We start from the raw sequence: 114,169 nt of genomic DNA, 5'->3' as shown, positions 1-114,169 counted from the left end.
GCCCCACATGAACTCGAAGACCTTGATCAGGTAGCGGACGAGGCCGGGATGACGCAGTTCCAGGGCCACCTGTCGATCGTCGCGCGTCGGGATGAACGCCACGGTCTCGTCGCAGATGATGAGCCGCTCGACGAGTTCGTCGATGGTCCGGTACTCCACCTTGTCGTTGGAGAACTGATCGACGTAGGCCTGCGTCTCGGGGCTGTACCGGGCCGTGTGCTGGTAGAGCGTCCGGATCCGCACGCCTCGGTCGGTCAGGGCCCTGTCGCGCTCCAGTCCCTGCTGAAGGATGCGTTCGAGGCGGCGCCCGCTCGGCTGGACCGTGAGCATCTCCGCCTGGCACTGGACCGTGGCCAGGTCGAGCGCCGCGTTGATGCGGTCGAGGCCCTCCAGCACGGTGATCGCGTGCGTGGCGGCGGCCCCCTGGGCACTCATCGCCATGAACGGCTCGAATGCGTCGGCCAGCTGTATGGAGAAACGCCTGCGTTCGGTGATCTCCTGCTCTATGGGGTTGAGGCGCTGGGCCAGGGCGACCGAGGGGGGAACGGGACGCAGCCAGTTCGCGTCATCCAGGTCGGGGTGCAGGAGGCCGAACTCCATCAGGCAGGGGGCGGACTTCACATCCGCGCGAGCAATGCGTCCGGTGCGCAGAGCGGTCGCGTAGACGCGGCTTCCTTCCTCGCACAATTCGGTCACCGCATGGGGATGTGTCGCGTTAGTCCTATTTATCACCAAATCTCTACCCCCCAGGGTCCTGAACGTGCAGGAACATGATGCATCGATTGTGTGGCCATGACGTGCCCGAATGAGTCATCGTCGTACTCGACGGGGGAAGAGGGGACCTTCAAGTGAGGACGAAGCCGATTATGCGTAACAAAATGCTTCGCTCGGTGCTTGTCGCCGCCTTCTCCGCCGTTGTGGCCTTCGGGACTCTGAGTGGCCTTGCTGGTGCGAAGGGTGATGACCGGACCGACGGCAGCCGGGGTTCGGTGCACATCTCCGCCGCCGCCAGCGACGAGCACGACAGCAGCTGGGGTGTCACGCCCGCGCTGCCGGCCGACAGTAGCTGGGGCTGACCGATGACCACTCCTCCCGACGACCGTTCCTTCCGCCGCGAGATGGCCACCGCCTATCGCTCCGGTTGGCACTTCATCGACCTGGCCACCGCCATCCCCCACAGCGGTGACTCGTTGATGGTGACCGTGTTCGGCGAACCGGTGGTGGTGACCCGGGACGAGGACGAGGACATCCGGGCGTACCGGTGTCTGCGGCGACCGCGCGGCGCGCCGCAGCCAGTGCGGTGTGCCGTTCGGTACGGGATGGTCTTCGTCAATCTCGACCAGCGCGACCACCGGCTCGCCGAGCCGGAGACACCGGCCTCCACGGCCGTTACAGCCACCCCCCGCAGTGCCTGAAGCGATTCCCCCGTCGTTTCAAATCGCTCAGGCGCTTCCCCCCAGCAGCGGCGTCACCGTGACCTGAACACGGTGACGCCGCTGCAGGCTTACGGGGACATTTCTGGATGTCGGCCGGTATCGGTACGGGCCCGCCCGCTCGTCCATCTGTCCGAAAAAAGGTCAACCGGCAGCGGACGGTGACCGTCAGCCGCGCCCCAGCGCTCCGGTCAGTTCGATCTCGATGACGACCCGGAGCGGGTTCGGCCGAGGCTGCCTGCCGTAGCGCTCCGCGTACCGCCGTTCCGCCTCCGCGACCCGTTCCCGGTCCTCGTACACCCGGCCGAGCCCCTCCAGCGTGGCCCAGCGCGCCCCCTCCAGCTGGCACACCGCCACCCGCGCGCCCACGTCGCCCGCCGCGCGCACGTGCCGTGCCTTCGCGCTCCCCGAACGGGTGATCACCCGAGCGATCCGGGCCTCCGGGTCGTATGTGACCCCGACGGGCACCACATGAGGGCTGCCGTCGGCGCGGAGGGTGGTCAGGGTGCACAGATGACGCTCCCGCCAGAAGGCGAGGTAGGCGGCATCGGGGTCGCCGGGGTCCACTCGATAAGTACTCACGGCCTGGAATCTAGCGGGAAAGCGGGATACCCGGCCCTCGGGGGGTTTCGGCGGGGCCGTCGGTGCCCCGGTGCCGTCCGGAACACTCCCCGCTCCACACTTGAGTGGAATAGACTCAACTTTATGCACGTTGCCCAAGTCACCGTGACCGACGCAACGGCTGACGCAACGGCCGACGCCAGGAGGGAAACGCGAACGTGGACGCCGAGCTGACCAACAGGAGCCGGGACGCGATCAACGCGGCCAGCAACCGGGCCGTGTCCGAGGGACACGCCGACTTCACCCCCGCCCACCTGCTGCTGGCTCTGCTCCAGGGCCAGGAGAACGAGAACATCACCGACCTGCTCGCCGCCGTCGACGCCGACCAGGCGGCCGTGCGCGCGGGCGCGGAGAAGATCCTGGCCGGTCTGCCCAGCGTGACCGGCGCCACCGTGTCGCCGCCCCAGCCCAACCGCGAGCTGCTCAGCGTGGTCGCCGAGGCCCAGGCCAAGGCGAAGGAGCTGGGCGACGAGTACGTCTCCACCGAGCACCTCCTGATCGGGATCGCGGAGAAGGGCGGCCAGGCCGGGGACGTACTCTCCCGGCAGGGGGCGAACGCCGGGAAGCTGCAGGAGGCGTTCCAGAAGGCAAGGGGAGGACGCAGGGTGACCACCGCCGATCCGGAGGGCCAGTACAAGGCCCTGGAGAAGTTCGGGACCGATTTCACCGCCGCCGCGCGGGACGGGAAGCTCGACCCCGTCATCGGCCGGGACCAGGAGATCCGGCGTGTCGTGCAGGTGCTCTCCCGCCGGACCAAGAACAACCCCGTCCTCATCGGTGAGCCCGGCGTCGGCAAGACCGCCGTCGTCGAGGGGCTCGCCCAGCGGATCGTCAAGGGGGACGTGCCCGAGTCGCTGAAGAACAAGCGGCTGGTCTCGCTCGACCTCGGCGCCATGGTCGCCGGGGCCAAGTACCGGGGCGAGTTCGAGGAGCGGCTGAAGACGGTCCTCGCCGAGATCAAGGACTCCGACGGCCAGATCATCACCTTCATCGACGAGCTGCACACCGTCGTCGGCGCGGGCGCCGGCGGCGACTCCGCCATGGACGCCGGCAACATGCTGAAGCCGATGCTGGCCCGCGGCGAGCTGCGCATGGTCGGCGCGACGACCCTCGACGAGTACCGCGAGCGCATCGAGAAGGACCCGGCGCTGGAGCGCCGCTTCCAGCAGGTGCTGGTCGCCGAGCCGACCGTCGAGGACACCATCGCGATCCTGCGCGGTCTCAAGGGCCGCTACGAGGCCCACCACAAGGTCGTGATCGCGGACGCGGCCCTGGTCGCCGCCGCCACCCTCTCCGACCGGTACATCACCTCCCGCTTCCTGCCCGACAAGGCCATCGACCTCGTCGACGAGTCCGCCTCCCGGCTCCGGATGGAGATCGACTCCTCGCCCGTCGAGATCGACGAGCTGCAGCGGTCCGTGGACCGGCTCCGCATGGAGGAGATGGCCCTCGACAAGGAGACCGACGCCGCCTCCCGCGAGCGCCTGGAGCGGCTGCGCCGCGACCTAGCCAACAAGGAGGAGGACCTGCGGGGCCTCACCGCCCGCTGGGAGAAGGAGAAGCAGTCCCTCAACGCGGTCGGTGAACTCAAGGAGAAGCTCGACGAGTTGCGCGGGCAGGCCGAACGCGCCCAGCGCGACGGCGACTTCGACACCGCCTCCAAGCTGCTCTACGGCGAGATCCCCACCCTGGAGCGGGCGTTGGAAGAGGCGTCCGAGGCCGAGGAGGAGGCCGCCGCGTCCAAGAACACCATGGTCAAGGACGAGGTCGGCGCCGACGACATCGCCGACGTCGTCGCCTCCTGGACCGGCATCCCGGCCGGCCGCCTGCTGGAGGGCGAGACGCAGAAGCTGCTGCGCATGGAGGAGGAGCTGGGCCGCCGCCTGATCGGCCAGACCGAGGCCGTACGGGCCGTCTCCGACGCCGTACGCCGCTCCCGCGCGGGCATCGCCGACCCGGACCGCCCCACCGGCTCCTTCCTCTTCCTCGGCCCGACGGGCGTCGGCAAGACGGAGCTGGCGAAGGCGCTGGCCGACTTCCTCTTCGACGACGAGCGGGCCATGATCCGCATCGACATGTCGGAGTACAGCGAGAAGCACAGCGTCGCCCGGCTCGTCGGCGCGCCCCCCGGGTACATCGGCTACGAGGAGGGCGGCCAGCTCACCGAGGCCGTCCGCCGCCGCCCGTACTCCGTCGTGCTGCTGGACGAGGTGGAGAAGGCGCACCCCGAGGTCTTCGACATCCTCCTCCAGGTGCTGGACGACGGCCGGCTCACCGACGGACAGGGCCGTACGGTCGATTTCCGCAACACGATCCTGATCCTCACCTCGAACCTGGGCAGCCAGTACCTGGTCGACCCGGTCACCACCGAGGCGGAGAAGAAACAGCAGGTCATGGACGTGGTGCGGGCCTCCTTCAAGCCGGAGTTCCTCAACCGCCTCGACGACCTCGTAGTCTTCTCCGCCCTGGACAAGGCGGAGCTGGAGCGCATCGCCAAGCTGCAGATCGAGCGCCTGTCCAAGCGTCTCGCCGAACGCCGTCTCACCCTGGAGATCACCCCCGAGGCCCTGGCCTGGCTCGCGGACGAGGGCAACGATCCGGCCTACGGCGCCCGCCCCCTGCGCCGCCTCGTCCAGACCGCCATCGGCGACCGCCTGGCCAAGGAGATCCTGTCCGGCGAGGTCAAGGACGGCGACACGGTCCGGGTGGACGCGTTCGGCGAGGGTGAGGGGCTGATCGTGGGCCCGGTCCCGTCGCTGGAGAAGAAGCCGTGACAGGGGCCGATCGGGGGTACCCGAAAGGTTCCCCGCCACGCTCGTAGCTGAATCCCCCGGCGGATCCGGCCAAGGGCGACGAACCGCGCGGGGCGGGGGTTGCCACCCCCCGCCCCGCATGGGAGAGGATGGCGGAATCCGTACGAAGGGAAAATCACGGTGAGCATCGACCCGTCCTCGATTCCGAACTTCGGGGGCCAGCCCGAGCCGCAGCCCCAAGGGCCGGCGGGCCCCGTCGTCCCGGATCAGGACCTCGTGAAGCAGCTCCTGGACCAGATGGAGCTGAAGTACGTCGTCGACGACGAGGGTGACCTCGCGGCGCCGTGGGAGGAATTCCGTACGTACTTCATGTTCCGTGGCGAGGGTGACCAGCAGGTCTTCTCGGTGCGCACGTTCTACGACCGCCCGCACCAGATCGACGAGAAGCCGTCTCTGCTGGAGACCATCGACGACTGGAACCGCCGCACCCTGTGGCCGAAGGTCTACAGCCACACGCACGACGACGGCACGGTCCGCCTCATCGGCGAGGCCCAGCTGCTCATCGGCACCGGCGTCAGCCTGGAGCACTTCGTCTCGTCGACGGTCAGCTGGGTGCGGGCCGCCATCGAGTTCGACAAGTGGCTCGTCGAGCAGCTCGGCCTGGCCGAGGACGTCGACGAGGCCGACAAGCCCAAGGACGGCGAGGGCGACGACGACGGCGAGTAGTCGCCGTCGAACGCCCCGCAGGTCCAGCACCTCCACGAGCGCCCGGCCGGGGCGCCCGTCGGCCACACCGATGCCGACGCGCCCCGGCCGGGCGCTCGCCGTCGGCCTCGGTGCCTCGTGGAGGAGCCGGCGGTCAGCCCGCGAACGCCTTGCGGAGCCGTTCCGCCGCGTCCGTCAGCACCTCCGTGCGCTTGCAGAACGCGAACCGCACGAACGGCGCGCCGGCCTCGCGGTGGTCGTAGAAGACCGCGTTGGGGATGGCGACCACGCCCGCGCGCTCGGGCAGGGAGCGGCAGAAGGCGAACCCGTCGCTCTCGCCCAGGGGGCGGATGTCGGTGGTGACGAAGTACGTGCCCGCCGTGCGGAACACCCCGAACCCGGCGTCCGCGAGCCCCGCCGACAGCAGGTCGCGTTTGGCCAGCATGTCCGCCCGGAACGCCTCGAAATAGCTGTCCGGCAGCGCGAGGGCCTCGGCGACCGCGTACTGGAACGGCCCGGACGCCACATAGGTGAGGTACTGCTTCGCCGAGCGCACCGCCGTCACCAGCCCGGGCGCGGCCGTCACCCAGCCCACCTTCCACCCGGTGAACGAGAACGTCTTGCCCGCCGAGCCGATGGTGACCGTCCGCTCCCGCATCCCCGGGAACGTGGCCAGCGGCAGGTGCTCGGCGTCGTCGAAGACCAGGTGCTCGTAGACCTCGTCGGTCACCACCAGCAGATCCCGCTCCACCGCCAGCTCGGCGATCGCGGTCAGCTCCGTACGGGTGAGGACCGTCCCGGTCGGGTTGTGCGGCGTGTTGATCAGCAGCAGCCGGGTCCGGTCGGTGACGGCGGCCCGCAGCTCGTCGAGATCCAGCCGGAAGCGCCGCTCCTCGCCCGGGTCACCGGATCCCCCGGCGGTTGCCCCGGACGGCCGGAGCGTTACCGGTACGCGCGTCCCGCCCGCCATCGCGATGCAGGCCGCGTACGAGTCGTAGTACGGCTCCAGGGCGACCACCTCGTCGCCCGGCTCCAGCAGCCCCAGCAGGGCGGCCGCGATGGCCTCCGTGGCGCCCGCCGTGACCAGGACCTCCGTGTCCGGGTCGAACTCCAGCCCGTACCGTCGCCGCTGGTGGTCGACGATCGCGGTCCGCAGCTCGGGGACGCCCGGCCCCGGCGGGTACTGGTTGCCCCGGCCGTCGCGCAGCGCCCGTACGGCGGCCTCGCGGATCTCCTCGGGGCCGTCGGTGTCCGGGAAACCCTGGCCCAGGTTGATGGACCCGGTCCGCAGGGCGAGCGCCGACATCTCGGCGAAGATCGTCGTTCCGAACTCGGCGAGCCGCCGGTTCTGCGCCGGACGAGGGGTGCGGGCGGAGCTTGCGCTGGAGGTCATGGCCGTCATCCTGCGCCCAACCTCTGGAGTTCCTCAACTTCGCTTTGACCGGTGGGACGGGCGGGCATCCCCCCGTCACGCAGGACTCATGGGGGGCCTGCAGGGGGAGTGAAAGGCAGGTCCGGAGATGGACATCGTCTTCTTCGTCATCGTGGGCGCGGTGGTTCTGGTCGGCGTCGTTTCGAGCGTAGGCCGCGGTTCGCGGCCCGGCCGCCGGCGCTCGCACAGCTGGTGGGCGGACGGCCGGTCGTCCCACCGCAGCGGGGGATCGTCGTGCGGCAGTGGGTCCTCGTGCGGTGGCGGGTCCTCCTGCGGCGGCGGGTCCTCCTGCGGTGGTGGCGGCGGTGGCTGCGGCGGCGGAAGCTGACCGCGGCGTCGCGGCGCACGGGGGGTGTGGTCGTGGACGAGAACATGAGACTGCTGGTCGCCGTCTGGGCCGTGTACGCCGTGGTCATGACGGTGATCGTCGTGGTGGCCCGCAGGCGCGGCCGGCGGCGCAGCTGGTGGGCGGACGGCGGGGGATCGTCGGACGGTTCGTCGGGTGGTTCGTCGAGTGGTTCGTCGTGCGGGGGTGGGGGCGGGGGCTCCTGCGGGAGCGGAGGGGACTGAGGACGGGTCGCCGTCGCATACCTGCCCGGGGCAGCAGACGACTGCGGCCTGCCCGAGGCCGCGGGGTGAGAGCGCGGTCCGCAGCGAGGCTCTGATCCCGGCCTCAGGTTGGCCGGGGACAATGAGCGGCAAAAACATCGACCGTAAGGGGGCGGGCCGACGTGCGGATCATGATCGCGGATGATGAGGCGGCCATCCGTGAGTCGCTGGAGCGGGTGCTCCAGGTCGAGGGGTACGACACCAGCGCCGTCGCCAACGGCTTCGCCGTGCTCGACGGGGTCGTCGGGGCGGACGGTGACACGCTGGATCTGCTGATCCTCGACGTGATGATGCCCCGCCTCGGCGGGCTGGAGACCTGCCGGCGGTTGCGGGCCGCGGGTCGGGATCTGCCGGTGCTGATGCTGACCGCCCGTGACCAGGTCTCCGACCGGGTCACGGGGCTGGACGCGGGCGCCGACGACTACCTGCCCAAGCCGTTCGCCACCGAGGAGTTACTGGCCCGGGTGCGGGCCCTGCTGCGTCGGCGCACGCCGGCCGACGAGGAGTCGCAGATCCTGTCGTTCGCCGACGTCCGGCTCGATCCCGACAGGTTCGAGGCGTGGCGTGGGGGGCGGCCGCTGCGTCTGACCCGGACCGAGTTCTCCCTCCTGCAGGTCCTCATGAGCAACGCGACCCGGGTCCTGACCCGCGACGCGCTGTTCGAGGCGATCTGGGGCTTCGACATGAGCGCCACCGCCAACAACCTCCAGGTGTACGTGAGCTACCTGCGCCGCAAGACGGAGGCAGAGGGTGAGCCGCGATTGATCTACACGCTGCGCGGCCTGGGTTACGTGCTGCGGGAGACTCCTCCGTGAGCGGGCCCGCCGGCCGGGAACCGCGCCGGCTGACCCGATGGTGGCGCCGGCGGTCCCTGCGGACCAGGCTGACGGTGATCGCGGCGACGGCCGTCGCGGTCAGCGTGTTCGTGGCCTTCCAGGTGGCCAGCGAACTACTGAGCTGGGAGCTGCGGGACAGCGTCGAGAATCAGCTGCGCGCCGACTCCCGCGTCCTGGCGACGGACGCGCAGCGCGCCGGCCCGGCGCAGGTCCGGCTACCGCCGTATCCCGGATCCGGCCGGCTGGTGCGGATCGTCCTGCCCGACGGCTCGACCCGGACGCCGGCCGGCCAACCCGCGCTGCCCCCGGTCGGTGAGCAGGCCGGGCGCGTGGCGCGGGGCGCGTCGGCCGACCTGATGGAGTCGAACGGCGGCGACGAGGACGGGTACCTCGTCTACACGCTGCGGGCGGGCGACGGCGCGGTCCAGGTGGCCCAGGTCGCCGACGACGGCCCGGTCAACCAGTTCGGGTTCGGCATGCTGCTGATCGGGCTGCTCTGCGTGGCCGGCGGCGCCCTGGTCGGGCGGACCGTGGCACGGACCGGGCTGGCACCGATCGACCGGCTGACCGCCGCCGCGGTACGTGTCGCGCACACCCGGGATCTCGACGCCGGCATCCCGGACGAGGGCGGTGGGGAGATCCGGCGGCTGATCCGGTCGATCAACGACATGCTCGCCGCGCTCAGGGACTCCCGGCGGGCCCAGCGGCTGCTCGCCGAGGACGCCACCCACGAGCTCAAGACCCCACTCACCAGCCTGCGTCTCAACGTCGAGCTGCTGATCCGCCTCGATCGGCGCGGCACCCTGGACAGCGCACTGCCGGCGGAGAGCCGGACCCGGCTGCTCAACGATCTCGGCGCCCAGGTGGCCGAGTTGAGCACCCTTGTCGCCGAGCTGACCGACCTGGCGCGCGGTGACGTCAGCGACGAGAACACCGAGCTGCTCGACCTCGCCGACGTGGTGGTGGCCGCCGTGACCCGGGCACGTTCCCGCACGCCCGACGTCGAGGTCGCGCTCGACGTGACCTCCGTGTGGGTGAGCGGGCGTCCCGCCGCGCTCGAACGGGCGGTGCTCAATCTCGTCGACAACGCCGGCAAGTGGTCCCCCGCGGACCAGCCGGTCCAGGTCCGGCTCCGTGCCGAGGACGCGTCGGCGGTGCTGGAGGTCGACGACGCCGGGCCGGGCATCGACGCCGCCGACGTACCGCGGGTGTTCGACCGGTTCTACCGTGCCGACAGTGCCCGGGCGTTGCCGGGATCCGGTCTGGGGCTGTCGATCGTCCAGCGGGTCGTCGACGCCCACGGCGGCCGGGCCGGCGTCGCCCGCTCCGCACGCGGTGGCGCGCTGCTCCGGGTCGACCTTCCGGCCGCGGCCCCGCCCGCCCCGCCCGCCCCCATCGCGGGGCTCACCGCCGGGGAGGACACCGCGGTGCGCTGACCCATCCCGGCGGCGCGGCGCAGGACCCGAGGGCGGCGACCCTCGGGCCCGCGAAAAAATCCGGGACGGGCCTGGGTCCCAGGTCCGTCCCGGATCTCGTCCGTGCCGCCGCGCTCACCGTTGCAGCGCGGGCTCCTCGTGCTCGGCGAGCGACTGTCGACGGACCGGTGGCTCCGCCGCCGGACGGGACAGCCGGCTCGGCCACCACATCCGCCGGCCGATCAGCAAGGTGAGGGCGGGCACCAGGACCGACCGCACCAGCAGGGCGTCCAGCAGCACGCCGAAGGCGACCAGGAAACCGACCTCGATCAGCATCACCAGCGGAAGAGTGGCGAGGACCGCGAACGTGGCCGCCAGGACCAGACCCGCCGAGGTGATGACGCCACCGGTGGCCGAGAGGGCTTTGAGCAGGCCCTCTCTGGTGCCGAGACGCACGGCCTCCTCCCGGGCCCGGCTGGCCAGGAAGATGTTGTAGTCGACGCCGAGCGCCACCAGGAACAGGAATGCCAGCAACGGCACCGAATTGTCGATCCCCTTGAACCCGAGGATCGTGTCGAAGACGAACACGCTGCCGCCGAAGGCCGCGGCGAACGAGACGATCACAGTGGCCATCAGGACCAGCGGGGCCAGGATCGCGCGCAGCAGCAGCCCGAGGACGATCAGGACCACGACGAGCACCAGCGGGATCACCAGCTTCTCGTCGCGCTGGGTGGTCACCTCGGTGTCGAGGTTCTCCGCACTCGGCCCGCCGACGATCGCCTCCGCCCCGCTCACCGCGTGCACGGCGGTGCGCACCCGCTTGACCGTGTCGTACTCCGCGGCGGTGTCCGGCGCGTCCTTCGGGAACACGGAGATGTTGGCCCAGCCACCGCTGGTCTGCTCCGGGACGGCCAGGGCCACACCGCGCGTGTTTTTGACGATGTCGAGCACCCGCTCCCGGTGCGCCGGGCGGGTGAAGACCGTCATCGGCTGGCCGCCCAGCTCCGGGAAGTGCTGACGGAGCACGGTGAAGCCGGTGACCGACTCCGGCGCGGACAGGAACTGGTCCTGCTCCCGCAGGGCGCCGGTGTTGCCCGCCAGCCCGAGGGCGAGCACACCGAGGACTCCGAGCGAGCCGAGCGTCGCCGGCCACCGGCGGCGGCCGAGGGCGGTGCCGAGCCGCCCCCACAGCCCCGGCTTCTCCTCCGGGGCCGTGCTGAACCGCGGGACGGCCGGCCAGAAGATCCGCCTGCCGAGCACCACGAGCACCGCCGGGAACAGCGTCAGCATGGCCACCAGCGCGCACAGGATGCCGGCCGCACCGATCGGACCCAATCCGCTGGTGCTGTTCAGGTCCGCGACGAGCAGGCAGAGCAGACCGGCGACCACGGTGGCCGCGGACGCGACGATGGCCGGAGCCGCGCCGCGCAGTGCGTGGACCATCGCGACCCGGACGTTCTCATGGTGATGCAGTGCCTCCCGATATCGAGCGATGAGCAACAGCGCGTAGTCCGTGCCGACGCCGAACACCAGGATCGTCAGCAGCGCCGAGTTCTGGTCGTTGACCACGATGCCGAAGCCCTTGACGAGCAGGTAGACGGTCCCCATCGCGGTCAGTGCGGCCGCGCCGACGGCCAGCAGCGGGATGATCCACAACACCGGGCTGCGGTAGGTGAGGATGAGCAGGAGCGTGACGACGACGATGGTGGTGAGGAGGACCTGCACGTCGATGCCGTCGAAGACGGCCTCCATGTCGCCGTCGATCGCGCCCGGGCCGGTCACGTCGAGTTCCAGGCCGGAGGGGCGGTCCTTCGCGGCGTCACGCAACGGGCCGACGATGTCCTCCGGCGCGCCGTAGGCCGTGCTCACCTCGAGGGTGAACATCATCGCCTTGCGGTCGGTGGAGGGGCTCGTCGGTGAACCCTCGTCGTCCTCGTCGGCCGCCGCCGTCGCCTTCGGCGGGTACCGCTCGGCAAGGGTGTCGTAATGGCGTTCGACCGTCGCGCGGTCGGCGTCGGTCATGCCGGCGGCGCGGTGGTACACGAAGACGAACGTGTTGCTGTCACCACCGGGGAGACGGTCGTCCAGCACCGCCACCTTGGTGGACTCGGCACCGGCCGGCAGGGTGTCCACGGCGCTGTCGGTGGTGACCGAGCTCAGCTTTCCGCTCAGCGGCACCATGCCGGCCGCCAGCACCAGCCACAGGCCGATCACCAACCAGGGCACCCACCGGCCTGCCAACCGACCGGCCCGGGCCTTCCCGGACGGTGCTGCGTCGACTGCCATCACTTGCCTCCTGCATACGGGTTGCATCGCTTCTCTGGATGCCGACTTCCTACGGAGCGAACCTGAGACGACCGTTAATGCGGTGCTCAGGCCGGTCGGCCGAACCATGTGTCCAGCGCACGCACCGGCGTGGCGGCGTCGGGGTCCCGCCCGGCGGGCGTCCATGTCGCGTCCGTCCCGGACGTGTACTCACGCGCGATCGTGGGAGAGCAGCTCGTACGAGCTCTAACGCTCGTCTCAGGTTCGCTCGGTAGGAATTCGGTATCCGGACGAGCGATGCGGCGGGACCGGCGTGGTCGGCGTCGAGGTCGAAAACGACGAACGGTCGATCCGAGGCATCTCGCAGACGGATGCCGCACGGATATCGCACGGATGCCGCATCACACAAACACCTGAAAAGAGACTGACATGAAGCCCATGGGACGCCGCGGCTTTCTCACCGCCGCCACGGCACTTGGCGTCGGTGCCGGCCTGTCCACGCATGCCATTGTCTCGGCAGCGAACGACAACGAGACTTCGGGCAAGAACTCGGACAAGAACTCGGACAAAACTTCGGACATTGCACTGCGGGACCAGGACCTGCCCTTCATCGGCACGGAAGAAACCTTTTCCACCCGTGAGTTGATGGTGCTGAACGACAGGCTGTTCCTCGAGGACACCGGTCTTGCCGAGCTCGGCCCGCGCCGCATCGGTGCCATGGACGAGGCGGGGATCAACGTTCAGATCCTCTCCGCCCATACGCCAGGTGTGCAGAATGTCAAAGGCCGGAAGGGCATCGATTTCGCGTATCGCCTCAACAAGATGCTCGTCGATGGACCGATGGCCGCCTATCCGGGGCGCTTCAAGGCATTTGCCACCTTGCCTCTCCAGGACCCGGAGGCCTCGGCGGACGAGCTGGAACGCACGGTGCGGGAAGACGGCTTCCTGGGTTGCCTGACCAACGGAATCATCGGGAAGAAGTTTCTCGACCATCCCGAATTCGAGCCCCTGCTGGCGCGCGCCGAAGCCCTCGATGTGCCGATATACATCCATCCGGGCCTGCCGCCCGACGAGGTTTTCGACATCTATTACAGCAATATGCTGCCGGAATACCAGAAGGAGTTCCAGGACCAGGTTCTCAGTATCTCGGCGTATGGATGGCACCAGGAAGTCGTCACTCAGTGCCTCCGGATGATCACCTCAGGAGTGTTCGACAGGCATCCCAAGCTCCAGATCATCATCGGCCATATGGGGGAGGGTCTTCCGTTCTTCTACGAACGCATCGTGGAGAAGATGAGCGAAGTGACCGAGAAGAGTCTGGACAAGCCGTTCGAGCAGTACTTCCATGACAATTTCTGGTTCACCACCAGCGCATTCCCCCAGACTGAGCTGCTCGAGCTCCTACTGAAGCACATAAGCGTGGATCGAGTGATGTTCGCGACCGACTACCCGTTTGCGAACATGAAAACCCAAACCGACTGGTTCCGGGGAGTCGATCTGCCACGCGACGCCAAGGAGAAAATCGCGTTCCGAAATGCGGAAAAACTGCTCGGAATAACAGTTCCCGCGAAGTGACGCACCTCGCTGGTGGTACCGATCGTCGTCCTCGTCCTCACGCGGTGGTGGCGCCGGCTCGTCCTGTGGGGGACGCTCGTCCTCCTCCTGCGGTGGCAGCGGCGACCGCCCCCGCGAGAGACAAGCTCTGGACTTGCTCAACTCTGCTTTGAGCGGTCCGCGGCGGGGGAATCCCCGCGACACGCAAGTGAGCGAGGCGCCCACGGGGGGCCGCTTCGGGGGACTCGAAAGAAAGAGGGGAGGGTGACGCCATGAACGCGATCGCGGTGATCGGCTTCATCCTGGTGGTGGTCTGCGGGCTGCTGGCGCTCATCGTGGCGGAGAGCCGCCGCAGGGCGCGCGCGGCACGGGCGGGGGCCCGGGGCGGCAGGACGTCCGGCCGTGGCGGCAGCGCCCACCGCAGTGCCCACCGCACCGGCGGCCGGGGTGGCAGCGACTCGTCGAGCAGCAGCGACAACAGCTGGTGGGTGCTGGGGGCGGCCGGCGTCGGGGACAGTGGCTCGTCCCACTCCTCCTCGCACGACGACCGGGGTTCGTCGCACGGGGGCTCGTCGCACGGAGGCTCGTCGCACGGGGGCTCGTCGTGCGGGAGCAGCAGCTCGTCCTGCAGCAGCAGCTCGTCCTGCGGGAGCAGCAGCTCTTCCTGCGGTGGGGGGTCCTCCTGCGGTGGCGGGGGCGGATGCGGTGGAGGCAGCTGACACGGGGCAGCTGAGCTCCACGACGCGAGCGCCCGCCGGAGGTCGTCCCGGCGGGCGCTCGTGTGTGTGGAGCCGCGCGGACGGGGCAGACGGCCCGGTGCGCTCGACGCTGCTCGCGGGCCGGCGCGCGGGTAGCACTTCTGTTCACGCCTGAGTACGCCGGGTGGGCCCGGTCGTTCGACGGGCGCCGCCCCCGTGTGCGCGCGCCTGGCTCGATGGGCGCGTGGGGAGTGTGTCGACCGACGGGGCGTACGCCTGGTTGAACAGTTGAGCTGGCCTGCCCTCGGGGGGATGGAAAGCACGCCAACTTGGGTAAAAACGCTGTGGTTGCACCACAGTTCATGATTCCCTATAAATCGCCAACGCAGCCCCCGGACGTCCCTCCCGGCAGGCCTGACACGGCTGACCGGACCGACTGGGACGTCGTCCTCACCCGACCTGGCTGACCGGGCCACGATTCCCGGTGCCGACCGGGGTGCGCCGGACCCACTCCTCTTCATCGTTGCGTCGCTGCGGAGCCGACCCATGCTCACGACCCTGAACACCGCCTACACCGACACGCGCGCGGCAGACCTCGCCTGGGCCCTGGGCCGCGAGCCGCTGCCCGCGCTCGCCACGCTCGATCTCGAACTCGGCGGCGCGAAACTGCAGTTGCGGCTGCTCGGCGCGTCCCACCAGGTGCTTCTGGAGGAGGAGCGGGGCAGTCACTGCTCGGAGACGGTCGCGTGCATCCCGGGGTCCAGCACGCCCCTTCCGCTCGGCGTGGCCAAACGGGCGGACGACTGGGAGTACGAGTTCGCCGCCCGCGTCGAGGTGCTGTCCCCGGGTTCCTTCGCCGGCCGCGCCCAGGAACTGCTGGCCCTCGTCTCCGATCACCCGCACGGTCTGGCCGGGGTCTTCCCGGGCAGCCCGCACGCCTTCACGGCGATGCTCGCGCAGTGGCACGAGGGACAGGTGCACTGGCGTACGTGGCACGCGTATCCCCAGGACGGGCAACTGGTGGCCACGAGAACGAGGGTGGGCGTGCGGGCATCGGTGCCGACGCCCGTGCCTGTGCCTGTGGCGCTGTGAGGGGCGCGGGCAACTGCGCGAGAACGCTCCACGCACCCGCAGCCGCCCCACCACCCGAACCCCAGAGCCATCCAGAGCCCTGAGGCACCCGGCCGAGCGTCGCAGACCACCCGTGTGGGTGACCCGGCGGAGCGCGACCGTGACGGTAGCGTGCCAGGAGTGATCGAGCCGCACGCCCCCGCACCCCCTGGCGCCCCTCCCCCCTGGCGCGGCGACGGAGGCCCGGGCGCCCAGGCGTGGTTACCGGTCCGCCCGGGAGTCGGCCGCTTCCTCGTCCTCGCCGGCGTCTTCGTCTGCGCCGCCTGCGGACTCGTGTACGAACTGGAACTCGTCGCCCTCGCCTCGTACTTGATCGGGGACTCGGTCACCCAGGCCTCCGTGGTCCTGTCGGTCATGGTCTTCGCCATGGGCATCGGCTCCCTCGCCGCCAAACGTCTCTGCCCCCGCGCCGCCCTCGGCTTCGGCGCCATCGAGGCCGCCCTCGCCCTGGTCGGCGGCTGCAGCGCCCTCGTGCTGTACGCGGCGTTCGCCTGGACCGGCGACTGGGGCGGCGTGTGGGCGAGCGGTTCCCGCTACCTCCTCGTCGCGTTCTCCCTGGCCATCGGACTGCTCATCGGCGCCGAGGTCCCGCTGCTGATGGAGCTGATCCAGCGCATCCGCCGCCAGGACGCCGTCGGCACGGTCGCCGACCTCTTCGCGGCCGACTACGTGGGCGCGCTGGTCGGCGGCCTCGCCTTTCCCTTCCTCCTGCTGCCCTGGCTCGGCCAGCTGACCGGCGCCCTGCTCACCGGCACGGTGAACGCCCTGGTCGGCGGCGCCCTCGTGCTCGGACTGTTCCGGCACGACATGAGCCGCCGGGACCGACGGCTGCTGCTGACCGCCAATCTCGTCGTTCTCGGCCTCCTGGCCACCGCCGCCGCGCACGTCGACGACTTCGAGCGCGCGGCCCGGCGCGCCGTGTACGGCAAGGACGTCCGGGTCGCCCTGCAGACCGACGTCCAGGAGGTCGTCCTCACCGGTGGCAGGCACGGCCGTCCGCTCGCTCTCTTCCTCGACGGCCGCCTGCGCATCAGCGGCCGCGACGAGCAGCGCTACCACCGGGCGCTGGTCCGCCCGGCCATGGAGGCCGGACCCCGTGCCCGCGTCCTCGTCCTCGGCGGCGGCGACGGCCTCGCCGCCCGCGAGGTGCTCCGCCACCGGGACGTCCGCCGGGTGGACATCGTCGAACTCGACCCGGGCGTGGTGCGCCTCGCCCGCACGGACCCCGCGCTCTCCGCCCTCAACGGCCACGCCTACGCCGACCACCGCGTCCGTGTCGTCACGGAGGACTCGTTCGGCTGGCTGCGCGGCGCCCGCCCTGCCCGGCCGTACGACGTCGTGATCTCGGACCTCCCCGATCCCGGCATCACCGCGAGCACGAAGCTCTACTCGCGGGAGTTCTACGGCCTGGCCCGTGAGGTGCTGGCCCCCGACGGCCGCATGGTGGTGCACGCGGGCCCGGTCTCGTCCCGGCGGCGGATCTTCTGGACGGTCGACGCGACCGTGCGCGCCGCCGGGCTGCGCACCACGCCCTACCGGGTCGCCGCCGGAGCCCCGGGCTTCGTCACCGGCCCCGACCGCACGGCCCACACCTCCCGCGCCCCCCACGACTGGGGTTTCGTCCTGGCGACCCGGCCCGGCGCGACCCGGCCCCCGTCACCGGACCTCGGCAGCGGAGCCGTCCGGCTCGACGCCGCCGACCGGATGCCGGGCCTGTCACCGTCGACGCTGGTGCACCCGAGGTACACCGGCTGAGCCGGGAGGACGACCGGGGCGTGCGAGGCGTTCGGGCCGCACGGGGCCGGGTGGGGCGGAAGTACGGGCAAGAACGCGTATGTACGGGTGCGGTGCCGTGCCACGTGGGTAGGCTCGGATTCCATGGAGCATGAGGTGTTCGTTCCGGTTCCCGTCGGCCGCCTCCGGGAGGCGCTGTCCGACCCCGAGCGGGTGGCCCGTGCGGTCCCCGGGCTCCAGCAGGACGCGGGTACCGCGCCCGTCGCCGGCCGCATCAAGGTGCGCGTCGCCGGCCACACCATCACCTATCGCGGCACCCTCCGCGTCACCGCCCGGGACGACGGCTCCTACGCCGTGGAGGGCGACGCCGCCGAGGCCCGGGGCACCGGAACCGTGCGGCTCGCCCTCACCCTCCGGCTCACCCCGGCCTCCGAGGGCACCACCCTCACCTGCACGGGCACCGCCACCGCCGACGGCCGAATCACCGAACTCCCGGCCGACGCGGTGGCCTCGGCGGCGACACGGCTGCTGGGGAGATTCGTGGAGAACCTGGCCACGACGGCCGAGCCCGAACCGAAGCCCGCGGAAACCGCCGACGAGCCGCACGCCCCCGCCGAATCCGAGCCCGAACCGCCCAGCCGGGCCGAGTCCGAGCCCGAACCCCCCGCCTCCGTCTTCGACACCGACGTCCCGCCCTCCGCCCTGGACCCCTTCGACGAGGAGGACTTCGTCGCCGGGGGCGAGCCCCCGGCGGAGGCCGCGCACGCCCGCCGGACGATGATCGGCCGGAGCGCGGAGGAGGTGGACCACGCGCCGCCCCGCGGCCGCTACGCCCCGGTCCCGGCCCCCGAGCCCGTCTCCGCGAGCGCCACCCTGCGCTGGGCCGCGCCCGCGGCGGCCCTCGCCGTGGCCTCCGCCATCGTCGTGACCCGGGCCCTGCGCAGGCGCCGCTGACGACACCGGCCCCGGGCGGCCAACTCCACGGCGGGGTCGGCCAGTAGGGTCGAGGCGTGAGTAGCGAAGAGATCACGTTGGCCGCGGGTGACGCGGAGGTGGTGCTCGCACCGGCGAACGGTGGCCGGGTGGCGGGCCTGCGGGTCGGTGGCGCCGAACTGCTGCGGCAGGGCGAGCGGTTCGGAAGCTTCCCGATGGTGCCCTGGTGCGGACGCATCCGCGAGGGACGGTTCCGCGACGGCGGCACCGTGCGGCAGATGCCCCTCAACGCCCCGCCGCACGCCATCCACGGCACGACCCGCGAGGACGCCTGGCGCGTCGCGAGCCACAGCGGCACCGAGGCCGTCCTCACCTACGACCTCGTCGAGCCCTGGCCCTACCCCGGCCGGGTCACCCAGGTGGTGACCCTCACCCCGGACGCCCTCACCCTCACCATGTCCGTGGAGACGTACGACTCCTCCTTCCCGGCCCAGATCGGCTGGCACCCCTGGTTCAACCGGAGCCTGGACGGCGACGGCGAGGACGTCACGGTCGACTTCGCGCCCGCCTGGCAGGAGGAGCGAGGCCCGGACCACCTGCCCACCGGCAACCGCGTCGACCCCCGGCCCGGCCCCTGGGACGACTGCTTCGGCATGCCCGGCGGCGTGGACGTCACCCTCACCTGGCCGCAGCGGCTGGAACTGAAGGTCGCCTCCCGCGAGGAGTGGGTGGTGGTCTACGACGAGCAGGCGGAAGCCGTGTGCGTCGAACCCCAGACCGGGCCGCCCAACGGCCTCAACACCCACCCCCGGCTGGTCACCCCCATCGACCCCCTCGAAGCCACGACGACCTGGACCTGGCGGCGCCTGTGAGCCGACCGCGGGCGCGCGGGGGCGTACGGCGGGCGGACAGGCCCCCTTTAAGCTGACTGCCATGACTGACGTGGACGTACGTGGATCTTTGCTGCAGCAGATCAAGGACAAGGCCGTGGTGCACGGCAGGGTGACCCTGTCGTCGGGTCTGGAGGCGGACTACTACGTCGACCTGCGCCGCGTCACCCTCGACGGCGAGGCCGCCCCGCTCGTCGGTCAGGTACTGCTCGACCTGACCGCCGACCTGGACTTCGACGCGGTCGGCGGGCTCACGATGGGCGCCGACCCCGTCGCCGGCGCGATGCTGCACGCGGCCGCCGCGCGGGGCCGCCGGCTGGACGCGTTCGTCGTCCGCAAGGCGGCCAAGGCGCACGGGCTGCAGCGGCGCGTGGAGGGTCCGGAGATCAGCGGCCGTCGCGTCCTGGTCGTCGAGGACACCTCCACCACCGGCGGCTCCCCGCTGGCCGCCGTCGAGGCCGTGCGCGAGGCCGGGGCCGAGGTCGTCGCCGTCGCCACCATCGTCGACCGGGCCACCGGCGCCGCCGAGAAGATCGAGAAGGGCGCCGGCGTCCCGTACCTCTTCGCGTTCTCGAAGGACGAGCTGGGCCTGGACTGACCTGCCGTCCCACGGCCCCCGATACCGGCGGGAACCCCGAGGTCAGGGGTTACCGAAGAGTTCTGGACGCGCTGACCGGAGCATCGGGTCGCGTCTGGAAGGATGGGGCCGACGATGATGTCGCAACCCTAGGTCAGGGACCGTAAGCACAACGCCACCCGCACATACAAGGAGCGGACCATGCCCATCGCAACCCCCGAGGTCTACAACGAGATGCTCGACCGGGCGAAGGCAGGCAAGTTCGCCTACCCGGCCATCAACGTGACCTCGACCCAGACGCTGCACGCCGCGCTGCGGGGCTTCGCGGAGGCGGAGAGCGACGGCATCGTCCAGATCTCGACCGGCGGTGCCGAGTTCCTGGGCGGCCAGTACAGCAAGGAGATGGTGACGGGCTCCGTCGCCCTGGCCGAGTTCGCGCACATCGTGGCCGAGAAGTACCCGGTCACGGTCGCGCTGCACACGGACCACTGCCCGAAGGACAAGCTGGACGGCTACGTACGTCCGCTGCTCGCGGTGTCGGAGGAGCGGGTCAAGGCCGGCCGCGACCCGCTGTTCCAGTCGCACATGTGGGACGGCTCGGCCGAGACCCTGGCCGACAACCTCTCCATCGCGCAGGAGCTGCTCGCCCGCGCCGCCGCCGCGAAGATCATCCTTGAGGTCGAGATCACCCCGACCGGCGGCGAGGAGGACGGCGTCTCGCACGAGATCAACGACTCCCTCTACACGACGGTCGACGACGCGATCCGTACGGCCGAGGCGCTGGGCCTGGGCGAGAAGGGCCGCTACCTGCTGGCCGCCTCCTTCGGCAACGTCCACGGCGTCTACAAGCCGGGCAACGTCGTCCTGCGCCCCGACCTCCTCAAGCAGCTGAACGAGGGTGTGGCCTCCCGCTTCGGCAAGGAGTCCCCGTTCGACTTCGTCTTCCACGGCGGCTCGGGCTCCACGGAGGAGGAGATCCGCACCGCCCTGGAGAACGGCGTCGTCAAGATGAACATCGACACCGACACCCAGTACGCCTTCACGCGTCCGGTCGCCGCCCACATGTTCCAGAACTACGACGGCGTCCTGAAGGTCGACGGCGAGGTCGGCAACAAGAAGACGTACGACCCCCGCACCTGGGGCAAGCTCGCGGAGGCGTCGATGGCGGCCCGCGTCGTCGAGGCGTGCGGCAACCTGCGCTCCGCCGGCACGAAGATCAAGTAGCCCGACCGGGCCCGGGCGACCCGGGCCCCGGCCGCCTACCACCGCCCCTGCCCGCAGCCGCGCACGCGACTGCGGGCAGGGGCGTGTCCGTGCCCGCGGTCGGCCTCGGGCCTCAGTCCCGCCTCCCTCTCCGGCGCCGACTTTGGTCCCGTACCGCTCCCGTACCGCTTCCGTTCCGCTCCCGCACCTGGCCCGGACGCCCGGGGCGCGGCATGATGCGGACCATGGCCGATGTACGCCTTGCCTCCCCCCAGGGCAAGTGGATCCTGCTGACCACGGTGCTCGGCTCCAGCATGGCCATGCTCGACTCGACGGTCGTCAACGTGGCCCTCCCGCGCATCGGCCTCGATCTGGACGCCGACCTCGCGGCCCTCCAGTGGACCGTCAACGCGTACATGCTGACCCTCGCCGGGCTGATCCTTCTCGGCGGCGCACTGGGCGACCGTTTCGGCCGCCGCAAGGTGTTCGTCGTGGGCGTGGTGTGGTTCGCCGCCGCCTCGCTGCTGTGCGGCATCGCCCCGAACGGCGGAGTGCTGATCGCCGCCCGGGCCCTCCAGGGCGTCGGCGGCGCCCTGCTCACCCCCGGATCGCTCGCGCTCATCCAGGCGTCGTTCCACCGCGACGACCGGGCGAAGGCGGTCGGCCTGTGGTCCGGTTTCGGCGGCATCGGCGCGGCCGTCGGCCCGTTCCTGGGCGGCTGGCTGGTCGACGGCCCCGGCTGGCGCTGGGTCTTCCTCCTGAACGTCCCCCTGGCGCTCCTCTGCATCCCCGTCGCCGTCCGTCACGTACCGGAGTCGGCGGACAGCCGCAGCCACGAGCGGGGCTTCGACATCCTGGGGGCGGTGCTCGGCGCCGCCTCCCTCGCGTTTCTCACCTACGCGCTGATCGAGGCCAGGGCGGGCACGCTCGCGGTCGCGGTCACGGCACTCGCCGGCGTGGCGACGGCCGTGGCCTTCGTCCGCGTCGAACGCCGCCGGCCCGACCCGATGATGCCGCCGGAGATGTTCGCGTCCCGCCAGTTCACGGCGGTCAACATCGTCACCCTGTTCGTGTACGCGGCCTTCGGCGGCTTCTTCTTCCTCGCCGCCCTGCAGCTCCAGGTGGTCTCCGGGTACTCCGCCCTGGGCGCCGGCACGGCCCTGCTCCCCATCACCGTCCTGATGCTGCTGCTCTCCGCCCGCGCGGGTGCCCTCGGCGAGCGGATCGGCCCCCGCATCCCGCTGACCGTCGGCCCTCTGCTGTGTACGGCGGGTGTGCTGCTGATGCTGCGCGTGGGCCCCGACGCCGCGTACGCCACCGACGTGCTCCCCGCCCTGCTGGTCATGGGCCTCGGCATGGTCACCCTCGTGGCCCCGCTGACCGCCACCGTCCTCGCCTCGGTCTCCACCGACCACGCCGGTGTCGCCAGCGGCATCAACAACGCCGCCGCCCGGGCCGCGGGCCTGCTGGCCGTGGCGGCGCTGCCGCTGATCGCCGGGATGGGCCCGGAGGCCTACCGCTCACCCACCCAGTTCGACAGCGCGTTCGACAAGGCCATGCTCGCCTGCGCCCTGGCACTCCTGGCCGCCTCGGTCCTCTCCTTCGCCACGGTCCGCCGACCCGCCCCCGACTGCCACCACCCCGAATGCCGCACCCACGGCTGCGTGACGGCTCCGCCGCTGGAGGGCCGGCAGCAGGGCGAGGCGGCGCCGGAGCGGCGGGGCGAGGCATCGCCGGGGCAGCAGGGCGGGACGGCGCCGGAGTAGCGGGCGCGAGCGGGGCGGCGGGTGCGGTGCCGTATGCCGTGCCCGTGCCGTGCCCGTGCCGTGGGCTGTGCCGGTGGCGGGGTTCCGGTCCGGTGAACCACACCCCCCGCATGGGCCAGACTGGAACCCATGACGATTCACGAAAACCTCCTCGGCGGCCCGCCCCCGACCCACCTGCCCGACTCCCCGGAACCCCGCGAACTCCTCGCGGGCGGCACGCCCCCGGCCGAGGTCGCCGCCAAGTACCCCACCTCCTCCCTCGCCTGGGCCCAGCTCGCCGACGAGGCGTACGAGCGGGGCAGCGTCGTGGAGTCGTACGCCTACGCCCGTACGGGCTACCACCGTGGCCTGGACGCCCTGCGCCGCAGCGGCTGGAAGGGCCACGGGCCCGTGCCCTGGGAGCACGAGCCGAACCGCGGCTTCCTGCGCGCCCTGCACGCCCTGGCCCGCGCCGCGGGTGACATCGGCGAGCAGGAGGAGTACGAGCGCTGCTCCCAGTTCCTGAAGGACTCCTCGGCGACGGCGGCGCAGACGCTGGGCTGACGCGCCGGAGTGACACGCCGGGCCGACGCGCTGCGCTGACGCGTTGCGCCGACGCGCTGCGCTGACGCGTTGCGCCGACGCGCTGCGCTGCGGCACTGCGCTGATCGAAGGATTGTTCGGGCGGGTCCGCCTGGTGTGACCAGGCGGACCTTGCGGTGCGGGGGTGGTATCACCGAACATGCCGGTGGGGACCGGGGCCCCCGTGTCGGAATTCGGCAGGGGCGGACCGCTACCCGGAGCACACATCAGGAGACAGCGATGTCCCTCACGGCTCAGCCCCACGAGGCTTCGGAGCCCGAGACCCCGCATCTCGACTTCCAGGGCACGACCCCGTACGAGGACTACGTCCAGGCGGACGTCCTCACCCACCTCCAGCACCCCCTCTCCGACGACCCCGGCGAGATGGTCTTCCTGGTCACCACCCAGGTCATGGAGCTGTGGTTCACCGTCATCGTCCACGAGTGGGAGACCGCGACCGCCGCGATCCGTGACGACGACGTGGCCAGGGCGAAGGACGCCCTGAAGCGTTCCGTCCGCGAGCTGGAGGCCCTGACCGCCTCCTGGAAGCCCCTCGGCCAGCTCACCCCGGCCCAGTTCAACTCCTACCGGGCCGCCCTCGGCGAGGGCTCCGGGTTCCAGTCGGCGATGTACCGCCGGATGGAGTTCCTGCTCGGCGAGAAGTCCGCCTCCATGCTCGTCCCGCACCGGGGCGCCCCCCGCGTGCACGCCGAGCTGGAGAAGGCGCTGCACGAGCCGAGCCTCTACGACGAGGTCCTGCGGCTGCTGGCCCGCCGCGGCCACGCGATCCCCGAGTCCGTCGTACGCCGTGACGTCTCCCAGCGCTACGAGCCCTCCCCCGAGGTCGAGGAGGCGTGGACCGAGCTGTACTCCGGCGACCCGGACCACGAACTCGCCCGCCTCGGCGAGGCGTTGACCGACGTCGCCGAACTCGTCTGGCGCTGGCGCAACGACCACCTCGTCGCCACCCGCCGCGCGATGGGCTCCAAGGCCGGCACGGGCGGCTCCGCCGGGGTGGCCTGGCTGGAGAAGCGCGCCCGGAAGAACGTCTTCCCCGAGCTGTGGACGGCGCGCTCCCATGTCTGACATCACCGCGTCCAGCACGGAACTGATCGCACGGGCAAAGGAGTCGGACGCGGCCGACGTGCTGTCCGGCCTGCGTTCCCGCTTCGTCCTCGACGACGCCGTCTACCTCGACGGCAATTCGCTCGGCGCGCTGCCGGCCTCGGTCCCCGGACGGCTCACGGACGTCGTCCACCGCGAGTGGGGCGAGATGCGCATCCGCTCCTGGGACGAGAGCGGCTGGTGGACTGCGCCCGAGCGGATCGGCGACCGGATAGCCCCGCTGGTCGGCGCGGCCCCGGGCCAGATCGTGGTCGGCGACTCCACGAGTGTCAACGTCTTCAAGGCGGTCGTGGCGGCGGTACGGATGGCGGAGGAGGACTCCGCCTCCGCCGGCGGCCGTCGTGACGAGATCCTGGTCGACGCGACGACGTTCCCCACGGACGGCTACATGGCCGAGTCGGCGGCCCGGATGACCGGCCGTACCCTGCGCCCGGTGACCCCGGCGGAGGTCCCGGCCGCCCTGAGCGACCGGACGGCTGCCGTCCTGCTCAACCATGTCGACTACCGCACCGGCCGCCTCCACGACCTCCCCGCCCTGACGGCGGCGGTCCACGAGGCCGGCGCCTACGCCGTCTGGGACCTCTGCCACAGCGCGGGCGCCCTGCCCGTGGACCTGGACGAACACGGGGTCGACCTCGCGATCGGCTGCACCTACAAGTACCTGAACGGCGGCCCCGGCTCCCCGGCCTACCTCTACGTCCGCAGGGACCTGCAGCCCCGCTTCGACTCGCCCCTCCCCGGCTGGACCTCGCACGCCGCCCCCTTCGCCATGCGCCCGGCCTACGAGGCCGCGGCGGGGGCACCCCGGGGCCGGGTGGGCACGCCCGACATCCTGTCGATGCTGGCCCTGGAGGCGGCGCTGGACGTCTGGTACGAGGGCGGCGACGGCGGTGCCGCCGGGGCCGGGGCGACGATCGCCGCGGTCCGCGCCAAGTCCCTCGCCCTGACGGACTTCTTCCTGCGCTGCGTGGCGGCGTACGTCCCCGAGGGCCGGGTCGAGTCCCTCACCCCGGTCGCCCACGCGGAGCGCGGCAGCCAGGTCGCCCTGCGCTGCGACGACGCCGGCGACGTCATGAAACGCCTCATCCACCGGGGTGTCATCGGCGACTTCCGCCACCCCGACGTCCTCCGCTTCGGCTTCACCCCGCTCTACGTCACCTTCGCGGACGTGGAACGGGCGGCGCGCGTGCTGGCGGAGACGCTGGGGGAGGCGGGGTAGCGGGGCGGTTCTGCTGTTCGGGGCCGGGTCCGGGGCCGAGGTGGGTCCGGGCCCGGGTCCGAGGGCGATCCCGAGTCCGAGGGTGGTTCGGTCGTTCCGGCTGCGGGGGAGCGCTGCCGGGGCGGCGGCGACTTCTCTGCCGGGTGCCCCGGGGATCGTCCTGGTGGCGGGCCGTCGTGCCGTGCGGGGCGGGAGAGGGTGCTCGGCGGCCCCGGTGGGCGAAACCCCTCGGCCCACCGCCCCGGCCGGCCGTCCCGGGGCTCCTGACCCGGCGTCACATCCCGGTGTCGACGCACGTCACGGGCCTGATACCGTCCCCGCCAACGGCAGGCACCCCTTTCCCAGGAACGCGCCTGCCCAAACCCTTCCAAATCCGTTTCACCCGAGAGGTTGGCGCATGCCGGACGACGACGCCGCAGCCCGCGATGCCGCCGAAGAGGCATCCGCCTTCTCGCACCCGCCGGTCGCCCCGGACAGCACGGCCGCCTACGGCGACCACCCCGACCAGGTGATCGACTTCTACGCCCCCCGCACCTCCGCCACGAGCGCGGACGCGGACGCGGGAGCGGGCGCCGGGGCGGGCGCGCCTCCCGGGGCCCCCGTGGTCGCGGTCCTGCACGGCGGCGCCTGGCGAGCCCCGTACGACCGGCACCACATCACCCCCTTCGCGGACTTCCTCGCCCGCCACGGCTTCGCGGTGGCCAACATCGAATACCGGCGCGGCAGTTCGATCCCCGCCCAGAGCGGCCTCAACGGCACCCCGGCCCCCACGGCGGGCCGCTGGCCGGAGACGTTCGACGACATCGCCGCCGCATTCGACGCCCTGCCGGACCTCGTCCGTGCGGCCCTGCCGCAGGCGGACCCCCGCCGGACGGTCGTCACCGGCCACTCCGCAGGCGGCCACCTCGCCCTGTGGGCGGCCGCCCGCCACGTGCTCCCGTCCGACACGCCCTGGCGCGCCTCCCGCCCCGCCCCCTTCCGCGGTGTCGTCGCCCTGGCCCCCATCGCCGACTTCGCCGTGGCCGAGAAGCTGGACGTCTGCGGCGGTGCGGCCGGTCAACTCCTCGGTGGCCAGGGCAAGTTCACCGAGCGCCGCCCCTACGCCGACCCCGCGCTCCTCCTCCCGACCGGCATCGCCACCACCCTCGTACAGGGCCGCTCCGACATCGTCGTCCCGCAGGCCGTCGCCGAGGCGTACGCCGACGCCGCGGCCCGGGCGGGCGAGGTCGTGGGCCTGACGCTGCTGGAGGACGTGGGCCACTTCCCGCTCATCGACCCGGCGGCGGACGCGTGCGCGGTGGTGGTGGAGGAGATCGCCCAACTGGCCTGGTGAACCCCGACCGGCCCACGGGGCCCGTCACGGCCCACGTCCTCCCCGCTGATACCCGTAATACCTGAGAGCCAGATCCCAGGTGAGCTCCACGGCGGGACGCCGACGACGGTGATCGTTCCATAACTTCCTTGCCTGGACGGCCCGATGGACGGGCGGTCCCGGCAGGGAAGGGGTGGGCGGCATGGGGGTCGCGACAAGGCCGGAGGCAGACCTCGGGACACCCGCGGGACCGCGTCCCACGGCGCAGCCACCGCGGCCGTCCCCCGGGCCGAAGGCCCTTCGGCGTATCCCTCGTCGGCCCCGGCTCCCCGGGGCGCCCCGGCTGCGCCGCACGCTGCTCGCGCTCCTGGTGGCGACGTCCGTCGTGGCCCCTGTCTCCGCCGCGGCCAGACCGCGGATCCCGGCCCCGCCCCCGGCATCCCTCGCCCCGCCGACCCCGACGACGCTCCGGTCGACGTACGCGGCCAACCGCGCGAACGCGGCGGAGGCGGCCCGTACGGCCGACGCCCACGGGGACCGCGGCAGAGCCGCGACCGACCGGCGGCTGGCAGCACCCACCCGCAGGCTCCTGCGGTTCGACGGCCGAGGCCCCGGCCAGGTCGTGGAGGTCCTGGGCGACCTGCTGCACGCCGACCACACGGCGGTCCTGGTCCCGGGCTCGGACACGAGCCTGGACACCTACGACCGCTTCCGCACAGCCGCACAGTCCCTGTACGACCGCACGGGCCCGGACACGGCGGTGATCGCCTGGCTCGGCTACGAGACCCCGGGAACGATCAGCACGGCGGTCCTCACCCCCACCCGAGCCGAACGGGCGGCCCCCCGCCTGCGCTCGTTCCTGCGCGAACTACGCGCCCTGGTGGGCGACTCCACCGGCCTCACCCTCGTCTGCCACTCCTACGGCACGGTCGTCTGCGCCCACGCCGTCACCGGTTTCGACGACGTCGACGACCTCGCCCTGATCGGCAGCCCCGGCACCGGCGCGGACAGCGCGGCCGCCCTGCGCACCTCGGCACGCGTATGGGCGGCCCGGGGCACGGACGACTGGATCGGCACGGTCCCCCACACCCGGGCCGGCCTCTTCGGCACGACCGTCGGATTCGGCCCCGATCCCACGTCCCGCGCCTTCGGCGCCCGTGTCTTCGCCGCGGGCCCGGCAGGCCACAGCGACTACTTCGCTCCCGGCTCCGCGCCCCTCGACAATCTGGCCCGCATCACCCTGGGCGCGCGTGCGGAGGTCACCGATGCGTGACCACCCCACCCTCGGGCCCACTGCCGTCCGTACGGCCGCCCGCCGGGCCGTCCGGCACATCGAGGCCGCCACCCCACCCGGCCGGGACCGGGCCGTGGACGCCCTGCGGGCCCTCGCCATACTCGGCGTCATCCTGGGCCACTGGCTGGTCACCGCCCTGGTCGCGGACGGCGGCACGCTCCACACCACCAGCCCGCTCTCACACATGCCCCAACTGGCCCCCATCTCCTGGCTCTTCCAGACCCTCGCCGTCTTCTTCCTGGCGGGCGGTCACGTGGCCACCAGAAGCCACTCCTCGGCCCGGGCCCGCGGTGTCACCTACCTCCCCTGGCTCCGCGCCCGTCTGGCCCGTCTGTTCCGGCCGGTCGTGGCCCTGCTGACGCTGTGGACGGCGGTCACGATCGCCCTCCTGGCCACGGGCACCCGCGTGGACACGGTCCACACCCTGGTGAAGCTGGCCCTGTCCCCGCTGTGGTTCCTCCTCGTCTTCGCCGCCCTCACGGCGGCGACCCCCTTGCTGGCCCGCCTCAACCCGCTCTGGCCCCTGGCCGTCGTCCTCCATGTGGACCTCATCCGTTTCGGCCTCGGCGGCCCGCAGGGCCTCGGCTGGATCAACCTGGCCGCGGGCTGGCTGGTCCCGTACACGCTGGGCGCGGCCTGGGCACGAGGCGAACTGGAGCGCCCGCGCGCGGGCTGGACCCTGCTGCTGTCCGGCACGGTGGCGACGGCGGGCCTGATCGTCTGGGCCGGCTATCCCGCGTCGATGGTCGGCGTCCCCGGCGCCCGGATCTCCAACCTGAACCCGCCCACCCTGGCCGCCGTCACCTTCGGCCTGGCCCAGTGCGGTCTGGCGCTCCTGCTCCGCGATCCTCTCCGTCGCGTCCTGCGTCGCCGGCCCCTGGCCTGGGCGGCCGTGGCGGTCGTGAACCTTTCGGCGATGACCGTGTTCCTCTGGCACCAGACGGCGATGATGGCGACGACCGCCACCGGACTGACGGCAGGCCGACTCCCCGGCCTGCACACCCTCCCCGACGATCTCGCCTGGGTGGCCGCGCGCCTTGCCTGGCTGCCGGTGTTCGCCCTGGCGCTCCTGCTCTGCCGGGCGGCCTTCCACCGTCACGAGAACCGCCGTCCACGTACCCGCGAGGGTTCCCCCGCGGTGCGCGTCCGGCCACGGCCCGACGGGGCACGGCAGTCGAGGAATACGGAGACCGAGGCGGTGCGACATGCCTAGGGTGGTGCGGATGAACGGGGTGGAGAAGCGGTTGACCAAGGGCCTTCGGGTGCTGCGCCAGGATCTGTGGAGCGCCACGCCCCACCCGCTGCCCCCCTCGGTCTGGCTCCGCTGGCTGCCGCACGGGATGGTCTTCCTGATCGCCTTCGGCACCACCATGGCCGCCGCCGATCAAATGGTCGACCGGTACGGACTCGGCACCGAGTACGGCCTGCTGTGCGCGGTGGTGCAAGGAGGGGCGGTGTCGCTCGCGCTGTGGCGGCCCGTGCCCGCGTGGTGGCTGTCGACCGTCCTCATGGCCGTGGCGGCCGTCGGCGCCCGTGCCCACCTCGCCCTGAACCCGACGTCGGACAACCAGCCCTTCTGGCCGTGGACCGGTTCCGGGATCTTCGCGCACGCCACGGTGCTGTTCCTGCTCGCCCTGCGCCTGCCCACCCGCGTGTCCGCCGAGGTGCTGGCCCTCACCGCACTGCTCACGTACGTCCTGCAGGAATTCGTCGGCAGTGCGAACCACGAGCCGTCGGGCATGCTGGCCCTGGCGATGTTCACGGGCGTCACCATCCTCGGCGGCGCCCTGCGAGGCCGCCGCGAGGCCCGCACCCAGCTCGTCGCACAGACGAGCATCACCGCCGAGGAGCGCGCCCGCCGCACCGTCCTGGAGGAGCGCAGCCGTATCGCGCGCGAGCTGCACGACGTGGTCGCCCACCACATGTCGGTGATCTCCATCCAGGCCCAGGTCGCCCCGCACCTGACGGAGAACCCGTCCGAGGAACTGAAGGAGAACCTCCACGGCATCCGGCAGAACGCGCTGGAGGCACTCACCGAACTCCGCCGCGTCCTCGGCGTACTGCGCTCCGAGTACCCACCGGACGGCGGCCCCGACGATCCCCGGGCGATAGCGGGCGTCACCGAGGGCACCGCCCCGCACGCCCCGCAGCCCACCCTGGACCGCCTCGACGCGCTCGTCGACAACACCCGCGCGGCGGGTCTCGCGGTGGTCACCGAGATCCACGGGGAGGTGCGCCCCCTGCCGCCCGGCGTGGAGCTGTCGGCGTACCGCATCGTGCAGGAGGCACTGAGCAACGCCCTGCGGCACGCGCCGGGTTCGACCGTCCGCGTGGAGCTCACCCACTTCCCGCGCGGTCTGCAGGTACGGGTCATCAACTCCCGCCCAGCCCGTGAGGCCCCACCGTCCCCCGGCGCCGGCCACGGGCTGCTCGGCATGCGCGAGCGCGCCGCGATGCTCGGTGGCACCCTCATGGCGACCGAGACCTCCCACGGCGGCTTCGCCGTCGTGGCCTTCCTCCCCCGCGACGGAGACCCCGGCGGCGAGCCCCGGCTCGCACCGGACACGACAGGAGAAACGAGTCCATGACGAGCAGCACCATCCGTGTACTGATCGCGGACGACCAGCAGATGGTCCGGCAGGGCTTCTCGGTGCTGCTCGACATCCAGCCCGACATCGACGTCGTCGGCCAGGCCGTGCACGGCCTCGACGCGATCGACAAGGTCGCCGAACTGGCCCCGGACGTCGTCCTGATGGACATCCGCATGCCCGAGCTGGGCGGCATCGAGGCGACCCGGCGCATCACCACCGAGCGCCCGCACATCAGAGTCCTCGTCCTCACCACCTTCGACCTCGACGAGTACGTGTACGAGGCGCTGCGCGCCGGCGCGTCCGGTTTCCTCCTCAAGGACGCCTCCGCCGACCAGCTCGCCGAGGCGGTACGGGTCGTCGCGGCGGGCGACGCACTGCTCGCGCCCGGGGTGACCCGCCGCCTCATCGCCGAGTTCTCCCGCCTCGGCACCGCTCCCCGCGCCCCGCTCAAGGAGCGTGTCGGCGACCTGACCGAGCGGGAGACCGAGGTGCTCTCCCTGATCGCGCAGGGCCTGTCCAACGCCGAGATCGCCCAGAGCCTCGTCGTCGCCGAGCAGACGGTGAAGACCCATGTGGGCCGCATCCTGGTCAAACTGGGTCTGCGCGACCGCACCCAGGCAGCGGTCTTCGCCTACGAGTCGGGCCTGGTCCGCCCCAAGGGCTACTGAGCGGACGCCACCACCGGGGGACCCGCGACGCCGGCCGGGCGGTACCCGTAGTACCTGAGACGGACCCGGACAGACCCTCCTCACTGGTGACGACGCCGGAACCCCTCTGCGCCTACCGTTTTCCATGTGACGGAGACGACCCAGACCCAGACGATGCCCTTGCGAGGCGGAGCCAGGCCGAGCAGCCCGGAGTTCCGGCTGGCCATGGACGCGTGGCACAGGCTGCGCCAGGACCTGTTCCACGACGGGTTCGCCTACCGGCCGATGCCCCCGATGAAGATGGACGGCCCGTTCACCGGCCGGCTCTCCGGCCGCCTCCGTGTGTACGTGGCCTGGGCCCCGCACGCGGCCGTGGTGGCGGCCGCCCTGCTCTCGATGACCATCGCCGCCTCCGCCGGAGACGGCAGCGGGATCGACACCCTCCTGGCCACCGGGTTCGCCCTGTGCACGGTCCTGGCCACCATGATCAGGCCCGTGGCGGCCTTCTGGGCGTCCATGATCACGGCCCCCATGACCGCGGTGGGTGCCGGTCAGTGGGACGACTGGCCGTGGACGGCCGGCAGTTTCGCGACCCACCTCGTGGTGATGACGGTCGTGGCGCTGCGCACCCGGCCGCGCATAGCCGCCTGGATGTGGGTCCTGACTGCCGCTTACGGAGCGTTCATGGAAGGAACCCTCGGCGGCGGCCACTACGCGACGAACAACACGATCCCGCTGCTCTTCGTCTCCGCCGTGACCCTGCTGGCAGCCTCCGCCCTGTCCATACGCCGCACCGCCCAGCGCGAGGTGACCGCCCAGCAGACGGTGACCGAGCACGAGCGCTCCCGGCGCACCCTCCTGGAGGAGCGCACCACCATCGCCCGGGAGCTGCACGACGTGGTGGCCCACCACATGTCGGTGGTCGCCATCCAGGCCGAGGCCGCGCCCTACCGGGTGGAGAACCCGCCGCCGGAGCTGGAGCAGGCCTTCGCCACCATCCGGGAGAACGCGGTGGCCGCCCTCACCGAGCTGCGCCGTGTCCTCGGTGTGGTCCGCGCCGAGGACTACGAGGCCCCGGACGCCCCGCAGCCCACCCTCGCCGACCTCGACGGCCTGCTGGCCAATGTCCGGGAGGCAGGGCTCACGGTCGACAAGGCGGTCACCGGAGCGGTCCGTGAGCTGCCGCAGGGCGTGGAGCTGTCGGCGTACCGCATCGTGCAGGAGGCCCTCAGCAACACCCTGCGGCACGCACCGGGCGCCTCGGCCCGTGTGGAGATCGGCTATGTCCTCGGCGGGCTCGGCCTGCGGATCGTCAACGGACCGTCCCAGGAGGTGGTCCTGGTGAAGTCCACCCATGGCACGGGTCACGGCCTCACCGGCATGCGCGAGCGCGTCGCGATGCTGAACGGCGAGATGACCACGGGCGAGACGGGGGACGGGGGCTACGAGGTGACGGTGTTCCTGCCCGTGTCCAGCGTGAGCGAGGCCGACGCATGACGATCCGCGTGCTGATCGCCGACGACCAGATGATGGTCCGAGAGGGCTTCTCCGTACTGCTCAACGCGATGCCGGACATCGAGGTGGTCGGCGAGGCGGTGAACGGCCGGGAGGCGGTCCGACGGGTCCGGGAGCTGTCGCCGGACGTGGTCCTGATGGACATCCGGATGCCCGAGCTGAACGGCATCGAGGCCACCCGGGAGATCGTGGCGTCGGACGACGGGGCGAAGGTGCTGGTCCTGACCACGTTCGACCTCGACGAGTACGTCTACCAGGCACTGCGGGCGGGAGCCTCCGGCTTCCTCCTCAAGGACGCCTCGGCCCGCCAACTGGCCGACGGGGTGCGGGTGGTCGCCGCCGGGGAGGCGCTGCTCGCCCCGTCCGTCACCAAGCGGCTGATCACCGAGTTCTCCAAACTGGTCCAGGCCCCCCGTCCCTCGGCGGCCACCCAGCTGGCGTACGGCGAACTCACCGACCGGGAGACCGAGGTGCTGGTTCTCATCGCCCAGGGTCTGTCCAATTCGGAGATCGCCGAGCGCCTGGTGGTCGCCGAGTCCACGATCAAGACGCATGTGAGCCGGGTCCTGGTGAAGCTGGGTCTGCGGGACCGCACCCAGGCGGCGGTGTTCGCCTACGAGGCGCGGCTGGTCACCCCCGGCTGACGGGCCCGGGGAGCGGCTCTCTTCGCGGGGACGCGTCGGTTCCCCCTGGTCATGGGGCCCGCTCGCGGGTTAGCGTCCGGTCATGGCAGCTGCTTCCGACCTCGCTTTCGACCCGTGGGACCCCGACTTCGTGGCCGACCCGTACCCGGCGTACGCGGAGCTGCGGGCCCGGGGCAGGGTGCAGTACTTCGAGCCGACGAACCAGTGGCTCGTCCCGCACCACGCAGATGTCTCGGCCCTGCTGCGGGACCGCAGGCTCGGGCGGACGTACCAGCACCGGTTCACGCACGAGGACTTCGGCCGGGTCGCGCCGCCGGCGGAGCACGAGCCGTTCCACACGCTCAACGACCACGGCATGCTCGACCTGGAGCCGCCGGACCACACCCGGATCCGGCGGCTGGTGTCGAAGGCGTTCACACCGCGCACGGTGGAGCGGCTGAAGCCGTATGTGGAGGGACTGGCCGGTGAGCTGGTCGCCGGGCTGGTCGAGGCCGGCGGGGGAGACCTGCTGACGGACGTCGCGGAGCCGCTGCCGGTGGCGGTGATCGCCGAGATGCTCGGCATCCCCGAGTCCGACCGGGCCCAGTTGCGGCCCTGGTCGGCGGACATCTGCGGGATGTACGAGCTGAGCCCGTCGGAGGACACGGCGAAGCGGGCGGTGCGGGCGTCGGTGGAGTTCTCGGAGTTTCTGCGGGAGCTGATCGCGCACCGCAGGGCGAAGCCGGGTGAGGACCTGATCTCGGGCCTGATCGCCGCCCACGACGAGGGCGACCGTCTCACCGAGCAGGAGATGATCTCCACCTGTGTGCTGCTGCTGAACGCGGGCCACGAGGCGACGGTGAACGCCACCGTGAACGGCTGGTGGGCGCTGTTCCGGAACCCGGAGCAGCTGGCGGCCCTGCGCGCGGACCACGCGCTGGTGCCCGCGGCGGTGGAGGAGCTGATGCGGTACGACACCCCGCTGCAGCTGTTCGAGCGGTGGGTGCTGGACGACGTCGAGATCGACGGGACGACGGTTCCGCGCGGCGCGGAGATCGCGATGCTGTTCGGCTCGGCCAACCACGACCCGGCCGTGTTCGCCGCCCCCGAGCGGCTGGACCTCACCCGCACGGAGAACCCGCACATCTCCTTCAGCGCGGGCATCCACTACTGCATCGGCGCCCCCCTCGCCCGGATCGAACTGGCCGCCTCGATGACGGCCCTCCTGACGAAGGCCCCGGCACTGACGCTCGCCACCGAGCCGACCCGGAAGCCGAACTTCGTGATCCGAGGGCTGGACGGCCTGGCCGTCGAGGTCTGACCCCCTTCAACCGCCGGACCCCGGCCCCGGCTCCGACCTCGGCCCCGAACACGGACCCGAACCCGAACCCGGACCCGATCCTCCGGCCCCCGGGCGCCGGCGCCGGGCGCACAGTGCCGCGATCAGCAGGCAGACGGCGGCCGGGACGGCCGCTCCGGCCAGGGCGACGAAGGGGAGTTCGGTGACGAGGACGGTGTAGTCCATGCCCTCGCCCTCGAAGCCGCCCCGGAGATGGCGCCGGGTGCGGTCGGAGGTGCTCCAGGCGAGCGTCGCGGCCACCGTGCCCGCCGCCGACAATGCACATCCGCCGCACCCCGAAAGGCTCTCCCGGTCCACCCCGCGACTCCCTGCCCGTCCGCCCCTGTCCGGCTCGCATGCCCCGTGTTGCTCCGGGGCGGGTCGGCCGGTCGGTCCACGACGGGAGGGACGCGGGCTCCGCTGCCGTGGTTCTCCCGGCCGGGGCAGGTGCCACGGCCAGGGAGGCACGAGACCGCACCGGCGGCCGGAACCCGCCACGCCGCCGCAGTCGGCGAACCGCTCCGCAACGCACCCCTCAGCTGCTGAGATCCCGCCGTCGCAGCCCGGCCAGGCCGCCCGCCACCAGCAGCACCGCGATCCCGGTCAGGACCAGTACCGGCGTCCACTCCATCTCCCCGCCCGGCAGCTTCGGCAGGTGGCCGAAGGGCGAGAGGTCGAGGACGGCCCGGGGGGCGTCGAGCGCGGGGCCGATCCAGCCGATGAGCAGGACGGCACCGGCGAGGCCCCAGGCCGCCGGCGCCGCACGGGGGGTGAGGCCGTAGAGCAGGACCGCGCTGCCGCCGACGACCCACACCCCGGCGACCTGGACGAGGCACCCGGCCAGGATGGGGCCGGCATCCTTGCCGTAGCCGAGGGTGAAGCCGAGACCGGCGAGGAGCATGATCCACACGGCTCCGCCGAAGGCGACGGCCAGGTGCCCGGCGGCCCAGCGGACGCGGCCCACCGCGTTGGCCAGGAGCGGTTCGGCACGGCCGGAGGTTTCCTCGCCGTGCAGCCGCAGCACGGCGGCGACGACGTACAGCGCGGCGATCAGACCGAGCATGCCGATCATCGAGGCGAGGAAGGCGTCGGTCAGGCCGGACCGGCCGCCCATCCGCTCGAAGATCTGGCGGGCACCTTCGTTGTCACCGACGAATTCGGCCGTGCCCTCGGTCAGCCCGCCGTAGACGAGTCCGGCGAGGAAGAAGCCGATGCTCCAGCCGAGGACGCTGCCGCGCTGCAACCGCCAGGCGAGCGCACCGGCCGTGCCCAGTCGGCCGGTCGCGGGTCCCGGCCGGGTCGGCAGGAAGCTCATGCCGACGTCGCGGCGCCCGGCCAGCTGGTACGCCACCGCGCCCTGGAGCAGCGTCGCGGCCACGAACAGGGACAGCACCCACCACCGTTCGTCGGCGAACGAACGCTCGTTTTCCAGCCACCCCAGCGGCGACATCCACGTCAAAAAAGACGAACCGTCGTTCGCGGACGAGTCCCCTGCCGCCCGCAGCACGAACGCCAGACCCAGCACCCCTGCCGTCAGCCCCCGCGCCAGCCGGGCGCTCTCCGTCAGTTGTGCCACGACCGCCGCCATCGTCGCGAACACCATCCCGACGCCCGCGATGCCCAGCCCGAACGCCACCGCGCCCGCGGCCCCCTGCCCGGCCAGCCCGAGCGTGACGAGCGCCGCCAGGCCGCCGTTCGCGACGGCCGCCGTGAGTAGGGCGGCCGTCAGCGGCGCCCGGCGGCCGACCGTGCCCGACGCGATCAGTTCCTGGCGGCCGCTCTCCTCCTCGTCGCGGGTGTGGCGGATGACGACGAGGAGGCTCATGATCGCGGCGAGCAGACCGGCGTAGACGCCGACGCGCCAGGCGGTCAGGGCGCCGAGGGAGTCGTCGAAGACGGGACCGACCAGGGCGCGCAGGGACGCGTTGGTGGTCATCTGGCGCATGAGGTCGGCGCGTTCGGCGGCGGTGCCGTACAGGCTGCGCAGGCTGTTGGGCATGGACAGGACCATCAGTCCGGTCACCGCGACCCAGACCGGAACCATCACACGGTCCCGGCGCAGGGCGAACCGCAACAGGATGCCCGTGCCGGCCAGTTGGTCGGCCCCGCCCGACCGGACGGCGAACGGACCGGCCGATCCGGCCGATCCGGCCGATCCCGCCTGTCCGGCCGAGGGGGCGGACTCGGCTGATCCGGTGGTGGAGGCGGTCATCGCGCGACCGCCTCCTCCCGGGTGCCGCGCGTGACGTCGTCCTGGTAGTGCCGCAGGAACAGCTCCTCCAGGGTCGGGGGAGTGGACGTCAGGGACCGTACGCCGGCGTCGGTGAGGGAGCGGAGGACGGCGTTGAGCTTGTCGGTGTCGACCTGGAGGTGGACGCGGTTGCCCCGGACGTCGAGATCGTGGACGCCGGGGAGACCGGTCAGACCGTCGGGCGGCCCGGCGAGTTCGGCGGTGACGGTGGTACGGGTGAGGTGGCGCAGTTCGGCGAGGGAGCCGCTCTCGACGGTCACGCCCTTGCGGATGATGCTCACCCGGTCGCACAACTCCTCGACCTCGCTGAGGATGTGGGACGACAGCAGGACCGTCCGGCCCCGGTCGCGCTCCTCCCGTACGCACTGCTGGAAGACCTCCTCCATCAGCGGGTCCAGGCCCGAGGTCGGCTCGTCCAGGATGAGGAGGTCGACGTCGGAGGCGAACGCGGCGACGAGGGCGACCTTCTGACGGTTGCCCTTGGAGTAGGTGCGGCCCTTCTTGGTCGGGTCCAGTTCGAACCGCTCGACCAGTTCCGCGCGGCGCCCCGCGTCCAGCCCGCCCCGGAGCCGTCCGTAGAGGTCGATGACCTCGCCGCCGGAGAGGTTCCGCCACAGGGTCACGTCGCCGGGGACGTACGCGATGCGGCGGTGCACCTCGACCGCGTCCCTCCACGGGTCGTGGCCCAGGACCTGCGCGGCGCCCGAGTCGGCGCGGAGCAGGCCGAGCAGGACACGGATCGCGGTGGACTTTCCGGCGCCGTTGGGGCCGAGGAAGCCGTGGACCTCGCCGGAGGCGACCGTCAGGTCGAGGCCGTCCAGCGCGTGGGTTCGTCCGAAGGACTTCTGGAGTCCGGAGACGGTGATGGCCTGCGTCATGTTCAGAACGTACGCTTAATTCAGAAATTTGTGAAGTTAAGGAAGGGTGTGAACTGCCGGTAGGGTGGCGACAGGGCCTGACCAGGGAGTATGCGGACCCGCGGAGGGGCCTCACGACGACGGCGGGCGAGGGAGTGATCAGGGATGACGGATCCGGAGACCGGCGCCGGGGCGGAGACCGATGCCGTGGCGGAGGCCGGGGGGCGTGACGCCGAGTCGGTCTCCCGTTTCGTCGAGAACTTCGCGGCCCAGCTCGTCGAGGCCGGGGTCCCGCGTATGCCGGCCCGGGTCTTCGCCGCGCTCCTCGCCTCCGACACCGGTGCGCTGACCTCCGTGGAGCTGGGCGAACAGCTGCAGATCAGCCCGGCGGCCGTCTCCGGCGCCGTCCGCTATCTCGCCCAGGTGCGCCTGGTGTCACGGGAGCGTGAGCCGGGTTCGCGCCGCGAGCGCTACCGAGTCCACAGCGACCAGTGGTACGAGGCCCTCACCAACCGCGAGGCCATCATCAAGCGCTGGCAGGAGTCCCTGCGCGAGGGGGTGGCCGGCCTGGGTGTCGACACCCCGGCGGGGCGCCGGCTGGCCGAGACCCTCGCGTTCTTCGAGTTCGTCGAGGTCGAGGTCGAGGCCGTGATGCGACGCTGGCGCACCCGCCGCGACGAGCTGTTCCCTCGGGGCTGAGCGGGGCTGAGCGGGGCTGAGCGGGGCTGAGCGGGGCTGACCGGGGAAACCGGCGGGGCCGGGGGTGGGCGGCTATCCCTCCGCTTTCTCGGCGCCCGTCTCCGTCCGGCTCGCCAGGCGCTCGTGGCGCTGCCGCGCCGCCTGGGGGCTCCCCAGGCCGAGGCCGAAGGCGATCTCCGGCCAGGTCATGCCGCGGCCCCGGGCCATGTCGAGGAGGCCGAGCTCCAGTTCGTCCATCTCGCCGCGTGCGAGGGGGATCAGGGTCAGGGCGGCGGTGATGTCGGCGCGGTCGACCTCGGCCTCGCCGTCGTCCGGCAGCGCGGCGCCGCTGAGCAGGTACGAGACCAGCCTGATCGCCTCGTGCGGGCCGAGGACGTGCGGGTGTACCTGGCGGCGGCGCTGCTCGTCCGTGGCCGCATGCCGCTCGGCGATGCGGAACAGGGACGTGTAGACGCGCTGGGCCCGGGCCTCGTCCGCGTTCGGGGGCGAGAAGGGATCGTCGGGCTGCTGCGGAGGCGTTGACGGCATGCAGCCAGCATCGAATGCAAACAACTTGTTGTCAACGCTTTATTTCCTCCTGCCTGCTCCACGAACCCTCACGGCTGGACACGGCTCGGCGCCGTGCCCGATGATCCCCGCATGATCCGTACCGCCACCGTGGACGACGTAGCGGAGATCGGCGCGATGATCCGCGAACTCGCCGACTACGAACGGGCCGTCGAGCAGGCCCGGGCCACGCCGGAACAGCTCCGCGAGGCCCTCTTCGGCGAGCACCCGGCGGCGTACGTGCTGATCGCGCAGGACGACGACACGGCCGCGACCGTGGGCTTCGCGCTGTGGTTCCCGCGCTTCTCGACGTGGACCGGTACGCGGGGCATGCATCTGGAAGACCTCTTCGTACGCCCCGGCGCGCGGGGTGCGGGGCACGGCAAGGCCCTGCTCGCCGCCCTCGCCGCGCTCTGCGAGCAGCGGGGTTACGAGCGCTTCGAGTGGTGGGTGCTCGCCTGGAACGAGCCGACGATCGACTTCTACAAGTCGCTCGGGGTGGAACTCCTGGACGAGTGGACGGTGTGCCGGCTCACCGGTGCCCCCCTCAAGTCCCTCGCCGCCCAGGCCCCGCCCGTCGTGCACGGCGCCGACTAGCGGCCTCAGTCGGAGGCGTTCGGGCGAGCCCTGCCCGCCGCCTTCCTCGCCGCGCGGTGCCGTCTGGCCAGTCGCATCGAGTCGAGGCAGGAGACGCCGTCCCTGCGGCAGGCGTCCTTGCAGGCCACGGCATGGTCCAGCCATGCGCTGAACGTGGCCATGACCTGATCCGGCGGTACGGTGCCGCCCGGCCGCCCCGGTTCGTCACTCATGCCGTACGCCTCTCACCCGGGTACGCCGTGACGCACGCCCGCGCGAGGTCCCGCTCGGCCGCGTCACCGTGGCCCTCCCGGGACCACGAAGTACGCCCATACGCACTTGGTGAACGGCCGCGTCTCATGCCCCCACCGCTCGGCGAGGGCGGCGACGAGCACGAGGCCGCGCCCGCCGTCCTGTTGGGGATCCGGCTCCGCCCGCAGGGCAGGACCCTTCGCCTTGTCCGGGTCCGACACCTCCTTCAGCTTCGACGTGGAGCCGATCGTGGAAGCTGTGACGCTGGAGAACCTGCGGGGCACGTCCATCCTTGAAGCGCCCGAGGATCTCGCCTCTTACACGCTTGCCTTCGACCAACTACGATCGGCAGCACTGGCACCGGATGCAAGCGAGCAGCTCATTCGGCGCGCGCGAGAGAGAATCAAGGACGAAGCGTCGTGACCCCTGAGTTCATAGGCCCGTTCTGGAATTCCTCGTACACCACAGGTGAGGGACAATGCGTCGAGGTCGCCCTCACCTCCACCGGCGGTCGCGCCATCCGCGACAGCAAGAACCCCCACGGCCCCCTCCTGCACCTCTCGCCCACCGGCTGGCAGGCCTTTCTCGACGCCACCAAGGACAGCGCTCGGGTGGAGTAATCACCAGCCCGTGGCGATGCCGCACGGCTTAGCATGGAGGGGTCGCCCTAAAGCGATACCCCCGTGCCGGAACCCCGGCTCGATTACGGCGAGCCGGGGTTTCCGATGGTGCGACTGGGCCCTCAGGCGGCCATTGCCGGAATCAGTGGTGACCGCCGATCACGCGGAAACTACCCACGACGGCCACACGCTCCAGCTGCTGCTGGCCGGCGACCGAGTTGCTGGAGCTGTGCGGACCCACCGTGGCAACAGGGGCGCCGTTGTCGCAGGTGACCCCGTTGAAGAACTCGACGGTCCGGTCGCTCTCGTTCCGGATGTTGAAGCTGGTGGTGTTGATCGGCGGAACGATCAGGCTGTTCACGTTGATCACGGCGATGCAGGAGCCGGGGTCGGCCGAGTAGGACCGCTCGTTGATGTAGATGCGGCCCTCCTCCCGGTTGTCACCGCGGCCCTCGCCCCGGCCCTCACCTCGGCCCTCGCCCCTCTTGCCGCCCCAGCTCTCCTTGCCGCCGGGGTCGGACGAGGCGTTCGAGCCGGCCTCGGTGCCGGTGCCGTTGCCGCCGCGCGGGGCGACGGGGGCCGCGTCCTGGACGAGCGAGGTGGTCTTCGGGGCGGACTCCAGAGCGGAGCTGGCGTACGTGACACCTGTGGCGGCCGCGACTGCCACGCCGACGGAGGCGGCGATCACCGTGACTTTACGAGTGCGCAATGCACTTCCCCTTCTCTTCGTTCTCGTCGACAGGACCTGCCGACGAGAACGAACGTAATGACGGCCATTTCCGCTGTCATGTCGAGGAGATCCGGCGCAGTGTGAAAATTAGGCTGGACGGTCGCATGAATTGTCGCCCCGGAGGGTGACGGTCGGCGCGCCTGACGCTGCATCAAAATATGGCAATGAGCTGGTGTTTTGATCCGAGCGAAGCGTCTCTCGGGAGCGCGCTGACACATCGTCACTCTGTTGGGGGTGCGGTGCGGGGTGCGCCCCCTGAGTACTCGTCAGGCTTTTCTCGGGCGACATGGCTGACGCCCTCTCAGAAACCCACGGCATGCGAGGAAATGGCCTTTCGGCCCCTCGCGTGAATTCGCATCCGATTCATCATCGCAACGGCGTGTCGCGCCCTCGCGGGAGCATTTCCGTGCCTATCGTGACCGTCCCTGTGCCGAGGGCCGGGGCGCCGGTGACGCACGCCCCCGCGCGCTCGCCCGAAGGGGTGGATACGGGCATATCGCCGTGGGCGCTGGGCAGGTCGCCGTGTCAGCTGTGGCTGGCCCCTGCCGTCCGACCACCGTTCCCGGGAATCCGCCCATGCGCCAACTCGCCGTCCTGTCCGCGGCCTTCGCCGTCCTCCTCCCCGCCGCCTCCCCGGCTCTCCCGGCCACCGCGCCGGCCGCCCCCGCCGCCGTACCGCCGGGGCATGTGTACTTCTGGCCCGAACACGGTCAGATGGGCCCGGGCGGCGCCTGGGACTACGCGCCGCCCGGCTACCGCGAGGCCGACGCCCGCGTGAAGCGCCACGCGTACTCCTTCGACTCGCACGCCCCCGTCAGCGTCTTCGCGATCCACTACCGGTCCGGCGGCGGCTGCCTCTACCGCGAGATCCGCCCCGACGACTACGACGACGACTGGAGCGAGTGGGCGACGAGGTTCGACGGCGTCAGCGACACGCGGATGGGCTGCGAGGCGGGCTGACCGATGGGAACCGTCGAGCGGGCGGAACCCGCGACGCACCCCCGCCGCCGTACGGCTCCCGCCGTGCTCCTCGTCTGCGGTCTGTTCCTCGCCGCCGGTACCGCGTGCGCGGCGCCCCCGGCCCCGCCCCGGCTCTCCCCGGACGACGTCATCAAGGCCGCGACACAGCGGCTGACCGACGCCTGTCTGACCGGCCGGGGGCTCGCTCCGCCGCGTCCGGGGCAGAGCGCGGCCCCGGGCGCCGAGCGGGCGCGGGTCGCCGATGCGCTGTTCGGGGCCGGGCGCAGGGAGCTGTCGTTGAGGCTGCCGACCGGATACGTCGTCCGCGCCCACACCGACGGCTGCCTGGCCGCGGCCCAGCGCAGGCTCTACGGCGACCAGCGCCGCTGGTTCCGTACCTCCACGATCGTCAACAACCTCCGACCCGAGGCCGTCCACACCGACCGCACCCTCGCCGAGGTCCGCGCGGCACACCGTACGGAACTCGCCGAGTGGGAGCGGCTGCGGGCCCGTGCCCTCACCGAAGCCACCTCTCTGATCGGCCCTGGCAACCCCCACCCCTGAAGGGAAAAACAGCACAGTGAAGCGCTTCACCGCCCTGTTCTCCGCGGTACTCCTCTCCGCCGGCGTGGTCCTCGCGTCGTCGGGCTCGGCGCAGGCCGCGGCCTGCGGCAGCGGCAACTTCTGCGTCTGGACGGACGCCAACTTCTCCGGCATGAAGATCGAGTGGCCGGGCGACGACCACTGGTGGGAGAGCAACATCGCCGACGCGGACTCCTCCTGGGCCAACCACGGCATCTCCGGCGCCGGCATCAAGGACCACGTCAAGGTGTACTCCAGCGGCAACCTCGGCGGTCACATGACCATCTGCCTCACCCCCGGCCAGGAGGTCGGCTACAACGGAGCCGCCAACGACGACGGCGACTCCCACACCTGGGCCGCGAGCTGCTGATCCGATCGGCCAGGGGGCGCCCGTCACGCACCGGGCGCCCCCGCCCCGAGGCGCCCGCCCGCACCCGCCCGTTCACCCCGGCAGCGTCAGCCCCCAGGCGCCCTCCCGTACCGTCCACGTCCGCGTCCGCACCGGCCCCGCCACCAGGGAGTCCGCCCGGTAGCGGAAGTCCGGGCCCGACACGGTCACCCGGTGGCCGACCGCGTGCAGCGGGGACGCCTCGGCGCCCACCGACACCGGCCGGATCTCGACGTCGGCGCCGCCGTCGGTGCCCGGCGTGATCGACACCGCCTCCACGGGCTGGTCGAGGTCGACGAGCAGGACGCCGTCCACCTCCACCCGCAGCCGCGAGGGCCCGGCACCGCTGCCGGGGGCCACCCGTATGCGGGCCGGCCGCAGCGGACGGGACAGCCCGGGAGGCCGCGCCGGCCGCGTCGACAACGTACGGGCGAGGGACTGCGGCCAGGCGCGCAGCCAGTGGTGCGGGCCGGGCGGGGAACCGTCGTCCGCCGGACCGCCTGCCGCCCCCGGCGCCCGGTCCGCTCCCGAGCCCGCGCCGGCGCCCGTCCTCGGGCCCGCACCTCCGCCGGGCCGCCCCGGCCGCCCCGAACGACCCTTGCCCATTCCGGTCCCGGTCCCCGTCCCGGTGCCAGGTCCCGTGTCCCCGGCCGGGGTGCCCTCTCTCCCCTCCGCGCTCTCCGTGCGCCGGGGAGAGGACGCGCCCGGCAGGACCGGGATGCGCAGCGTGCCCAGCACCACCCCGTCGCTGTCGTCGACGAGCAGATCCAGCCGCCGCTCGACACCGTCCAGGGCGGCGCGCGCCGCCGCGACCGCGCCGGTGGGCACGCCCAGGGAATGGGCCAGACCCAGCGCGGAGCCGACCGGGACCAGGGAGAGGGCGCACGACGCCAGCTCCCGCCGGCGATGCAGGAGCGCCACCGCCCGCAGCAGCGCGCGGTCGTCACCGACCACCACCGGCCGCCGCGAACCACGTCGTGCGAGCGCCCGCGCGAATTCCTCGGGCCCCTCCGGAAGACACACTTTCGTACTCGCCGCACCCGCGCTGAGCACGTCTTTCGCGATCCGTACGGCCTCGCCGTCCGTGCGACGGGCGAGGGGGTCTATGACCACGAGGAGCTGGTCGGGAGTCGCCACCTCGGTCCTGCCTCGCTTCCTCGGGTAGCATCTTTGTGCAAGAGCCCCTTGCGCTATTGCGCCAGGGGCTTCGTCTATTCCGGGGCATCCGGGTCCGACAGGTGCGACCAACGGCGGTCGCGGCGCACGCGATGCATATGAGCCAGCGCGTACGCCCCCGACCTTGGACATGCCCCGCCCGGAAGGGGTGTACGCGCGTGCCCGCACTTGTGCTGCTCGGTGCTCAGTGGGGTGACGAAGGCAAGGGAAAGGCGACGGACCTGCTAGGTGGGTCCGTCGACTATGTGGTGCGCTACCAGGGCGGCAACAACGCCGGCCACACGGTAGTCGTGGGTGACCAGAAGTACGCCCTCCACCTCCTCCCTTCCGGGATCCTCACTCCGGAGTGCACTCCGGTCATCGGTAACGGTGTCGTTGTCGACCCGTCGGTCCTGCTCTCCGAGCTGAGCGGTCTGAACGAGCGCGGCGTCGACACGTCCAAGCTCCTGCTCAGCGGCAACGCCCACATCATCACGCCGTACAACGTGACCCTGGACAAGGTCACGGAGCGCTTCCTCGGAAAGCGCAAGATCGGCACGACGGGGCGGGGCATCGGCCCGACCTACGCGGACAAGATCAACCGCGTAGGTATCCGCGTCCAGGACCTCTACGACGAGTCGATCCTGACGCAGAAGGTCGAGGCGGCCCTCGACGTCAAGAACCAGGTCCTCACCAAGCTCTTCAACCGCCGGGCCATCTCCACCGACCAGGTCGTCGAGGAACTGCTCGTCTACGCGGACAAGCTCGCCCCGTACGTCACCGACACGGTCCTGGTCCTCAACCAGGCCCTGGAGGAGAACAAGGTCGTCCTCTTCGAGGGCGGGCAGGGCACCCTGCTCGACATCGACCACGGGACGTATCCCTTCGTCACCTCGTCCAACCCCACCGCGGGCGGCGCCTGCACGGGTACGGGTGTCGGGCCGACGAAGATCAGCCGGGTCATCGGCATCCTCAAGGCGTACACGACCCGGGTCGGGGCGGGTCCGTTCCCGACCGAGCTGTTCGACGCGGACGGCGAGGCGCTGCGCCGCATCGGCGGCGAGCGGGGCGTGACCACGGGCCGCGACCGCCGCTGCGGCTGGTTCGACGCGGTGATCGCCCGCTACGCGACCCGGGTGAACGGTCTGACGGACTTCTTCCTCACCAAGCTCGACGTCCTCACCGGCTGGGAGCAGATCCCGGTCTGTGTCGCGTACGAGATCGACGGCAAGCGCGTCGAGGAACTTCCCTACTCGCAGTCCGACTTCCACCACGCGAAGCCGATCTACGAGAACCTGCCGGGCTGGTCCGAGGACATCTCCTCGGCCAAGTCCTTCTCCGACCTGCCGAAGAACGCCCAGGCGTACGTGAAGGCGCTGGAGGAGATGTCCGGCGCGCCGATCTCCGCGATCGGTGTCGGTCCGGGCCGCGACGAGACGATCGAGATCAACTCGTTCATCTAGGGCCGCACACAGGGCGGTGACGCACCTCGGGCCGGGCACGCGCACGCGTGCCCGGCCCGCTGCCTCTTCCCCGGTCGGGCCCCGCGCGCATACCGGGCATATCCTGAAATGGCGCGCGATCCGCGCACGTCACACGGCCCGGAGGAAAGGTGAGTGCGATGCGCATGCTCTTCAAGGCACGGTTCGACACCGAGAGGTCGAACGAGGCCATCCGGAACGGCACCCTGGGGAAGCTGATGCAGGCCTCCATGGAGCAGGTCAAGCCGGAGGCGGCCTACTTCACGACCGACCAGGGGCACCGCACCTGTTACATGGTCTTCGACATGCAGGACAGCTCCGAGATGCCGGCGATCGCCGAGCCGTTCTTCCTCGACATGGGCGCCGAGGTCACCTACACCCCCGTGATGAACGCGGAGGACATGCAGAAGGGCCTCGCGGCACTGGGACGCTGAGCCGGCCGGTCGCCGGGCCCCGGCCGAGGACGAGCAGTCGGACGATCAGCTGAACACGATCATCGATCCCTGCGCCAGACTTCGGGTCGCCGCCGCGTGCAGCCCCAGCCAGACGTGCCGTTCGCGGGCGAACGGACTGGGATCGTAGGGCGCCGGAACGGCCGGCTCCTCCAACTCCGTGGGCGCGAGCGGCGCCTCGGGGCGGGCCGGAGGGTTCGCCGGGTCGATGCCGATGGCGGCGGCCACGAATTCCAGTTCCCGCAGCAGACCCTGGGACGAGCCCAGGGGACCGCCCCCGGCGAGGAGTTCGTCGCTGGACAGGGGCTGTGGGAAGTCGACCGGGACGTAGGCGCCGGCGTGGTCGTAGTGCCAGACCAGGTGGGACTGCTGGGCCGTCGTCTCGAACATCTCCAGCAACTGCTCGTAGTCACCGCCCAGCGCGTCCACCGGGGTCACCTCCAGGCCGCAGACCTGGAGCAGATAGGCCCGGCGCAGGAAGTGCAGCGCGTCGTAGTCGAAGCCCGCGACCGGGGCGACCTCCCCGGTCAGCCCGGGCATGTACTGGTACACCGGGACCGGCGGCAGCCCGGACTCGCCCAGCAGCCTGTTGTAGAGCGCGAGTTCCTCGGCGAAGGGATTGTCGGGCGTGTGGCACAGCACGTCGACGAGCGGGACCAGCCAGAGGTCACAGGCCAAAAGAGAACTCCTCGGTCATCCGGCACGCACACGGACGGTGAAGACGTGTTCGCGTACGGCGCACAGTGGTCAGGGAAGCGTAGTCGCTGAACGCGGCTTCAGTCCCCTGCGTGCAGGTCCCATACCCACACTCCGCCCGCCCACTTACCCGGGCGCCCGACGAGCTTGTCCACGGCCTCGCGCAACTGTCCGTCGTACGGCTGCGGACGCAGCACCAGGGCGCCGGCGTGCCAGTACGCGAAGTCCTTGCGGGCCTGCGCCCGCCAGTTCTCGCCGATCACCGGGACCTTGCCGGTGTAGCGGACGTCACGCAGCAGGTTGGAGGTGTGGCGGGGGGCCGCGCCGTAGATGCCGACGCGGTCCTCGCCGAAGGGGCCGTTGAAGTAGCCGCCGGGCATCCGGAAGCCGAAGCGGGCCGTGCTCTGCCAGCGCAGGGCCTCCGCGTTGCCCGGGTCCGGCAGCGGCACGGGCACCAGGGTCTCGCCGGCCCCGGTGTCGACGTACGACGCCCAGGTGCCGTCGGCGATGAACGCCGGGACCTCGGTGCGGGGCTCGGACCGCAGCGGGGCCGGGACGATCGGGAGCAGGGCGAGGGTGATCGCCATGAACCCCGCGTACCGGGTGCCGAGGCCCGGGGCGGCGGCGAGCCGCGCCCAGGCCAGGGCCAGCAGCATGCCGAGGACCGGGGCGCAGATCATCGCCACCCGGCCCTCGATGACCGACTCGAACAGCGGCTTCTCGGCGAGCAGTGCCCACGGGCCGGGCAGGACGATGTCCGTGCGCGGGAGACGGATCTCGGGTCCGAGGGAGAGCACGGCGGCGGCGACCGCCGTGCAGGCCAGCGCCTTCACCAGGGTGCGTTCCCACAGGCGTACGACGATGCCGAGGGTCAGCAGGGCCAGCGGCCAGCCGTAGAAGGCGTTCTGCTCGGTGGGGTTGAGGGAGAGCGCCTCGGCCCGTTCCCGGTCGCCCGCCAGGGAGCGTTCGGCGAAGGAGAGCAGGGCGAGCGGGCTGTTGCCGGAGTTGCTGCCGTGCGCGATGTTCCCGTAGCTCTGCGGGCCGAAGAACTGCCAGCTGAGCGGGAGGGTGACGAGGGGGAGCACGACCAGGACGGCGATGCCCAGGCCCTTCAGCAGCGGACGCCAGGCGTCACGGGCCACGTCCCGACGCAGGAGCCCGTACGCGACGGCGAACAGCAGCATGCCCATCGCGGCCAGGAGGAGGGCCTCCTCGCCGAGGAAGATCTGGTAGGCCGCCATCAGACCGAGGACGATCCCGTCCCGCTGGGTCCGGGCGCCCGTGCACAGGCGCAGCGCCCGGTCGACGATCAGCGGGATCATGAACAGGACGACGAAGTTGGGGTGCGCGTTGGCGTGGCTGACCATCGGCGGCGCGAAGGCGGCGAGGGCCGCTCCGGCGAAGGCCGCGCCCCGGTGACGTTCGACCCGTCGGACGATCAGCCAGTACCAGGAGGCGGCCGTGGCGGCCAGGCCCAGGGTCATCACCAGGGCCAGCGTGACCGCCGGCCCCAGGGCGAGGGTGACGGGGGCGAGGGGGACCGACAGGCCCAGCATGACCGTGTTGGCCATCAGGTTCACGCCGTCGGGGAAGCCCTGGAAGGTGGTGAACAGGGGGTTGCGCAGATGGACGAGGTTGTCGGCCGTGACCGCGAAGAACCACTCCCACTGGTTCTGGTCCTGGAGGGAGTCGGGCAGATAGCGGCTGTCCGGGCCGAGCCAGCGGCCTATGTGGAGGGCGACGGCCATCACCAGGAAGAGGGTGACGGCGAGGAGGTCGGCCCGGCGGACGGAACGGGCCCGCAGGACGGCCAGTTCACCGAGGACCCGGGCGTAGTCGCCGGGCTTGATCTTCGAACCGGGCTGGTGGGACCAGCGGACGGGGACCTCGGCGACGGGCCAGCCGCTGCGGCGGAAGTACCGCAGGATCTCCACGTCGATGCCGAACCCGTCGAGCCGCGAGGCCCCGAACGCCTCGCGGGCGCGGTCGCCGTCGAACAGCTTGAAACCGCACTGGGTGTCGCGGATGCCGGGCACCGCCACCCCGCGTATGAGCAGGTTGCCGGCGCGCCCGAGTGTCTCGCGCAGCCGGTGCTGATGGCGTTCGATGGTCGCGCCGGGCGCCTCGCGCGAGCCGATCGCGGCCGCGCACCCGTCGGAGAGCGCCTTGTCGAGCCGTTCCAGCTCCTCGATGGGCGCGGCGAGGTCGGCGTCCGTGAGCAGGACCCGGCGGCCGTGCGAGGCGAGGACACCCAGCCGCAGGGCGTGTCCCTTGCCCCGGTTGCGGGGGCCGCCGGAGACGAGCTGGACCCGGGCGTCGCGGGCGGTGACGGCGGCCACGACCTCGGCCGTGCCGTCCGTCGACCCGTCGTCGACGACGATGATCTCCCAGCGGGCCGCGGCCTCGGTGGCCGCGAGGTGGGCGATGATCGCGTCGAGGGTGGGGGCGAGACGGCCCTCCTCGTTGTAGGCGGGGACGACGACGGAGAGGTCGACGCTCGTCTGTCCGCCCGCCCTGGGGGTCGTGCTCATCCGCCCGCCAGGCGTTCCACCAGCGTCAGGGACCGCTCGTCGTACCCGGCGATGATCTCCTGCGCGCTCTGTGTGTCGCGGCGGGTGAGGGCGTCGACGAGGTCGGGGTGGTCCGCCCACAGCCGGCCCTTGAGATCGTCCGTCCAGTCGCTGCCCTGGCGCAGGTGCTGGACCGCGCACACCCAGGCCTGGACGCGCAGCCGGTGCAGGAAGTCGGTGAGGTAGGGGTTGCCGAACAGGGCGCTCAGCTCGCGCCAGAACCGCAGGTCGTAGCCGATCAGGATGTCCAGGTCCCCGGCGGTGGCGGCCCGCCGCGCCTCCTCGCCGCGCCGCCGGACGCCGGCGAGCGCGGCGGCCGTACGGGCGTCGACCTCGCGGTTGCCGAGCCGCCGGAACATGCCCTCGGTGACCAGGATGCGGGCCTCGACCATGTTCCGGTAGTCGCTCACGGAGTACGCGTGGACCTCGAAGCCCCGGTGCTGCACGGCGTCGAGCAGCCCCTGCGCGGACAGGTCCACCAGCGCCTCGCGCACGGGCGTCGCCGAGACCCCGTACTGCTCGGCGATCTCCTTGACCGTGAACTCCTGCCCCGGCTTCAGCCGTCCGGCCAGCACCTCGTCACGGAGCGCGTCCGCGAGCTGCTGCCGCAGGGTGCTACGGGTCACGGCGCCATTGCCGCCGGTGCCGGTGCCGGGCATCGTGGTCTGGATCCCCCATCCGCGTACGCGTACGCATGCTGTGCGTGCTCTCTGAGTCTCTTACGAGCACGTCACCTTACGCGTTCGGGTTTCGGGGAGGAGTTTTCGCCCTTCCTCTCACACTTCGCCGGCACCGGGGAGGCGGCCGGCCTCACACCGTGTGCTCGTCCGCCACGGACAGGGCCGTGTCGAGGGCGGCGAGGCCCTCCTTGAACTCGGTCTCCGTGATGTTGCACGGGGGGACGACATGGGTCCGGTTCATGTTGATGAAGGGCCACAGACCGTTCGCCTTGGCGGCGGCGCCGAAGGCGAGCATGGGCGCGTTTGCCTCACCGGCCGCGTTGTAGGGGACGAGGGGCTCGCGGGTCTCCTTGTTGCGCACCAGTTCCAGCGCCCAGAACATGCCGGTGCCGCGCACCTCGCCGACCGAGGGGTGGCGCTCGGCGAGTTCGCGCAGGGCGGGCTCCACGACCGAGGCGCCGAGGCGGGCGGCGTGGGTGACCACGCCCTCCTCCTCCATCACGTTGATCGTCGCGACGGCGGCGGCGCAGGCCAGCGGATGCCCCGAGTACGTGAGGCCGCCGGGGTAGGGGCGCCGGGCGAACGTCTCGGCGATCGCGGGGGAGATCGCCACGCCGCCGAGGGGGACGTAACCCGAGTTCACGCCCTTGGCGAAGGTCATCAGGTCGGGGACGACGTCGAAGAGGTCGGCGGCGAACCAGGTGCCCGTGCGCCCGAAGCCCGCCATGACCTCGTCCAGGACGAACACGATCCCGTACTTGTCGCACAGCTCCCGGACCCCGGCCAGATAGCCCGGCGGCGGGACCATGATCCCGGCCGTGCCCGGGATCGTCTCCAGGATGATCGCGGCGATGGTCGACGGCCCCTCGAAGGTGATCGTCGTCTCCAGGTGCTCGAGCGCCCGCGCGCACTCCTGCTCCTGCGTCTCCGCGTGGAAACGGGTGCGGTAGAGGAACGGCGCCCAGAAGTGCACGACCCCCGCCGTGCCGGTGTCGGAGGCCCAGCGGCGCGGGTCGCCCGTGAGGTTCACGGCCTGCTGGGTGCCGCCGTGGTACGAGCGGTAGGCGGCCAGCACCTTGGGGCGGCCGGTGTGCAGCCGGGCCATGCGGACGGCGTGCTCGACGGCGTCGGCGCCGCCGTTGGTGAAGAAGATCTTGTCCAGGTCGCCGGGGGTGCGCTCGGCGATCAGCCGGGCCGCCTCCGAGCGGGCCTCGACGGCGAACGCCGGGGCGAAGGTCGTCATCGTCGCGGCCTGCTCCTGGATCGCCGCGACGACCTTCGGGTGCTGGTAGCCGATGTTCGTGTAGACGAGGCCGCTGGTGAAGTCGAGGTAGCGCCTGCCGTCGTAGTCCCAGAAGTACGAGCCTTCCGCTCCGGCGACGGCGAGCGGGTCGATGAGTTCCTGCGCGGACCAGGAGTGGAAGACGTGCGCACGGTCCGCGGCCTTCACCGCGGCGCCGGCCTGGGGGTTCGGCTGAGGGGTCATGAGGGCGAGGGTAGGCGGCGGGGACGGTGAGCGGACATCGGCGACGTGTATGGGCCGCGCTGCCGCCGCACGACACAGTGTCGCGCCACGCCGCGGCCCGCCGTCATGGCCTGGTTCTTCAGAGGCACGTCCATTGACAACATGCTGTCGAAATGACAGCATGTTGTCATCAAGAGGGTCGAGGTCTTCAGGAGGAGCCATGGCCGAGCACAAGCCCGTTCATCTCGCCGTGTACGACACCTACGCCGACTGGGAGACCGGCCACACGACCGCCTTTCTCGCCCGGGCCGGCCGCCGGATCCGGACGATCGGACCCGGCCCCGGCCCCGTGCGGACGATCGGGGGCGTACGCATCCAGCCCGACGACGTCCTCGACGGACTGCGCCCCGAGGACAGCTCCTTGCTGATCCTCACCGGCGCGGACCTGTGGGACGCCGGCGACGACCTGGCGCCGTTCGCCCGCAAGGCGCGGGAGTTCCTGGCGGCCGGCGTGCCGGTCGCGGCCATCTGTGGGGCGACCGCCGGCCTCGCGCGGGAGGGGCTGCTGGACGACCGGGACCACACCAGCGCGGCCCCGTTCTACCTGGCCGCCACCGGATACGCGGGCGGCGGCCGGTACGTCGAGGCGGACGCCGTCACCGACGGGCTCCTCGTCACCGCGGGCCCCACCGAGCCCGTCGCCCTCGCCCGTGAGGTCTTCCGCCTCCTCGGCGTCTACGAGGGCGAGGTCCTCGACGCCTGGTACCGCCTGTTCCACGACTCGGACGCGCAGGCGTACGCCGTCCTGGAGGCGGCGGGACGATGAGCCGCGACCAGCAGGACCTGCTCAGCCGCACGGCCGTCGGGATCTTCCGGCTGAACGGCCAGTTCCTCTCCGTGGCCGACGAGTTGACGCGCCCGGCCGGGCTGACGGCCGCGTGGTGGCAGGTACTGGGCGCGGTGCTGCCCGAGCCGCTGCCGGTCGCCGGGGTCGCCAGGGCCATGGGCATCACCCGGCAGAGCGTCCAGCGGGTCGCCGACCTCCTCGTCGGCCGGGGCCTCGCCGAGTACGTGCCGAACCCGGCCCACCGCCGCGCCAAACTCCTCGCCCCCACCCCGGCCGGCCGTGCCGCGATCGACCGGGTCGAGCCGGGCCACGCGGCCCTGGCCGCCCGCCTCGCACGGGAACTGGGGGAGGGGGAGTTCGCGGAGACCGTACGGGTGATCGAACAACTGTCGGGTGTCCTCGACCGTCTCGCCACGTCACCGGACGTCGACGCGGCCCCGGCCGCTGTTACGGAACCGTAGACACCGCTCCATCCGCCTCCCCGTGCGGCCCCACTACGATCGGTCCGTTGCGTACGTACGCGACGTACCCGTACGTACGCGTACACATCTGCAGGGGGAGACGGGGGACGTTGGCCATGGAGAAGCTCGGGCCTGGGGATCCGCAACGCATTGGGGCGTACCGGCTGCTGGCGCGGCTCGGGTCGGGCGGCATGGGCAACGTGTACCTGGCCCGGTCCGAGCGCGGCCGTACCGTCGCCGTGAAGCTGGTCCGCCAGGAGCTGGCCGAACAGGAGGAGTTCCGGGCCCGGTTCCGGCAGGAGGTGCGGGCCGCACGGCAGGTGGGCGGGTACTGGACCGCGCCGGTCCTGGACGCGGACACCGAGGCGGGCATCCCGTGGGTGGCCACCGGATACGTCGCCGGGCCGTCCCTGCAGTCCGTGGTCGGGCGGGACCACGGGGCGCTGCCCGAGCGGTCCGTACGGATCCTCGCGGCGGGCCTCGCGCACGCGCTGGAGGACATCCACGCGGCGGGCCTCATCCACCGGGACCTCAAGCCGTCCAACGTGCTGGTGACCATCGACGGGCCGCGCGTCATCGACTTCGGCATCGCGCGGGCGCTGGAGACCGTCACGGACGGCGGGCTCACACGCACCGGCGCGCTCGTCGGCTCGCCCGGCTTCATGGCCCCCGAACAGGTGCGCGGCGACCGCATCACCCCCGCCTGCGACGTCTTCTGCCTCGGCTCCGTCCTCTCCTACGCCGCCACCGGCACCCTCCCCTTCGGCGCCGCCAACTCCGGCGTCCACGCCCTGATGTTCCGCATCGCCGAGGAGGAACCGGATCTGGAGGGGCTGCCGGAGGGCCTGTACGACATCGTCCGGGAGTGCCTGCGCAAGGACCCCGCCGCCCGTCCGACCCTGGCGCAGATCCTCCAGCGCACCGGCGCCGAGGACACGGTCTTCGCGGGCCGGTCCCGGGACCCCTGGCTGCCGAGCGCCCTGGTGGCCCAACTGGGGCGGCACGCGGTCCAGTTGCTGGACGCCGAGGATCCGGAGGAGCCGCCGGCCGGTACGGACGGTACGGAAGGGGCGGGGGCGCCGGGGGACACTGCGGTCGAGGGCGAGCCGGGAGGGCCGGCGGACGGCGGTGCTCCGGGGGCGTCCGTGCCCGCCGGGCAGCCGTCCGGGGTGCCCGCCCCGGCACCGGCCGCGCCCGCGCTCCCGCCGACAGCCCCGCCCGTGTACCCGCTGGGCGCCCCCGACGCTCCCTACGGCGGGTCCGGTGCCGCCGAGTCCTCCGGTGCCGGTGGGGCGGCGACCCCGGCCGGACACCCGGCCGCCGTGCCCGGGGCGGACACGCCGCCCTCGCCGGGCGCCGCGCCCCTGGACCGCATGCCGACGCAGATCGCGGGGACGGGCGCCGGCGCGCAGCCGCCCCCGCCCAGCGCCCCGCCGGGCCCCGCGCCCGCCGGGTACGGCTTCCCGCAGCACTACACGCAGCAGCCCGCCGGCGGGTACGGGCAGCAGCCCGCCGCCCCCGGGTACGGCTACCCGCAGAGCGCGCCGTACGGGGCATACGGGCAGGGCGGGGTCGGGCCGGGTGCGTACGGGCAGGGCGCGTACGGCGGTGGGCCGGGGGCCGGTGCCGCTCCCGGGGCGGGGCTCGGCCCGACCCCGCCCTACGGGCCGCACCCCGTGCCCGGGCTCGGCCCCGGCACGGCTCCCGGCGGGCAGCCCGAGCCGCCGCGCGGCAACCGGCGTTCCTCCGTGTTCCTCGTCGCCGTCGCGCTGGTCGTCGCGCTCGGTGCGGGCGGCTCGGTGTACGCGGTGATGAACAAGGGCGGAAGCGGGGGCAAGGAGGACGACGCGAAGGGCGGGGCGACCACGGGCGCGTCGGAGACACCGGGGCCGACGTCGTCCGAGCCGACGGATCCGGAGACCTCCCCGCAGGAGACCACCGAGTCGCCCGACGCCGGCACGGTCCCGGAGGGCTACCTCGGCACCTGGACCGCCACGCTGCCCGGCTCCGACACCCGCGAACTGGTCCTTCGGCAGGGCGAGGTCGGTGACACGGTCCTCTCGCTGACGGCGGACGGCCCGCTCGACGGCGGCGGCACGTACCACTGCGTGTTCGAGGCGGCGCTGACGGACGAGCCGGCCGACGACGGCCCGCTCAGCATCGGCCCCTCGACCGTCAGCACCGGTGAACCGGCCACGTCCTGCTCCCCGGGCGCCGCCACCACGGTCACCCTGCTGCCGGACGGGCAGCTCCGCCGGGTCGACACGGCGGGCAAGTCGGTGACGTACACGAAGTCGGACTGAACGGAGGCCGCTGCCTCCGGCTCGGGGCGGGTGGGGTGCGTGGTCGGATGCGTGCGTCGTCGGCTGCGGGTGCGTGGGGGCTGGTCGCGCAGTTCCCCGCGCCCCTGAAAGCCCGGGCCCCTGCGGGCCTGCAAAGCTCGGGGCGCAGCCCCTGCTTTTCAGGGGCGCGGGGAACTGCGCGAGAAGCCCCACCGGGGCCGCACCCGACGACGCACCGAACCCCCCACGCACCCCACCCGCTAACGAGCCTCCGGCGGCCGCTGTCGAGGCATGTTCGGCCGGGCCCCCGGCGGCATCGGCACCCGCCCGTTGCCGCTCACCTCGGGCCGGGCCGCCGGGCCTCCGACCTGCACGCCGAGCGGAGCCGGACCCGTCCGGAACTCCACCATCCAGTCCGCCGTCTCCGCCCGCACCAGCTCCGTCACGTCCTCGGAGAACCGCCGGAGCACCCCGAGACACCGCTCCGCGGCCTCCCCGGCCGTCCCCTCCGCGGGCCCCAGCACCTCCCGCGCGCTCTCGGAGGCCCAGTCGAACCGCAGCATCTGGAGCCGCCGCTGCACCGCCTGCGCCGTGGCGACGTCCCGCATCCACCCGGAGGTGACGCCGAAGAACCGGTCCACCCCGACACACGCCACGCAGGTCAACAGGGCGAGATACCCCCAGGGGGCCGCCCCGCCCACCGCCCCCGTGAGGTCGAGCAGCGGCAGCGCCGCCCCGGTGAGCGCCCCCGCCGCCGCCCCGATCCGCAGCACCCGCGCCGTCACCCGTTTCCACACCCGGTCCGTGAGATACCACGCGGCCGTCTCCAGCGCCGCCCGCTCGACCCAGTGGTACAGCTCCTCCAGCCGCTCCGCCGGCGCCCCCCAGTCCCCCTGCGGAAACGGCCGCCCGGCCGGATCCCCCACCCACGGCCCGGCCGCCGACGACCACGGCTCCGCCCACAGCCCGGACCCCTCACCCCGCCCGTCCTGGGGTCCCCCCTCGGGCTGCATCTCCGGCTGGCTCACCCGGCACTCCCTACGTACGTACGGCGCTCACGCACCACCCTGACGCGGCCGGACCCCTTCCTACCGCCCAATGGGTGGCGAAGATGGTGTTTTCACCGCTTTTCCCCTGGAAGATGCCCTTGATCAGATATACGAATCCCCGCTGACTCACTCGAAAGAGTGGCGCGGCACGGGCCGGGCCGACCACGTAGGCTCGTGGCGACCGTAAGAACGTGAACGGTGACGCCCGTCGGTGGACGGTGCCGCCCGTGAGTACTCGTGCGAGGGAGCTGAACGTGATCCCCGGTGGTGGCCAGCCCAACATGCAGCAGCTGCTCCAGCAGGCCCAGAAGATGCAGCAGGACCTGGCGAAAGCACAGGAGGAGCTCGCGCGGACGGAGGTCGACGGTCAGGCGGGCGGCGGCCTGGTGCGCGCCACCGTCACCGGCTCCGGCGAGCTGCGCGCGCTGAAGATCGACCCCAAGGCGGTGGACCCGGAGGACACCGAGACCCTCGCCGACCTGGTCGTCGCGGCCGTCCAGGCGGCCAACGAGAACGCCCAGACCCTCCAGCAGCAGAAACTGGGCCCCCTCGCCCAGGGCCTCGGCGGCGGTGGCGCGGGCATTCCCGGCCTGCCCTTCTGAGCGCCTCCGCGACCCCTGTCCGACCCCATCCGAGCCCCGTACCGCCTTCCTCGGAGCGGCGGGGGCCGACTACGGTACGTACTGAATGACACCAGGAAGGACGGCAGTCCGTGTACGAAGGCGTGGTCCAGGACCTCATCGACGAGCTGGGGCGGCTGCCCGGCGTCGGTCCCAAGAGCGCGCAGCGGATCGCCTTCCACATCCTGCAGGCGGAGCCGACGGACGTTCGGCGGCTGGCGCACGCGCTCCTCGAAGTGAAGGCGAAGGTCCGCTTCTGCGCCACCTGCGGCAACGTCGCGCAGGAGGAGCTGTGCGGGATCTGCCGCGACTCCCGCCGTGACGTCACGGTCATCTGTGTCGTGGAGGAGCCGAAGGACGTCGTGGCGATCGAACGCACCCGCGAGTTCCGGGGCACGTACCACGTCCTCGGCGGCGCGATCAGCCCGATCGAGGGCGTCGGCCCCGACGACCTGCGCATACGGGAGCTGCTGGCCCGCCTGGCCGACGGCAGGGTCACCGAGCTGATCCTGGCCACGGACCCGAATCTCGAAGGCGAGGCCACGGCCACGTACCTCGCCCGCATGATCAAACCCATGGGCCTCAAGGTCACCCGCCTGGCCAGCGGCCTCCCGGTGGGCGGCGACCTGGAATACGCGGACGAGGTGACCCTCGGCCGCGCCTTCGAGGGGAGACGATTGCTGGATGTCTGACGCCACGCTGCACGCGACGGACCTGAACCCGGACGACTTCGCGGTCCAGATCGCGGACCAGATCGAGAGCTTCCTGGTCGCCGTCACCGAGGTGGCCAAGGGTGACGAGCCGGACTCGGCCGTTCCCTTCCTCCTGCTGGAGGTGTCCCAGCTGCTCCTGGCCGGCGGCCGTCTCGGCGCGCACGAGGACATCGTCCCCGACGAGCGCTACGAGCCGGACCCGGGCCCCGAGACGGACGTCGACGAACTGCGCGAACGCCTCGCCCTGATGCTGGAGCCGGTCGACGTCTACTCCGAGGTCTTCGACCCCTACGAGCCCCGCAAGGCGCCGGTACCCGCCCGGATCTCCGACGACCTCGCCGACGTCGTCGCCGACCTCCGCCACGGCATGGCCCACTACCGCGCCGGCCGCACCACCGAGGCCCTGTGGTGGTGGCAGTTCTCCTACTTCTCCAACTGGGGCTCCACGGCCTCGGCGACGCTGCGCGCCCTCCAGTCCCTGGTGGCCCACGTCCGCCTCAACCAGCCCCTCGCCGAGCTGGACGGCCTCGACACCGACCAGGAACTGATGGGCGACGAGACGCTGGAGTTCGAGGCGGGGCAGGTCATGGCAGAGGAGATCGCGGGGCCGCTGGGACTGGGCAGGAAGGTGCAGTAGTCGGTCACCCTACGGACGGGGGGCAGGGTTCACTGCGGGAGCCGGGCGCGACATCCCAGGGCGTCCAACTCCCGCCATACGCATGACGATTCCCGCCACGAGCGGTCATCATGTGACGTATGAGTGCTTCGTTCGGCCACCACCCTGTCGAGGACTCCTCCGCCACGGCGTCCGGCGCGGGGGCCGTGGCCGCGCGCGGTGATGTCGGCCTGGCACAGACCGGGGCCGGATCGTTCGGCGTGCACATCGGCAATGCCACGCTGCTGTCGCCCGAGAACTTTCCCACCGCGGCTTCCGTCGATTGTCCGCCGGGGCTCAGCAACCTCCCGTCCCGCGTGGCTCTCTTCGTCGGCAGGGACCACGAACTCGCCGTCCTTGACGAGGCTTTGGCCACACCTGGGGAGGCGGTGGTACATGCGATGCACGGCCTCGGCGGTATCGGCAAGTCCACGCTCGCCGCCCGCTGGGCGACCCTGCGAGGGCCGGAACACGCGCCGGGCTGGTGGATCACCGCGGACAGTCGTGCGGCGCTCGACTCGGGGCTGGCGGCCCTGGCCGCGGCGCTCCAGCCCACGCTGGTAGCTCTGCTCCCGCAGGAGCAGCTCAGCGAGTGGGCCCGGCAGTGGCTGGCCTCCCACAGTGGCTGGCTGCTCGTCCTCGACAACGTCTCCGATCCGGCCGATGTCGAGCACCTCCTCGCCCGGGCGACCTCAGGCCGGTTCCTGATCACGAGCCGACGGTCGACCGGTTGGCGGAGCATGGCGAAGGAGGTGCCGCTCGGAGTGCTCTCTGAAGAAGAGGCGGTAACCCTCTTCACCCGGGTCCGGGGCGAGGACCCGGACATCGCCGTACTCTGCGAGGAACTGGGCCACCTCCCGCTGGCGGTAGCCCAGGCGGCGGCGTACAGCGTGGAAACAGGCTGCACCGTACGCGAATACCTGGACGACCTCGCCGCCTATCCGGCTGAGATGTACGAGGCCACGGACGAGGGCGGTGACCATCAGCGAGCAGTGGCCCGCGTCTGGCACATAACGCTGGACCGTCTCGCGGACGATCCGCTTGCGGTGCGTATCCTGCTGATGATCGCCTGGTACGCCCCCGAAGGCATCCCACGCTCCCTGCTCGCCCGACTCGGGACGCCTCCGGCCGTGCGCCGGGCCCTCGGCCGCCTCGCGGCGCACAGCATGATCACACTGAACGACGACACTGTGTCCGTGCACCGACTGGTGCAGGCCGTCTCCCGAACGCCGGGGCAGAACGACCACCACCGCCGTCCCGACGCGATCTCGGCTGCCCGAGAGAGCGCGGTGGCGGCACTGACAGCGTTGATCCCGGAAGACGCTGACGCTCCGGTCGCCTGGCGGGCGGTGCAGGCGGTGCTGCCGCACATCGAGGCGCTGACCGGATACGGATCACCTGGGACCGCTACGGAGGCGGAGGCGGGGTTGTGCCTCCAGGCAGCCCGTCAACTGATGTTCTCGGGAACCCGTTCGGCGCTGCGCGCGATCACGTTGATCGATCACGCCGAGGCGGTATACACGCGGCTTCTCGGTGTCGAAGCGCGACAGACCCTCGAAACCCGCGTCGAACGCGTGCAGGCCCGGCGGTGGGCCGGCGGCCCCGGAGCGGCGGCTCCCCTGGCCGACGCCGTGCTGGCGGACTGTGTCCGAGTGCTGGGTGAGCGCCACCCCCTGACACTGACGGCATGTATGCGCGTTGCTCGAACAGCTGGGCTCATGGGTGACTCTGGACGGGCCAGAGAGCTGCTGGAGAAGGTCGTCGAGGGGCGGGCATCGGCTCTTGGCGACAGACATCCGCGAACCTTGGAGGCAAAGGGCCACCGCGCCATGGAGATCCGGAACTACAAGGATCTCGTGTCGGCTCGTTCGATGCTGCAGCAGGTGCACGGGGACTGCGTCGAGACGCTGGGGCCGGAGCACCCGGTGACGTTGTCGGTTCAGAGCAAGCTGCTGCTGATAGCGCCGAGTTCGAGGGTCATGGAGGGGCCGATCGGGAAGATCGTGGCCTCCTGGGCCCTGACCGGATCCGACTTCGTCCTCGGTGATCTGCTGCAGCACTTCGACACGATGCTGCGGTCCACGAGTGCGCAAAGCTTGTACAGATGCCTGGAGGCGGAGGCGGAGGGGGACGTGGAAGCTGCGGAGCAGCACGTGGCCACTTACGAGCGGGTGTTCGGCGAGGATCATCCGAAAACCCTGACCGCGAAGATGACGCTCGTCCAGGCCTATGTCTCCACCAGGGATGTCGACCGGGGAGCAGCCGTGTTGGAGCAACTGGTCGCGGACGCAACACCGGTGTTCGGCGGGGACGATTCGTTTGTCGCCGCGATGAGCGCCATACGAGGCCTGGTCGATCTGGCGCCTTTCCACGTACCGCGAAATCCCGGCCGGTCCGAGCGGGCCACAGGCGGTCCGGACGGTGTCGAGAACGGTCCGGCTCGCGTGGTGAAGGGCGGGCCCGATCCTGAAGAACTCGCCCGATGGAACGCCCTGTTCGGAACGCTGAGCGAGAGCATCACCTCGGGGACCTGGGACCCCGCGGCCACCGTGGAGGCCATGACCGACTTGTGGAAGACGGAGCGACGAGGCGGCCCGGCGGTCGATGGCACAGACGCACCCGCCGACGCAGGCACCGATGCCGTTGCGGAGAAGAAGAACTGATGTCACGTCAGTGATCTGTCCGTGATGGTGGGACTCTCCCCATGGGTCCTGACAACCGCCACAATGCCCCCATGACACTGAAGCCATGGGCATGGGCCGGCCTCGCGATCGCCGGGGTGGGCGTGGTCACACTGGTCGGATTCGCCTTCGTCGACCTGGGGTCGGCGGATCAGATCGCCAGTGTGGCGGGCGGATCCGCGGGTGTGATCGGCCTCGTCCTCGCCGCCATCGTGCAGTTCGGTGGTTCGTCGACCCCTCCGGCCCCACCGACACCGACGCCGTCGCGGAATGTCGACGCGTCCGGTGTCGGAGCGATCGCCGCGGGCGGCAACATCGGTACGGTGTCGACCGGCCCGTCCTCCGTCGCGCCGCCCGCCCCCGCCCCGGCGCCCTCCGTGTCGGCCACCCCCGCCGACGGCGTGACCGCCTCCGGCCACGGCGCCATCGCGGCCGGCGGCAACATCGGCTCAGCCTCGACCGGCGGTACGGTCCCGCCGACTGCCCCACCGCAGGCTCCGCCCGCTGCCACCCCGTCTCCTTCTGCCGCTCCCGGCCCGACCGCGAACGTGACCGCCTCCGGCCACGGCTCCATCGCCGCGGGCGGTGACATCGGCGCGGCGTCCACGGGCGCCTGATGGACGCCGAGAGGGGGGTGGCGGTGGAGGCGTCGGGCGGGAGGTCGATCGCGTCGGGCGGATCGATCGGCATGGCCTTCGCCGGGGAGCACGTGGCTCCGATCTTCGTCGGACGGATGACGGCCCCGCTGCCGACGGAGGCGTACGAGCTACCCGCGTGCATGGCCCGTACGGTCAACCTGCCGGAGCGGGCGAGACCATTCGTCGGCCGGGAGCGTGAGCTCGCGGCTCTGGACGAGGCGTTCGCGGACCCTGCCGGAGCCGTCGCCCAGGTCGTGCACGGGCTGGGCGGCATCGGCAAATCGACCCTGGCTGCCCACTGGGCCTCGGAGCGGACAGACGCGTACAACCCCGTGTGGTGGATCACGGCGGAGACCGAGGCGGATCTGGACATGGGCCTGGCCGACCTGGCGGTCGCGCTCCAGCCCGCATTGGGCGACGTACTCTCCCGGAGAGCGCTGCGTGACCTGGCCGTGCGGTGGTTGTCCACGCACGAGCGCTGGCTCCTCGTCCTGGACAACGTCTCCGATCCGGTCCTCGTGAAGGCGCTCCTCGGCCGGTGTCCGGACGGCCGGTTCCTGATCACGACCCGGCAGGCGGCCGGGTGGCAGGGGATCGCGGAGACGGTCCCGCTGGATGTGCCGGACCTCCCGGGAGCCGTTGAACTCTTCGAAAGAGTCCACGACCGCCCTCACGACGCCGAGTCGGCGGCCGCGACCGAGGAATTGTGCCGAGAACTGGGATGTCTTCCGCTGGCCGTGCGCCAGGCGGCGGCGTACTGCCGGGAGGCGGGCATCACTCCGGGGCGGTATCGGGAGCAACTCGCTTCCCATCCCGAGCAGTACCTGACCCAAGCTCCGGAGGGTGGACGCGCCATCGGCAAGGTGTGGCGGGTGACCCTGGACCGGCTGGCCGACACACCGCTCGCGGGGGAGATCTTCCGCGTGATCGCTTGGTGGTCGTCCGACGGAATTCGCCTGCCGTACCTGGAGCCGCTCGGCAGCCCACCGGAAGTGACCGAGGCGATTCGCCGACTGGCCGCGTACAGCATGATCACGCTGCGTGGGGACGAGATCTCGGTGCACCGTCTGGTGCAGGCGGTGGCGAGGGCCGCGGATCCGGAGGATCCGCACAGGCGACCCGAAGCGGTGGCGGCGGGCCGCGAGAGCGCGGCGGCGGTGCTGAGCGCCCGAGCGAACGACAAGACGAGCTTCGCCCACATGGATTGGTTCACCCACGCGAAGACGCTGCTCGGGCATGGGGAACCGGAGGCGGAACAGGCTGTACTGCTCTTCACTCTGGTCGCTCGCTGGAGCGAGAGCTTTACCGGCGAGGGCGGCATCGAGGCGGTGGAGCGAGCGACGCGTCTCGCCGAACGTATCTGCGGGCGGCGGCACGAGACCACCCTCCTGGCAAGGAAGATGCTTGCCAACCGGCTCTTGTTGGAGGGGGACTGGGCACAGGCATACCTTCTGCTGCTGCAGAATCGGTCGACGACAGCTCGTATGTTCGGCCGCAAGGATCCGCGGACACTGGTGGCCCGGGCATGGCTGGCACACGCACTGCTGGCCGGCGGAAGAGTCTGGGACGCGATGCGCCTGGCCGAGAAGTCCCTGCGCAAGGCGGAGCGGACTCTGGGGGACGATCACCACGTCACGGCGAAGCTTGGTGTGCTTCTGGCGGATGTCCGGGTGGGGATCGCCGAACGAGATCCCTCTCGGTACGCGCAGTCCGCCATCGCCGAGGTCGAACGGCTGCGCAACCAGGCCGTCCGGAGAGAAGCGGGGAAGCGTGGCGAATTCTCCGAATTCAGCGCCGCTCAAATCCTGACAACGAACCTGATGGGTCTCTATCTCATGACTGGGGACCTCCAACAGGTCATCCGGTTGAACCAGGAGTTCGCCAACGACTGCGCGGAGAAGCACGGCGAGTCGCACGCGTGGACCCTGTCCGCCCGGATGGGGCAGATCGAGCTGCTGCTGGAGATCGGAGATGCCGATCGTGCCCGGGTCCTTCTGGATCGGCACCGAGCGGAGTGGGAGTGCCTGGTCGAGGACCCCCGCCTACCCAAGCCGGTGCGCCGGTCGCTGGGCGATCTGCTCCGCGCACCGAGTCCGTGACGCCTCGCGCACGGCTTGCTTCCGCCCGATGGCATCCGCCGGTTTCCCGGTAGCGTGTCCTCTCGGCTGTCAGGCCGCATACGCGTACGTACGTCAGCCACGTGCAACGCCCTGCCCGTCCCCCGACAGGAACCGGACCCAGTGACGTGACCGTTGTCCTGCTCCTTCTCGCCGCCGTGGCCGTGACCGCCGCGGTGCTGGGTCCTCGCACGCTGCTCAGGGCGAGGTGGCCCGAGCGGGAACCCGTGGTCGCGCTCTGGGCGTGGCAGTGCCTGGTCGCGGCGGCCCTGCTGAGCTGCCTGGCGGCGCTGGTGCTGGGCGCGGCGGCGGTGTTCGGGACCGTGCGGACGCACGCCTTCGCGCCCGCGCCCCCGGAGGTGACCGCCGCGTACGACCTCACGGCCGCGCCGCCCTGGACGGCCGTACTGACGCTGGCGCTGGCCCTGGGCGCGGCCTGGAGCGGGGCGATGCTGGCCCGGGAGCTGGTCGAGGCCCGGCGCCGCCGGCAGCTGCGCCGGGCGCATCTGCGCGAGCGCGCTCCCGACCTCCCGGCCGGGCTGCCGCAGACGAAGGGTCCGCTGCTGGTCCTGGAGGACGAGTACCCGGACGCCTGGCTGATGCCGGGAGCCCCGCCCCAACTAGTCGTCACGACCGGCGCGTTGGGAAAGTTGAGCGACCGTCAGCTGGACGCCGTCCTCGCCCATGAACTCGGGCACGCCCGCGCCCGCCACGACTGGCTGCTCCACCTCTCCACCGCCCTCGCCACGGGCTTCCCGCGCGTCCCCCTCTTCGCCCACTTCGCCGACCAGACAAACCGCCTCGTCGAACTCGCCGCCGACGACACGGCGTCCCGTCGCTGCGGCCACCTGACCACGGCCCTGGCCCTCATCGAACTCAACCAGCACCGGGGCGTGTTGAGCTGCTCCAACACCCGCCGCCTGCTGGGCGACCGGGTCGAGCGGCTGCTGGAGCCGCCGCCCCGCCTGGACCGCACCCGCCGCGCGGCCACCACCACGGCCGCAGCGCTCCTCGCCCTCCTCCCGCTCCTGATCGCGTTCGCGCCGGCGCTCGGGACGCTCTAGCCGGGCTGCTGCTCCTGGAGGAAGTCCAGCAGCACGGCGGTGAGTTCGGCGGGGGCGTCCTCCTGGACGAGGTGCCCCGCACCGGCGATCGGCTCGAAGCGCGCGCCCGGCACGAGACCGGCCAGCTCCCGCCCCTTCGCCAGCGGGATCCACCCGTCCTCCTCGCCCCAGCACACCAGTGCCGGGATTCCGATCTCCCCGTACCGGCCCTGGATCTCGTCCGTGTGGGCCTGGTCCGCCTGGGCTATCTGCCGGTAGAAGGCGGGCTGTCCGTGCTCACCCAGCCACGGCCGCACGAGCCGGTCGAGGACGGTGGGATGCAGGCCGGGACCGCCGGTGGAGGCGATGTACTCGCGCACCAGGGCCCGGTGCAGTGCGGGCGGCAGCTGTTCGAAGACCGCCGCGTGCCGGCCCAGCAGCCGGAAGGAGGGCGTGCCCCACGGGGCGAGCGCCACGGGGTCGACCAGGGCGAGCGCGCGGTAGCGGGCCCCGTGCAGCAGGTGGGCCCGCAGGGCGACGGCCCCGCCGAAGTCGTGCGCGACCACGACGGGTTCGTCCAGCCCCCAGTACGCCAGCAACTCGGTGAAGACCCGCCCCTGCGCGGCCAGGGACACGTCCTGACCTGTGTGCATGTCCGACTCCCCGTACCCGGGCATGTCCCAGACGAACACCTGGTGGCGGTCGGTGTCGGCCAGCGCCTGGGCGATGCCGCGCCAGACGTAGGAGGAGAAGGGGGTGCCGTGGCAGAGCACGACGGGTTCCCGCCCGGCCTCCCCGATCGTGCCCCACCGCACGGCCCCCGACGCACTACGGAACGTCTCAGTCAGCAGCACTTCGCTCATGGCTGTCTGTTACCCCGGGGAGCGCGGTCGTCACTGCGGTGGGCAGTGACTCCGGTTCCACGTACGGAGCTTGAGGCGTCGGCCCGGAGTACCAGCAGTCCGTTCGCGGTGGTCCAAGTCGAGTTACAGCGACTCGGAGGGCGGGAACTGCCTCGAATCGCCTTCCGGCGCGAACGGCCGACCGTCCGCGCCTCCTCTTGGGCCTCCTGCATCGCCGCAGGTCAGCCCGGAGCTTAAGCCCCGGGACCCGAGCTCTTCCCATGGGTTTCCAAGCCTCTGGGAAAGACTGAAGAACCAACCCAACCAACCAAGCTCGTAGGTGAGTTGAAGGGACGTAACTCGAAAGGGTGACGTTCCGTGATCGACTTGCTTCGGAACGTGAAGCCGCTCTAGGTTCGCGGCATCTGACCACATAGATCGGCCCCGGCCGGTGCGCCAACACCATTGCCAGGGCCTAGACCTACGGATCGAATGAGGCTCGATCGTGGCTTACGCCCAGCTTAGTGCTGCCCTGCATTCCCCGTCCCACCCGATGGCCAAAACGGGTTACGGGAAACGCTCCGTGGGTGACGAAGACTCGCATGCAGATCCGAACTTCGCACACCTGAGCCCCCGCGACGCCGAGATCGCCGTCTTCATCGACCACCTCGAAGACGGCCACGCCATGGGCCACAAGGTGATCGCGGCGCAACACCCCCGCTACGGCCAGCAAGCCGTACGCACGTCGTCGGGGCGCCTCGTCCACGCCGGCCATCTGCGCTGGATCAAGGAGCACCTCACCATCGAGGACGGCTCGATGCGGTGGGTAACGCGCACGTACTGGTCGCGTACGCCCAGGTCGGTGGAGTGGTGGGCGGACTTTGCGCGAGAGCGCGACGGCAGGGACGTGACGGAGCACTACCGGTCGGGACTGGCCCGGGTCGAGGAGAAGGAGCCCGAGGAGCCGACCGACCAGGAGGAGCCGACCGCGCCCGGCAGGGCGGAAGCTCCCGCCCCGGAGCCCAGCACCGCCTACCTGACCCTCGCCGACGTCCGCTCCGCGGATCCCCGTATGCCGCTGTCCGACGCCGACTGCCATTCCCTCGAATCCCTCGTCACGCAGTGGCTGTCGCGTGGCGCGACGCCGGACGACGTCACCAGGGCACTGACGGACGGACTTCCTCCGGATGTCACCAACCCGGGCGGATTCGCCCGCAAACGATTGGAAGACAAGATGCCCCCGATGAAGCCCAAGAAGGCGGAGATCCGGCAGAAGGCCGCCCGCCGTGCGCGCATCGACAAAGTGATCATGGTCTGTGGTCTGTGCGAGGCGGACGAGCGGACCGTCGAGCTCGTGAACGGGCTGTGCCGCGAATGTCTCGCGGAGTGCGAGGCGGACGGGCCGATGCCGGTGTACACGCCGATCCCGGAAACCTTCCTCCCCGCCCCGCGCACCGGAGGCATGCCGGTCAGGGCACCATGAAGTCGAGCCCGTGACGACGGCTCGGTCGTAGTGTTCAACCAGCCGGAAGGCGGGCCGCCCCGGAAACGGGGTCGGGCCCTCTCGCGCACGTCATCATGTTCTCCATGGGCGAGGGGATGGCGGAAGCGTCGGGTGAGCGGGCCGTGGCCGCCGGGCGGGACATTGGGAACGCGGCCACCGGGGACTTCGTCACCCAGATCGCCCAGGCCACGGTGCTCCCGGCGGAGGCGTTCGCGCTCGATCCCTGCGCGTCCCGCGTGCGTCATCTACCCGACCGGACGGGTCAGTTCGTCGGCCGCGAACGTGAACTCCGGCTGCTGGACATGACGTTCGGCGAGACGGGTGGCGTCGTCGTCCACGCCGTCCACGGGCTCGGCGGCATCGGCAAGTCGACGCTCGCCGCGCACTGGGCCGCCGCCCGCGCGGCAGACTTCAATCCCGTCTGGTGGATCACCGCGGAGACGGAGTCCGACCTCGACGCCGGGCTCGCCGCACTGGGACGGGCCCTCCAGCCCGCCCTGGTCGGCATCCTGACGGAGGAGGCCCTCCGCGAACGTACGATCCAATGGCTCGCCTCGAACGAGGGCTGGCTGGTCGTACTGGACAACGTCTCCGACCCGGACGTCATCAAGCCGCTGCTGGCACGGGCGTCAACCGGACGGTTTCTCGTCACCACCCGCCGGGGGCCCGTGAGTTGGCGGTGCATCGCCCGCACACTGGACCTCGACGTCCTGGCGCCGGACGAGGCCGTCGAGCTGTTCACCGGGATCTATGACGGCCCTGCCGACGGGGTCGAGGAGCTGTGCGCAGAGCTGGGGTGCCTGCCGCTGGCCGTCGACCAGGCCGCCGCGTACTGCCGCGAGGCGGGGATCACTCCTCGGGCGTACCTGGAACTGCTGGCCAGTTATCCGGCGGACATGTATGCGGCCACGGCGGAGGGCGGGGACGCGGAGAGGACCGTCGCGCGGGTGTGGCAGGTGACGCTGGACGCGCTCGCGGACACCCCGGCCGCCGCCGCCATCCTGAGGCTCATCGCCTGGTGGGCGCCGGACGACATCCCCAGGTCGTACCTGATGGGGACCGGCGGGCCGCTGCAAGTGACCGAGGCCGTACGGCGGTTGGCTGCGCACAGCATGATCAAGGTGCGCGGGGAGGTGTTGTCGGTGCATCGGCTGGTGCAGGCCGTGAGTCGGGCGGGTGAACTGGAGGAGATGGTCGCGGCGCGGGACGCGGCGGTGACGGTTCTGGTCGAGCACCAGCCAGCGGCCGTCATCGCCCATGACGCCGCACGTCTGTGGGCGACCCATGCCGAGGCGCTCGGCGGTTGCCTGAGGGAGGAGTTCGACACACAACTGCTTACGGCCCTCCTCGGGCGGGCGGGGACGGCGTTCGCGCGGGAGTATCCCCGACGCAGCGTCGAACTGGCTGACCGGGCCGCACGGTCCCTCGCACGCCATCCGGAATGGACGAGCTCGGACGGTATATACGACGTGCTGCTCGCCCTGTATGTCCTCAACGGCGCAAGGGCCCGCGGGATACCCCTGGCCGAGCGGCAACTCGCGGTCAGAAAGCGCACCCTGGGCGATGCGCACCCGGGGACGATCACCTCTCTCATCTCGCTTGCGAGGGCCGTATGGCACACCGACACTCAACGGGCACGGGCTCTGGCCGAACAGGCGGTCGAGACGGCGTCTGACGTTCTGGGGGCGGATCACCGGCTGACGTTCAACGCCGAGGCGGCCCTGCGTGACATCACGGAGCAGCGTCCGGACCTGCACACCCTGGAGTCCCGGCTCAGGAGGGCGCACGGGCTGTTCGGCGTGGACGACATGGAGAACGTCGGTGTGGAGAACGATCTCGTCGACGCGCTGGCCGAGGCCGGGGAGCTGGAGAGGGCGGCGGCGCTGGCAGAGAAGGTTGCCGAACGGTGCCGGGCGTTCCTCGGTGACACTGATCAGCTGACGCTGACCGTTCGAGCGAGGCACGTCCGCTTGCTGGTCGACACGGGCGACATGAGCCGCGCCCGTGAACTGCTTCCCCCTCTGGCAGCCGATCTGGACCGACGCGCTACCACCTCGGGGGACCGTAGCCTGATCGGCCAGGCCCTCGATCTGATCGACCAGCTCACCAGCCTGTTGGGTCGCCTCGGAGAGTAAGTTGATCATTACTCTTCGCGCTTTGTATGACCCTTGTCCCACCCCTGTATCTCCCCTGCACACCCCCTAACCGGCGTCACGCGAATCTGGAGTCACTTCCACCGCACACGAAGCGGAGGCAGTAACACCCCAACTTCGCACAGGAGATCGCGATGACCCGCAAGAACCGCATACGCGCCGCCATCGTCACCGCCACCGCCCTCGTCACCGCCGGCACGGTCACCGCCGGGGTCAGCATGGCTGGCGCCGAGGCCGCGCCGAAGCAGCCCTCCAAGAAGGAGATCGCGGCTCTCTTCGATGGCTGGAACAAGACGCTGAGGACCGGCGACTCCAAGAAGGTGGCGGACCGCTACGCGAAGGACGCGGTGCTCCTGCCGACCGTCTCCAACAAGATCCGCACGGACCGCGCCGGCATCGTCGACTACTTCAACCACTTCCTGGAGAACAAGCCGGTCGGCAAGAAGACCAAGACGATCATCAACGTCCTGGACGCCAACTCGGCGATCGACACCGGCTCGTACTACTTCATCCTCACCGACCCCAAGACCGGCGAGAAGCGGCGCGTCGACGCCCGCTACACGTACGAGTACGAGAAGCGCAACGGCGTGTGGAAGATCGTGAACCACCACTCGTCGATGATGCCCGAAGGCTGATCCGCCCGCCGGATCCCAAAACGTGGCTGGGCTCGACCCCCCGGCCCAGCCACCCCGGACCGGCTGAGCCCACTCTCCCGGCTCAGCCGCCCCCGTGCCGCGCCGCCCGCAGGGTGAGCGCGACGCACAACCCGCCCCCGGGTGAGTCCTTCAGGGCCACGGTCCCGTTGTCGTCGGTGACGAGTTGCTTGACGACGGCGAGGCCGAGGCCCGAACCGCCCTTCCCGGTGAGGCCCTGACCGCGCCAGAAGCGGTCGAAGGCGCGGGACTTCTCGGCGTCCGACATGCCGGGCCCCTCGTCCAGCACCGACAGCACCACCTCGTCGCCCCGGCTCTCCACCAGGACCGTGATGGTCGCACCGTCCGGCGAGACCTCCAGGGCGTTCGAAAGCACGTTGTCCAGGACCTGGTCCAGATGACCGGGACTGGCCAGCACCAGCGGCCGGCCGTCGGCACTCCCCCTGAGCGTGATGGTGACTCCGCGCTCGTCGGCGGCCGGTCTCCACACGTCGAGGCGTTCCCGGATGACATCCCGCAGGGACAGCGGTTCCGCCGCCGTCACCTTCGCCTCGGCTCGCGCCAGCACCAGCAGGCCGTTGACGAGGCGGCTCATCCGGACCACCTCGGCGGTGGCCTGCTCCACGTCCTCCCGTACGAACTCGTCGTCCGTACCGTCCGCGATGTTGTCCAGGGACAGTCGCAAGGCCGTGAGGGGAGTGCGGAGTTGGTGCGAGGCGTCGGCGACGAAGATGCGCTGCGACGCGATCAGCGTGTCCAGACGCTCGCCCGCCTGGTTCAGCGTCCGCGCCAGGGTCTGCGTCTCCTGGGGCCCCGTCACGGGGGAGCGGGCCGTCAGATCGCCGTCGCTCATCTTGCTCGCCATCTCGTTGAGCTGGCGGAGGGGGGCGGTCAGGCGCCGCGCGGCGAAGACACCGATGCCTGCGGCGGCCAGAAGGACGAACACCGCCAGGCCCGCCCTGAAACCCCAGATCTGCCAGAGCCGAGCCGTGAGGTGGTCGGTCGAGAACATGATCCGGACGGCGCCGACCACCTTCTCCGTGTCGGTCTTGCCGTCCGGCGAACGCTCGAAGGCGGGGGCCGTGACCACCAGGTTGTCGCCCCAGATGAAGTCGGAGCCCCAGTCGACCGTGCTCCGGCCGTGCTCCAGAGCACGGCCCAGCGCCGCGTCCGCCTTCGGCTCCCCCAGCCTCTCCGGCGCACATCTGTCGGTCGCGGTGACCTCGACCTTCTCCTCCTCGGGCGGGTACGCCCCCGCCAGCTGCGCCAAGGCCTCGCAGGAGGCGGTGTCGCCCACGCCCAGCAGCCGGGCCATCGTCTTGGCCTCGCGCTGTACGGCTTCGCTGGTGTCGTCCCGCAGCTGATCCGTGAGCGTGAACGCCACCGGCACCGTGAACAGAGCGATCGCCACCGCCACGAGGAGCACGTAGCTGCGGATGAGCTGACGGATCATGACGTGCCGTCGCCCTCACGCGGGGAGCCGGAGGTCTCGGCGTCCTCCTTCTCCTTCTCGTTCACGATCAGCCGGAACCCCACGCCCCGTACCGCCTCGATCGTGATCGCCCCGGCCAGCTTGCGCCGTAGCGCCGCCACGTGGACGTCGAGCGTCTTCGTCGGCCCGAACCAGTTCGCGTCCCAGACCGCTTCCATGATCTGCTCGCGCGACATCAGGGCGCCCGGCTCCTCGGTGAGGAAGGCCAGGAGGTCGTACTCCTTGGGGGCGAGCCCCACCTCCGTACCGTCGAGGTGGACGCGCGCGGCCTTGCGGTCGACGGTGAGGCGGGGGCCGTAGCGGTCGGGCCCGGCGGGCGCGTCGGCGGCGCGCGGCTGCACCCGGCGCATCACCGCCCTTATGCGGGCGATCACCTCGCGGACCCCGAACGGCTTGGACACGTAGTCGTCGGCGCCCAGCTCCAGGCCGACCACGCGGTCCGTCTCGTCGCTGCGTGCGCTGATCACGATGATCGGCACCTGGCTGCGGTCCCGCAGGGCCTTGCACACGTCGAGGCCGTCGGTGTCGGGGAGACCGAGATCCAGGAGGACGACGTCGTACGGCCCGCCGTACGACAGCGCGGCCCCGCCCGTGTTGACCCACTCCACCTCGAAGCCGTACCGCAGGAGTCCACGTCGCAGGGACTCGGCGACCGGCTCGTCGTCTTCCACCAGAAGTACGCGCACAGGCGAACCATAATCGTTGAACTTTAAAGACGGTCCACTGCCGAGCCGAAGGTGCGGCGGTCGCAGGCGTCGAGGAGGGAGAATCCTTCGTATCGCCGGGGCGGGGAGCCTTCGCTCGTCGACGACGTCCGAGCAGCGAGCGACTACGGGGAGTGCCCATGGTGGAGGCGTCGGGGGAGCGGGCCGTCGCGTTCGGCGGGAGCGCGCGCAATGCCGCCACCGGGGATCACGTCACGCAGATCGACACGCAGATCGACCATGCGACCGTATTGCCGGCGGAGGCCTTCCGGCCGATGGGCGAACTGGACAAGCGGCTGGTGAAACTGCCGGTCCCCACCAGACTCTTCGTGGGGCGGGAACTCGAACTCGGCCTGCTGGACCAGGCGGTGGGCGCGTCGGAGGTCGTAGCCGTGCACGGCCTGGGCGGCATCGGTAAATCCACGTTGGTGGCGCACTGGGTCCGGGCGGCCACGACCGACGCCAACCCCGTGTGGTGGATCGCCGCCGACAGTCCCACTGCGATCGACGCGGGCCTGACCGGGCTCGGTATGGCCATGCAGCCGGAACTCGTCGACGTACTGCCCCCACAGGCATTGCGGGAGCGGGCGGTGCAGTGGCTCGCCACACATGAGGGGTGGCTGATCGTCCTCGACAACGTGAGTGATCCGGCCCATGTGGAACCGCTGCTGGAGCGCGCGCCGGGCGGCAGGTTCGTGATCACTAGTCGACGGGCGACAGGGTGGCACGAGGCGGCCACCTGCGTGGACCTGGACGTCCTTGACACGGCACACGCGGCCGAACTGTTCGGGCGTATCTGCCCGGCGGGCAGGGCCGGGGCGCCCGAACTGGCGGGAGAGCTGGGCAACCTGCCGCTCGCGGTGGAGCAGGCGGCGGCGTTCTGCCGGGAGACGGGCACGTCGGCGGAGCGGTATCTGGAGATGCTCGCCGCGTACCCGGCGGACATGTTCGCGGCGTCGGCCGAGGGCGGGGACCCGGAACGGACGGTGGCCCGGGTGTGGCGTGTGACGCTGGACCGGCTCGACGAGGGTGACCTCACGGCGGGCGTCCTGCTGTCCGTGCTGGCCTGGTACGCGCCGGACGCGATTCCCCGGAGTGTGCTGGAGGCCGGGGCCAGACCTCTGGCGGTCGCTCAAGGGCTCGGGCGCCTCGCAGCCCACAGCATGATCGCGATGCAGGGTGACACGATCTCCGTCCACCGCCTGGTGCAGGCCGTCGTCCGGACGCCCGGTGGGGAGGAACCGGCAGAGGCCGAGTTCATCGCTCTCGCCCGGAACCACGCGATACGCCTGCTCCTCACGGCCCTGCCGGAAGACTACGAAGACATCGGTTGCTGGCCGACGTGGCGCTCCCTGCTGCCGCATGTCCAAGCGCTGGCCGACCATGTGGCACCGGACGAGGAGGTCGAAGAGCTGGGCCGGCTGGCGAACGAGACGGGAATGTTCCTCTGCGGCCAGAAGGCTGCGCGGGAGGCGGTACCTCTGCTGGAGCGCGCTCACAACATCTGCGTAAGGCTCCTGGGGTCCGAAAATCCCAACGCGCTGACGGTGGCGAGCAACCTCGCCCAGGCATACGCGGAGGCCGGTGATCCAGGCCCCGCGATCACTCTGCTGCAGCGGGTCTGCGAGGACGGCTGGCGGGTTCTGGGCGCGGGCAGCCCCGAGTTCGCGGTGCTCCTCGGCAACCTGGGCTCGGTGCACTATGCGGCCGACGATCTGGACATGGCGATCGAGCTGCATGCCCGATCGGTGGAGATGCTGCGGAACACCGTGGGGAGAGACGACCCCCGGACCTTCCGGGCCCGGGGCAACCTGTTGAACGACCTGATCTCGGCGGGCCAGGGCGAGCAGGCGGTGACCGTGATGGAGGAGTACGTGGAGGACGCGGTACGCCGCCACGGCGAGGACCATCCGGTCACGCTGAACGCCCGCAACAACCTGGCCGGGGCGTACCGGGAATCCGGCGACCTCGATCAGGCCATCGCACTTCTGCGGCGCAACGTCGCCGATCGCGAGCGTCTTCTGAGCCGGAGCCACCCGCAGACCTTGCTGTCGCTGAACAACCTCGGCGGCGCGTACCACCGGGCGGGACGAACGAGTGAAGCCATCTCCGCTTACCAGGAGGCCTGGGAAGGGTACGTGCGCTCACTGGGCGAGGACCATCCCAGTACGCGCAAGGTGCGCGACAACCTGGTGGACACCACCCATGAGGCGGCCCACCTCGAAGCCCCACGCCTCGAGTGACCTCCCCCACTTTTGGACTGCCCCGCACTCCCACCGGGCAGGCACCACCCCGGAGCGGTCGGACCCCATGATCTCCCGTCGAAGAAGCCGGGTGAAATTCGGTGGACGCCCGGAGAAAACCCAGGTGATCAAAGGGTGAGCGGGACATCTCACCATGCGGTACCAGGGAAGGGATATTCGGCCGCTCGTTAGACTGAGCCGACCGCCGCAGCACGTTCGACGACGTAAGAACAACGTATGAGTGCGTGTGTATGTGCGGAAATCAGAGACTGAAACGGAGCGAGGAGCGCACGTGGGCCTTGTCGTGCAGAAGTACGGAGGCTCCTCCGTAGCCGATGCCGAGGGCATCAAGCGCGTCGCCAAGCGGATCGTGGAAGCGAAGAAGAACGGCCACCAGGTGGTCGTCGTCGTTTCCGCGATGGGCGACACGACGGACGAGCTGATCGATCTCGCCGAGCAGGTGTCACCGATGCCCGCCGGGCGTGAGTTCGACATGCTGCTGACCGCCGGAGAGCGTATCTCCATGGCGCTGCTGGCCATGGCGATCAAGAACCTGGGCCACGAGGCCCAGTCGTTCACCGGCAGCCAGGCAGGCGTCATCACCGACTCGGTCCACAACAAAGCCCGGATCATCGACGTCACGCCGGGGCGCATCCGGACCGCGCTGGACGAGGGCAACATCGCCATCGTCGCCGGTTTCCAGGGTGTCAGCGCCGACAAGAAGGACATCACCACCCTCGGCCGCGGCGGGTCGGACACGACCGCCGTCGCGCTGGCCGCCGCGCTGGAGGCCGAGGTCTGTGAGATCTACACCGACGTCGACGGCGTCTTCACCGCCGACCCGCGGGTCGTGAAGAAGGCGAAGAAGATCGACTGGATCTCCTCCGAGGACATGCTCGAACTGGCGGCGTCCGGTTCGAAGGTGCTGCTCCACCGCTGTGTCGAGTACGCCCGCCGCTACAACATCCCGATCCACGTCCGCTCGTCCTTCTCCGGATTGCCGGGCACCTGGGTCAGCAACGAGAAGCCAGAGTCGCAAGGGGACCACAAGGTGGAGCACGCCATCATCTCCGGAGTCGCCCACGACGTCTCCGAGGCCAAGGTCACGGTCGTCGGCGTCCCGGACAAGCCGGGCGAGGCCGCCGCGATCTTCCGCGCCATCGCGGACGCCGAGGTCAACATCGACATGGTCGTGCAGAACGTGTCCGCCGTGACGACCGGTCTGACGGACATCTCCTTCACCCTTCCCAAGACCGAGGGCCGCAAGGCCATCGACGCCCTGGAGAAGAACAAGGCGGGCATCGGCTTCGACTCGCTGCGCTACGACGACCAGATCGGCAAGATCTCCCTGGTCGGCGCGGGCATGAAGACCAACCCGGGCGTCACCGCCTCCTTCTTCGAGGCCCTCAGCGACGCCGGGGTGAACATCGAGCTGATCTCGACCTCCGAGATCCGTATCTCGGTCGTCACCCGCGCCGACGACGTGCCGGAGGCCGTGCGCGCCGTGCACACCGCCTTCGGACTCGACTCCGACAGCGACGAGGCCGTCGTCTACGGGGGTACGGGTCGCTGATGGCCCTCATCCACGGAGGCGGCGGTCGTTGATGGCTGTCGATGCCGGGCGCACCGGCAGGCCGACGCTCGCGGTCGTGGGCGCGACCGGTGCCGTCGGCACCGTCATGCTCCAGATCCTGTCCCACCGGGCCGACATCTGGGGCGAGATCCGTCTGATCGCCTCCCCGCGCTCGGCCGGCCGCAAGCTGGCCGTGCGCGGGGAGCAGGTCGAGGTGGTGGCGCTGTCGGAGGAGGCCCTCGACGGGGTCGACGTCGCCCTGTTCGACGTACCGGACGAGGTGGCGGCGCACTGGGCGCCGATCGCCGCCGCCAAGGGCGCGGTCGTGGTGGACAACTCGGGCGCCTTCCGGATGGACCCGGAGGTGCCCCTCGTCGTCCCCGAGGTCAACGCGCACGCCGCCCGCGTCCGGCCGCGCGGCATCATCGCCAACCCCAACTGCACCACCCTCTCCATGATCGTGGCACTCGGCGCCCTGCACGCCGAGTTCGGGCTGCGCGAGCTGGTGGCCTCCTCGTACCAGGCCGTCAGCGGAGCGGGCCGGGCCGGGGTGCGGACCCTGCGGCAGCAGATCGCCCTGGTCGCCGGTACGGAACTGGGGACGACCCCCGGTGACGTACGGCGGGCGGTCGGCGACGACACGGGGCCCTTCCCCGAGCCCGTCGCGCTGAACGTGGTGCCCTGGGCCGGGTCGCTGCGCGCGGACGGCTGGTCCTCGGAGGAGATGAAGGTCCGCGACGAGTCCCGCAAGATCCTCGGCCTGCCGAAGCTGCCGGTCGCCGTGACCTGCGTACGGGTGCCGGTCCTCACCGTGCACTCGCTCACCCTGCACGCCCGCTTCGAGAGCGAGGTCACGGTCGCCAAGGCCCGTGAGATCCTCGCCACGGCCCCCGGGGTCGTCCTCTACGACGATCCGGCCGCGGGGGAGTTCCCCACCCCCGCCGACGTGGTCGGTACGGACCCGACCTGGGTCGGGCGCGTACGCCGGGCCCTGGACGACCCGACGGCCCTGGAGCTGTTCGTCTGCGGCGACAACCTGCGCAAGGGTTCCGCCCTGAACGCCGCGCAGATCGCCGAGCTGGTGGCGAAGGGCGCGTAGGGGGCCGGGCCCGCTTCGCCCCGAACACATGAGCCCTTGTCGGCGGCGACGTGTAAGTTCTTCGAGTCGGCGGTTCGCCGGGCGGAGAATTTCCGGCCGCGCCGCCGTCGGGTCTCCGGGTTGATTCAGGCCTCCCGGCGACCGAGGATTTTTCCTCCCCGTCCGCCGCAACCGCGCGGCGGGCGGGGAGCGTCTTTCACGGGCGCCCTTCGGCGGGGCTGGGCGCGAACACTCGGGGCTTAGGGGAAGAGCTGGTACGCATGAGGGCGTTCGACGTGCTGTCCGGTGTTCGGCGGGCCGTACCGACAGCTGAGCGCGGCGTGCCGTCGGGCGCGGCTGCCGCACCGGCCCGCGCAGGTGTCTTGCGGGCACGTGTGCGATCTGACGTAAAAGGCATGGCTGCCACGTACAACCCCGACGGGGGGTCGCGGGTCCAACAGGCGTGGCAGAGGTACTCGAATTCACCGCGGTACAGACGAGGGGCGCCGCCCTTCGTCCACCCCGCCGTCCCCGCTCGCCCGGTTCGGCCGGCGGCATGCCGGTGATCGCGCCGATGCCAGCGGCGCGGCCGACCCGCATACCGAACCAGCGCGACGGCGCGGAGGACACCTCGACGCTGCCGGCCTCCGGCACGACGGTCGACCACCTCACCGAGACCTACCGCGCGCACTACCGCTCGCTGCTCGGGCTCGCGGCGCTCCTCCTCGACGACACCGCCTCCTGCGAGGACGTCGTCCAGGAGGCGTTCATCCGCGTGCACTCGGCGCGCAAGCGTGTCCGTGAGCCGGAGAAGACGCTCGCCTATCTGCGCCAGACGGTCGTGAACCTCTCGCGCTCCGCCCTGCGCCGCCGCATCCTCGGTCTGAAGCTGCTCTCGAAGCCGATGCCCGACATGGCCAGCGCGGAGGAGGGCGCGTACGACCTGCTGGAGCGCGACTCCCTCATCAAGGCGATGAAGGGGCTGCAGCGCCGCCAGCGCGAGGTCCTCGTGCTGCGCTACTTCGCCGACATGACCGAGGCCCAGGTCGCCGAGACCCTCGGCCTCTCTCTCGGCTCGGTCAAGGCGTACGGTTCCCGGGGCATCGCGGCACTGCGCGTTGCCATGGAGGCGCCGGCATGAGTACGCACGGCAAGGGCACCGGACCCGACCGCGGCGACGGGCAGGACGGCCGCGGCGGACGGGATGAACGCGGAGCCCAAAGGCGCGCCTCCTGGGGCCGCCGGGACGACGACGAACGCGCCGCGGAGCGCGGGGAAGCACGCGCGGACGAGCGCGGGCCGGACGGGCGCGCCGGGGGGCGCGCGCTCGGAGAGCACGAAGAAACGCCATCGCACGCTGGGAACGGAACTGTGAATCACGGCCCCGAAGAACAAGGCCCCCGCCCCCCGGGCCGGCCTCTCGAAGGCCGCACTCCGGACGACCCGCCTTCGGACGACCTGCCGTTGGACGACCCGTCGTCGGAGGGCACGCCGTCGAAGGGCGTCCCGTCGGAGGGCGCGCGATCGGCCGGCGCGTCGTCGGTGGAGCCGCTCCCGGAGGGTGGCGAGCTGTCGAAGGACTCGCCGTCCGAGAGCTCACCGTCCGAGAGCTCACCGTCCGGGGACTCGCTGTTCGAGGACTCGCCGTCGGAGGGCACGCGGCCGGAGGGCACGCGGCCGGAAGGCACACGGTCGGAGGGCACACGGTCGGAGGGCTCGCAGCCGGAGGGCACGCGGTCGGAGGGCTCGCAGCCGGAGGACTCGCCGTCGCCGGGCGCCGCGGGTTCGGGGGTCGCGGACCTGCCTTCGGGTGACTCGCTGTCGGCGGGCTCGCCGTCGGGCGAGCCGGCTTCGGACGAGGTGCCCGCGGACGAGGTGCCTTCGGGTGACCGGCCTCTCGACGACCGGACTGCGGGTGACCGGCCCGTGGGTGACCGGCCTTCGGAGGGCGGGCGCGCGGCCGACGATGCCGACGTGTCGTTCCTGAACGCGCTGCGGTCCGGCGGCCTCGGTTCCGGTATGCCGGGGCCGAACGGCTCGGGCCCGAACGCCTCGGGCCCGCACGGCGCGGGACCGAAGGAGACCGACGGGTTCGAGCCGGGCGACGAGCTGGTGCTGCGCAACCTGCTGCACCGGGCGGTGTCGGAGATCGAGCCCAGGGACGGCACGCTGGAGCATCTGCGGCGGGCGGTACCGGCGAGGCGGGCGCGCAAGCGTCAGGCCGTCGTCGGCATGGCGGCCGCCGCGCTCTTCATCGGCACGGCGATCCCCGCCCTCGTCCACGTCTCCAACTCCACCGGCTCCGACCTGCACACCTCCATCACGGGCAACGGCTCGCAGACGCAGGGCAGCGGCGGCGGGTCCAAGGGCCAGACCGGCGGTCACGACGCCTCGGGCGGTGGCTCCGGCGGCTCGAAGGAATCCGGCAAGGGCGCCGACAAGGGCAAGGGCGACAAGGGCAAGGGCGGGAACAACGGCGCCGCGGGCGGCACACAGCCGACACCCACGACCGCTGCCTCGGGCCTGTGCACAGGGGCCCAGCTCGGCGGCGGTGGCAGCGTGGGCGCACCGGACTCCAGCGGGGCCGTCTACGGCTCGTTCCGTGTCTCCAACGTCTCCGGCACCAGCTGTACGGTCAGCGGCCCGGGCGGTGTGAGCGTCTCGCCGCAGGGCGCGGCGGACGGGGCGAAGCTCACCGTGTTGAACCATGTCACGGGGGACGCGGCCGCCGGACTGCCCGACCCCTCGCTGTCCCTGACGCAGCTGGTGCTGGCACCCGGAGCGGCGTACGAGGTGCGCTTCGCCTGGGTGCCTTCGGAACCCTGTCCCACCACCAGCGGCGGCACGACCGACGGCGGCGGCACCGGCGGCACGGATCCGTCACCCGACCCGACGCCCACGGGCGAGGAGACGCCGGGCACGACCACCGACGGCTCCAACTCCGTCTCCACCCAGCTGTTCACCGAGGACGGCACCGTGGACGGCAGCGTCCTCGTCTCGCACACCGCCGAGGGCGGCGTCGCCACCTTCAGCACGGGCGTCGGCAACGCCTGCGCGGGCGTGGTCTACCGCACGGGCCTGATGGCGGGCGCCTGACCGAGCGGCCACGGCCGCGGCCACAAACGGCTGCGGCTGCGGGCGGGTGTGCGGGTGACGGGCGGAGCCGGCCCTACGTGGCCGGCTCGGCTTCCCGGGCGACGGCTTCGTCCGTCCCGCTTTCGCCCGCCCGGTCGGTGTCCGGGACCAGGCCCAGTTCCGCGTCCCGGAGGAACTCGACCTCGCGGCGCACCAGCCGGAACCACATGAAGACGACGAAGCCGGCGAAGACGAACCACTCGCCGGTGTAGCCGAGGTTCTGGAAGGCCTTGAGGTCGAGGCCGGTGTTCTGCGGGGCGGTCGCGGGCACGGCCTTCATCCCCGAGTCGGCCCTGTCCAGCGTGATCCAGGCGTCGTACAGCTTGTCCGGCACGAGGTTGACCAGCGTCGCCGCGCTGATTGCCGACGTCTGCCCGGCCGGCAGTCCGCCCTGGACGGGCACGCCGTTCGACCCCGGAGTCTCGGACGCCTGCAGCGAACCGGTGACGGTGACCTCGCCGGAGGGCGCCGCCGGGGCGCGGTCGGCCCGCGCGGCGCCGGGCAGCCAGCCCCGTACGACGGGCAGTGCCCTGCCGTCGTCGGTGTGCAGCAGCGTCAGCACGTAGAAGCCGTTCCGGCCGTCCAGCTCGCGGTTCGGCACGAGGAGCTGCTCGCCGTACCGCCCGGTGACGGTGGCCAGTTCGCCCGAGGTCTCCTGGTCCACCGGCAGCAGCTCGTCCAGCGGGCGCGCGGGGTCCCGGTCCGCCGGGTCGATCCGCTCGGTCGCCGCACGATGGTCCTGCATCCGGTCCTCGAAGCGGCTCAGCTGCCACGACCCCATGAACACGCAGAAGGGGATGGCGAGCAGCACGAAGACGTTGATCCCCCACCATCGGGGCGTCAGCAGAAACCGGTACACGCCTTCCACCGTACGGTGCCCGCGCCGGTCGCCCGGCTGCGGGGTCGGCGCCCGCGAGCCCTCCGCGCCCGGCCTCGGTACCGCCCCGGCCTCGGTACCGGCCTGAGTACCGCCCCGGCTTCAGTACCGCCGCAACCTCAGTACCGCTCGACGAGGTGCTCACGTCCGGCCGGCGGCTCGTACGGCTCGGGCCAGAAGTCGGTGACGGCGGCTATCCGCCCGTCACCGTCCCCGGTGAAGAACGAGACCGCGTACATCTCCTCCAGTCCGACCGTGACATGCACCCAGCTGACGACCTGCCCGGGCTCCGCGACGATCCGCTCGATCCTCGCGTGCCAGTCGCCCGGATACTCCCGGTTGAATTCCACATAGCGCTCCCTGCCGCGTATCCGCTCCCGTGTCTGCGGCAGCTCGTACACGACGTCCTCGGCCAGCGTCCCGGCGAACGCGGCCCAGTCCCGGCCCTCGGCCGCGGCCCAGAAACGCTCCACGGTCCGGCGCAGACCGGCACTGTCTGTCGTTGAGGTCATGGGGCGAGTCTGCACCCGGCCACTGACAGCCGGCCCGGACGAGCCCCGCCACGCGGGGTCCCGGGGCGAAGTTATCCACAGGCTGGGGACCTCGGCCGCACATTGTCGTGCGGGCGGGGCAATATGGGGCCATGACTGAGAGCAACGGGGCCACCCCGCAGCAGCAGAGCGGATCCATGCCCGACTGGGAGAAGAGGTTCCGGGCGCCGAGGGTGTCCCTTCCGGACTGGGCGGAGGACGCACCGCACCGCTCGCTGTTCGTCTCCAACGCCACGGGCACGTACGAGTTGTACGCGTGGGACCGCGCCACCGGCGAGCAGCGCCAGGCCACGAACCGGGCCAACGGCACGACGGACGGCGTGCTCTCGCCCGACGGCGCATGGATCTGGTGGTTCGACGACAAGGACGGCGACGAGTTCGGCGTCTGGCGCCGTCAGCCTTTCCACGGCGGCCCCGACGAGGAGGGCGCCCCGGGCCTCGACCCGTCCTATCCGGCGGGCCTGGCCCTCGGCCGCGACGGCCGCACGGCGGTCGTCGGCCGCTCCACCGACGAGGACGGCTCCACGATCCATCTGTCCCGGCAGGGCGAGGCCCCCGTCGAGATCTACCGCCACCGTGAGTCGGCCGGTGTCGGCGACCTCTCGCACGACGGCTCGCTGATCGCGATCGAGCACACCGAGCACGGCGACGCGATGCACTCGGCGCTGCGCGTGGTCCGGCCGGACGGCACGCCGGTCGCCGAGCTGGACGACACCAAGGGCGGCACGGTCGAGCTGGGCCTGGAGGTGCTGGGCTTCGCGCCCGTGGTCGGCGACACCCGGCTGCTCATCGGCCACCAGCGGGGCGGTCGCTGGGAGCCCCTCGTGTGGGATGTGGCCTCCGGTGAGGAGACCGACCTCGGACTCTCCGGCCGGCTGGAGGGCGACCTGAGCGCCGAGTGGTATCCGGACGGCTCCGCCCTGCTCGTCGCCCACAGCTTCGAGGCCCGCAGCGAGCTGTTCCGCTACGACCTGGCGACCCGCGCCCTGGAGCGGGTGGACACACCGCGCGGCACCGTCTCCGGGGCCACGGCCCGCCCCGACGGCAGCGTCGAGTACCTGTGGTCCTCCGCGGCCGAGCCGCCGGTCGTCCGCTCCACCACCGGCGAGGTCGTCCTCGACCCGCCGGGGCTGAAGTCCCCCGGCTCGGTGCCGGTGGAGGACGTCTGGGTGGACACACCAGGCGGCCGCGTCCACGCCCTGGTCCAGCGCCCGGCCGGGGCCGGCCCGTACCCGACCGTGTTCGACATCCACGGCGGCCCGACCTGGCACGACAGCGACGCCTTCGCGGCGGGCCCGGCCGCCTGGCTGGACCACGGGTACGCGGTGATCCGCATCAACTACCGGGGCTCCACCGGCTACGGCCGCGCCTGGACCGACGCCCTCAAGCACCGGGTCGGCCTGATCGAGCTGGAGGACATCGCGGCCGTCCGGGAGTGGGCGGTCACCTCCGGCTTCGCCGACCCGGAGCGGCTCGTCCTCACCGGCGGCTCCTGGGGCGGGTACCTCACCCTCCTCGGCCTCGGCACCGAGCCGGACGCCTGGTCGCTCGGCATCGCCGCCGTCCCCGTAGCGGACTACGTCACCGCGTACCACGACGAGATGGAGGCGCTCAAGGCCATGGACCGCACCCTCCTGGGCGGTACGCCCGAGGAGGTCCCCGAGCGCTTCGAGGCGTCGTCGCCCCTGACGTACGTCGACGCGGTGAAGGCCCCCGTCTACATCTCCGCCGGGGTCAACGACCCCCGCTGCCCCATCCGCCAGATCGACAACTACGTCGACCGGCTGGCCGGCCGGGGCGCCGTCCACGAGGTCTACCGCTACGACGCGGGCCACGGCTCCCTGGTCGTCGACGAACGCATCAAGCAGCTCCGCCTGGAACTGGACTTCGCCGAGCGCCACCTGGGAGGACGTCCCTGAGAGAGCGGGAGCACCCCGCGCCCTGAAAGGGGCGCGGGGAACCGCCCGAGACCCCTCGCCGAACCCGCGGCCGGCCGACGACGCGGAACCCCCTCAGGCCGCCACCAGCACGCGCTCGTCCTCCCGTCCCTCCTCCTCCCGGCATGCCTCCGCCGACGCCAGCAACCGCACGAGCGTGCTCCGCGCCCGCGCCACCCGTGACCGCACCGTCCCGACGGGGCACCCGGCCAGCTCCGCCGCGTCCTCGTAGGACAGCCCGAGCATCTGCGTGAGCACGAACGCCTCACGCCGCTCCTCGGGCAGCGCGCCCAGCAGATCGGTCAGCGCCACACCGTCGTCGAAGCCGGGCAGCCCACGCGGCTGGGCGTGCTCGACGGCCAGCCGCCAGTCCGGCACGTCGGACAGCCGGGGCCGGGCCGCCGCGTACCGGAAGCTGTCGGTCACCGCCCGCCGGGCGATGGACAGCAGCCACGTACGGGCGGAGCACCGGCCCTCGAACCGGTGCAGGCTGCCGAGGGCCCGCAGGAACGTGTCCTGGGCGAGGTCGTCCACCGCCTGGGGATCGGCGCAGAGATGGGCGACGAACCGTCGGACGTCTCGCTGCAGCGCGCCGACGAACCGTTCGACGGCCTCCGGGTCCCCGCCACGGGCGGCCAGCGCCCAGGCGGTTATGGACTCGTCGGTCGTGGACCGGGGCGACGAACCCGATCCGGGCAGGGGGGCAGAAGTGATCACCTGGTGTCCTTCGTGGGCATCCGGGATCCGGACCGCCGGCACGGGCACGGGGGCGCACACGGTCACACGGCACAGCCGTAAGGACGGAGGACGTCCCGGTGAACGTGTGCGCGTCCGAGAACGCGCCGGATGGTCCGGTGAGCGAGGGAGGGCGGCCGTACGGCACGCGCGGGGGCGGCGTACGGCCGAAGCCCGAGGCGTGAGCCGGTTGGCTGCCTCGGGTCACCGGCTGTCGTCAGATGACAGCTGTCCCTGCGGGCGGACCCCGAGAGGTGATCGCGTGGACGAGAAGGAGCCGGCGCGGCGAACGGTCCGTGCGACCGCGGCGCACCCGCGGACGCGGCCGCTCGGCGACGACGTGCAGCGCGAGCGACAGCCGCAGCGGCGCGGCCAGCCGGCCGGCCACGGCCCGCAGCAGCCCGAAGGCCGCGCGTTCGCCGAACGCCAGCCACAGACCGCACAGCAGCGCGGCCAGCAGATGCGCGGCGAGCATGCCGGACGAGGACGCGTACAGGGACGCGAGCGAGGACATGAGCGACGAGGAGGGCTCGGCCGAGCCGTCCAGGAGGTGGCCGGTGTGGTCCACATGACCCAGGTGACCGCCCGCACCCACGGAACCCATCGCTTCCATGGAGCGCATCGGGTCCATGGAAGCCATCCGGTCCATGGATGCCATCCGGTCCATGGAAGCCGTCGAACCCATCGCGCCCGCACCGCCGGCGGCGGCCGACGGTACGGATGGCTGCGACAGTTCGAAGCCCCAGTGGAGGGCCGTCTGGGCGGCGACCACGACGGAGGTGATCAGGGGGAGTCCGCGTTCACGTCCGGCCAGGCACCAGCCGACGGCAGCGGTCACGACCGCCCCGACGGCCATCGCCCGCCAGGGGACGTGACTGCCCGACATCAGCACGTGGCCCAGGGCGGCGAGCAGCACACAGACGGCCGCGAACATCGCGGCGCGTGTCGTGCGCGAACCCCACCCTGCGGTCATGGCGCCCCATCCTCGCATCCGGACACCGCCGTCACCCCGTCCCTCTTGAGTACGGATGTCCACCCGTCGTCGCACTCACACCGCCAACTGTGATCCGGATCACTGAGAAACCGGTCGGGTGTATGGGGCAGTCTTCTGACTCGTGGGGACCCCTTCGCAGGACAACAGCCGTAACGGCCGGAACGCACAGGCGAGTTCGGGCGGACGACCGGACCGGACCGATCCGCCCGACCCGGTGCCGGACCCGGCGGTGACGACCGACCCGGTGCCGGACCCGGTACCGACGACCATCCCGCCGCCGACAACGACCATCCCGCCGCCGGCAACGACCGGCCCGGCCGCGACGGCGACCGGCCCGCGTACCCCGTCCGGTCCGGGTGTCCCGCCCGGTCGGCGCGCGCCGTCGGGCCCGCTCGCCGCGGGCAGGCAACCCGCCCCGGGCCGGCGCGGCCGAACGGCCGCCGACTCCGGCGCCCACATGGTCGTCTGCGGGGACGACGGGCTGGCGCACCGGCTCGCCGCGGAACTGCGGACCGTGTACCGGGAACAGGTGACGCTCGTCGTGCCGCCCACGGCGCGGGTCGCGCAGCGGCCGGTCGTCGGGCGCGCGCGGACCGCCGCCGCGTTCCTCGACCGGATGACGGCCGCGGTCAACCGGGCCACGGGCGCCCCCGACCCGGCGTCCGGCGACCGCACCGGCGAGGCCCGCACCGGCGAGGCCCGCACCCGGGACGGCGGCGCACGTGTCCTGGAGGCGGGGGAGGCCACCGAGGCGGTGCTCGCCGAGGCCGGGGTGGAGCGGGCCGCCGCGCTGGCCCTCGTCTACGACGACGACGAGACCAACATCCGTGCGGCGCTGACCGCCCGGCGCCTCAACCCCCGTCTGCGGCTGGTTCTGCGGCTCTACAACCGCCGCCTGGGGCAGTACATCGAGGAACTGCTCGACCAGGCGTCGGCGTTGGCGGCCGGCGACGGCGAGGCCGACGGGGTCGACGGGTTCGGCGCCTCGACGACCGTCCTCTCCGACGCCGACACCGCCGCGCCCGCGCTGGCCGCGACCGCCGTCGCCGGGACCAGCAAGGTCGTACAGACGGAGGGGCTGATGCTGCGGGCGGTGGAACGCCCGCCGGGCCGCGGCGGCCAGAGCCCCGGCGGCCTCTGCACGCTCGCCCTCCTGTCCGCGACCACCAACGACCCCGCCGGAACGGAGGGTTCCGAGGGCAGCGGCTCCCGCGGCCCCCAACTCCTGCCCGACGAAAGGGCGGTGGCGGAGGCCGGCGGACGCGGAACGGTCGTCCTCGACACCGTGCGCTACGCGGGGCCCGCGCTGCCGCCGAACAGGGCGGGCGGCGGTCCGCTCGGCGCCGTCGGCTCGCTGCTCTCGCGGCGGCTGCGCTGGTCGCTCGCGGGAATGATCGGGTGCGTGTTCGCGCTGGCCGTCGCGCAGATGGTGATCACCGGCGAGCATCCGCTGCAGGCGACGTACGCGACCCTCCTCGACCTCTTCGGGATCGCCGACCCGGCGACCGACCAGAGCGACTCCCGCCAGGTCCTGCAACTCCTGTCCGGGCTCATGGGCTTACTCCTGCTGCCCGTGCTGCTGGCCGCCGTGCTGGAAGCCCTCGGCACCTTCCGCAGCGGCACCGCCCTGCGCAAACCGCCCCGGGGTCTCTCCGGGCACGTCGTCCTCCTCGGCCTCAGCAAGATCGGCACCCGGGTGCTCGCCCGCCTGCGCGAACTCCACATCCCGGTGGTGTGCGTGGAGGACGACCCGGAGGCGCGCGGTCTCGCGGAGGCCCGGCGTCTCAGGGTGCCGGTGATCCTCGGCGACGTGACCCAGGAGGGCGTCCTGGAGGCCGCCAAGATCCACCGCGCGCACGCCCTCCTCGCCGTGACCAGCTCCGACACGACGAACCTCGAAGCCGGCCTGTACGCCCGTTCCGTACGGCCCGACCTGCGGGTCGTCCTGCGCCTGTACGACGACGACTTCGCCACCGCCGTCTACCGCACCCTGCGCGCCGCCCACCCGGGCGCCCTCACCCGCAGCCGCAGCGTCAGCCATCTCGCCGCGCCCGCCTTCGCCGGCGCGATGATGGGCCGCCAGATCCTGGGCGCGATCCCCGTCGAACGCCGCGTCCTGCTCTTCGCCGCCGTCGAGGTCCGCGGTCACCCTCGCCTGGAGGGCCGGACCGTGGCGGAGACCTTCCGGGCGGGCGCGTGGCGCGTCCTGGCCCTCGACACGGCCGCCCCCGCGGAGCCGGACACCGAGCGGACGCCGGGCGCGCCGGGGTCGGGCCTGGTCTGGGAGCTGCCGCCCACCTACGTCCTGCGCGCCGAGGACCGCGTGGTGCTGGCGGCCACGAGGCGCGGCCTGGCGGAACTGCTGGGGAGGCGTGCGGTGGCGGACGCGTAGCGGGGTGCGGCCCGGCGCCCCGCTTCTCAGGGGCGCGGGGAACTGCGCGACAAGCCCCCACGCACCCGCGGCCGACCAAGCACCGCATGCACCCCCACTCACCCCACTCACCCGCAGGCGACCCCGTGCGTCTCCCACGCGGGAAACGGATCCTCGAACCCCGCCGCGGAAGGCACCTCCCCCTCCCTCACCAGACAACCCGCCAAGGCCGAGCGCAGCGCCTCCGCCCGCAGCCCCGTCCCGATGAACACCAACTCCTGCGCGTACGAAGCCTCTTGAGCGTACGGAGCCTCCGACGCGAACGCCGCTTCCTCCGCACCCGGCGCCGAGTCGTCCCGCGCGGCCGACGGCTCGAACCGGGCGACGGAACCGGCCTGCGACCACAGCCCCACCACACGCGGCCGACCGGCGAGCGTGAAGAACCCCTTGGAGCGCAGGACGTGTCCGAAGTCCCCGCTGTCGAGGGCCTCGGTCACGAAGGTCCACAACCGCGCCGGATGGAAGGGCAGCGCGGACCGGAACACGGTCGAGGAGATGCCGTACTCCTCGGTCTCCGGCACATGGTCCCCGTTCAGCTCCCGCACCCACCCCGGCGCCTGCTGCGCACGTTCGAGGTCGAACACCCCCGTGCCGAGCACCTCCGCGACCCGCACCCGGCCATGGCTGACCGGCACGATCCGCGCCGCCGGATTCAGCCGGGCCAGGGTCGCCGCGAGCCGCTCGGCGGTCGCCGCGTCGACGAGGTCGAGCTTGTTCAGGACGATCACGTCGGCGAACTCCACCTGGTCCATCAGCAGATCGCTCACGGTGCGTTCGTCGTCCTCGTACTGGTCGAGCCCCCGGGCCGCCAGCTCGTCCCCGCCCGCCAGCTCCGGCAGGAAGTTCACCGCGTCGACCACGGTGACCATGGTGTCGAGCCGGGCGAGGTCCCCGAGCGTGGCCCCGTCGTCGCGCGCGAAGGCGAAGGTCGCGGCGACGGGCATCGGTTCGGAGATCCCCGAACTCTCGATGAGGAGGTAGTCGAACCGCCCCTCGCGCGCCAGCCGGTCCACCTCCTCCAGCAGATCGTCGCGCAGGGTGCAGCAGATGCACCCGTTGGTCATCTCGACCAGCCGCTCCTCCGTGCGCGACAGCGCCGCCTCGCCGCCGCGCACGAGGGCGGCGTCGATGTTGACCTCGCTCATGTCGTTGACGATGACGGCCACGCGGAGCCCCTCGCGGTTGGCGAGGACATGGTTGAGCAGGGTGGTCTTGCCCGCCCCGAGGAACCCGGAGAGGACGGTGACGGGCAGCCGTTCGTACGTTATGGCCGTCGCCCCTAGCCCTCGGGGTGGAGCAGCCCGCGCTCGTACGCCCTCAGCAGCCGCTGCGGTACGAGATGGGTGGCGCCGTCGACCGTGAACGGCACGGGCTGCGGCGTGCTCGCCTTCCACTGGGCGCGACGGTGACGGGTGTTGCTGCGGGACATCTTCCGCTTGGGTACGGCCATGGGGTCCTCCTCCACGGGCTTCACAGGTGACGGACCGGACGCTACATGAAAATGGATCCCATTACTAAAAGGGGCCTCCGGTGCGGTACGCCACCCCGCGACCGTGAGCAATGCCGTCATGCGCGCCGTATGGGGAGAAGGGGGCGAACCGGCCCCCGCCCGGCCCAGCCGTTCCCTACGGAGGTACCGTCCCCCGTGGCCACCACCAAGGAAGAAGCCCCCCAGCGCGGGCGGCACCTCGACCCACCGCTCGTCCTCACCATGCTGCTGGTCCTGGCGGTCGTGGCGCAGGGCCCGCTCCGCGGTCTGCTGTCCGCGCCCGTGACGCAGAGCTGGATGACGGTCTTCGTGGCGGTGGTCGTCCAGGCCCTGCCGTTCCTCGTCGTCGGCGTGCTGCTGTCGGCGGCCATCGCGGTGTTCGTGCCCGCCTCCTTCTTCGCCCGCGCGCTGCCCAAGCGCCCCGCGCTGGCGGTACCGGCGGCGGGCATGGCCGGTGTCGTCCTGCCGGGGTGCGAGTGCGCCTCGGTGCCGGTGGCGGGCGCCCTCGTGCGCCGGGGCGTGACCCCCGCGGCGGCGCTCGCCTTCCTCCTCTCCGCCCCCGCGATCAACCCGATCGTCCTGACCGCGACCGCCGTGGCCTTCCCCGGCAACCCCGAGATGGTGCTGGCCAGGTTCGTGGCGAGCCTGCTGGTGGCCTGCACGATGGGCTGGCTGTGGCAGCGGCTGGGCCGCGGTGAGTGGATGCGCCCGCCCGAGCGGCCGTCCTACGAGGGACAGAGCAAGGGCGCCGCCTTCTGGGGTTCGGTCCGGCACGACGTGATGCACGCCGGCGGGTTCCTGGTCGTCGGCGCGATCGCGGCGGCCACCCTCAAGGCGGTCGTCCCGGCGAGCTGGCTGAACGCCGCCGCCGGCAACCCGGTGATCGCGATCCTCGCCCTGGCGGTCCTGGCCGTCCTGCTCTCCATCTGCTCCGAGGCGGACGCGTTCGTGGCGGCCTCCCTGACCCAGTTCTCCCTGACCTCCCGGCTCGCCTTCCTGGTCGTCGGGCCGATGATCGACCTGAAACTCTTCGCCATGCAGACCGCCACCTTCGGCCGCGCCTTCGCGCTCCGCTTCGCGCCCGCCACCTTCGCCCTCGCGATCCTGGTGTCGGCCCTGGTCGGGGCGGTGTTCCTGTGAACCGTCAGGCCCAGACCGTCATCCTGTTCCTCACCGGCGGCGCCCTGCTGCACGCGGGCTTCACCGACCTCTACCTCCGCTACGTCAAGGCCGGCCTGCGGCCCCTCCTCATCGGGGCGGGCGTCGTCCTCATAGCCGCTGCCGTCGCCACGGTCGTGTACGAACGCCGGGCGCGGCGCCGGGGCGACGAGGAGCACGGCCACCACGAACCCCGGGTCTCCTGGCTGCTCGTCCTGCCCCTGCTGGCCCTCGTCCTGGTCGCCCCGCCCGCCGCCGGGTCCTACACCGCGATGCGCACCGGCAGCGCACTCCAGGAGCAGCCCTGGGGCTACCCCGCCCTCCCCGCCGCGGGCCCGCTCCGGCTGAGCGTCGCCGACTACGCCGGCCGCGCGGTGTACGACAAGGGCCGCGCCCTCTCCGGCCGCCCGCTCAAGATCGCCGGATTCCTCGCCCTCGACGGCTCGGGCCACCCCTACCTCGTCCGCATGGCTCTCAACTGCTGCGCCGCCGACGCCCAGCCCGTAAAGATCGCCCTCACCGGCGAACTGCCGGCCGTCCTGCGGCCCGACACCTGGATCGAGGTCACCGGCACCTACAGCCCGAAGCGGACCGAGGACCCCCTGAACGGCACCGCCGTCCCGTACCTCACGGTCACCGCCACCAAGCCGGTCAAGGCACCCGAGGACCCGTACGACGAGGCGTGGAACGGCTGAGAGCGCGGGGTGGCCGGGGATGTCCGGAGGCGTCAAAGCGGACGCGGACATGAAAGAACCCGGTCGCTGGCGACGGGGGATGCACCAGCGACCGGGCTATGGCCAAGGCTAACAAGGCTGGTCGTCGGACGGGAGCCGACTGCTCGACTGGGTTGTGGAGTTGTGATCGGTATCACGTGAGGGGCAGGCCCGCCCGGCCCGCGCCGGCGCTGGGGTGTGTCCGAGCAGCGAGGAGCCCGGCAGGACCGCGCCCCGTGTCACGCCACCGCGCGCACGGCCCCCGGCGCCGCCTCCCCATCTCAGGACGCCGTCCCAGGCAACGCGTGTCCGCGCAGCTCAGGGTGGGTGGGACGGTTGCGTCGTCGCGGGTTGGGCGGTGGTGCTTGCGGTGGTTCCTCGGTGTCTTCGAAGCTGTGGGTGTCGCACCGGCCGGGATGGATCGAGACCCCGGTACAGCGTGGTGACGACTCCCTCCTATGCCTGTGTACCGGGCATCCGTGTGCCTATGTGCCTGTGTGCCCGTTTGCTCGGGTGCCCGGTGTGCGACCGTCCGGCGGCGCCCTGCGACGCCCGGCGCTCCACGCCTTCGGGGCGGGGACATCCGGCTGGGAGGGACCCCTGATGACAACTCACCATGAAGGAAGACACGACATGATCAGGAACACCCGCACACGTCGTCGTCCGGGCCGCCGTGCGGCCTTCGCCGCCGGCCTCGTCCTGGCCGTCGGACTCGGTGTCCCGACACAGGCCGCGGCGCAGACCGCCGCCACCCCCACCTCCGCCACGACATCAGCGAAGCCGGCCGCCACGCCGCGGTCGATCACCGGGTTCAACGGCGACGGGATGACCCGGGTCGCCGACTTCTTCGGTGCGTACGTGGACGCGAAGGACGACTCCCCGGGCCCGGACACCGCGCTGGCGAAGGCGCTGCGCAAGCACTACCTGACGTCCGCCTTCGCCGAGCGGCTGAAGGCGTGGGAGAAGAAGAACAAGGTGGACGGCGTCCTGCGGGCCCAGAACGTCCCGGTGGAATGGACGGTGAGCGAGAGCGGCAACGGCCGTCACATCGTCGTCACCCTTACCTTCGGCGGCGGGGAGTCGCCGACGAAGACGACCAGGTTCGACGTGAAGCACAACCTGTTGGGCGACATCAGCGACATCAGCGACATCAGCGACATCCGGGCCATCGGCAAAGCCCCCGCGAAGCCGTCCGCCGCGGTGCGGTCGGTCAAGGGCAGGACCGGTGAGTCGGTGACCCGGGTCGCCGACTTCTTCGGTGCCTACGTGGACGCGAAGGACGACTCCCCGGGCCCGGACACCGCGCTGGCGAAGGCGCTGCGCAAGCACTACCTGACGTCCGCCTTCGCCGAGCGGCTGAAGGCGTGGGAGAAGAAGAACAAGGTGGACGGCGTCCTGCGGGCCCAGAACGTCCCAGTGGACTGGACGGTGAGCGAGGGCCGCAACAGCCGCGAGATCGCCGTCACCCATGCCTTCGGCGGAGGGGAGACGCCGTCGGTGTGGACCAACCTCGTCGTGAAGCTGGAGCCGGTGTACGGCGACGTCACCGACATCCGCACCAGGCCCACGCACTGAGGACGCGGTCGCTCCGCCCCCTCCGCCCGGTCCGCCCGGTCCGGCTTCGGCCGGAGGGCGTCTCGTCAGCCGCCGTCCGCCGCCATGTTGGCGGCGGGGATGGGGACCCAGCGGCCGGGTTGGTGGGAGATGCGGTCGTACCGGTAGCCCTCCAGCCCCGTGATGCTCGTGCTGCGGAACGGGCGGCCGTTGTCGTCGACGCGGACCGTGCCGGTGCGGCCCTGTGAGGACCAGGCGAGGTCGAGGTACCAGTCGCAGGTGCAGGTCCGGTTGAGCGTGGTGACCACGAGGACCTCGGGCTTTTGCAGGGAGACCCGGTAGGGGAAGTCGATCGCGGGGATGCGCGTACCCGCCCCGTCGTCGCCGGGCATGGAACGGGCCCGGGGCCGGTGCGCGTCGAGGTCCACGGCGAAGTAGCGGGGGAGGATGCCGGCGCCGCAACCGTCGCTCAGGGAGTAGACGACGCCCCGGTCGACGGCGGGAGCGGCGCGGTCGACCACGCGTACGTACAAAGCGTCCAGGACGACGGCTGCGCTGCCCCGTCCCTGGACCATGATCTGCACATCGGCGGTGCCGGCGTGCACAGCCCGCTGGGAGGTGACCCACGCCTCGACATCCCCCAGGTTCGGCGGGGGTGGTACCTGCCGGGACCCCTTGTCCACGACGTAGTCCTCGCCGCAACCGTTGAGTCCGCGTGTGTGGAAGTCGGCGGTCCAGGTGAGGGGCGCCACCACCGGGGCGGCGCCGGCGTCTGCCTGGTTCGGCTTGAGGTCGCCGCGTGTGACCGAGCCGGAGGGGGTGCCGGCGGCGGACGAGGTGAGGCCGAGCAGCGCGGCGACGAGCGAGGCCGCCAGCGCCGTCGCCCGCACGGGGCGGCGCCGGTCACGCCCGCCGGGGACCCGCGGCCGGGGCGGTGCGCTCGGCTCGGGGCTCCGGCCGGTCGGCGGGATCACCCCGGGTGCCTCCACGGCCGACCTGCCGCTGTTCGCCGGGGCGGCGCCCGCGGGACCGAGGGACGCCGCTGGATCCGTGGTGACCTGGGGCGCTCGTGTTTGCCGGGTGCCGGACGGGCGTGACCGTTGCCGCGTGGCGTAGGCCATGATCCACCGGCGGTGCAGCTCCGAGCGTTCCTCGGGGGAGGCGCCGCAGAGTACGGCGAACCGCTCGATCACGGCGAAGTCCTGAGGGACCGCCTCTCCGGAGCAGTACCGGTGCAGAGTGGAGGCGTGCAGGTCCAGTCGGCGGGCCAGCGCCGCGTAACTGCGGTCGGTACGCGCCTTCAGCCGCGTCAGCAGAAGCGCGAACTCCGCGATGTCGTCGTGGATCGAATCCATGTGATCCGTGCTCGTATCCTCTTGTCGGCCCGCAGCACGCCGAGCCTCTCACAGGACACGCACAACCACCGTCCACACCGGGCCCGTTCCGCGCACAGCCCCGCTCCTGCGGGGGCGGAGAACCGGCAGCCTTGCGCGTTCCGGCATCCACCCACGCAGGCTGGTCAGCCGCAGGAACACCCGACAGCGGCCGGGGCCTCGTCGGCGGCCTGGCTGGTGCAGCAGCCATCGCCGGTGGCGTTGGGGTCGGCGCTCTTGCCGAGGGTGTCGGCGTCGGCCTTGACGACGTAGACCTCCCACGGCTCCTTGCCGGGGCCGTGGACCCACACCTTGTCCTGGAGGGCGTAGCAGCAGGAGGTGTCGTTCTCCTCGAAGGTGGCCAGGCCGGCGTCCCTCAGGCGGGTGGTGGCGGCGTTGACCTGGTCGGTGGACGCGACCTCGACGCCGAGATGGTCCAGGCGGGTCTCCTCGCCGGGCTCGCCCTCGATGAGTACGAGCTTGAGCGGGGGTTCGGCGATGGCGAAGTTGGCGTAGCCCTCGCGGCGCTTGGCCGGTTCGGTGCCGAAGAGCTTCGCATAGAAGGTGATCGAGGCTTCGAGGTCGCTGACACGCAGGGCGAGCTGGGCACGAGACATGACATGACTCCGATCTGCTTGCATTGATGTCTGTCGATACAGAGCTTGCGCCTTGAATCGAGAAACGTCAACATAGAAGAATGTCGAAGCAAGAAATTTTGGTGATCGGGCAGGACGACGGGCCCGCCGGCTGCTGCCCGGGGCTGGTGACCGCCCCTCTGGATGACGTGCAGGCGGCCGACCTGGCGAAGATCTTCAAGGCGCTGGGCGACCCGGTCCGGCTGCGGCTGCTGTCGATGATCGCTTCGCGGCCGGGCGGCGAGGTCTGCGTGTGTGAACTGACACCTGCCTTCGACCTCTCGCAGCCGACGATCTCGCATCACCTGAAGCTGCTCCGGCAGGCGGGGCTGATCGACTGCGAGCGTCGCGGGACGTGGGTGTACTACTGGGTGCTGCCGGGCACTCTGGACCGGCTGTCCGCGTTCCTGGCGACCACGCAGACGGCTGAGGCGACCGCGTGAGCGCATCGCTCGGCCGCCGGGCGCTCGCTGAGGCGGTGGGTTCGGCCGCCCTGGTCGCGGTGGTGGCGGCTCCGACATCCAGGCCACCGAACTGACCGATGACGTCGGCGTCCAGTTGCTCGCCAACTCCCTGGCCACCGTGTTCGGCCCGGGCGTGCTCATCGCGCTGTTCGGGCCGGTCTCCGGCGCGCACTTCAACCCCGTGGTGACGCTCGCGGCCTGGTTCACCGGCCGCCGCACCCCCGACGGGCTGACCCTCCGGGACCTGGCCGCGTACCTCCCGGCCCAGACGGCCAGGGCGATCGGTGGCGCCGTCCTGGCCGATGCCATGTTCGCCGAGCCGTTGGTCCAGTGGTCCACCCATGACCGCTCCGCCGGTCACCTCTGGCTCGGTGAACTGGTCGCGACCGCCGGGCTCGTCCTGCTCGTCCTCGGCCTCGCCCGCACCGGCCGCACCCAACTCGCCCCCGTCGCCGTGGCCTCCTACATCGGCGCGGCGTACTGGTTCACGTCCTCAACGTCGTTCGCCAATCCGGCCGTCACCATCGGGCGCGCCTTCACGGACACGTTCGCCGGCATCGCACCCGCCTCGGTCATCCCGTTCATCGTGGCCCAGCTCGCCGGTGCCGTCATCGGCCTCGGCCTGGTCGCCGCCGTGTTCACCCACCCCGCACCGCCCCAGACCGGCACCGTCGTCACCGACGGCGAACCCGAACTCGCCACCCCCTGACCCGCCCTGCTCAGAAAGACACCCGTGATGACCACTGCCGACGCGCGCCCCTCAGTCCTGTTCGTCTGCATCCACAACGCCGGCCGCTCCCAGATGGCCGCCGCCTTCCTCACCCACCTCGCGGGCGACCGCGTCCAGGTGCGCTCCGCGGGTTCCGCCCCCGCCGACACCGTGAACACCGCCGTGGTCGACGCCCTGGCCGAGGTGGGCATCGACATCTCGGCCGAGGTCCCCAAGATGCTCACCGTGGAGGCCGTCCAGGCGTCCGACGTCGTCATCACCATGGGCTGCGGCGACACCTGCCCGGTCTTCCCCGGCAAGCGCTACCTCGACTGGGGGCTCCCCGACCCGGCCGGACAGGGAGTCGAAGCGGTCCGCCCTATCCGCGACGAGATCGAAAAGCGCATCCGCGGCCTGGTCGACGACATCGCCCCGGCGAGCTGACCATGGGAGCGGCTGACGAGTACCGCATCACCTCGATGCGCGCCGAACACGCCCACCAGGTCCTGACGATCTACCAACTGGGTATCGACGAAGGCAGAGCCACCTTCGAGACCACCGCCCCCACCTGGGAAGAGTTCGACGAGACAAAGCTTCCGCACCACCGATACGTCGCCCTCGACGGCGCGGGCATGGTCCTGGGCTGGGTCGCGGCCGTGCCGGTCTCCGACCGATGCGCGTACGCCGGCGTCGTCGAGCACTCGGTGTACGTCCACCCCGACGCACGAGGACACGGCATCGGAGCCGCACTGCTCCGAGAATTGATCAGGTCCACCGAGGCCGCCGGGATCTGGACGATCCAATCCGGCATCTTCCCCGACAACACCGCCAGCCTCGCCGTCCATCAGAAGACAGGCTTCCGCGTCGTCGGCACGCGCGAGCGCCTAGGTCGACATCGCGGCGTATGGCGCGACGTCGTACTGATCGAACGCCGGAGTCCAGCGCTCTGACACGTCACAGATCGGAGAACGAGGAAGGCCCGGCGCTGATTTCTCAGCACCGGGCCTGACCTGCTGTTTCACTGTCGGGGTGGCGGGATTTGAACCCACGACCTCTTCGTCCCGAACGAAGCGCGCTGCCAAGCTGCGCTACACCCCGATTGTCACTGCTTGTCGCGGCGACGTCGTTTACTTTAGCCCACCGGTGGCCGGAGACGAAATCCGGTTTTCGGGGCGTCGGTCGGGGCGGTCCGGGCGGCCCCTGCGGGGGTGTACGGGGTCGGGGCGGAGGTGGTCGACCACGACGAGGAGGAGCGCGAGGGCGTAGAAGGCGAGGCCCAGGAGCAGGGCGTTGCCGAGCACGCTCTTGTAGCCGTGGCGGTCGACGTCCAGGAAGGGGTAGAGGTACGGGGCCGGCCAGTCGGGGGTCACGAAGGCGGCTCGGCCGAGGGTGAACGCCAGGAACCCCAGCGGGTAGATCAGCCAGGCCGTCGCGTGGCTCAGGCGTGGCGGTGCCGGGCGGGTCAGGAGCAGCCAGTCCACCACCACCGCGAGCGGGATCGCCGTGTGGAAGGCCGCGTCCGTCCATGCGAGCCAGCCGGTGGGGGCCGCCGGGGTGCCCGTCGACGTCATCGTCATGGAGAAGGGCGTCGCGTCCCTCGTGAGGACCAGGTGGTGGACCAAGGCCGTGATCACGGCGTAGAGAACCGTGCCGAGCGTCATCCAGGACGGCAGGGGGCGGCGGGCGAGCCACGCGCCGCGGGCCGAGGCGGCGAAGACCAGCGCCACCAGGGCCGTGCTCTGGACCGCGAAGTGGCTGAACGCCCGCAGCGGGCTGCCCAGCACCATCTCGATCACCACGGCCGCTGCCGCCGCCAGTGCGACCAGGGCGCGGTACGCCGCCGCCGGTGCGCGTCGTGTCGGTGCCACCACCGCCGTCGCGGGCACGACGGATGTCACCGGTGCGGGGATGCCCGAGATCGCGGGCAGGTCGGGGATGTCCCTGGGTATCGGTGCGGTCATGCGCTCACGCTAGGACGCCCCCGTGAAACGGGCCATTCGGGATGATCCGTACGAGGGGGGTGTTTCGTCGCCTGACCACTCCGTCTGTGGCGGCTCCGGCGCTGCTGCCCGCTGGCTCGAGGCTCGCCCCTCCCCGTCCCCTTACCTCTACTTTTTCCGCGCCACCAACGTGAGCAGCGATGCCTCCGGCGGGCACGCGAACCTCACCGGGGTGTAGCGGCTCGTGCCGCAGCCGGCCGACACGTGCATGTACGCCGTGCGGCCGTCGGCCGTGTGCGTGGAGAGGCCCTTCACGCGGTCGGTGTCGAGGTCGCAGTTGGTGACGAGGGCGCCGTAGAAGGGGATGCAGAGCTGGCCGCCGTGCGTGTGGCCGGCGAGGACGAGGGGGTAGCCGTCGGCGGTGAAGGCGTGGAGGGCACGGAGATAGGGAGCGTGCACGACGCCCAGGGAGAGATCGGCGGAGTCGGACGGGCCGCCGGCCACGCGGGCGTAGCGGTCCCGCTTGATGTGCGGGTCGTCGAGGCCGGTCAGCTCGACCGACATGCCCTCGATCTTCAGCGTGCCGCGGGTGTTGGTGAGGTTGAGCCAGCCCGCCCCGTCGAATCCGTCCCGGAGGTCCTCCCACGGGTTGTGGACGGCGCCGACCACCGGCTTGTTGCCGTTCAGACCGTGGCGGCCCTGGACCTTCTCCAGGAGATAACGGGCGGGGTTGCGCAGGGTCGGGCCGTAGTAGTCGTTGGAGCCGAAGACGTAGGCGCCCGGGAACTCCATCAGCGGACCGAGCGAGTCCAGTACCTCGGGGACGCCCTCGGGGTCGGAGAGGTTGTCACCGGTGTTGATCACGAAGTCCGGGCGCAGTCCGGCCAGGGACCGCAGCCAGCGCTGCTTCTTGCGCTGTCCGCTCACCATGTGGATGTCGGAGACCTGGAGTATGCGCAGCGGACGCATGCCCGGTGGCAGCACCGGCACCGTCACCCGCCGCAGCCGGAAGGAGCGGGCCTCGATACCCGCCGCATACACCAGACCGGCGGCACCGACCGCCGCGATCCCCAGAGGTACTCCGTATCGCGCTTGCATGTGTCCATCGTGTCAGACCCCGTCGGCCCCGAGCACACACCTGTGGACAACCGCCGGCCAGCCACCCGCGCCCGCCAACTCCCCCTGTGGACAACTCACTCCGGACTGTCCACACGACCGATGTCCGACCAAGGGCCGACCGAGGTTCTACCTACGTCCGACCGACGTCCCGGCCATCTCCTGTCCTTCCCTGGACAGAACCCGAGCCCTCACCACCCGGCGCCCGACCTTCCCCCCACCGCACACACCAGCGAAATCAAGGCGCGCTCTCCCCACCACACCTGCGACAATCGGCCCCATGACCACGCTCAAGTCGAAGCTGCAGGAAGACCTCAACGCCGCCATCAAGGAGCGCGACGAGCTCCGCTCCTCGACGCTCCGGCTGACCCTGACCGCGATCACCAAGGAAGAGGTCGCCGGCAAGGAGAAGCGCGAGCTCTCCGACGACGAGGTGCTCCAGGTGATCACCAAGGAGGCGAAGAAGCGCCGCGAGGCCGCGGACGCCTTCGCCCAGGGCGGTCGTCCCGAGTCGGCCGAGCGGGAGAAGGCGGAGGGTGCGCTGCTCGCCGAGTACCTGCCCAAGCAGCTGTCCGACGAGGAGCTGAAGCAGATCGTCGTCCAGGCCGTCGAGGAGGCCCGGGCCGCCGGTGCGGAGGGCCCGCGCGCGATGGGCCAGGTCATGAAGATCGTCAACCCGAAGGTGGCCGGGCTCGCCGAGGGCGGCCGCGTCGCCGCCCTCGTCAAGCAGCAGCTCGCGAGCGCCTGACCAGCCCCGGCAACCAGTCCGGGAGACGCGGTACAACGGCGGTGGGGGCGCCCCTTCTCAAGGGGCGCCCCCACCGCCGTACTCATTCACCCGGCCGGTGACGGTGGCCGTCAGCCGAAGCGGCCTCCGTTGCCGTTCCCGTTGTTCCCGCCGTTCGTCTGCCCCTGGATGAAGTTCTCCGGGAAGCTGAACTCCGGGGTCGGGAAGGTGTTGCCGCCGTCGGCGCCGCCGATGAAGCCGCCACCGTTGCCGCGGTTGTCACCGTTGCCGTTGTCGTCGTTGTTCCCGTTCCCGTTGCCGTTCCCATTGCCGTCGTTGTCGTCGTCCCCGCGGCCGCGCTCCGGCCGGTCCTCGGGAAGGTAGACCTTGTTGAAGTCGGGCCGGGGCTTGCCCTCCAGCGCGCCGGTCATCATGTCGCGCCAGATCGGGCCGGGGACCTTTCCACCGAAGACCTTGGGGTACCTCTCACCGCCGATGACGATGTTCACCATCTGACGCTCGTGCGCGGGGTCGCCCACCCAGACGGCGCCGGCCATGTTCGGGGTGTAGCCCACGAACCAGGCCGCGTAACGGCCGTCCGTCGTACCGGTCTTGCCGGCGCTGGGGCGGCTGGGGCCGAGGCCGGCCTCCGTACCCGTACCGTCCTCGACCACACCCTTGAGCAGGGCGCTGATGGTGTCGGCGGTGTTCTCGGACATGGCCCGCGAGCAGGTCGACTTCGGGACCTCCAACGACTTCGACTTCTCGCCGACCCGCTGCGTGATGGACTCGATGGCGACCGGCGTGCAGTACATCCCGCGCGCGGCGAAGGTCGCGTACCCGTTCGCCATGGTCAGCGGGGACATCTCCTGGGTGCCGAGAGCTATCGACGGAGCCTGGTCGATCTTGCGGCCGTCGGCCCGCCCGACGCCCATGCTCTTGGCCATCTTCGTCACCGGGCAGATGCCGATGTCCGCGATCATCTGCACGAAGTAGGTGTTGACCGACAGCGCGGTCGCCTTCCGCAGGGAGTACGGTCCGACCTCGCTCGCGCTCTCGTTCTCGAGCTTCGCGGCGGCGGTGCCGGTGCCGTTGCGCCAGGTGCCGCCGCCACAGGTGGGGATCGGGCTCGGATAGGCCATCCGGTACGGCGAGGGGTAGACCTTCCCCGGGGACATGCCGTCCTCCAGGGCCGCCGCGGCGACGATCGGCTTGAACGTCGAACCGGGCTGGTAGCCCGCTCCGCCGCCCATGGACTCGTCCACCGAGAGGTTTATCGTCGTCTCGTTCTTCTTGGTGTCGAGTCCGTACGGCCTCGACTGCCCCATGGCGAGGATCTTGCCGGTGCCGGGCTCCACGATGGTGGCGGCGGTGGCGACCTCGTCCTTCTGGTAGACGTGCCTCTTGACGGAGGCCTGGACCGACTTCTGGGCCTTCGGGTCCATCGTCGTCCGGATCGTCAGACCGCCCTGGTTCCAGATCTTGGCCCGGGCCTCCTTGGACTTTCCGAACATCGGATTGGTCAGGAAGACCTCGCGCACGTAGTCGCAGAAGAAGCCCGCGCCCTTGACGGCCGTGATGCAGCCGTTCTTCGGCTTGCTGATGTCCAGCCCGAGCGGCTTCTCCTTGGCCTTGTCGGCCTCCGCCTGGGAGATGTCACCGAGGTCGGCCATGCGCTGCAGCACGGTGTTGCGCCGCTTGGTGGCTTCCTGGGGGTCGTTCACCGGGTCGTACCGGCTGGGCGACTGCACGATTCCGGCGAGGAGCGCGGCCTCGTCCACGTCCAGGTCCTTGGCGGACTTGGAGAAGTAGCGCTGCGACGCGGCCTCGACGCCGTAGGCCTGCTGGCCGAAGAACGTGATGTTCAGGTAGTTCTCGAGGATCTTCTTCTTGCCGAGTTCCTCTTCGAGCTGGATCGCCTTCTTCAGCTCGTTGATCTTCCGGCCGAGGGTCTGCTGGGTGGCCTGCGCGACCAGCGTCGGGTCGTCACCGGCCTCCTCCACCGCGACGTTCTTCACGAGCTGCTGCGTCAGGGTGGACGCGCCCTGGGCGACACCGCCCTCCCGCGCGTTCCGGTTGAGCGCCCGCAGGACGCCCTTCAGGTCGATCGCGCCGTGCTGGTAGAAGCGGGCGTCCTCGATGGCGATGATCGCCTGCTGCATGTACGGCGAGATCTCCTTGAGATCGACCACCGTACGGTCGCGGCTGTACACCGTGGCGATCGTGTCGCCCTTGCTGTCGAGGATCGAGGTGCGCTGGCTCAGCGGCGGCTGCTTGAGGTTGGCGGGGAGCTCGTCGAACCCCTCGACCGACCCCTTGGCCGCCAGCCCCAGGGCGCCGACCGCGGGCAGCGCGATGCCCGCCATGACGGCACCGGCGAGCACGCTGACACCTAGGAACTTGGCGGCCTGCTGCGTGGCGGACAGACCACCACCCGAGCGCTTGTTTGGCATGAGGGCAGCCTAATCCGTAGCGACGGCCGTTCCGAAGGAGCCGGTGGGTCCAGAGGGGTACGGGTGCCGGATCGTGACATCCGGTGTCCGCCATGGGGGTGGCGCGGGTGTGAACGCCCACCTCACGGGGGTGGAACGCGCACCCCACGGGGGTGGCGCATGTGTGGGGGCGGCCGCCGAACCAGGCCCGGCATGGCGTCGGCACCTCTGCGGCATGGCGCCGGCACCTCCGCGGCGAGATGCCGCGGAGGCGAAGAGAACATGAACGGTTGTCTACGTTCCCATTCGCCGGACACGCGCGCAGGCGTTGGCCTAAGCTGCTCTCAACTGTCACAGCCATAGGCCCTTGTATCAAGTACGTCCAGCGAGCCCGAATCGTTCTGACGTTCTTCCGATTTTTTTCGAGTGCCGTGTCCGAATACGCCTCGTGTGTCATTCAGTGTCCGTTGTGACGCATGTCAACCATCCCGTTCTGCCGGGAAAGTCACGTATGCCCTCAGGTCACTCCCGCGGGTGATCTGCCGCTTACGCATAGTCCGTTCGGGCCATTCAAGATTGGGCCCGAAGGGGGTGTTGCGCTGTGCCCACCTTCCGTAACGTCCTCAACTGGCGGCGGTGAATATGCCGCTGCCGCCGTGGGGGAGCCTCGATTCGGGAGAGGACGGCGCCGGTATGGGCTGGGTAACCGACTGGAGTGCGCAGGCTGCCTGCCGCACTACCGATCCGGATGAACTGTTCGTTCAAGGAGCAGCGCAGAACAGGGCCAAGGCGGTGTGCACCGGTTGCCCGGTGCGGACGGAGTGCCTGGCGGACGCGCTGGACAACCGCGTCGAGTTCGGCGTGTGGGGAGGAATGACGGAGCGTGAGCGTCGCGCACTGCTGCGCAGGCGTCCGACCGTCACGTCTTGGCGCAGGCTGCTGGAGACCGCGCGCACGGAGTACGAGCGTGGCGCGGGCATTCTGCCGCTCGACGATGACGAGATCTACGAGAACTACGCGGCAGTGAGCTGACGGCGACGGCCCCTCCGGGCCACGTCGGTCGAGGGCGCCCTTGAGGTGTCGGCGCGTCGGGCAGGTGTGCCGGCTCTCGGGTGCCCCGAGGCGTGGATCAACGGGCGGGCCGTGGTGCGGCCTTGGTGGTCTTACGGAGACGGACCACGGAGACGGGCCACGGGAGCGCTCCACTGGGCGGACCAGGGGACGTCCTGGCCTGCCGCACCACACAGTGATGCAGCCTCGGCGGCTCATGCGGTTGTGTGGCAACCGTCGTTGTCGGTCGTCTGTACTCGTGCACCTCGTGCGGGTGGCCGTCGTCGTGCGTGCGGTCCTGTGCCTCCTGCAGTGCCGCAGCCCTGAAGTTGTGTAAGTGCCGTCAGGTCCTCCGGTCGTACGGTCCTGCCGTCGTGCGGGGTCGGGCGGCGCGCGGGCTTGCGGCAGGCGTGGACGGCCGGCCGTAGGTTCGATCAGGCAGGCATCGGTCCTGTCAGGCGTCGGTTCGCTCAGCCGTCGGTCCTGTCGGCTGTCGGTCCGGTCAGTCCTCGGAGACGGGCAGCTCCGGCCTTATGGCCGCGAGCCGGTCCCCGATGTCGCGCAGCCCCGCCAGGTCGTGGACATCGCCGGGCAGGGCGGCCACCTCGGCCACGGCCACCTCGGGATGCAGCGCGGTGAAGCGATCACGGGTGCGCTGCTCGCGGGAGAGCATCCGCATCCGTTCGGCGTGCAGTCTGAGCAGGCCCGACGTGAGCTGTTCCACGGTCAGGTCCGGGGCGGGGGAGCCGTCCTCGGTGCCGGTCGTGGCGGGAGAGTCGGAACTGGCCGGACTTGCCGGACTGCCTGCACGGTCTGGACTGCCTGCGTGGTCTGAGCTGCCGGAACGGTCTGAACTGTCTGAACTGCCTTGCGTGTCGGGAGAGTTACGAACTGCTTTCCCGTCCATCTGATCCACAATGCCGGGCTCTTCAAGATTTTCCGCGGCGGCGAGCGCACGCTCCGCCGACAGCTGGGCCGCGCCGCTGCCGTGCACCCGGTTGAGCACCAGCCCGGCCAACGGCATGTCCTCGGCCGCCAGACGCTCCACGAAGTACGCCGCCTCGCGCAGCGCGTCCCGCTCCGGCGCGGCCACCACGAGGAAAGCCGTGCCGGGCGCCTGGAGCAGCTTGTACGTGGCGTCCGCGCGCGTACGGAAACCGCCGAACATGGAGTCCATGGCGGCCACGAACGTCTGTACGTCCTTGAGCAGCTGACCACCCAGCAGCTTGCCCAGGGCGCCCGTCATCATCGACATGCCGACGTTCAGGAACTTCATCCCCGCCCGCCCGCCGACCTTCGCCGGTGCCAGCAGGACACGGATCAGCTTCCCGTCGAGGAACGAGCCGAGCCGCTTGGGGGCGTCCAGGAAATCCAGCGCCGAGCGTGACGGGGGCGTGTCGACGATGATCAGGTCCCACTCGTCCCGGGCCCGCAGCTGGCCCAGCTTCTCCATCGCCATGTACTCCTGCGTGCCCGCGAAGCCCGCCGAGAGCGACTGGTAGAAGGGGTTGCCCAGGATCGCGGAGGCACGGTCCGGGTCCGCGTGCGCCTCGACGATCTCGTCGAAGGTGCGCTTCATGTCGAGCATCATGGCGTGCAGTTCGCCGTCCCCGTCGATGCCCTTCACCCGCCGCGGGGTGTTGTCCAACGAGTCGATGCCCATGGACTGGGCGAGCCGCCGGGCCGGGTCGATGGTGAGCACGACGACCTTGCGACCGCGCTCGGCGGCCCGCACCCCCAGGGCCGCCGCCGTGGTCGTCTTCCCCACCCCGCCGGCGCCGCAGCACACCACGATGCGGGTCCGCGGATCGTCCAGCAGGGGATCGACCGCGAGGGGGCGGGTCGAGCCGATCACACGGTGTCCCTCAGGGGAGTGGGCCGCTTCGCGTCCAGTGGCCTCGTGTGCGGTGGCCTCGTGCGCGTTGGCCGGGTCCGGAGTCATGAGATTCCTTGCTGACGCAGTTCCGTGGCCAGTTCGTAGAGGCCCGCCAGGTCCATTCCCTCGGCGAGCAACGGCAGTTCGTGCAGCGGCAGGCCCAGCTCACCCAGGACGCCCCGCTGTTCGTGCTCCAGGGTGTACCGCTCGGCGTACTCCTCGGCCTGCGCGAGCAGCGGCTCCACCAGACGCTCGGCGTTGCCGCCGCGCCGCGCGCCGCCCAGCCCCGCCGTGGACAGGGACTTGGCGACGGCCGTGCGCGGCACCGTGCGCGCGAACTCCAGCTCGTCGGCGTCCAGCAGCTCCGGCCGCACCATGTTGACGATGACCCGTCCCACCGGCAGCTGCGCGGCCCGCAGTTCGGCGATGCCGTCGGCCGTCTCCTGGACGGGCATCTCCTCCAGCAGCGTCACCAGATGCACGGCCGTTCCGGGTGATTTCAGGACCCGCATGACGGCCTGGGCCTGATTGTGTATCGGGCCGATCTTGGCCAGGCCCGCCACCTCGTCGTTCACGTTCAGGAAACGGGTGATGCGGCCGGTGGGCGGCGCGTCCATCACCACGTGGTCGTACGTGAACCGCCCGCTCTTCTCCTTGCGGCGCACTGCCTCGCAGGCCTTTCCGGTCAGCAGCACGTCCCGGAGGCCGGGCGCGATGGTGGTGGCGAAGTCGATGGCGCCGAGTTTCTTCAGGGCCCGGCCGGCCCCGCCGAGCTTGTAGAACATCTGGAGGTAGTCCAACAGGGCCAGTTCGGGGTCGATGGCCAGCGCGTACACCTCCCCGCCCCCGGGTGCCACCGCGATTTTCCGCTCCTCGTACGGCAGTGCCTCCGTCTCGAAGAGCTGTGCGATGCCCTGCCTGCCCTCGACCTCGACCAGGAGGGTGCGTTTGCCCTCGGTCGCGAGGGCGAGCGCGAGTGCGGCGGCGACCGTGGTCTTTCCGGTCCCGCCCTTGCCGCTGACGACCTGGAGCCTGCTCACGTATTCGAGCCTAACCAGTCGGCGCGCGGCATACGCGGGAGGCTGTGGACAACTTCTGTTCCGCCCGCCCGACGACCGCGCCGGTCCAGCCCGCCGGCCCCGGCCCGTCCCTGCCGTCATGCCCCGCGCGGAGGGCGGGGAACCCACGCAGTCGGGGGAGGGGAAACCCCACGCGGTCGGGGTGTGTCCCCGTGCCCGTCCGGGGGCCGCCCCGACCGGCACCGCCCGTCCGCGACCGAGGCGGATCCCGTGCCGGGCGGCGGCCGGGCAGCGGATAAGGTCGGCCGCATGACCAAGTGGGAATACTCAACCGTGCCGCTGCTCGTCCACGCCACGAAGCAGATTCTGGACACCTGGGGCGAGGACGGCTGGGAGCTCGTCCAGGTCGTCCCCGGGCCGAACAACCCCGAGCAGCTGGTGGCCTACCTGAAGCGGCCCAAGCCGTGAGCGCCGTCGAGGCCAGGCTCGCGGAGCTGGGGCTGCGGCTGCCCGAGGTCGTCCCGCCGCTGGCCGCGTACCAGCCGGCGGTCCGGTCCGGTGTGTACGTGTACACCGCCGGGCAGCTCCCCATGGTGGACGGCAAGCTGCCCGTCACCGGCAAGGTCGGCGCCGAGGTCACCCCCGAGGAGGCCAAGGAACTCGCGCGTACCTGCGCGCTGAACGCCCTCGCCGCCGTGAAGTCCGTGGCGGGCGACCTGGACCGTGTCGCACGCGTGGTGAAGGTCGTCGGTTTCGTGGCCTCGGCCTCCGACTTCACGGGGCAGCCCGCCGTGCTCAACGGCGCGAGCGAACTCCTGGGCGCCGTCTTCGGCGACAAGGGTGTCCACGCGCGCAGCGCGGTCGGTGTGGCCGTCCTCCCGCTGGACGCGCCGGTCGAGGTGGAACTCCAGGTGGAGCTCACCGTCGCGTAGCGACCGCCGGGACCGCCGGGACCGCGGAGGCTCACTCGAACATCCGCCCGTGACGAGTTAGCCTCCGCCCATGGCAAACGGGCAGTGGTACCCACCCGAATGGCCGGACCGCATCCGCGCACTCGCGGCCGGCACGCTGACACCGGTGGCCCCCAGACGGGCCGCCACCGTCATGCTGCTCAAGGACACGGCCGACACGCCGGTCGTGCACATGCTGCGCAGACGCGCCTCCATGGCCTTCGCCGGGGGCGCGTACGCCTATCCCGGCGGTGGCGTGGACCCCCGCGACGACGATCACCAGATCGGCTGGGCCGGCCCCACGCGCGCGTGGTGGGCGTCCAGACTCGGTGTCGGCGAGGACGACGCCCAGGCGATCGTCTGCGCGGCCGTGCGGGAGACGTACGAGGAGGCGGGCGTGCTGCTCGCCGGGCCCGATCCCGAGACCGTGGTCGGGGACACCACGGGCGACGACTGGGAGGCGGACCGCGCGGCGGTGGCCGCACGGGAGCTGTCGTTCGCGGAGTTCCTGGAGCGCAGGGGGCTGGTCCTGCGGTCCGACCTGCTGGGCGCCTGGGCCCGCTGGATCACCCCCGAGTTCGAGTCCCGCCGCTACGACACCTGGTTCTTCGTGGCCGCGCTCCCGCAGGGGCAGCGCACCCGCAACGCCTCCACGGAGGCCGACCGCACCGTGTGGATCCGGCCAGGGGACGCGGCGGACGGCTACGACAAGGGCGACCTGCTGATGATGCCGCCCACCATCGCGACCCTGCGCCGGCTCGCCGAGTACGACACGGCCGCCGCCGCGCTCGCCGCCGCGCCCGCCTGCGACCTGACCCCCGTCCTCGCCGAGGCCCGTCTCGCGGACAACGACGACGTGGTCCTCTCCTGGCCCGGCCACGCCGAGTTCACCAAGCGGATCCCGGGCGCCGGGGACTCCGGATGACGGACGGGACCACCCTGCCGGGCCGACCGGACGGCGGGGCCCCGCCCCCGCGCGCGTCCCGCCCCCTGCCGTGCACGCCCCGTACCCCGCCCGTACCGCTGGAAGGCACTCGCGCATGACCGACGCAGCAGCTCTCCCCGGCCGGCCCAGGGGTGGCGTCCTGTCCGGGCCCGCCACCGCGCGCGCGGTCAACGTGCTCGCGCCGAACGCGTCCCCGATGACACTGGACGGGACCAACACCTGGATCGTCGCCGAGCCGGACTCCGACCTGGCGGTCGTGATCGACCCGGGCCCGCTGGACGACGTCCACCTGCGCAGGGTCGTCGACACGGCGGAGAAGGCCGGCAAACGGGTCGCGCTGACCCTGCTCACGCACGGCCACCCGGACCACGCGGAGGGCGCCGGCCGCTTCGCCGAACTGACCGGGACGAGCGTGCGGGCCCTCGACCCCGCCCTGCGGCTCGGCGACGAGGGGCTGGGCGCGGGTGACGTCGTCTCGGTCGGCGGTCTGGAGCTGCGGGTCGTACCCACCCCCGGGCACACCGCCGACTCGCTCTGCTTCCACCTCCCGGCCGACCGTGCCGTGCTCACGGGCGACACGGTCCTGGGACGCGGGACGACGGTCGTGGCCCACCCCGACGGCCGCCTCGGCGACTACCTCGACTCCCTGCGCCGCCTCAGGTCCCTCACGGTCGACGACGGCGTCCACACCGTCCTGCCCGGCCACGGCCCCGTCCTGGAGGACGCCCAGGGTGCCGTCGAGTTCTACCTCGCCCACCGTGCCCACCGGCTCGCCCAGGTCGAGACGGCGGTCGAGAACGGCCACCGCACCCCCGACGAGGTCGTCACCCACGTCTACGCGGACGTCGACCCCTCCCTGTGGCCGGCGGCGGAACTCTCGGTGCGGGCGCAGCTGGAGTACCTGACCGAGCACGGCCTGATCTGACTCCGTCCCTGACCCCGTCGCCGACCCCGTCGTACGCCTGAGCGGCTCTCTCCGGCCCCGCGACCGACGAACAGCGCCTCGGGTGCCCCTGGGACATCCAAGGCCCCAGAGGCCCCTCCCAGGGCCGCCCAGGGGCGTTCGTCAGTCCGCCGGTCCGGGTGCTGCCGTGCCAGGAGACACTCCGCCCGCCCTCGTCATGGGTGGCCGCCGGGCCGTGGCGCCTTGATTCCGTGCACGCGCGTGTACTCCTCGGCCAGCCAGGGCCCGAGGTCGTCGAGATACGTCCGCAGTACCCCGGCATCGGCACCCGGCTCGTATCCGGCCGCCGCCGCCGCGCGCATCTGGGCGGCCCGCCCGGGGTAGTACGCGCCGAACGCCTGCGCCATCTCGTGCAGATCGCTGGTCCAGCCGTTCCACCGCGGCATCACGAGGGTGAAACCGGTACGGACGAGCCGCCGGGAACAACCCCGGACGAGCATCCGCCGGGCGTCGTCGCCGGCGGCCTCCGCGACCCGCGTGCGCCAGCGCGGCAGGAGCAGCGCCAGGTCGCCGTTCGTCTCCCGGGCGAGGAGGGAGTCCGGCCGGTAGCGGGGCAGCCGCTCCGCGAGGTCCTCGCCCAGGAGAGGCGTGCACAGACAGGCCAGGAACCAGCCCAGGTCGTACCTCTCCAGGTCGCTCAACACCTGCGCCCGGCCGACGAGGAGGGTCCCCGCCCCGTCGATCTGGGGAAAGCGCGCGTCCAGAGCGGCGTCCAGCGACCGGGCCGCCGTCCGGTCGGCCTCCGTGGGCTCCCCGAGCAACACCAGAAGCAGATCGAGGTCACTGCGCCCCGGACGGGCCGTACCCCGGGGGATCGACCCGTAGAGGTACGCACTGTGCAGCCGTCCCGCGAACACCGCCACGATCCGCTCCCGGGCCGCCGCGACCACCGGCGCGAACGTCTCGCCGACCCGCCCCAAGGCCCCCTCCCGCTCGATGTACCCGCGGCTGTCCAGCCCTCTCGCGCTCCCCGTTCCGGCCACACGGCCACTGTGCGGCGAGAAGAGTCCGGGGTGCAGGTCGTTTTCCGGGCGGGGCTCCGGTTCCCCGAGACCGGAACCGGCGGGTGGCGGGGCGGCGGAGTGGTGAGGGCACAACGAAACGGGCCCGCCTCGCGAACGAGACGAGCCCCATCGACGTACCGACGGTCCTGCCCGCGGCGTACGAACGGCCGTGCGACCTGGCCGGTGCTGCGAAACTCCGGCCGTCACACGCCCCGCATCGGCCGTCACACGCCCCGCATCGGCCGTCACACGCCCCGCATCGGCCGTCACACGCCCCGCATCGGTCGTCACACGCCCCGCATCGGTCGTCACACGCCCCGCATCGGTCGGCACACCGCGCCGACCGACGACGCGGCCCGCGTCAGCGGGACCGCTTGGCCAGTCGTTCCACGTCCAGCAGGATCACCGCGCGGGCCTCCAGCCGCAGCCACCCTCGCTGCGCGAAGTCCGCCAGCGCCTTGTTCACGGTCTCCCGGGACGCGCCCACGAGCTGCGCCAGCTCCTCCTGGGTGAGGTCGTGCACCACATGGATGCCCTCCTCCGACTGCACGCCGAACCGCCGGGAGAGGTCCAGCAGCGCGCGAGCGACGCGCCCGGGCACGTCCGAGAACACGAGGTCGGACATCTGGTCGTTGGTCCTGCGCAGTCGGCGTGCGACCGCCCGGAGCAGCGCCGCGGCCACCTCGGGACGCGCGTTCAGCCAGGGCTGGAGGTCGCCGTGGCCGAGGCCGAGCAGCTTGACCTCGGTCAGGGCCGTGGCGGTCGCCGTACGCGGCCCGGGGTCGAACAGCGACAGCTCGCCGATCAGTTCACCGGGGCCGAGCACGGCCAGCATGTTCTCGCGGCCGTCGGGCGACGCGCGGTGCAGCTTGACCTTGCCCTCGGTGACCACATAGAGGCGGTCACCGGGGTCGCCCTCGTGGAAGAGAGCGTCACCCCGCGCGAGGGTCACCTCACTCATGGAGGCGCGGAGTTCCGCGGCCTGCTCGTCATCGAGCGCCGCGAAGAGCGGGGCGCGCCGCAGAACGTCGTCCACGAGTTCTCTCCTTGTCGACCTGCTCAGGGGATCTTGCTCCCCGTAGTACCAGGGGACCGTGTTCCCCATCTTGCCGGGCGGACCAAACAGTGTGATCTGTCACAAGGATGCCGCACACATGTCCCGGGGTAAGCGTCAGGGGTCCAATTGGGGGCCGATCTTCAGGGCCCGGGGCGGATGTCGGTGCCGGGCTTTAGGCTGGCCGGGTGTCCAAAACGCCGGTGAGAGCACAGGCCAAGGGGGCTGGGCGGGTGGCTGCACGTCGCGATTCCGCTGTGGGCGAACAGGGCTCCACAGGAGCGAACAAAACGGCAAAGGCGACGAAAGTGTCCGATCCATCAATGGTGGAGAACTCCGCCCAGAAGACCGCGGCCGAGGTGAAAAAGGCCGCCCCGGAGAAAAGGGCAACCGCTCAAAAGCCGCCGGCTGCGAGGAAGGCGGCCATGAAGAAGACGGCTACGAAGAAGGCAGCCGTGAAGAAGGCGGTGAAGACACCGGCGAAGACACCGGCCCCGAAGACCGCGGCGGCGAAGAAGACAGCCGCGACGCAAAGCGCGGTGCCGGCACGAAAGGCGGCCTCCCCCCGAAAGGCGGCCCCGGCGAAAGCGACCACCGCCGCCACCGCCGCCTCTCCCGCTCCCGCCAAGCCCCCGACACCCCCCGCGGCCCCCAAGAACGAGTCACGGACCGCCCTCGTCCGCCGAGCCCGCCGTATCAACCGCGAACTCGCCGAGGTGTACCCGTACGCGCACCCCGAGCTGGACTTCGAGAACTCCTTCCAGCTGGTCGTGGCGACGGTGCTGTCCGCGCAGACGACCGACCTGCGGGTCAACCAGACGACACCGGCGCTCTTCGCCAAGTACCCCACCCCCGAGGACCTGGCCGCGGCCGTCCCGGAGGAGGTCGAGGAGATCCTGCGGCCCTGCGGTTTCTTCCGCGCCAAGACGAAGTCGGTCATGGGACTGTCGAAGGCCCTGGTGGAGAACCACGGCGGTGACGTCCCCGGCCGTCTCGAAGACCTGGTCAAGCTGCCCGGCGTCGGCCGCAAGACCGCCTTCGTCGTGCTGGGCAACGCCTTCGGCCGGCCCGGCATCACCGTGGACACACACTTCCAGCGGCTCGTACGGCGCTGGCGGTGGACCGAGGCGACCGACCCGGACAAGATCGAGGCGGCCATCGGCGGGCTCTTCCCGAAGAGCGAGTGGACGATGCTGTCGCACCATGTGATCTTCCATGGCCGCCGTATCTGCCACGCCCGCAAACCGGCCTGCGGCGCCTGCCCCATCGCGCCGCTCTGCCCGGCGTTCGGCGAGGGCGAGACCGACCCCGAGAAGGCCGCGAAGCTGCTGAAGTACGAGAAGGGCGGCTTCCCCGGCCAGCGCCTGAAGCCCCCGCAGTCCTACCTCGACGCGGGCGGCATCCCGGCCCCGCCCCTCGGAGCCGCCGGATGACGGGCGCCACGGAACGGCACGGCACGCCCCCTCCCCGTCCCGGTACCCGCCACCCACACGAGGGACATGAGGCACCAGTGGAACGATCAGCGGTCTCCCGGGCGTTGGGACCGGAAGAACGATGGGGGTGGCGATGACACGCGCGAGCCGGACGGACGGCGGCACGGACACCGACAGCGGGCACGGCGCACAGGGCGGACACGCGGTCCTGGACCGGGCGGGCCTGCCCGCGTGGCTGGACCCGGTCGCGCACGCCGTCGACACGGTCGAGCCGCTGCAGCTGAGCCGCTTCCTGCCGCCGGAGAACGGCTCGGGCCGGCAGTCGGCGGTCCTGATCCTGTTCGGCGAGGGCTCGGGCGGCCCCGAGCTGCTGCTCATGGAGCGCGCCGGCTCGCTCAGATCGCACGCCGGCCAGCCGTCGTTCCCGGGCGGTGCCCTCGACCCCGAGGACGGCGACCCGCGGACCGACGGCCCGCTGCGGGCCGCCCTGCGCGAGGCCGAGGAGGAGACCGGCCTCGACCCTGCGGGAGTCCAGCTCTTCGGCGTGCTGCCCAAGCTGTACATCCCGGTCAGCGGCTTCGTCGTGACGCCCGTCCTCGGCTGGTGGCGACAGCCGACCCCGGTCCGGGTCGTCGATCCGAACGAGACGGCCCGCGTCTTCACCGTCCCCGTGGCGGATCTCACGGATCCGGCCAACCGGGCCACCGCCATTCACCCCCGCGGCTACGCAGGCCCGGCATTTCTGGTCGAATCGGCCCTCGTGTGGGGGTTCACGGCCGGAGTGATCGACCGTCTGCTGCACTACGCGGGCTGGGAGCGCCCCTGGGACCGTGAGAAGCAGGTCCCGCTCGACTGGCGCTCATGACAGGGTGGCTGCCGTGCTGCGTCGTCCGGGGCCCGTTGCGTCTCCCTGGCGCCGCGCGGCGGACCGGTCCCCCGGTCGGCCTGTAGTGCTGGCGAAGTGACGAGGCGAGGCTTGAAGCGGTGAACGTGCTGGACATCCTGTTGCTGGTCGCCGCGGTCTGGTTCGCGATCGTGGGCTATCGACAGGGCTTCGTCGTCGGCATCCTCTCGGTGATCGGCTTTCTGGGCGGTGGCCTGGTCGCGGTCTACGCCATGCCCGTCATCTGGGACTGGATGACCGACAACTCCGAGGTCAGCACGGCCGCCGCCGTGGTCGCGGTGGTTATCGTGATCGTCTGCGCCTCGGTGGGCCAGGCCCTGACCACCCACCTCGGCAACAAACTCCGCCGCTACATCACCTGGTCCCCGGCCCGCGCCCTGGACGCCACCGGCGGCGCCCTCGTCAACGTGGTGGCCATGCTCCTGGTCGCCTGGCTGATCGGTTCCGCCCTCGCGGGGACGACGCTGCCGACGCTCGGCAAGGAGGTCCGCAACTCCAAGGTGCTGCAGGGCGTGGCGGGGGCTTTGCCCCACCAGGCGGACACCTGGTTCGCGGACTTCTCCTCGGTCCTCACGCAGAACGGATTCCCGCAGGTCTTCAGCCCGTTCTCCAACGAGCCGATCACCGAGGTCCAGCCCCCCGACCCGGCGCTCGCGAGCAGCCCCGTCGCCCAGCGCGCCAAGCGATCCATCGTCAAGGTGATGGGTACGGCGCAGAGTTGCGGCAAGGTCCTCGAAGGCACCGGCTTCGTCTTCGGCGAGCGCCGGGTGATGACCAACGCGCACGTGGTCGGCGGAGTGGACGAGCCCACGGTCCAGATCGGCGGCGAGGGCCGCAAGTACGACGCCAAGGTCGTCCTGTACGACTGGGAGCGCGACATCGCCGTCCTGGACGTGCCGGGACTGAAGGC

The 114,169-nt window shown here is 71.5% G+C and carries 107 protein-coding genes and 1 tRNA gene (2 of these 108 running past the window's edge); 72 read left to right on the top strand and 36 right to left on the bottom strand.

Annotated elements, in window-relative coordinates; all coding sequences use genetic code 11:
- Window positions 1-735, bottom strand: the 5' portion of a protein-coding gene (locus SCAB_RS20150; RefSeq protein WP_086022876.1) for a helix-turn-helix domain-containing protein. The gene continues 258 nt to the left of window position 1, outside the view; 735 of the gene's 993 nt are visible here — the first part of the coding sequence; the start codon lies at window positions 733-735; its stop codon lies beyond the left edge, outside the window.
- 113 nt (window positions 736-848) lie between these two features.
- On the opposite strand from SCAB_RS20150, the gene SCAB_RS20145 reads away from it, so the two are divergent.
- Both SCAB_RS20145 and SCAB_RS20140 read left to right on the top strand, forming a co-directional pair.
- A complete protein-coding gene (locus SCAB_RS20145; protein WP_374194905.1) occupies window positions 849-1,076 on the top strand; it encodes a hypothetical protein in 228 nt (75 codons plus the stop codon).
- A gap of 3 nt (window positions 1,077-1,079) precedes the next feature.
- Window positions 1,080-1,415: a Rieske (2Fe-2S) protein gene (locus tag SCAB_RS20140; RefSeq protein WP_013001918.1), complete on the top strand. Its 336-nt coding sequence runs from the start codon at window positions 1,080-1,082 to the stop codon at window positions 1,413-1,415.
- Between the two features lie 186 nt (window positions 1,416-1,601).
- Here the strand turns inward: SCAB_RS20140 and SCAB_RS20135 are convergent, their stop codons facing one another.
- Complete coding sequence (locus SCAB_RS20135; RefSeq protein WP_013001917.1) at window positions 1,602-2,015, bottom strand: pyridoxamine 5'-phosphate oxidase family protein; 414 nt, start codon at window positions 2,013-2,015, stop codon at window positions 1,602-1,604.
- A gap of 197 nt (window positions 2,016-2,212) precedes the next feature.
- Here SCAB_RS20135 and clpB point away from each other — a divergent pair, with 197 nt between their 5' ends.
- The gene (gene clpB, locus SCAB_RS20130; protein ID WP_013001916.1) at window positions 2,213-4,828 is read left to right on the top strand and encodes an ATP-dependent chaperone ClpB; all 2,616 of its coding nucleotides are present in this window, start codon (window positions 2,213-2,215) and stop codon (window positions 4,826-4,828) included.
- A 159-nt stretch (window positions 4,829-4,987) separates the two neighbouring features.
- Window positions 4,988-5,533, top strand: a complete 546-nt coding sequence (locus SCAB_RS20125; RefSeq protein WP_013001915.1) for a YbjN domain-containing protein — start codon at window positions 4,988-4,990, stop codon at window positions 5,531-5,533.
- Window positions 5,534-5,666: 133 nt separating this feature from the next.
- Here the strand turns inward: SCAB_RS20125 and SCAB_RS20120 are convergent, their stop codons facing one another.
- Window positions 5,667-6,914 carry a pyridoxal phosphate-dependent aminotransferase gene (locus SCAB_RS20120; RefSeq protein WP_013001914.1) on the bottom strand — a complete coding sequence of 416 codons (1,248 nt, stop codon included), beginning with the start codon at window positions 6,912-6,914 and terminating at the stop codon, window positions 5,667-5,669.
- A 264-nt stretch (window positions 6,915-7,178) separates the two neighbouring features.
- Here SCAB_RS20120 and SCAB_RS47965 point away from each other — a divergent pair, with 264 nt between their 5' ends.
- From SCAB_RS47965 to SCAB_RS20105, 3 genes are all read left to right on the top strand, one after another.
- Window positions 7,179-7,514 (top strand): hypothetical protein, encoded by a 336-nt coding sequence (locus SCAB_RS47965; protein WP_193789217.1) that lies wholly within the window; start codon window positions 7,179-7,181, stop codon window positions 7,512-7,514.
- A gap of 161 nt (window positions 7,515-7,675) precedes the next feature.
- Window positions 7,676-8,368 (top strand): response regulator transcription factor, encoded by a 693-nt coding sequence (locus SCAB_RS20110; protein WP_013001913.1) that lies wholly within the window; start codon window positions 7,676-7,678, stop codon window positions 8,366-8,368.
- On the top strand, window positions 8,365-9,825 hold the full coding sequence (locus SCAB_RS20105; protein ID WP_041669401.1) for a HAMP domain-containing sensor histidine kinase: 1,461 nt from the start codon (window positions 8,365-8,367) through the stop codon (window positions 9,823-9,825). Before SCAB_RS20110 ends, SCAB_RS20105 begins: the two co-directional genes overlap by 4 nt.
- A 114-nt stretch (window positions 9,826-9,939) precedes the next feature.
- Here the strand turns inward: SCAB_RS20105 and SCAB_RS20100 are convergent, their stop codons facing one another.
- Window positions 9,940-12,090, bottom strand: a complete 2,151-nt coding sequence (locus SCAB_RS20100; protein ID WP_041669399.1) for an MMPL family transporter — start codon at window positions 12,088-12,090, stop codon at window positions 9,940-9,942.
- Window positions 12,091-12,498: 408 nt separating this feature from the next.
- On the opposite strand from SCAB_RS20100, the gene SCAB_RS20095 reads away from it, so the two are divergent.
- The 20 genes from SCAB_RS20095 to SCAB_RS20005 all read left to right on the top strand — a co-directional run bounded on the left by SCAB_RS20095 (window position 12,499) and on the right by SCAB_RS20005 (window position 34,763).
- The gene (locus SCAB_RS20095; protein ID WP_013001910.1) at window positions 12,499-13,644 is read left to right on the top strand and encodes an amidohydrolase family protein; all 1,146 of its coding nucleotides are present in this window, start codon (window positions 12,499-12,501) and stop codon (window positions 13,642-13,644) included.
- A 251-nt stretch (window positions 13,645-13,895) separates the two neighbouring features.
- Window positions 13,896-14,342, top strand: a complete 447-nt coding sequence (locus tag SCAB_RS48050; RefSeq protein ID WP_078580156.1) for a hypothetical protein — start codon at window positions 13,896-13,898, stop codon at window positions 14,340-14,342.
- Window positions 14,343-14,867: 525 nt separating this feature from the next.
- Window positions 14,868-15,413, top strand: a complete 546-nt coding sequence (locus SCAB_RS20090; protein ID WP_013001909.1) for a DUF2617 family protein — start codon at window positions 14,868-14,870, stop codon at window positions 15,411-15,413.
- A 159-nt stretch (window positions 15,414-15,572) separates the two neighbouring features.
- Window positions 15,573-17,207, top strand: coding sequence for a polyamine aminopropyltransferase (locus SCAB_RS20085; RefSeq protein ID WP_041669398.1), 1,635 nt, complete (start codon window positions 15,573-15,575; stop codon window positions 17,205-17,207).
- Between the two features lie 123 nt (window positions 17,208-17,330).
- Window positions 17,331-18,140, top strand: a complete 810-nt coding sequence (locus SCAB_RS20080) for an SRPBCC family protein (protein ID WP_037727390.1) — start codon at window positions 17,331-17,333, stop codon at window positions 18,138-18,140.
- Between the two features lie 56 nt (window positions 18,141-18,196).
- Complete coding sequence (locus tag SCAB_RS20075; protein ID WP_013001906.1) at window positions 18,197-18,991, top strand: aldose epimerase family protein; 795 nt, start codon at window positions 18,197-18,199, stop codon at window positions 18,989-18,991.
- A 61-nt stretch (window positions 18,992-19,052) separates the two neighbouring features.
- A complete protein-coding gene (gene pyrE, locus SCAB_RS20070; RefSeq protein ID WP_013001905.1) occupies window positions 19,053-19,607 on the top strand; it encodes an orotate phosphoribosyltransferase in 555 nt (184 codons plus the stop codon).
- A 180-nt stretch (window positions 19,608-19,787) separates the two neighbouring features.
- A complete protein-coding gene (gene fbaA, locus SCAB_RS20065; protein WP_013001904.1) occupies window positions 19,788-20,810 on the top strand; it encodes a class II fructose-bisphosphate aldolase in 1,023 nt (340 codons plus the stop codon).
- 224 nt (window positions 20,811-21,034) lie between these two features.
- Window positions 21,035-22,555 carry an MFS transporter gene (locus SCAB_RS20060; protein WP_046773818.1) on the top strand — a complete coding sequence of 507 codons (1,521 nt, stop codon included), beginning with the start codon at window positions 21,035-21,037 and terminating at the stop codon, window positions 22,553-22,555.
- Between the two features lie 129 nt (window positions 22,556-22,684).
- Window positions 22,685-23,098 carry a DUF3151 domain-containing protein gene (locus SCAB_RS20055; RefSeq protein ID WP_013001902.1) on the top strand — a complete coding sequence of 138 codons (414 nt, stop codon included), beginning with the start codon at window positions 22,685-22,687 and terminating at the stop codon, window positions 23,096-23,098.
- 258 nt (window positions 23,099-23,356) lie between these two features.
- Window positions 23,357-24,202 (top strand): tryptophan 2,3-dioxygenase family protein, encoded by an 846-nt coding sequence (locus SCAB_RS20050; protein WP_013001901.1) that lies wholly within the window; start codon window positions 23,357-23,359, stop codon window positions 24,200-24,202.
- On the top strand, window positions 24,195-25,460 hold the full coding sequence (gene kynU, locus SCAB_RS20045; protein ID WP_037727391.1) for a kynureninase: 1,266 nt from the start codon (window positions 24,195-24,197) through the stop codon (window positions 25,458-25,460). Before SCAB_RS20050 ends, kynU begins: the two co-directional genes overlap by 8 nt.
- A gap of 397 nt (window positions 25,461-25,857) precedes the next feature.
- The gene (locus SCAB_RS20040) at window positions 25,858-26,793 is read left to right on the top strand and encodes an alpha/beta hydrolase (protein WP_013001899.1); all 936 of its coding nucleotides are present in this window, start codon (window positions 25,858-25,860) and stop codon (window positions 26,791-26,793) included.
- A 349-nt stretch (window positions 26,794-27,142) separates the two neighbouring features.
- Window positions 27,143-28,045, top strand: coding sequence for an alpha/beta hydrolase (locus tag SCAB_RS20035; RefSeq protein WP_013001898.1), 903 nt, complete (start codon window positions 27,143-27,145; stop codon window positions 28,043-28,045).
- Window positions 28,038-29,279 (top strand): acyltransferase family protein, encoded by a 1,242-nt coding sequence (locus SCAB_RS20030; protein WP_013001897.1) that lies wholly within the window; start codon window positions 28,038-28,040, stop codon window positions 29,277-29,279. Before SCAB_RS20035 ends, SCAB_RS20030 begins: the two co-directional genes overlap by 8 nt.
- Before the next feature lie 10 nt (window positions 29,280-29,289).
- On the top strand, window positions 29,290-30,654 hold the full coding sequence (locus tag SCAB_RS20025) for a sensor histidine kinase (protein ID WP_037727704.1): 1,365 nt from the start codon (window positions 29,290-29,292) through the stop codon (window positions 30,652-30,654).
- Entirely contained in the window at window positions 30,651-31,325 is a 675-nt protein-coding gene (locus SCAB_RS20020; RefSeq protein ID WP_013001895.1) for a response regulator, read from the top strand. Before SCAB_RS20025 ends, SCAB_RS20020 begins: the two co-directional genes overlap by 4 nt.
- A 126-nt stretch (window positions 31,326-31,451) precedes the next feature.
- The gene (locus tag SCAB_RS20015) at window positions 31,452-32,801 is read left to right on the top strand and encodes a sensor histidine kinase (protein WP_013001894.1); all 1,350 of its coding nucleotides are present in this window, start codon (window positions 31,452-31,454) and stop codon (window positions 32,799-32,801) included.
- Entirely contained in the window at window positions 32,798-33,463 is a 666-nt protein-coding gene (locus SCAB_RS20010) for a response regulator (protein ID WP_013001893.1), read from the top strand. Before SCAB_RS20015 ends, SCAB_RS20010 begins: the two co-directional genes overlap by 4 nt.
- Window positions 33,464-33,545: 82 nt before the next feature.
- Complete coding sequence (locus tag SCAB_RS20005) at window positions 33,546-34,763, top strand: cytochrome P450 (RefSeq protein WP_013001892.1); 1,218 nt, start codon at window positions 33,546-33,548, stop codon at window positions 34,761-34,763.
- Between the two features lie 6 nt (window positions 34,764-34,769).
- Here the strand turns inward: SCAB_RS20005 and SCAB_RS48580 are convergent, their stop codons facing one another.
- The 3 genes from SCAB_RS48580 to SCAB_RS19990 all read right to left on the bottom strand — a co-directional run bounded on the left by SCAB_RS48580 (window position 34,770) and on the right by SCAB_RS19990 (window position 37,910).
- A complete protein-coding gene (locus SCAB_RS48580; protein ID WP_231885093.1) occupies window positions 34,770-35,042 on the bottom strand; it encodes a hypothetical protein in 273 nt (90 codons plus the stop codon).
- Window positions 35,043-35,316: 274 nt separating this feature from the next.
- Window positions 35,317-36,993: an ABC transporter permease gene (locus SCAB_RS19995; protein WP_041669395.1), complete on the bottom strand. Its 1,677-nt coding sequence runs from the start codon at window positions 36,991-36,993 to the stop codon at window positions 35,317-35,319.
- Window positions 36,990-37,910, bottom strand: coding sequence for an ABC transporter ATP-binding protein (locus SCAB_RS19990; RefSeq protein ID WP_013001890.1), 921 nt, complete (start codon window positions 37,908-37,910; stop codon window positions 36,990-36,992). Before SCAB_RS19990 ends, SCAB_RS19995 begins: the two co-directional genes overlap by 4 nt.
- A gap of 144 nt (window positions 37,911-38,054) precedes the next feature.
- On the opposite strand from SCAB_RS19990, the gene SCAB_RS19985 reads away from it, so the two are divergent.
- Window positions 38,055-38,588 (top strand): GbsR/MarR family transcriptional regulator, encoded by a 534-nt coding sequence (locus SCAB_RS19985; protein ID WP_013001889.1) that lies wholly within the window; start codon window positions 38,055-38,057, stop codon window positions 38,586-38,588.
- A 72-nt stretch (window positions 38,589-38,660) separates the two neighbouring features.
- Here the strand turns inward: SCAB_RS19985 and SCAB_RS19980 are convergent, their stop codons facing one another.
- Window positions 38,661-39,116 carry a hypothetical protein gene (locus tag SCAB_RS19980; RefSeq protein ID WP_013001888.1) on the bottom strand — a complete coding sequence of 152 codons (456 nt, stop codon included), beginning with the start codon at window positions 39,114-39,116 and terminating at the stop codon, window positions 38,661-38,663.
- A gap of 111 nt (window positions 39,117-39,227) precedes the next feature.
- Between SCAB_RS19980 and SCAB_RS19975 the strand changes: the two genes are divergently transcribed.
- Entirely contained in the window at window positions 39,228-39,731 is a 504-nt protein-coding gene (locus tag SCAB_RS19975; RefSeq protein WP_013001887.1) for a GNAT family N-acetyltransferase, read from the top strand.
- 5 nt (window positions 39,732-39,736) lie between these two features.
- Here the strand turns inward: SCAB_RS19975 and SCAB_RS19970 are convergent, their stop codons facing one another.
- Window positions 39,737-39,943: a hypothetical protein gene (locus SCAB_RS19970; RefSeq protein WP_013001886.1), complete on the bottom strand. Its 207-nt coding sequence runs from the start codon at window positions 39,941-39,943 to the stop codon at window positions 39,737-39,739.
- 63 nt (window positions 39,944-40,006) lie between these two features.
- Window positions 40,007-40,246, bottom strand: a complete 240-nt coding sequence (locus SCAB_RS47380) for an ATP-binding protein (RefSeq protein ID WP_049875745.1) — start codon at window positions 40,244-40,246, stop codon at window positions 40,007-40,009.
- On the opposite strand from SCAB_RS47380, the gene SCAB_RS48575 reads away from it, so the two are divergent.
- Both SCAB_RS48575 and SCAB_RS19960 read left to right on the top strand, forming a co-directional pair.
- On the top strand, window positions 40,200-40,385 hold the full coding sequence (locus SCAB_RS48575; RefSeq protein ID WP_308057812.1) for a Scr1 family TA system antitoxin-like transcriptional regulator: 186 nt from the start codon (window positions 40,200-40,202) through the stop codon (window positions 40,383-40,385). The two genes, SCAB_RS47380 and SCAB_RS48575, sit on opposite strands and share 47 nt — an antisense overlap.
- Window positions 40,382-40,582 (top strand): DUF397 domain-containing protein, encoded by a 201-nt coding sequence (locus tag SCAB_RS19960; protein WP_013001884.1) that lies wholly within the window; start codon window positions 40,382-40,384, stop codon window positions 40,580-40,582. The genes SCAB_RS48575 and SCAB_RS19960 overlap by 4 nt, the downstream gene beginning before the upstream one ends.
- Before the next feature lie 142 nt (window positions 40,583-40,724).
- Here SCAB_RS19960 and SCAB_RS19955 read toward each other — a convergent pair whose 3' ends face one another.
- A complete protein-coding gene (locus SCAB_RS19955; RefSeq protein WP_231885092.1) occupies window positions 40,725-41,291 on the bottom strand; it encodes a hypothetical protein in 567 nt (188 codons plus the stop codon).
- Between the two features lie 597 nt (window positions 41,292-41,888).
- Here SCAB_RS19955 and SCAB_RS19950 point away from each other — a divergent pair.
- Genes SCAB_RS19950 through SCAB_RS19940 form a run of 3 tightly spaced genes read left to right on the top strand, consistent with a single transcriptional unit; the run spans window position 41,889 to window position 43,224 of the window.
- A complete protein-coding gene (locus SCAB_RS19950; protein ID WP_013001882.1) occupies window positions 41,889-42,272 on the top strand; it encodes a hypothetical protein in 384 nt (127 codons plus the stop codon).
- A gap of 3 nt (window positions 42,273-42,275) precedes the next feature.
- Window positions 42,276-42,836, top strand: a complete 561-nt coding sequence (locus SCAB_RS19945) for a hypothetical protein (protein ID WP_013001881.1) — start codon at window positions 42,276-42,278, stop codon at window positions 42,834-42,836.
- A 16-nt stretch (window positions 42,837-42,852) separates the two neighbouring features.
- The gene (locus SCAB_RS19940; RefSeq protein WP_013001880.1) at window positions 42,853-43,224 is read left to right on the top strand and encodes a peptidase inhibitor family I36 protein; all 372 of its coding nucleotides are present in this window, start codon (window positions 42,853-42,855) and stop codon (window positions 43,222-43,224) included.
- 72 nt (window positions 43,225-43,296) lie between these two features.
- Here the strand turns inward: SCAB_RS19940 and SCAB_RS19935 are convergent, their stop codons facing one another.
- Window positions 43,297-44,379 (bottom strand): diacylglycerol kinase family protein, encoded by a 1,083-nt coding sequence (locus SCAB_RS19935; protein ID WP_013001879.1) that lies wholly within the window; start codon window positions 44,377-44,379, stop codon window positions 43,297-43,299.
- Between the two features lie 197 nt (window positions 44,380-44,576).
- Here SCAB_RS19935 and SCAB_RS19930 point away from each other — a divergent pair, with 197 nt between their 5' ends.
- Window positions 44,577-45,860, top strand: coding sequence for an adenylosuccinate synthase (locus SCAB_RS19930; RefSeq protein WP_037727407.1), 1,284 nt, complete (start codon window positions 44,577-44,579; stop codon window positions 45,858-45,860).
- A gap of 158 nt (window positions 45,861-46,018) precedes the next feature.
- Window positions 46,019-46,312 (top strand): DUF3303 family protein, encoded by a 294-nt coding sequence (locus tag SCAB_RS19925; protein ID WP_013001877.1) that lies wholly within the window; start codon window positions 46,019-46,021, stop codon window positions 46,310-46,312.
- A gap of 45 nt (window positions 46,313-46,357) precedes the next feature.
- On the opposite strand, the gene SCAB_RS19920 is transcribed toward SCAB_RS19925, so the two are convergent.
- The 4 genes from SCAB_RS19920 to SCAB_RS19905 all read right to left on the bottom strand — a co-directional run bounded on the left by SCAB_RS19920 (window position 46,358) and on the right by SCAB_RS19905 (window position 51,762).
- Complete coding sequence (locus SCAB_RS19920) at window positions 46,358-47,008, bottom strand: hypothetical protein (protein WP_013001876.1); 651 nt, start codon at window positions 47,006-47,008, stop codon at window positions 46,358-46,360.
- 98 nt (window positions 47,009-47,106) lie between these two features.
- Window positions 47,107-49,557, bottom strand: coding sequence for a dolichyl-phosphate beta-glucosyltransferase (locus tag SCAB_RS19915; protein ID WP_013001875.1), 2,451 nt, complete (start codon window positions 49,555-49,557; stop codon window positions 47,107-47,109).
- The gene (locus tag SCAB_RS19910; RefSeq protein WP_013001874.1) at window positions 49,554-50,255 is read right to left on the bottom strand and encodes a GntR family transcriptional regulator; all 702 of its coding nucleotides are present in this window, start codon (window positions 50,253-50,255) and stop codon (window positions 49,554-49,556) included. Before SCAB_RS19910 ends, SCAB_RS19915 begins: the two co-directional genes overlap by 4 nt.
- Window positions 50,256-50,406: 151 nt before the next feature.
- On the bottom strand, window positions 50,407-51,762 hold the full coding sequence (locus SCAB_RS19905; RefSeq protein ID WP_013001873.1) for an aspartate aminotransferase family protein: 1,356 nt from the start codon (window positions 51,760-51,762) through the stop codon (window positions 50,407-50,409).
- Window positions 51,763-51,961: 199 nt separating this feature from the next.
- Between SCAB_RS19905 and SCAB_RS19900 the strand changes: the two genes are divergently transcribed.
- The 3 genes from SCAB_RS19900 to SCAB_RS19890 all read left to right on the top strand — a co-directional run bounded on the left by SCAB_RS19900 (window position 51,962) and on the right by SCAB_RS19890 (window position 55,352).
- Complete coding sequence (locus SCAB_RS19900; protein WP_013001872.1) at window positions 51,962-52,567, top strand: DJ-1/PfpI family protein; 606 nt, start codon at window positions 51,962-51,964, stop codon at window positions 52,565-52,567.
- Complete coding sequence (locus tag SCAB_RS19895) at window positions 52,564-53,049, top strand: MarR family winged helix-turn-helix transcriptional regulator (RefSeq protein WP_013001871.1); 486 nt, start codon at window positions 52,564-52,566, stop codon at window positions 53,047-53,049. Before SCAB_RS19900 ends, SCAB_RS19895 begins: the two co-directional genes overlap by 4 nt.
- A gap of 116 nt (window positions 53,050-53,165) precedes the next feature.
- The gene (locus SCAB_RS19890) at window positions 53,166-55,352 is read left to right on the top strand and encodes a serine/threonine-protein kinase (protein WP_013001870.1); all 2,187 of its coding nucleotides are present in this window, start codon (window positions 53,166-53,168) and stop codon (window positions 55,350-55,352) included.
- Window positions 55,353-55,591: 239 nt separating this feature from the next.
- Here SCAB_RS19890 and SCAB_RS19885 read toward each other — a convergent pair whose 3' ends face one another.
- On the bottom strand, window positions 55,592-56,359 hold the full coding sequence (locus tag SCAB_RS19885; protein ID WP_013001869.1) for an SLATT domain-containing protein: 768 nt from the start codon (window positions 56,357-56,359) through the stop codon (window positions 55,592-55,594).
- A gap of 275 nt (window positions 56,360-56,634) precedes the next feature.
- On the opposite strand from SCAB_RS19885, the gene SCAB_RS19880 reads away from it, so the two are divergent.
- The 7 genes from SCAB_RS19880 to SCAB_RS19850 all read left to right on the top strand — a co-directional run bounded on the left by SCAB_RS19880 (window position 56,635) and on the right by SCAB_RS19850 (window position 64,868).
- Window positions 56,635-56,982: a YbaB/EbfC family nucleoid-associated protein gene (locus SCAB_RS19880; protein ID WP_013001868.1), complete on the top strand. Its 348-nt coding sequence runs from the start codon at window positions 56,635-56,637 to the stop codon at window positions 56,980-56,982.
- 110 nt (window positions 56,983-57,092) lie between these two features.
- The gene (recR, locus tag SCAB_RS19875; RefSeq protein WP_013001867.1) at window positions 57,093-57,692 is read left to right on the top strand and encodes a recombination mediator RecR; all 600 of its coding nucleotides are present in this window, start codon (window positions 57,093-57,095) and stop codon (window positions 57,690-57,692) included.
- On the top strand, window positions 57,685-58,350 hold the full coding sequence (locus SCAB_RS19870) for a DUF5063 domain-containing protein (RefSeq protein ID WP_013001866.1): 666 nt from the start codon (window positions 57,685-57,687) through the stop codon (window positions 58,348-58,350). The genes recR and SCAB_RS19870 overlap by 8 nt, the downstream gene beginning before the upstream one ends.
- 185 nt (window positions 58,351-58,535) lie before the next feature.
- A complete protein-coding gene (locus SCAB_RS19865) occupies window positions 58,536-61,031 on the top strand; it encodes a tetratricopeptide repeat protein (RefSeq protein ID WP_158512252.1) in 2,496 nt (831 codons plus the stop codon).
- Window positions 61,032-61,102: 71 nt separating this feature from the next.
- Complete coding sequence (locus SCAB_RS47375; protein WP_013001864.1) at window positions 61,103-61,666, top strand: hypothetical protein; 564 nt, start codon at window positions 61,103-61,105, stop codon at window positions 61,664-61,666.
- 23 nt (window positions 61,667-61,689) lie between these two features.
- A complete protein-coding gene (locus SCAB_RS43790) occupies window positions 61,690-63,786 on the top strand; it encodes an NB-ARC domain-containing protein (RefSeq protein ID WP_158512251.1) in 2,097 nt (698 codons plus the stop codon).
- Between the two features lie 146 nt (window positions 63,787-63,932).
- On the top strand, window positions 63,933-64,868 hold the full coding sequence (locus SCAB_RS19850; protein WP_013001862.1) for a M56 family metallopeptidase: 936 nt from the start codon (window positions 63,933-63,935) through the stop codon (window positions 64,866-64,868).
- Here the strand turns inward: SCAB_RS19850 and SCAB_RS19845 are convergent.
- Window positions 64,865-65,710, bottom strand: a complete 846-nt coding sequence (locus SCAB_RS19845; RefSeq protein ID WP_013001861.1) for an alpha/beta fold hydrolase — start codon at window positions 65,708-65,710, stop codon at window positions 64,865-64,867. The genes SCAB_RS19850 and SCAB_RS19845 overlap by 4 nt on opposite strands.
- A gap of 532 nt (window positions 65,711-66,242) precedes the next feature.
- Between SCAB_RS19845 and SCAB_RS19840 the strand changes: the two genes are divergently transcribed.
- The 3 genes from SCAB_RS19840 to SCAB_RS19830 all read left to right on the top strand — a co-directional run bounded on the left by SCAB_RS19840 (window position 66,243) and on the right by SCAB_RS19830 (window position 69,981).
- Window positions 66,243-67,172 (top strand): hypothetical protein, encoded by a 930-nt coding sequence (locus tag SCAB_RS19840; protein WP_078580152.1) that lies wholly within the window; start codon window positions 66,243-66,245, stop codon window positions 67,170-67,172.
- A 104-nt stretch (window positions 67,173-67,276) separates the two neighbouring features.
- A complete protein-coding gene (locus SCAB_RS19835; RefSeq protein WP_158512250.1) occupies window positions 67,277-69,328 on the top strand; it encodes a tetratricopeptide repeat protein in 2,052 nt (683 codons plus the stop codon).
- A gap of 152 nt (window positions 69,329-69,480) precedes the next feature.
- Window positions 69,481-69,981, top strand: a complete 501-nt coding sequence (locus SCAB_RS19830) for an SgcJ/EcaC family oxidoreductase (RefSeq protein WP_013001858.1) — start codon at window positions 69,481-69,483, stop codon at window positions 69,979-69,981.
- Window positions 69,982-70,063: 82 nt separating this feature from the next.
- Here SCAB_RS19830 and SCAB_RS19825 read toward each other — a convergent pair whose 3' ends face one another.
- Entirely contained in the window at window positions 70,064-71,452 is a 1,389-nt protein-coding gene (locus SCAB_RS19825) for a sensor histidine kinase (protein ID WP_013001857.1), read from the bottom strand.
- Window positions 71,449-72,177, bottom strand: coding sequence for a response regulator transcription factor (locus tag SCAB_RS19820; protein WP_013001856.1), 729 nt, complete (start codon window positions 72,175-72,177; stop codon window positions 71,449-71,451). The genes SCAB_RS19825 and SCAB_RS19820 overlap by 4 nt, the downstream gene beginning before the upstream one ends.
- 158 nt (window positions 72,178-72,335) lie before the next feature.
- On the opposite strand from SCAB_RS19820, the gene SCAB_RS19815 reads away from it, so the two are divergent.
- From SCAB_RS19815 to SCAB_RS19795, 5 genes are all read left to right on the top strand, one after another.
- Complete coding sequence (locus SCAB_RS19815) at window positions 72,336-74,438, top strand: tetratricopeptide repeat protein (protein ID WP_013001855.1); 2,103 nt, start codon at window positions 72,336-72,338, stop codon at window positions 74,436-74,438.
- Window positions 74,439-74,730: 292 nt separating this feature from the next.
- Window positions 74,731-76,011 carry an aspartate kinase gene (locus SCAB_RS19810; protein ID WP_005483785.1) on the top strand — a complete coding sequence of 427 codons (1,281 nt, stop codon included), beginning with the start codon at window positions 74,731-74,733 and terminating at the stop codon, window positions 76,009-76,011.
- 31 nt (window positions 76,012-76,042) lie between these two features.
- Window positions 76,043-77,110 carry an aspartate-semialdehyde dehydrogenase gene (locus SCAB_RS19805; protein ID WP_013001854.1) on the top strand — a complete coding sequence of 356 codons (1,068 nt, stop codon included), beginning with the start codon at window positions 76,043-76,045 and terminating at the stop codon, window positions 77,108-77,110.
- Window positions 77,111-77,552: 442 nt separating this feature from the next.
- Window positions 77,553-78,230 (top strand): SigE family RNA polymerase sigma factor, encoded by a 678-nt coding sequence (locus SCAB_RS19800; protein WP_078580151.1) that lies wholly within the window; start codon window positions 77,553-77,555, stop codon window positions 78,228-78,230.
- Window positions 78,231-79,063: 833 nt separating this feature from the next.
- On the top strand, window positions 79,064-80,185 hold the full coding sequence (locus SCAB_RS19795; protein WP_231885091.1) for a hypothetical protein: 1,122 nt from the start codon (window positions 79,064-79,066) through the stop codon (window positions 80,183-80,185).
- A gap of 73 nt (window positions 80,186-80,258) precedes the next feature.
- Here the strand turns inward: SCAB_RS19795 and SCAB_RS19790 are convergent, their stop codons facing one another.
- Entirely contained in the window at window positions 80,259-81,083 is an 825-nt protein-coding gene (locus SCAB_RS19790; protein ID WP_173402891.1) for an SURF1 family protein, read from the bottom strand.
- A 137-nt stretch (window positions 81,084-81,220) separates the two neighbouring features.
- Window positions 81,221-81,613 (bottom strand): nuclear transport factor 2 family protein, encoded by a 393-nt coding sequence (locus SCAB_RS19785; RefSeq protein ID WP_013001850.1) that lies wholly within the window; start codon window positions 81,611-81,613, stop codon window positions 81,221-81,223.
- A 131-nt stretch (window positions 81,614-81,744) separates the two neighbouring features.
- On the opposite strand from SCAB_RS19785, the gene SCAB_RS19780 reads away from it, so the two are divergent.
- On the top strand, window positions 81,745-83,571 hold the full coding sequence (locus SCAB_RS19780; protein WP_013001849.1) for a S9 family peptidase: 1,827 nt from the start codon (window positions 81,745-81,747) through the stop codon (window positions 83,569-83,571).
- Window positions 83,572-83,664: 93 nt separating this feature from the next.
- Here the strand turns inward: SCAB_RS19780 and SCAB_RS19775 are convergent, their stop codons facing one another.
- Window positions 83,665-84,306, bottom strand: coding sequence for a sigma-70 family RNA polymerase sigma factor (locus SCAB_RS19775; RefSeq protein ID WP_013001848.1), 642 nt, complete (start codon window positions 84,304-84,306; stop codon window positions 83,665-83,667).
- A gap of 235 nt (window positions 84,307-84,541) precedes the next feature.
- Entirely contained in the window at window positions 84,542-85,297 is a 756-nt protein-coding gene (locus SCAB_RS19770) for a hypothetical protein (RefSeq protein WP_013001847.1), read from the bottom strand.
- Between the two features lie 478 nt (window positions 85,298-85,775).
- Here SCAB_RS19770 and SCAB_RS19765 point away from each other — a divergent pair, with 478 nt between their 5' ends.
- Complete coding sequence (locus SCAB_RS19765; RefSeq protein ID WP_013001846.1) at window positions 85,776-87,710, top strand: NAD-binding protein; 1,935 nt, start codon at window positions 85,776-85,778, stop codon at window positions 87,708-87,710.
- A gap of 107 nt (window positions 87,711-87,817) precedes the next feature.
- On the opposite strand, the gene SCAB_RS19760 is transcribed toward SCAB_RS19765, so the two are convergent.
- Together SCAB_RS19760 and rpmF are read right to left on the bottom strand one after the other, a co-directional pair.
- Entirely contained in the window at window positions 87,818-89,017 is a 1,200-nt protein-coding gene (locus SCAB_RS19760; protein ID WP_041670759.1) for a GTP-binding protein, read from the bottom strand.
- 11 nt (window positions 89,018-89,028) lie between these two features.
- Complete coding sequence (gene rpmF, locus SCAB_RS19755) at window positions 89,029-89,199, bottom strand: 50S ribosomal protein L32 (protein WP_013001844.1); 171 nt, start codon at window positions 89,197-89,199, stop codon at window positions 89,029-89,031.
- A 195-nt stretch (window positions 89,200-89,394) separates the two neighbouring features.
- Between rpmF and SCAB_RS19750 the strand changes: the two genes are divergently transcribed.
- From SCAB_RS19750 to SCAB_RS19740, 3 genes are all read left to right on the top strand, one after another.
- Window positions 89,395-90,378 carry a permease gene (locus tag SCAB_RS19750; RefSeq protein ID WP_013001843.1) on the top strand — a complete coding sequence of 328 codons (984 nt, stop codon included), beginning with the start codon at window positions 89,395-89,397 and terminating at the stop codon, window positions 90,376-90,378.
- Window positions 90,375-91,091 carry a TIGR03943 family putative permease subunit gene (locus SCAB_RS19745; protein WP_013001842.1) on the top strand — a complete coding sequence of 239 codons (717 nt, stop codon included), beginning with the start codon at window positions 90,375-90,377 and terminating at the stop codon, window positions 91,089-91,091. The genes SCAB_RS19750 and SCAB_RS19745 overlap by 4 nt, the downstream gene beginning before the upstream one ends.
- Window positions 91,092-91,742: 651 nt before the next feature.
- On the top strand, window positions 91,743-92,684 hold the full coding sequence (locus SCAB_RS19740) for a hypothetical protein (RefSeq protein WP_106437277.1): 942 nt from the start codon (window positions 91,743-91,745) through the stop codon (window positions 92,682-92,684).
- Window positions 92,685-92,749: 65 nt separating this feature from the next.
- Here the strand turns inward: SCAB_RS19740 and SCAB_RS19735 are convergent, their stop codons facing one another.
- The gene (locus SCAB_RS19735; RefSeq protein ID WP_013001840.1) at window positions 92,750-94,018 is read right to left on the bottom strand and encodes a helix-turn-helix domain-containing protein; all 1,269 of its coding nucleotides are present in this window, start codon (window positions 94,016-94,018) and stop codon (window positions 92,750-92,752) included.
- A gap of 164 nt (window positions 94,019-94,182) precedes the next feature.
- Entirely contained in the window at window positions 94,183-94,653 is a 471-nt protein-coding gene (locus tag SCAB_RS19730; RefSeq protein WP_013001839.1) for an ArsI/CadI family heavy metal resistance metalloenzyme, read from the bottom strand.
- A gap of 80 nt (window positions 94,654-94,733) precedes the next feature.
- On the opposite strand from SCAB_RS19730, the gene SCAB_RS19725 reads away from it, so the two are divergent.
- The 4 genes from SCAB_RS19725 (at window position 94,734) to SCAB_RS19710 (ending at window position 96,794) form a co-directional block, all read left to right on the top strand.
- Window positions 94,734-95,114, top strand: a complete 381-nt coding sequence (locus SCAB_RS19725; protein ID WP_037727438.1) for an ArsR/SmtB family transcription factor — start codon at window positions 94,734-94,736, stop codon at window positions 95,112-95,114.
- Between the two features lie 115 nt (window positions 95,115-95,229).
- Window positions 95,230-95,844 (top strand): aquaporin, encoded by a 615-nt coding sequence (locus SCAB_RS19720; protein ID WP_013001837.1) that lies wholly within the window; start codon window positions 95,230-95,232, stop codon window positions 95,842-95,844.
- A 27-nt stretch (window positions 95,845-95,871) separates the two neighbouring features.
- Window positions 95,872-96,288, top strand: a complete 417-nt coding sequence (locus SCAB_RS19715) for an arsenate reductase ArsC (protein ID WP_041669392.1) — start codon at window positions 95,872-95,874, stop codon at window positions 96,286-96,288.
- A gap of 2 nt (window positions 96,289-96,290) precedes the next feature.
- Entirely contained in the window at window positions 96,291-96,794 is a 504-nt protein-coding gene (locus SCAB_RS19710; protein WP_013001835.1) for a GNAT family N-acetyltransferase, read from the top strand.
- A gap of 74 nt (window positions 96,795-96,868) precedes the next feature.
- Here the strand turns inward: SCAB_RS19710 and SCAB_RS19705 are convergent.
- The 3 genes from SCAB_RS19705 to SCAB_RS19695 form a co-directional block, all read right to left on the bottom strand.
- Window positions 96,869-96,942 (bottom strand) — tRNA-Pro (locus tag SCAB_RS19705).
- A 29-nt stretch (window positions 96,943-96,971) separates the two neighbouring features.
- The gene (locus tag SCAB_RS19700) at window positions 96,972-97,805 is read right to left on the bottom strand and encodes a Pr6Pr family membrane protein (protein WP_013001834.1); all 834 of its coding nucleotides are present in this window, start codon (window positions 97,803-97,805) and stop codon (window positions 96,972-96,974) included.
- A gap of 147 nt (window positions 97,806-97,952) precedes the next feature.
- Entirely contained in the window at window positions 97,953-98,882 is a 930-nt protein-coding gene (locus SCAB_RS19695; RefSeq protein ID WP_013001833.1) for a metallophosphoesterase, read from the bottom strand.
- A gap of 298 nt (window positions 98,883-99,180) precedes the next feature.
- Between SCAB_RS19695 and SCAB_RS19690 the strand changes: the two genes are divergently transcribed.
- Window positions 99,181-99,648 (top strand): GatB/YqeY domain-containing protein, encoded by a 468-nt coding sequence (locus tag SCAB_RS19690; RefSeq protein WP_013001832.1) that lies wholly within the window; start codon window positions 99,181-99,183, stop codon window positions 99,646-99,648.
- Window positions 99,649-99,758: 110 nt separating this feature from the next.
- On the opposite strand, the gene SCAB_RS19685 is transcribed toward SCAB_RS19690, so the two are convergent.
- Window positions 99,759-102,080 carry a transglycosylase domain-containing protein gene (locus tag SCAB_RS19685; protein ID WP_013001831.1) on the bottom strand — a complete coding sequence of 774 codons (2,322 nt, stop codon included), beginning with the start codon at window positions 102,078-102,080 and terminating at the stop codon, window positions 99,759-99,761.
- Between the two features lie 672 nt (window positions 102,081-102,752).
- On the opposite strand from SCAB_RS19685, the gene wblA reads away from it, so the two are divergent.
- Complete coding sequence (gene wblA / locus SCAB_RS19680; protein WP_013001830.1) at window positions 102,753-103,091, top strand: transcriptional regulator WblA; 339 nt, start codon at window positions 102,753-102,755, stop codon at window positions 103,089-103,091.
- 520 nt (window positions 103,092-103,611) lie between these two features.
- Here wblA and SCAB_RS19675 read toward each other — a convergent pair.
- Complete coding sequence (locus tag SCAB_RS19675; RefSeq protein WP_013001829.1) at window positions 103,612-105,051, bottom strand: ArsA family ATPase; 1,440 nt, start codon at window positions 105,049-105,051, stop codon at window positions 103,612-103,614.
- Window positions 105,048-106,025, bottom strand: a complete 978-nt coding sequence (locus SCAB_RS19670) for an ArsA family ATPase (protein ID WP_013001828.1) — start codon at window positions 106,023-106,025, stop codon at window positions 105,048-105,050. Before SCAB_RS19670 ends, SCAB_RS19675 begins: the two co-directional genes overlap by 4 nt.
- Before the next feature lie 288 nt (window positions 106,026-106,313).
- Here SCAB_RS19670 and SCAB_RS45935 point away from each other — a divergent pair, with 288 nt between their 5' ends.
- The 4 genes from SCAB_RS45935 (at window position 106,314) to SCAB_RS19655 (ending at window position 108,825) form a co-directional block, all read left to right on the top strand.
- A complete protein-coding gene (locus SCAB_RS45935; RefSeq protein WP_005476015.1) occupies window positions 106,314-106,472 on the top strand; it encodes a DUF4177 domain-containing protein in 159 nt (52 codons plus the stop codon).
- A complete protein-coding gene (locus SCAB_RS19665; protein ID WP_013001826.1) occupies window positions 106,469-106,936 on the top strand; it encodes a RidA family protein in 468 nt (155 codons plus the stop codon). The genes SCAB_RS45935 and SCAB_RS19665 overlap by 4 nt, the downstream gene beginning before the upstream one ends.
- A 70-nt stretch (window positions 106,937-107,006) precedes the next feature.
- Window positions 107,007-107,879: an NUDIX hydrolase gene (locus SCAB_RS19660; RefSeq protein ID WP_013001825.1), complete on the top strand. Its 873-nt coding sequence runs from the start codon at window positions 107,007-107,009 to the stop codon at window positions 107,877-107,879.
- A 115-nt stretch (window positions 107,880-107,994) separates the two neighbouring features.
- Complete coding sequence (locus tag SCAB_RS19655) at window positions 107,995-108,825, top strand: MBL fold metallo-hydrolase (protein WP_013001824.1); 831 nt, start codon at window positions 107,995-107,997, stop codon at window positions 108,823-108,825.
- A 194-nt stretch (window positions 108,826-109,019) separates the two neighbouring features.
- Here the strand turns inward: SCAB_RS19655 and SCAB_RS19650 are convergent, their stop codons facing one another.
- Complete coding sequence (locus SCAB_RS19650; protein WP_231885090.1) at window positions 109,020-109,847, bottom strand: nucleotidyltransferase domain-containing protein; 828 nt, start codon at window positions 109,845-109,847, stop codon at window positions 109,020-109,022.
- A gap of 382 nt (window positions 109,848-110,229) precedes the next feature.
- The gene (locus tag SCAB_RS19645; protein WP_013001822.1) at window positions 110,230-110,904 is read right to left on the bottom strand and encodes a Crp/Fnr family transcriptional regulator; all 675 of its coding nucleotides are present in this window, start codon (window positions 110,902-110,904) and stop codon (window positions 110,230-110,232) included.
- Window positions 110,905-111,245: 341 nt separating this feature from the next.
- Between SCAB_RS19645 and nth the strand changes: the two genes are divergently transcribed.
- From nth to SCAB_RS19625, 3 genes are all read left to right on the top strand, one after another.
- On the top strand, window positions 111,246-112,355 hold the full coding sequence (nth, locus tag SCAB_RS19635) for an endonuclease III (RefSeq protein WP_013001821.1): 1,110 nt from the start codon (window positions 111,246-111,248) through the stop codon (window positions 112,353-112,355).
- Window positions 112,356-112,488: 133 nt separating this feature from the next.
- Window positions 112,489-113,220 carry an NUDIX hydrolase gene (locus SCAB_RS19630; RefSeq protein ID WP_037724349.1) on the top strand — a complete coding sequence of 244 codons (732 nt, stop codon included), beginning with the start codon at window positions 112,489-112,491 and terminating at the stop codon, window positions 113,218-113,220.
- A 119-nt stretch (window positions 113,221-113,339) separates the two neighbouring features.
- Window positions 113,340-114,169 carry the 5' portion of a MarP family serine protease gene (locus SCAB_RS19625; protein WP_013001819.1) on the top strand. Its footprint extends 370 nt past the window's final position, so 830 of the gene's 1,200 nt are visible here — the first part of the coding sequence; it begins with the start codon at window positions 113,340-113,342; its stop codon lies off the right edge, out of view.

This window comes from Streptomyces scabiei 87.22, assembly GCF_000091305.1.
GTDB lineage: Bacteria > Actinomycetota > Actinomycetes > Streptomycetales > Streptomycetaceae > Streptomyces > Streptomyces scabiei.
This window is presented reverse-complemented; position numbering and strand designations above follow the sequence as displayed.

Bases quoted from the DNA above. Each gene is read 5' to 3' on its own strand.
- SCAB_RS20030 (WP_013001897.1), top strand. From the start codon at position 28,038: ATGCGTGACCACCCCACCCTCGGGCCCACTGCCGTCCGTACGGCCGCC.
- SCAB_RS19780 (WP_013001849.1), top strand. From the start codon at position 81,745: ATGACTGAGAGCAACGGGGCCACCCCGCAGCAGCAGAGCGGATCCATG.
- SCAB_RS19890 (WP_013001870.1), top strand. From the start codon at position 53,166: ATGGAGAAGCTCGGGCCTGGGGATCCGCAACGCATTGGGGCGTACCGG.
- SCAB_RS20025 (WP_037727704.1), top strand. From the start codon at position 29,290: ATGAACGGGGTGGAGAAGCGGTTGACCAAGGGCCTTCGGGTGCTGCGC.
- SCAB_RS20005 (WP_013001892.1), top strand. From the start codon at position 33,546: ATGGCAGCTGCTTCCGACCTCGCTTTCGACCCGTGGGACCCCGACTTC.
- SCAB_RS19915 (WP_013001875.1), bottom strand. From the start codon at position 49,557: ATGAGCACGACCCCCAGGGCGGGCGGACAGACGAGCGTCGACCTCTCC.
- SCAB_RS20060 (WP_046773818.1), top strand. From the start codon at position 21,035: ATGGCCGATGTACGCCTTGCCTCCCCCCAGGGCAAGTGGATCCTGCTG.
- SCAB_RS19910 (WP_013001874.1), bottom strand. From the start codon at position 50,255: ATGCCCGGCACCGGCACCGGCGGCAATGGCGCCGTGACCCGTAGCACC.
- SCAB_RS19655 (WP_013001824.1), top strand. From the start codon at position 107,995: ATGACCGACGCAGCAGCTCTCCCCGGCCGGCCCAGGGGTGGCGTCCTG.
- SCAB_RS19835 (WP_158512250.1), top strand. From the start codon at position 67,277: ATGGGCGAGGGGATGGCGGAAGCGTCGGGTGAGCGGGCCGTGGCCGCC.
- SCAB_RS19895 (WP_013001871.1), top strand. From the start codon at position 52,564: ATGAGCCGCGACCAGCAGGACCTGCTCAGCCGCACGGCCGTCGGGATC.
- SCAB_RS20050 (WP_013001901.1), top strand. From the start codon at position 23,357: ATGTCCCTCACGGCTCAGCCCCACGAGGCTTCGGAGCCCGAGACCCCG.
- SCAB_RS19905 (WP_013001873.1), bottom strand. From the start codon at position 51,762: ATGACCCCTCAGCCGAACCCCCAGGCCGGCGCCGCGGTGAAGGCCGCG.
- SCAB_RS19970 (WP_013001886.1), bottom strand. From the start codon at position 39,943: ATGAGTGACGAACCGGGGCGGCCGGGCGGCACCGTACCGCCGGATCAG.
- SCAB_RS19900 (WP_013001872.1), top strand. From the start codon at position 51,962: ATGGCCGAGCACAAGCCCGTTCATCTCGCCGTGTACGACACCTACGCC.
- SCAB_RS19725 (WP_037727438.1), top strand. From the start codon at position 94,734: ATGTCGAAGCAAGAAATTTTGGTGATCGGGCAGGACGACGGGCCCGCC.
- SCAB_RS19985 (WP_013001889.1), top strand. From the start codon at position 38,055: ATGACGGATCCGGAGACCGGCGCCGGGGCGGAGACCGATGCCGTGGCG.
- SCAB_RS20140 (WP_013001918.1), top strand. From the start codon at position 1,080: ATGACCACTCCTCCCGACGACCGTTCCTTCCGCCGCGAGATGGCCACC.
- SCAB_RS47375 (WP_013001864.1), top strand. From the start codon at position 61,103: ATGACACTGAAGCCATGGGCATGGGCCGGCCTCGCGATCGCCGGGGTG.
- SCAB_RS20120 (WP_013001914.1), bottom strand. From the start codon at position 6,914: ATGACGGCCATGACCTCCAGCGCAAGCTCCGCCCGCACCCCTCGTCCG.
- SCAB_RS20090 (WP_013001909.1), top strand. From the start codon at position 14,868: ATGCTCACGACCCTGAACACCGCCTACACCGACACGCGCGCGGCAGAC.
- SCAB_RS19675 (WP_013001829.1), bottom strand. From the start codon at position 105,051: ATGACTCCGGACCCGGCCAACGCGCACGAGGCCACCGCACACGAGGCC.
- SCAB_RS20010 (WP_013001893.1), top strand. From the start codon at position 32,798: ATGACGATCCGCGTGCTGATCGCCGACGACCAGATGATGGTCCGAGAG.
- SCAB_RS19785 (WP_013001850.1), bottom strand. From the start codon at position 81,613: ATGACCTCAACGACAGACAGTGCCGGTCTGCGCCGGACCGTGGAGCGT.
- SCAB_RS19990 (WP_013001890.1), bottom strand. From the start codon at position 37,910: ATGACGCAGGCCATCACCGTCTCCGGACTCCAGAAGTCCTTCGGACGA.
- SCAB_RS19840 (WP_078580152.1), top strand. From the start codon at position 66,243: ATGGCCAAAACGGGTTACGGGAAACGCTCCGTGGGTGACGAAGACTCG.
- SCAB_RS19630 (WP_037724349.1), top strand. From the start codon at position 112,489: ATGACACGCGCGAGCCGGACGGACGGCGGCACGGACACCGACAGCGGG.
- SCAB_RS19805 (WP_013001854.1), top strand. From the start codon at position 76,043: ATGGCTGTCGATGCCGGGCGCACCGGCAGGCCGACGCTCGCGGTCGTG.
- SCAB_RS19815 (WP_013001855.1), top strand. From the start codon at position 72,336: ATGGTGGAGGCGTCGGGGGAGCGGGCCGTCGCGTTCGGCGGGAGCGCG.
- SCAB_RS20040 (WP_013001899.1), top strand. From the start codon at position 25,858: ATGCCGGACGACGACGCCGCAGCCCGCGATGCCGCCGAAGAGGCATCC.
- SCAB_RS20095 (WP_013001910.1), top strand. From the start codon at position 12,499: ATGAAGCCCATGGGACGCCGCGGCTTTCTCACCGCCGCCACGGCACTT.
- pyrE (WP_013001905.1), top strand. From the start codon at position 19,053: ATGACTGACGTGGACGTACGTGGATCTTTGCTGCAGCAGATCAAGGAC.
- SCAB_RS20100 (WP_041669399.1), bottom strand. From the start codon at position 12,090: ATGGCAGTCGACGCAGCACCGTCCGGGAAGGCCCGGGCCGGTCGGTTG.
- SCAB_RS19975 (WP_013001887.1), top strand. From the start codon at position 39,228: ATGATCCGTACCGCCACCGTGGACGACGTAGCGGAGATCGGCGCGATG.
- SCAB_RS19845 (WP_013001861.1), bottom strand. From the start codon at position 65,710: ATGAGCGAAGTGCTGCTGACTGAGACGTTCCGTAGTGCGTCGGGGGCC.
- SCAB_RS19715 (WP_041669392.1), top strand. From the start codon at position 95,872: ATGACCACTGCCGACGCGCGCCCCTCAGTCCTGTTCGTCTGCATCCAC.
- SCAB_RS19830 (WP_013001858.1), top strand. From the start codon at position 69,481: ATGACCCGCAAGAACCGCATACGCGCCGCCATCGTCACCGCCACCGCC.
- SCAB_RS19950 (WP_013001882.1), top strand. From the start codon at position 41,889: ATGCGCCAACTCGCCGTCCTGTCCGCGGCCTTCGCCGTCCTCCTCCCC.
- SCAB_RS19925 (WP_013001877.1), top strand. From the start codon at position 46,019: ATGCGCATGCTCTTCAAGGCACGGTTCGACACCGAGAGGTCGAACGAG.
- SCAB_RS19765 (WP_013001846.1), top strand. From the start codon at position 85,776: ATGGTCGTCTGCGGGGACGACGGGCTGGCGCACCGGCTCGCCGCGGAA.
- SCAB_RS19825 (WP_013001857.1), bottom strand. From the start codon at position 71,452: ATGATCCGTCAGCTCATCCGCAGCTACGTGCTCCTCGTGGCGGTGGCG.
- SCAB_RS20080 (WP_037727390.1), top strand. From the start codon at position 17,331: ATGGAGCATGAGGTGTTCGTTCCGGTTCCCGTCGGCCGCCTCCGGGAG.
- fbaA (WP_013001904.1), top strand. From the start codon at position 19,788: ATGCCCATCGCAACCCCCGAGGTCTACAACGAGATGCTCGACCGGGCG.
- SCAB_RS19870 (WP_013001866.1), top strand. From the start codon at position 57,685: ATGTCTGACGCCACGCTGCACGCGACGGACCTGAACCCGGACGACTTC.
- SCAB_RS45935 (WP_005476015.1), top strand. From the start codon at position 106,314: ATGACCAAGTGGGAATACTCAACCGTGCCGCTGCTCGTCCACGCCACG.
- SCAB_RS19685 (WP_013001831.1), bottom strand. From the start codon at position 102,080: ATGCCAAACAAGCGCTCGGGTGGTGGTCTGTCCGCCACGCAGCAGGCC.
- SCAB_RS48050 (WP_078580156.1), top strand. From the start codon at position 13,896: ATGAACGCGATCGCGGTGATCGGCTTCATCCTGGTGGTGGTCTGCGGG.
- SCAB_RS20055 (WP_013001902.1), top strand. From the start codon at position 22,685: ATGACGATTCACGAAAACCTCCTCGGCGGCCCGCCCCCGACCCACCTG.
- wblA (WP_013001830.1), top strand. From the start codon at position 102,753: ATGGGCTGGGTAACCGACTGGAGTGCGCAGGCTGCCTGCCGCACTACC.
- kynU (WP_037727391.1), top strand. From the start codon at position 24,195: ATGTCTGACATCACCGCGTCCAGCACGGAACTGATCGCACGGGCAAAG.
- SCAB_RS19710 (WP_013001835.1), top strand. From the start codon at position 96,291: ATGGGAGCGGCTGACGAGTACCGCATCACCTCGATGCGCGCCGAACAC.
- rpmF (WP_013001844.1), bottom strand. From the start codon at position 89,199: ATGGCCGTACCCAAGCGGAAGATGTCCCGCAGCAACACCCGTCACCGT.
- SCAB_RS19995 (WP_041669395.1), bottom strand. From the start codon at position 36,993: ATGACCGCCTCCACCACCGGATCAGCCGAGTCCGCCCCCTCGGCCGGA.
- nth (WP_013001821.1), top strand. From the start codon at position 111,246: ATGGTGGAGAACTCCGCCCAGAAGACCGCGGCCGAGGTGAAAAAGGCC.
- SCAB_RS19735 (WP_013001840.1), bottom strand. From the start codon at position 94,018: ATGGATTCGATCCACGACGACATCGCGGAGTTCGCGCTTCTGCTGACG.
- SCAB_RS19660 (WP_013001825.1), top strand. From the start codon at position 107,007: ATGGCAAACGGGCAGTGGTACCCACCCGAATGGCCGGACCGCATCCGC.
- SCAB_RS20020 (WP_013001895.1), top strand. From the start codon at position 30,651: ATGACGAGCAGCACCATCCGTGTACTGATCGCGGACGACCAGCAGATG.
- SCAB_RS19980 (WP_013001888.1), bottom strand. From the start codon at position 39,116: ATGCCGTCAACGCCTCCGCAGCAGCCCGACGATCCCTTCTCGCCCCCG.
- SCAB_RS19945 (WP_013001881.1), top strand. From the start codon at position 42,276: ATGGGAACCGTCGAGCGGGCGGAACCCGCGACGCACCCCCGCCGCCGT.
- SCAB_RS19740 (WP_106437277.1), top strand. From the start codon at position 91,743: ATGATCAGGAACACCCGCACACGTCGTCGTCCGGGCCGCCGTGCGGCC.
- SCAB_RS19690 (WP_013001832.1), top strand. From the start codon at position 99,181: ATGACCACGCTCAAGTCGAAGCTGCAGGAAGACCTCAACGCCGCCATC.
- SCAB_RS19700 (WP_013001834.1), bottom strand. From the start codon at position 97,805: ATGACCGCACCGATACCCAGGGACATCCCCGACCTGCCCGCGATCTCG.
- SCAB_RS19695 (WP_013001833.1), bottom strand. From the start codon at position 98,882: ATGCAAGCGCGATACGGAGTACCTCTGGGGATCGCGGCGGTCGGTGCC.
- SCAB_RS19770 (WP_013001847.1), bottom strand. From the start codon at position 85,297: ATGACCGCAGGGTGGGGTTCGCGCACGACACGCGCCGCGATGTTCGCG.
- SCAB_RS19730 (WP_013001839.1), bottom strand. From the start codon at position 94,653: ATGTCTCGTGCCCAGCTCGCCCTGCGTGTCAGCGACCTCGAAGCCTCG.